At 63.3% G+C, this 112,311-nt stretch carries 113 protein-coding genes, 1 tRNA gene and 2 pseudogenes (2 of these 116 only partly in view); 64 read left to right on the plus strand and 52 right to left on the minus strand.

The window, feature by feature from the left end:
* Positions 1-208, minus strand: the start of a protein-coding gene (locus AB6802_RS05875) for a glutathione S-transferase family protein (protein WP_371009072.1). The gene continues 437 nt to the left of window position 1, outside the view; only the first 208 of its 645 coding nucleotides appear in the window; its start codon is at positions 206-208; the stop codon falls past the left edge of the window.
* A 259-nt stretch (positions 209-467) separates the two neighbouring features.
* Between AB6802_RS05875 and AB6802_RS05880 the strand changes: the two genes are divergently transcribed.
* The 9 genes from AB6802_RS05880 to AB6802_RS05920 all read left to right on the plus strand — a co-directional run bounded on the left by AB6802_RS05880 (position 468) and on the right by AB6802_RS05920 (position 7,337).
* Positions 468-1,244, plus strand: coding sequence for an alpha/beta fold hydrolase (locus AB6802_RS05880; RefSeq protein WP_371009073.1), 777 nt, complete (start codon positions 468-470; stop codon positions 1,242-1,244).
* Between the two features lie 490 nt (positions 1,245-1,734).
* The gene (locus AB6802_RS05885; protein WP_371009074.1) at positions 1,735-2,379 is read left to right on the plus strand and encodes a 50S ribosomal protein L25/general stress protein Ctc; all 645 of its coding nucleotides are present in this window, start codon (positions 1,735-1,737) and stop codon (positions 2,377-2,379) included.
* Between the two features lie 36 nt (positions 2,380-2,415).
* Positions 2,416-3,138 (plus strand): aminoacyl-tRNA hydrolase, encoded by a 723-nt coding sequence (pth, locus tag AB6802_RS05890; protein WP_371009326.1) that lies wholly within the window; start codon positions 2,416-2,418, stop codon positions 3,136-3,138.
* Positions 3,139-3,308: 170 nt separating this feature from the next.
* Positions 3,309-3,887: a tetratricopeptide repeat protein gene (locus AB6802_RS05895; RefSeq protein ID WP_371009075.1), complete on the plus strand. Its 579-nt coding sequence runs from the start codon at positions 3,309-3,311 to the stop codon at positions 3,885-3,887.
* A 46-nt stretch (positions 3,888-3,933) separates the two neighbouring features.
* Positions 3,934-4,089 carry a hypothetical protein gene (locus AB6802_RS05900; RefSeq protein ID WP_371009076.1) on the plus strand — a complete coding sequence of 52 codons (156 nt, stop codon included), beginning with the start codon at positions 3,934-3,936 and terminating at the stop codon, positions 4,087-4,089.
* A gap of 117 nt (positions 4,090-4,206) precedes the next feature.
* Positions 4,207-5,310, plus strand: a complete 1,104-nt coding sequence (gene ychF / locus AB6802_RS05905) for a redox-regulated ATPase YchF (protein WP_371009077.1) — start codon at positions 4,207-4,209, stop codon at positions 5,308-5,310.
* A 19-nt stretch (positions 5,311-5,329) separates the two neighbouring features.
* Complete coding sequence (gene corA, locus AB6802_RS05910) at positions 5,330-6,304, plus strand: magnesium/cobalt transporter CorA (protein ID WP_371009078.1); 975 nt, start codon at positions 5,330-5,332, stop codon at positions 6,302-6,304.
* 104 nt (positions 6,305-6,408) lie between these two features.
* The gene (locus AB6802_RS05915; protein ID WP_371009079.1) at positions 6,409-6,870 is read left to right on the plus strand and encodes a MaoC family dehydratase; all 462 of its coding nucleotides are present in this window, start codon (positions 6,409-6,411) and stop codon (positions 6,868-6,870) included.
* Positions 6,867-7,337: a MaoC family dehydratase gene (locus AB6802_RS05920; protein ID WP_371009080.1), complete on the plus strand. Its 471-nt coding sequence runs from the start codon at positions 6,867-6,869 to the stop codon at positions 7,335-7,337. The genes AB6802_RS05915 and AB6802_RS05920 overlap by 4 nt, the downstream gene beginning before the upstream one ends.
* A 155-nt stretch (positions 7,338-7,492) precedes the next feature.
* Here the strand turns inward: AB6802_RS05920 and AB6802_RS05925 are convergent, their stop codons facing one another.
* The 6 genes from AB6802_RS05925 to petA form a co-directional block, all read right to left on the minus strand.
* Positions 7,493-8,038 carry an adenine phosphoribosyltransferase gene (locus tag AB6802_RS05925; protein ID WP_371009081.1) on the minus strand — a complete coding sequence of 182 codons (546 nt, stop codon included), beginning with the start codon at positions 8,036-8,038 and terminating at the stop codon, positions 7,493-7,495.
* A 9-nt stretch (positions 8,039-8,047) separates the two neighbouring features.
* The gene (locus AB6802_RS05930; protein ID WP_371009082.1) at positions 8,048-9,193 is read right to left on the minus strand and encodes an alpha-hydroxy acid oxidase; all 1,146 of its coding nucleotides are present in this window, start codon (positions 9,191-9,193) and stop codon (positions 8,048-8,050) included.
* A 172-nt stretch (positions 9,194-9,365) separates the two neighbouring features.
* Positions 9,366-10,061, minus strand: a complete 696-nt coding sequence (locus AB6802_RS05935; protein WP_371009083.1) for a phosphatase PAP2 family protein — start codon at positions 10,059-10,061, stop codon at positions 9,366-9,368.
* A gap of 126 nt (positions 10,062-10,187) precedes the next feature.
* Complete coding sequence (locus tag AB6802_RS05940; RefSeq protein ID WP_371009084.1) at positions 10,188-11,054, minus strand: cytochrome c1; 867 nt, start codon at positions 11,052-11,054, stop codon at positions 10,188-10,190.
* A gap of 27 nt (positions 11,055-11,081) precedes the next feature.
* Positions 11,082-12,383 carry a cytochrome bc complex cytochrome b subunit gene (locus AB6802_RS05945; RefSeq protein ID WP_371009085.1) on the minus strand — a complete coding sequence of 434 codons (1,302 nt, stop codon included), beginning with the start codon at positions 12,381-12,383 and terminating at the stop codon, positions 11,082-11,084.
* Between the two features lie 16 nt (positions 12,384-12,399).
* Positions 12,400-12,960, minus strand: coding sequence for a ubiquinol-cytochrome c reductase iron-sulfur subunit (gene petA / locus AB6802_RS05950; protein WP_371009086.1), 561 nt, complete (start codon positions 12,958-12,960; stop codon positions 12,400-12,402).
* Positions 12,961-13,271: 311 nt separating this feature from the next.
* On the opposite strand from petA, the gene AB6802_RS05955 reads away from it, so the two are divergent.
* Entirely contained in the window at positions 13,272-13,616 is a 345-nt protein-coding gene (locus AB6802_RS05955) for a cupin domain-containing protein (protein ID WP_371009327.1), read from the plus strand.
* 81 nt (positions 13,617-13,697) lie between these two features.
* Positions 13,698-14,552, plus strand: a complete 855-nt coding sequence (locus tag AB6802_RS05960; protein ID WP_371009087.1) for an alpha/beta fold hydrolase — start codon at positions 13,698-13,700, stop codon at positions 14,550-14,552.
* On the opposite strand, the gene AB6802_RS05965 is transcribed toward AB6802_RS05960, so the two are convergent.
* Genes AB6802_RS05965 through AB6802_RS05985 form a run of 5 tightly spaced genes read right to left on the minus strand, consistent with a single transcriptional unit; the run spans position 14,549 to position 19,583 of the window.
* A complete protein-coding gene (locus AB6802_RS05965; protein WP_371009088.1) occupies positions 14,549-14,860 on the minus strand; it encodes a DUF6665 family protein in 312 nt (103 codons plus the stop codon). The two genes, AB6802_RS05960 and AB6802_RS05965, sit on opposite strands and share 4 nt — an antisense overlap.
* Positions 14,861-15,376 carry a GNAT family N-acetyltransferase gene (locus AB6802_RS05970; protein WP_371009089.1) on the minus strand — a complete coding sequence of 172 codons (516 nt, stop codon included), beginning with the start codon at positions 15,374-15,376 and terminating at the stop codon, positions 14,861-14,863. It abuts the gene before it with no gap.
* A 4-nt stretch (positions 15,377-15,380) separates the two neighbouring features.
* Positions 15,381-17,264, minus strand: a complete 1,884-nt coding sequence (locus tag AB6802_RS05975) for an ABC transporter ATP-binding protein (RefSeq protein ID WP_371009090.1) — start codon at positions 17,262-17,264, stop codon at positions 15,381-15,383.
* On the minus strand, positions 17,261-19,141 hold the full coding sequence (locus AB6802_RS05980) for an ABC transporter ATP-binding protein (protein ID WP_371009091.1): 1,881 nt from the start codon (positions 19,139-19,141) through the stop codon (positions 17,261-17,263). Before AB6802_RS05980 ends, AB6802_RS05975 begins: the two co-directional genes overlap by 4 nt.
* A 25-nt stretch (positions 19,142-19,166) precedes the next feature.
* Complete coding sequence (locus AB6802_RS05985) at positions 19,167-19,583, minus strand: hypothetical protein (RefSeq protein WP_371009092.1); 417 nt, start codon at positions 19,581-19,583, stop codon at positions 19,167-19,169.
* A gap of 445 nt (positions 19,584-20,028) precedes the next feature.
* Here AB6802_RS05985 and AB6802_RS05990 point away from each other — a divergent pair, with 445 nt between their 5' ends.
* Complete coding sequence (locus AB6802_RS05990) at positions 20,029-20,487, plus strand: tRNA (cytidine(34)-2'-O)-methyltransferase (protein ID WP_371009093.1); 459 nt, start codon at positions 20,029-20,031, stop codon at positions 20,485-20,487.
* Positions 20,488-20,635: 148 nt separating this feature from the next.
* Positions 20,636-21,079 (plus strand): redox-sensitive transcriptional activator SoxR, encoded by a 444-nt coding sequence (soxR, locus tag AB6802_RS05995; RefSeq protein ID WP_371009094.1) that lies wholly within the window; start codon positions 20,636-20,638, stop codon positions 21,077-21,079.
* Positions 21,080-21,233: 154 nt separating this feature from the next.
* Here the strand turns inward: soxR and AB6802_RS06000 are convergent, their stop codons facing one another.
* Positions 21,234-21,491: a hypothetical protein gene (locus AB6802_RS06000; protein WP_371009095.1), complete on the minus strand. Its 258-nt coding sequence runs from the start codon at positions 21,489-21,491 to the stop codon at positions 21,234-21,236.
* Positions 21,492-21,614: 123 nt separating this feature from the next.
* Here AB6802_RS06000 and hemF point away from each other — a divergent pair, with 123 nt between their 5' ends.
* From hemF to AB6802_RS06015, 3 genes are all read left to right on the plus strand, one after another.
* Positions 21,615-22,529 carry an oxygen-dependent coproporphyrinogen oxidase gene (hemF, locus tag AB6802_RS06005; protein WP_371009096.1) on the plus strand — a complete coding sequence of 305 codons (915 nt, stop codon included), beginning with the start codon at positions 21,615-21,617 and terminating at the stop codon, positions 22,527-22,529.
* A 271-nt stretch (positions 22,530-22,800) separates the two neighbouring features.
* Positions 22,801-23,061: a DUF1344 domain-containing protein gene (locus AB6802_RS06010; RefSeq protein ID WP_371009097.1), complete on the plus strand. Its 261-nt coding sequence runs from the start codon at positions 22,801-22,803 to the stop codon at positions 23,059-23,061.
* Positions 23,062-23,309: 248 nt separating this feature from the next.
* Positions 23,310-23,495: a DUF1059 domain-containing protein gene (locus AB6802_RS06015; RefSeq protein WP_371009098.1), complete on the plus strand. Its 186-nt coding sequence runs from the start codon at positions 23,310-23,312 to the stop codon at positions 23,493-23,495.
* A gap of 12 nt (positions 23,496-23,507) precedes the next feature.
* On the opposite strand, the gene AB6802_RS06020 is transcribed toward AB6802_RS06015, so the two are convergent.
* Genes AB6802_RS06020 through AB6802_RS06030 form a run of 3 tightly spaced genes read right to left on the minus strand, consistent with a single transcriptional unit; the run spans position 23,508 to position 26,049 of the window.
* Positions 23,508-24,776: a CCA tRNA nucleotidyltransferase gene (locus tag AB6802_RS06020; protein ID WP_371009099.1), complete on the minus strand. Its 1,269-nt coding sequence runs from the start codon at positions 24,774-24,776 to the stop codon at positions 23,508-23,510.
* Complete coding sequence (locus AB6802_RS06025; protein ID WP_371009100.1) at positions 24,773-25,405, minus strand: CoA pyrophosphatase; 633 nt, start codon at positions 25,403-25,405, stop codon at positions 24,773-24,775. Before AB6802_RS06025 ends, AB6802_RS06020 begins: the two co-directional genes overlap by 4 nt.
* Complete coding sequence (locus AB6802_RS06030; RefSeq protein WP_371009328.1) at positions 25,405-26,049, minus strand: DUF1285 domain-containing protein; 645 nt, start codon at positions 26,047-26,049, stop codon at positions 25,405-25,407. The genes AB6802_RS06025 and AB6802_RS06030 overlap by 1 nt, the downstream gene beginning before the upstream one ends.
* Positions 26,050-26,203: 154 nt before the next feature.
* On the opposite strand from AB6802_RS06030, the gene AB6802_RS06035 reads away from it, so the two are divergent.
* From AB6802_RS06035 to AB6802_RS06050, 4 genes are read left to right on the plus strand one after another with little or no spacing between them, the layout of a single operon-like run.
* Positions 26,204-27,208, plus strand: a complete 1,005-nt coding sequence (locus AB6802_RS06035) for an AAA family ATPase (RefSeq protein ID WP_371009101.1) — start codon at positions 26,204-26,206, stop codon at positions 27,206-27,208.
* On the plus strand, positions 27,208-28,212 hold the full coding sequence (locus AB6802_RS06040; protein WP_371009102.1) for a DUF58 domain-containing protein: 1,005 nt from the start codon (positions 27,208-27,210) through the stop codon (positions 28,210-28,212). The genes AB6802_RS06035 and AB6802_RS06040 overlap by 1 nt, the downstream gene beginning before the upstream one ends.
* Positions 28,209-31,031 (plus strand): DUF4159 domain-containing protein, encoded by a 2,823-nt coding sequence (locus AB6802_RS06045; protein ID WP_371009103.1) that lies wholly within the window; start codon positions 28,209-28,211, stop codon positions 31,029-31,031. The genes AB6802_RS06040 and AB6802_RS06045 overlap by 4 nt, the downstream gene beginning before the upstream one ends.
* 3 nt (positions 31,032-31,034) lie before the next feature.
* Positions 31,035-33,122, plus strand: coding sequence for a hypothetical protein (locus AB6802_RS06050; RefSeq protein ID WP_371009104.1), 2,088 nt, complete (start codon positions 31,035-31,037; stop codon positions 33,120-33,122).
* A gap of 173 nt (positions 33,123-33,295) precedes the next feature.
* Here AB6802_RS06050 and clpS read toward each other — a convergent pair whose 3' ends face one another.
* The 4 genes from clpS to AB6802_RS06070 form a co-directional block, all read right to left on the minus strand.
* Positions 33,296-33,601 (minus strand): ATP-dependent Clp protease adapter ClpS, encoded by a 306-nt coding sequence (gene clpS, locus AB6802_RS06055; RefSeq protein ID WP_371009105.1) that lies wholly within the window; start codon positions 33,599-33,601, stop codon positions 33,296-33,298.
* Between the two features lie 153 nt (positions 33,602-33,754).
* Entirely contained in the window at positions 33,755-34,087 is a 333-nt protein-coding gene (locus tag AB6802_RS06060) for a hypothetical protein (protein WP_371009106.1), read from the minus strand.
* Positions 34,088-34,240: 153 nt separating this feature from the next.
* Entirely contained in the window at positions 34,241-34,489 is a 249-nt protein-coding gene (locus AB6802_RS06065; RefSeq protein WP_371009107.1) for a hypothetical protein, read from the minus strand.
* 37 nt (positions 34,490-34,526) lie between these two features.
* Entirely contained in the window at positions 34,527-34,868 is a 342-nt protein-coding gene (locus AB6802_RS06070) for a hypothetical protein (protein ID WP_371009108.1), read from the minus strand.
* 238 nt (positions 34,869-35,106) lie between these two features.
* On the opposite strand from AB6802_RS06070, the gene AB6802_RS06075 reads away from it, so the two are divergent.
* From AB6802_RS06075 to AB6802_RS06085, 3 genes are all read left to right on the plus strand, one after another.
* Positions 35,107-35,823, plus strand: coding sequence for a response regulator (locus AB6802_RS06075; protein WP_371009109.1), 717 nt, complete (start codon positions 35,107-35,109; stop codon positions 35,821-35,823).
* Positions 35,820-37,229: an ATP-binding protein gene (locus tag AB6802_RS06080; RefSeq protein WP_371009110.1), complete on the plus strand. Its 1,410-nt coding sequence runs from the start codon at positions 35,820-35,822 to the stop codon at positions 37,227-37,229. Before AB6802_RS06075 ends, AB6802_RS06080 begins: the two co-directional genes overlap by 4 nt.
* Positions 37,230-37,322: 93 nt before the next feature.
* Entirely contained in the window at positions 37,323-37,712 is a 390-nt protein-coding gene (locus AB6802_RS06085; RefSeq protein WP_371009111.1) for a YciI family protein, read from the plus strand.
* A gap of 6 nt (positions 37,713-37,718) precedes the next feature.
* On the opposite strand, the gene AB6802_RS06090 is transcribed toward AB6802_RS06085, so the two are convergent.
* Both AB6802_RS06090 and AB6802_RS06095 read right to left on the minus strand, forming a co-directional pair.
* Positions 37,719-39,185, minus strand: coding sequence for an aspartate aminotransferase family protein (locus tag AB6802_RS06090; RefSeq protein WP_371009112.1), 1,467 nt, complete (start codon positions 39,183-39,185; stop codon positions 37,719-37,721).
* Positions 39,186-39,262: 77 nt separating this feature from the next.
* Entirely contained in the window at positions 39,263-40,348 is a 1,086-nt protein-coding gene (locus AB6802_RS06095) for a PLP-dependent cysteine synthase family protein (protein ID WP_371009113.1), read from the minus strand.
* A gap of 212 nt (positions 40,349-40,560) precedes the next feature.
* Between AB6802_RS06095 and AB6802_RS06100 the strand changes: the two genes are divergently transcribed.
* A complete protein-coding gene (locus AB6802_RS06100; protein ID WP_371009114.1) occupies positions 40,561-42,585 on the plus strand; it encodes a BTAD domain-containing putative transcriptional regulator in 2,025 nt (674 codons plus the stop codon).
* A gap of 25 nt (positions 42,586-42,610) precedes the next feature.
* On the opposite strand, the gene AB6802_RS06105 is transcribed toward AB6802_RS06100, so the two are convergent.
* From AB6802_RS06105 to AB6802_RS06120, 4 genes are all read right to left on the minus strand, one after another.
* Complete coding sequence (locus AB6802_RS06105; protein ID WP_371009115.1) at positions 42,611-43,648, minus strand: rhodanese-like domain-containing protein; 1,038 nt, start codon at positions 43,646-43,648, stop codon at positions 42,611-42,613.
* 109 nt (positions 43,649-43,757) lie between these two features.
* Entirely contained in the window at positions 43,758-44,939 is a 1,182-nt protein-coding gene (gene choV / locus AB6802_RS06110) for a choline ABC transporter ATP-binding protein (protein WP_371009116.1), read from the minus strand.
* On the minus strand, positions 44,936-45,790 hold the full coding sequence (choW, locus tag AB6802_RS06115; RefSeq protein WP_371009117.1) for a choline ABC transporter permease subunit: 855 nt from the start codon (positions 45,788-45,790) through the stop codon (positions 44,936-44,938). The genes choV and choW overlap by 4 nt, the downstream gene beginning before the upstream one ends.
* A 132-nt stretch (positions 45,791-45,922) precedes the next feature.
* Positions 45,923-46,858, minus strand: coding sequence for a choline ABC transporter substrate-binding protein (locus AB6802_RS06120; protein ID WP_371009118.1), 936 nt, complete (start codon positions 46,856-46,858; stop codon positions 45,923-45,925).
* Between the two features lie 231 nt (positions 46,859-47,089).
* Between AB6802_RS06120 and AB6802_RS06125 the strand changes: the two genes are divergently transcribed.
* Positions 47,090-47,701 (plus strand): thymidine kinase, encoded by a 612-nt coding sequence (locus AB6802_RS06125; protein WP_371009119.1) that lies wholly within the window; start codon positions 47,090-47,092, stop codon positions 47,699-47,701.
* Here the strand turns inward: AB6802_RS06125 and AB6802_RS06130 are convergent.
* Positions 47,691-48,605 carry a DMT family transporter gene (locus AB6802_RS06130; RefSeq protein WP_371009120.1) on the minus strand — a complete coding sequence of 305 codons (915 nt, stop codon included), beginning with the start codon at positions 48,603-48,605 and terminating at the stop codon, positions 47,691-47,693. The two genes, AB6802_RS06125 and AB6802_RS06130, sit on opposite strands and share 11 nt — an antisense overlap.
* A 99-nt stretch (positions 48,606-48,704) precedes the next feature.
* On the opposite strand from AB6802_RS06130, the gene AB6802_RS06135 reads away from it, so the two are divergent.
* From AB6802_RS06135 to AB6802_RS06175, 9 genes and pseudogenes are all read left to right on the plus strand, one after another.
* Positions 48,705-49,562 carry a LysR substrate-binding domain-containing protein gene (locus AB6802_RS06135; RefSeq protein WP_371009121.1) on the plus strand — a complete coding sequence of 286 codons (858 nt, stop codon included), beginning with the start codon at positions 48,705-48,707 and terminating at the stop codon, positions 49,560-49,562.
* 116 nt (positions 49,563-49,678) lie between these two features.
* Positions 49,679-50,068, plus strand: a complete 390-nt coding sequence (locus AB6802_RS06140; RefSeq protein ID WP_371009122.1) for a cytochrome c family protein — start codon at positions 49,679-49,681, stop codon at positions 50,066-50,068.
* 229 nt (positions 50,069-50,297) lie between these two features.
* Positions 50,298-51,386 carry a hypothetical protein gene (locus tag AB6802_RS06145; RefSeq protein WP_371009123.1) on the plus strand — a complete coding sequence of 363 codons (1,089 nt, stop codon included), beginning with the start codon at positions 50,298-50,300 and terminating at the stop codon, positions 51,384-51,386.
* 34 nt (positions 51,387-51,420) lie between these two features.
* Entirely contained in the window at positions 51,421-52,569 is a 1,149-nt protein-coding gene (locus AB6802_RS06150; RefSeq protein ID WP_371009124.1) for a hypothetical protein, read from the plus strand.
* 22 nt (positions 52,570-52,591) lie between these two features.
* Positions 52,592-54,496: an ATP-binding protein gene (locus AB6802_RS06155; RefSeq protein WP_371009125.1), complete on the plus strand. Its 1,905-nt coding sequence runs from the start codon at positions 52,592-52,594 to the stop codon at positions 54,494-54,496.
* Between the two features lie 61 nt (positions 54,497-54,557).
* Positions 54,558-54,707 (plus strand): annotated as a pseudogene (locus AB6802_RS06160) (DUF559 domain-containing protein); the annotation flags it as partial.
* A 109-nt stretch (positions 54,708-54,816) separates the two neighbouring features.
* Positions 54,817-56,118, plus strand: coding sequence for a DUF6638 family protein (locus tag AB6802_RS06165; protein WP_371009126.1), 1,302 nt, complete (start codon positions 54,817-54,819; stop codon positions 56,116-56,118).
* 101 nt (positions 56,119-56,219) lie between these two features.
* Complete coding sequence (locus AB6802_RS06170) at positions 56,220-57,344, plus strand: DUF2333 family protein (protein ID WP_371009127.1); 1,125 nt, start codon at positions 56,220-56,222, stop codon at positions 57,342-57,344.
* A 313-nt stretch (positions 57,345-57,657) separates the two neighbouring features.
* Positions 57,658-59,337 (plus strand): formate--tetrahydrofolate ligase, encoded by a 1,680-nt coding sequence (locus AB6802_RS06175; protein WP_371009128.1) that lies wholly within the window; start codon positions 57,658-57,660, stop codon positions 59,335-59,337.
* Between the two features lie 66 nt (positions 59,338-59,403).
* Here AB6802_RS06175 and AB6802_RS06180 read toward each other — a convergent pair whose 3' ends face one another.
* Complete coding sequence (locus AB6802_RS06180) at positions 59,404-60,045, minus strand: cysteine hydrolase family protein (RefSeq protein WP_371009129.1); 642 nt, start codon at positions 60,043-60,045, stop codon at positions 59,404-59,406.
* 126 nt (positions 60,046-60,171) lie between these two features.
* Between AB6802_RS06180 and AB6802_RS06185 the strand changes: the two genes are divergently transcribed.
* Positions 60,172-61,170: a helix-turn-helix domain-containing protein gene (locus AB6802_RS06185; RefSeq protein WP_371009130.1), complete on the plus strand. Its 999-nt coding sequence runs from the start codon at positions 60,172-60,174 to the stop codon at positions 61,168-61,170.
* A 12-nt stretch (positions 61,171-61,182) separates the two neighbouring features.
* On the opposite strand, the gene AB6802_RS06190 is transcribed toward AB6802_RS06185, so the two are convergent.
* Positions 61,183-61,722, minus strand: coding sequence for a sugar O-acetyltransferase (locus tag AB6802_RS06190; RefSeq protein ID WP_371009329.1), 540 nt, complete (start codon positions 61,720-61,722; stop codon positions 61,183-61,185).
* Positions 61,723-61,862: 140 nt separating this feature from the next.
* On the opposite strand from AB6802_RS06190, the gene AB6802_RS06195 reads away from it, so the two are divergent.
* The 4 genes from AB6802_RS06195 (at position 61,863) to AB6802_RS06210 (ending at position 66,177) form a co-directional block, all read left to right on the plus strand.
* A complete protein-coding gene (locus tag AB6802_RS06195) occupies positions 61,863-62,318 on the plus strand; it encodes a DUF4126 domain-containing protein (protein WP_371009131.1) in 456 nt (151 codons plus the stop codon).
* Entirely contained in the window at positions 62,315-63,691 is a 1,377-nt protein-coding gene (locus tag AB6802_RS06200; protein WP_371009132.1) for an FAD-containing oxidoreductase, read from the plus strand. Before AB6802_RS06195 ends, AB6802_RS06200 begins: the two co-directional genes overlap by 4 nt.
* 167 nt (positions 63,692-63,858) lie before the next feature.
* Complete coding sequence (locus tag AB6802_RS06205) at positions 63,859-65,031, plus strand: MFS transporter (protein WP_371009133.1); 1,173 nt, start codon at positions 63,859-63,861, stop codon at positions 65,029-65,031.
* Between the two features lie 90 nt (positions 65,032-65,121).
* A complete protein-coding gene (locus tag AB6802_RS06210; RefSeq protein ID WP_371009134.1) occupies positions 65,122-66,177 on the plus strand; it encodes a succinylglutamate desuccinylase/aspartoacylase family protein in 1,056 nt (351 codons plus the stop codon).
* Positions 66,178-66,184: 7 nt separating this feature from the next.
* On the opposite strand, the gene AB6802_RS06215 is transcribed toward AB6802_RS06210, so the two are convergent.
* A complete protein-coding gene (locus tag AB6802_RS06215; protein WP_371009135.1) occupies positions 66,185-66,955 on the minus strand; it encodes an isocitrate lyase/phosphoenolpyruvate mutase family protein in 771 nt (256 codons plus the stop codon).
* 312 nt (positions 66,956-67,267) lie between these two features.
* On the opposite strand from AB6802_RS06215, the gene AB6802_RS06220 reads away from it, so the two are divergent.
* Positions 67,268-69,457 carry an anthranilate synthase gene (locus AB6802_RS06220; RefSeq protein WP_371009136.1) on the plus strand — a complete coding sequence of 730 codons (2,190 nt, stop codon included), beginning with the start codon at positions 67,268-67,270 and terminating at the stop codon, positions 69,455-69,457.
* 5 nt (positions 69,458-69,462) lie between these two features.
* A complete protein-coding gene (locus tag AB6802_RS06225; protein ID WP_371009137.1) occupies positions 69,463-70,410 on the plus strand; it encodes a cation diffusion facilitator family transporter in 948 nt (315 codons plus the stop codon).
* 5 nt (positions 70,411-70,415) lie between these two features.
* On the opposite strand, the gene AB6802_RS06230 is transcribed toward AB6802_RS06225, so the two are convergent.
* From AB6802_RS06230 to AB6802_RS06240, 3 genes are all read right to left on the minus strand, one after another.
* Positions 70,416-70,802: a type II toxin-antitoxin system VapC family toxin gene (locus AB6802_RS06230; RefSeq protein ID WP_371009138.1), complete on the minus strand. Its 387-nt coding sequence runs from the start codon at positions 70,800-70,802 to the stop codon at positions 70,416-70,418.
* Positions 70,799-71,044, minus strand: coding sequence for an antitoxin (locus AB6802_RS06235; RefSeq protein ID WP_371009139.1), 246 nt, complete (start codon positions 71,042-71,044; stop codon positions 70,799-70,801). The genes AB6802_RS06230 and AB6802_RS06235 overlap by 4 nt, the downstream gene beginning before the upstream one ends.
* Before the next feature lie 64 nt (positions 71,045-71,108).
* On the minus strand, positions 71,109-72,194 hold the full coding sequence (locus AB6802_RS06240) for a hypothetical protein (RefSeq protein WP_371009140.1): 1,086 nt from the start codon (positions 72,192-72,194) through the stop codon (positions 71,109-71,111).
* 98 nt (positions 72,195-72,292) lie between these two features.
* On the opposite strand from AB6802_RS06240, the gene AB6802_RS06245 reads away from it, so the two are divergent.
* The 4 genes and pseudogenes from AB6802_RS06245 to AB6802_RS06260 form a co-directional block, all read left to right on the plus strand.
* Complete coding sequence (locus tag AB6802_RS06245) at positions 72,293-72,727, plus strand: hypothetical protein (protein ID WP_371009141.1); 435 nt, start codon at positions 72,293-72,295, stop codon at positions 72,725-72,727.
* A 68-nt stretch (positions 72,728-72,795) separates the two neighbouring features.
* Positions 72,796-73,569 (plus strand): SDR family NAD(P)-dependent oxidoreductase, encoded by a 774-nt coding sequence (locus AB6802_RS06250; RefSeq protein WP_371009142.1) that lies wholly within the window; start codon positions 72,796-72,798, stop codon positions 73,567-73,569.
* Between the two features lie 52 nt (positions 73,570-73,621).
* Positions 73,622-73,933, plus strand: a complete 312-nt coding sequence (locus tag AB6802_RS06255; RefSeq protein ID WP_371009143.1) for a putative quinol monooxygenase — start codon at positions 73,622-73,624, stop codon at positions 73,931-73,933.
* A 26-nt stretch (positions 73,934-73,959) separates the two neighbouring features.
* Positions 73,960-74,052: pseudogene (locus AB6802_RS06260) on the plus strand (hypothetical protein); the annotation flags it as partial.
* A gap of 79 nt (positions 74,053-74,131) precedes the next feature.
* Here the strand turns inward: AB6802_RS06260 and AB6802_RS06265 are convergent.
* A complete protein-coding gene (locus AB6802_RS06265) occupies positions 74,132-75,022 on the minus strand; it encodes a LysR family transcriptional regulator (RefSeq protein ID WP_371009144.1) in 891 nt (296 codons plus the stop codon).
* 149 nt (positions 75,023-75,171) lie between these two features.
* Here AB6802_RS06265 and AB6802_RS06270 point away from each other — a divergent pair, with 149 nt between their 5' ends.
* Positions 75,172-76,704 (plus strand): MFS transporter, encoded by a 1,533-nt coding sequence (locus tag AB6802_RS06270; RefSeq protein WP_371009145.1) that lies wholly within the window; start codon positions 75,172-75,174, stop codon positions 76,702-76,704.
* A gap of 109 nt (positions 76,705-76,813) precedes the next feature.
* Here AB6802_RS06270 and AB6802_RS06275 read toward each other — a convergent pair whose 3' ends face one another.
* Genes AB6802_RS06275 through AB6802_RS06285 form a run of 3 tightly spaced genes read right to left on the minus strand, consistent with a single transcriptional unit; the run spans position 76,814 to position 78,993 of the window.
* Positions 76,814-77,047, minus strand: a complete 234-nt coding sequence (locus AB6802_RS06275; RefSeq protein ID WP_371009146.1) for a nuclear transport factor 2 family protein — start codon at positions 77,045-77,047, stop codon at positions 76,814-76,816.
* Positions 77,047-77,823: an esterase family protein gene (locus tag AB6802_RS06280; protein WP_371009147.1), complete on the minus strand. Its 777-nt coding sequence runs from the start codon at positions 77,821-77,823 to the stop codon at positions 77,047-77,049. Before AB6802_RS06280 ends, AB6802_RS06275 begins: the two co-directional genes overlap by 1 nt.
* Before the next feature lie 3 nt (positions 77,824-77,826).
* On the minus strand, positions 77,827-78,993 hold the full coding sequence (locus tag AB6802_RS06285) for an acetyl-CoA carboxylase biotin carboxylase subunit family protein (RefSeq protein WP_371009148.1): 1,167 nt from the start codon (positions 78,991-78,993) through the stop codon (positions 77,827-77,829).
* 413 nt (positions 78,994-79,406) lie between these two features.
* On the opposite strand from AB6802_RS06285, the gene leuA reads away from it, so the two are divergent.
* The 4 genes from leuA (at position 79,407) to AB6802_RS06305 (ending at position 84,864) form a co-directional block, all read left to right on the plus strand.
* Positions 79,407-81,146, plus strand: a complete 1,740-nt coding sequence (gene leuA / locus AB6802_RS06290) for a 2-isopropylmalate synthase (RefSeq protein WP_371009149.1) — start codon at positions 79,407-79,409, stop codon at positions 81,144-81,146.
* 204 nt (positions 81,147-81,350) lie between these two features.
* Complete coding sequence (locus tag AB6802_RS06295) at positions 81,351-83,129, plus strand: tetratricopeptide repeat protein (RefSeq protein WP_371009150.1); 1,779 nt, start codon at positions 81,351-81,353, stop codon at positions 83,127-83,129.
* Positions 83,130-83,371: 242 nt separating this feature from the next.
* Positions 83,372-84,175, plus strand: coding sequence for an alpha/beta fold hydrolase (locus AB6802_RS06300; protein WP_371009151.1), 804 nt, complete (start codon positions 83,372-83,374; stop codon positions 84,173-84,175).
* 71 nt (positions 84,176-84,246) lie between these two features.
* On the plus strand, positions 84,247-84,864 hold the full coding sequence (locus tag AB6802_RS06305; protein ID WP_371009152.1) for a hypothetical protein: 618 nt from the start codon (positions 84,247-84,249) through the stop codon (positions 84,862-84,864).
* Here AB6802_RS06305 and AB6802_RS06310 read toward each other — a convergent pair.
* Positions 84,854-85,789, minus strand: coding sequence for a metallophosphoesterase (locus AB6802_RS06310; protein WP_371009153.1), 936 nt, complete (start codon positions 85,787-85,789; stop codon positions 84,854-84,856). The genes AB6802_RS06305 and AB6802_RS06310 overlap by 11 nt on opposite strands.
* A gap of 68 nt (positions 85,790-85,857) precedes the next feature.
* Here AB6802_RS06310 and AB6802_RS06315 point away from each other — a divergent pair, with 68 nt between their 5' ends.
* Positions 85,858-86,361, plus strand: a complete 504-nt coding sequence (locus tag AB6802_RS06315) for an NUDIX domain-containing protein (protein ID WP_371009154.1) — start codon at positions 85,858-85,860, stop codon at positions 86,359-86,361.
* A 61-nt stretch (positions 86,362-86,422) separates the two neighbouring features.
* Complete coding sequence (locus AB6802_RS06320; protein ID WP_371009155.1) at positions 86,423-86,905, plus strand: ABZJ_00895 family protein; 483 nt, start codon at positions 86,423-86,425, stop codon at positions 86,903-86,905.
* Between the two features lie 6 nt (positions 86,906-86,911).
* Here AB6802_RS06320 and AB6802_RS06325 read toward each other — a convergent pair whose 3' ends face one another.
* On the minus strand, positions 86,912-87,898 hold the full coding sequence (locus AB6802_RS06325; protein ID WP_371009156.1) for a glutathione S-transferase family protein: 987 nt from the start codon (positions 87,896-87,898) through the stop codon (positions 86,912-86,914).
* Between the two features lie 303 nt (positions 87,899-88,201).
* Between AB6802_RS06325 and AB6802_RS06330 the strand changes: the two genes are divergently transcribed.
* The 6 genes from AB6802_RS06330 to AB6802_RS06355 all read left to right on the plus strand — a co-directional run bounded on the left by AB6802_RS06330 (position 88,202) and on the right by AB6802_RS06355 (position 93,034).
* Positions 88,202-88,807 carry a GNAT family N-acetyltransferase gene (locus AB6802_RS06330; protein WP_371009157.1) on the plus strand — a complete coding sequence of 202 codons (606 nt, stop codon included), beginning with the start codon at positions 88,202-88,204 and terminating at the stop codon, positions 88,805-88,807.
* 27 nt (positions 88,808-88,834) lie between these two features.
* On the plus strand, positions 88,835-89,596 hold the full coding sequence (locus tag AB6802_RS06335; protein ID WP_371009158.1) for a 3-hydroxyacyl-CoA dehydrogenase: 762 nt from the start codon (positions 88,835-88,837) through the stop codon (positions 89,594-89,596).
* A 4-nt stretch (positions 89,597-89,600) separates the two neighbouring features.
* Positions 89,601-90,782 carry a CaiB/BaiF CoA transferase family protein gene (locus AB6802_RS06340; protein WP_371009159.1) on the plus strand — a complete coding sequence of 394 codons (1,182 nt, stop codon included), beginning with the start codon at positions 89,601-89,603 and terminating at the stop codon, positions 90,780-90,782.
* Between the two features lie 36 nt (positions 90,783-90,818).
* Positions 90,819-91,586: a HugZ family protein gene (locus AB6802_RS06345; RefSeq protein ID WP_371009160.1), complete on the plus strand. Its 768-nt coding sequence runs from the start codon at positions 90,819-90,821 to the stop codon at positions 91,584-91,586.
* A 164-nt stretch (positions 91,587-91,750) separates the two neighbouring features.
* The gene (locus AB6802_RS06350) at positions 91,751-92,089 is read left to right on the plus strand and encodes an ArsR/SmtB family transcription factor (RefSeq protein ID WP_371009161.1); all 339 of its coding nucleotides are present in this window, start codon (positions 91,751-91,753) and stop codon (positions 92,087-92,089) included.
* Between the two features lie 147 nt (positions 92,090-92,236).
* The gene (locus tag AB6802_RS06355) at positions 92,237-93,034 is read left to right on the plus strand and encodes a TrmH family RNA methyltransferase (RefSeq protein WP_371009162.1); all 798 of its coding nucleotides are present in this window, start codon (positions 92,237-92,239) and stop codon (positions 93,032-93,034) included.
* A gap of 10 nt (positions 93,035-93,044) precedes the next feature.
* Here the strand turns inward: AB6802_RS06355 and AB6802_RS06360 are convergent, their stop codons facing one another.
* Positions 93,045-94,190, minus strand: coding sequence for a hypothetical protein (locus AB6802_RS06360; protein WP_371009163.1), 1,146 nt, complete (start codon positions 94,188-94,190; stop codon positions 93,045-93,047).
* Between the two features lie 193 nt (positions 94,191-94,383).
* Entirely contained in the window at positions 94,384-94,920 is a 537-nt protein-coding gene (locus AB6802_RS06365) for a DUF1134 domain-containing protein (RefSeq protein WP_371009330.1), read from the minus strand.
* A gap of 383 nt (positions 94,921-95,303) precedes the next feature.
* Between AB6802_RS06365 and chpT the strand changes: the two genes are divergently transcribed.
* Together chpT and AB6802_RS06375 are read left to right on the plus strand one after the other, a co-directional pair.
* Complete coding sequence (gene chpT, locus AB6802_RS06370; RefSeq protein ID WP_371009164.1) at positions 95,304-95,933, plus strand: histidine phosphotransferase ChpT; 630 nt, start codon at positions 95,304-95,306, stop codon at positions 95,931-95,933.
* A 234-nt stretch (positions 95,934-96,167) separates the two neighbouring features.
* Complete coding sequence (locus tag AB6802_RS06375) at positions 96,168-96,533, plus strand: PleD family two-component system response regulator (protein ID WP_371009165.1); 366 nt, start codon at positions 96,168-96,170, stop codon at positions 96,531-96,533.
* A 157-nt stretch (positions 96,534-96,690) separates the two neighbouring features.
* On the opposite strand, the gene ctrA is transcribed toward AB6802_RS06375, so the two are convergent.
* The gene (ctrA, locus tag AB6802_RS06380; protein WP_006203583.1) at positions 96,691-97,386 is read right to left on the minus strand and encodes a response regulator transcription factor CtrA; all 696 of its coding nucleotides are present in this window, start codon (positions 97,384-97,386) and stop codon (positions 96,691-96,693) included.
* Positions 97,387-97,832: 446 nt separating this feature from the next.
* Here ctrA and AB6802_RS06385 point away from each other — a divergent pair, with 446 nt between their 5' ends.
* Entirely contained in the window at positions 97,833-98,210 is a 378-nt protein-coding gene (locus AB6802_RS06385) for a flagellar export protein FliJ (RefSeq protein WP_371009166.1), read from the plus strand.
* 56 nt (positions 98,211-98,266) lie between these two features.
* Here AB6802_RS06385 and AB6802_RS06390 read toward each other — a convergent pair whose 3' ends face one another.
* On the minus strand, positions 98,267-98,671 hold the full coding sequence (locus tag AB6802_RS06390) for a winged helix-turn-helix transcriptional regulator (protein ID WP_371009167.1): 405 nt from the start codon (positions 98,669-98,671) through the stop codon (positions 98,267-98,269).
* Between the two features lie 89 nt (positions 98,672-98,760).
* Between AB6802_RS06390 and AB6802_RS06395 the strand changes: the two genes are divergently transcribed.
* Entirely contained in the window at positions 98,761-99,687 is a 927-nt protein-coding gene (locus AB6802_RS06395) for an NADP-dependent oxidoreductase (protein WP_371009168.1), read from the plus strand.
* 129 nt (positions 99,688-99,816) lie between these two features.
* On the opposite strand, the gene AB6802_RS06400 is transcribed toward AB6802_RS06395, so the two are convergent.
* A complete protein-coding gene (locus tag AB6802_RS06400; RefSeq protein ID WP_006203587.1) occupies positions 99,817-100,092 on the minus strand; it encodes a DUF1153 domain-containing protein in 276 nt (91 codons plus the stop codon).
* A gap of 254 nt (positions 100,093-100,346) precedes the next feature.
* On the opposite strand from AB6802_RS06400, the gene mnmA reads away from it, so the two are divergent.
* Positions 100,347-101,537, plus strand: coding sequence for a tRNA 2-thiouridine(34) synthase MnmA (mnmA, locus tag AB6802_RS06405; RefSeq protein WP_371009169.1), 1,191 nt, complete (start codon positions 100,347-100,349; stop codon positions 101,535-101,537).
* Positions 101,538-101,702: 165 nt separating this feature from the next.
* Here the strand turns inward: mnmA and AB6802_RS06410 are convergent, their stop codons facing one another.
* A complete protein-coding gene (locus AB6802_RS06410; RefSeq protein ID WP_371009170.1) occupies positions 101,703-102,668 on the minus strand; it encodes a Gfo/Idh/MocA family protein in 966 nt (321 codons plus the stop codon).
* Positions 102,669-102,907: 239 nt separating this feature from the next.
* Between AB6802_RS06410 and AB6802_RS06415 the strand changes: the two genes are divergently transcribed.
* Positions 102,908-102,984, plus strand: a tRNA-Met gene (locus tag AB6802_RS06415).
* 75 nt (positions 102,985-103,059) lie between these two features.
* On the opposite strand, the gene AB6802_RS06420 is transcribed toward AB6802_RS06415, so the two are convergent.
* The 7 genes from AB6802_RS06420 to AB6802_RS06450 all read right to left on the minus strand — a co-directional run.
* Entirely contained in the window at positions 103,060-103,722 is a 663-nt protein-coding gene (locus AB6802_RS06420) for a TetR/AcrR family transcriptional regulator (protein ID WP_371009171.1), read from the minus strand.
* 51 nt (positions 103,723-103,773) lie between these two features.
* On the minus strand, positions 103,774-104,298 hold the full coding sequence (locus AB6802_RS06425; RefSeq protein WP_371009172.1) for a hypothetical protein: 525 nt from the start codon (positions 104,296-104,298) through the stop codon (positions 103,774-103,776).
* Positions 104,291-107,170 (minus strand): sarcosine oxidase subunit alpha family protein, encoded by a 2,880-nt coding sequence (locus AB6802_RS06430; RefSeq protein WP_371009173.1) that lies wholly within the window; start codon positions 107,168-107,170, stop codon positions 104,291-104,293. The genes AB6802_RS06425 and AB6802_RS06430 overlap by 8 nt, the downstream gene beginning before the upstream one ends.
* Positions 107,167-107,436: a sarcosine oxidase subunit delta gene (locus AB6802_RS06435; protein WP_371009174.1), complete on the minus strand. Its 270-nt coding sequence runs from the start codon at positions 107,434-107,436 to the stop codon at positions 107,167-107,169. Before AB6802_RS06435 ends, AB6802_RS06430 begins: the two co-directional genes overlap by 4 nt.
* Positions 107,437-107,449: 13 nt before the next feature.
* Positions 107,450-108,703 carry a sarcosine oxidase subunit beta family protein gene (locus AB6802_RS06440; protein WP_371009175.1) on the minus strand — a complete coding sequence of 418 codons (1,254 nt, stop codon included), beginning with the start codon at positions 108,701-108,703 and terminating at the stop codon, positions 107,450-107,452.
* 148 nt (positions 108,704-108,851) lie between these two features.
* Positions 108,852-109,685, minus strand: a complete 834-nt coding sequence (locus AB6802_RS06445; RefSeq protein ID WP_371009176.1) for a GNAT family N-acetyltransferase — start codon at positions 109,683-109,685, stop codon at positions 108,852-108,854.
* Between the two features lie 84 nt (positions 109,686-109,769).
* Positions 109,770-112,311, minus strand: the final stretch of a protein-coding gene (locus AB6802_RS06450; protein WP_371009177.1) for an MBG domain-containing protein. The gene runs 4,106 nt beyond the window's last position; only the last 2,542 of its 6,648 coding nucleotides appear in the window; the start codon falls outside the window, past its right edge; its stop codon occupies positions 109,770-109,772.

Raw genomic sequence — 112,311 nt, forward strand, 5'->3', positions numbered from 1 at the left:
GCCGGCAAGCGATGGCGTCGGCCTCCCAAAGGCTCCATCCCGAGCCGACCAGGATCGGCAAGGTCAGATTGGGGTTGAGCACGTGGTAGGCCTCGGCCGCGCCCGGCGCCATCGGCGAGGCAAATTCGAACGTCACATCCGCCTTGAGATAACGCGCCGCCGCCACCGCGAGGCGGGGATTGGGATTGCGGCTGAACAGGAGCTTCATATCGGGTTCCCACGGATTGGTTGAAACAACTGCCGCAGGACGGTTGAAACCCGCCCGATCCTACATCACGGAAACCGAAGGGGCGCGACCACCACGTTGCTCCGCCGGCAAGACCGAGGCTCGCATCACGAAGCGGTGACGGCTGTAACGATGGCTCGGCAGGCCGCGAAGACTGGACATAGGCGCCGGGCGAAGCATTGCGGCGTGTCCCAGCCGAAGTCTGGGCGCGATCTGCCAACCTCTCAAGGAATCCACGTTCATGTTGAATAGGCGTACTTTCTCCACCGCGCTTGTCGCCGGGGTGGCGACGAACATACTGGCCGGCTCCGCCAAGGCGCGAGCCCAGACAGGCCCCAAGGTCAGCAATGTCGTGCTGGTCCATGGCGCCTATGCGGATGGCTCGTGCTGGTCGGAAGTGGTTGGCTTGTTGCAGCAGGCAGGCCTCAATGCAACCGTCGTCCAGCACCCGCTGACCACGCTGGAGGCGGGCGTCGAGGCAACGCGCCGTGCGATCGCTTTGCAGGATGGACCGACGATCCTTGTCGGGCACTCCTTTGCCGGCATGATCGTCAGCGAGGCAGGGATGGATCCAACAATTTCCTCGCTCGTCTATGTCGCGGCGCGCGCACCGGATGCGGGCGAAGATTATACGGCGCTCGCCAAGACTTTTGCGGCGCCGCCCGCCTCCGCCGGCCTTGTCTGGTCCGCGGGCTATGGTAAGCTGAGCGAGGAGGCCTTCTTGCGGGACTTCGCCGGTGATATTGCCCGCGAGAAGGCACGCATCCTCTATGCTGTCCAGGGACCGATCTCAGACAGGCTTTTCTCAGGAAGGACAACCCAGGCGGCCTGGCGCTCGAAGCCAAGCTGGTATGCTGTCTCGACCGAGGATCGCACCATCAACCCGGATCTCGAGCGCTTCATGGCCAAACGTATGAACGCCAAGACCATCGAGGTAAAGGCGAGCCATTTGTCGCTGATCTCTCACCCGCGCGAGATCACCCAACTCATCTTGCAAGCCGCAGGGCAGCTCAGTTAGAGCAATTCCAGGTGTGAAGCGGTTTTCCGTCCGGAATTGCGTCCAAACAAGGAACATAGAGCAGGTCGCCGTTTATGGGAAACGGTGAACTGCTGTAGTCAGGTTGGCCGGGTCTGGGCGACATGGAGTTTCAACCGCCTCGGGACCGGCCTGTCCGAATGGCACGGTTCCATGCCGGCTGTTCGGCCGTGCAGTGTGGCCTCTGGTCACGCCAGTGCAGAGAACGTAGTAAACCGCTGAAATCTGCGGATGCAGCTCTTCCCCGGCCCCGGCTTGCGCCTCCGGCCGCCTTCCGCTATAGAGCCGCCACCCGCGTAGACACCCTTGGAGGCAACGCGGCGGAAGGCCGGCCAGGCCTCGCATGATCCCCAAAGCATTTGGATCGCCAAAAGCATTTGGAAAGCTCGTGCAAGGCCGCGACGGCTTTCGACGTTTACGGCTGGCCTCGTGCCTGCCGCAAGCGGCTCCACAACACGCGAAAGGAAATGCCATGAGCCACGATGCTTATGAGCTGAAAGCCGAAGCGCGCGAACAGGTCGGTAAGGGGTCCGCCCGTGCAGTTCGCCGCAACGGTAAAGTGCCTGCAGTTATTTACGGCGACAAGCAGCCTCCCCTGGCGATTGCGCTGAACTACAAGGACATCTTCTACAAGATCCACGGCGGCGGGTTCCTGACCACGATCGCCACGATCGACGTCGACGGCAAGAAGATCCAGGTCCTGCCGAAGGACTTCCAGCTTGATCCGGTCAAGGACTTCCCGGTCCATGTCGACTTCCTGCGCATCGGCAAGGACACCGAAGTCAATGTCGACGTGCCTGTCCACTTCATCAATGAGGACAAGTCGCCCGGCATCAAGCGCGGCGGCGTGCTCAACATCGTTCGCCACGAAGTCGAATTCCACTGCCCGGCCAATGCGATCCCGGAATTCATCACCGTCGATCTCACCGGCGCCGACATCGGCGATTCGATCCACATCTCGGCGGTCAAGCTGCCGGCCGGCGTCAAGCCGGTCATCTCCGATCGCGACTTCACCATCGCGACCATTGCCGGCTCGTCGGCGATGAAGCCGGAGACCGAAGAGACGGCGGAAGTAGCAGCGCCGGAACCGGCGGCTCCTGCTGCCGAAGAGAAGTAATTTTCGAGCCCGGAGCTTGCGATGCCAGACAAGACAATGCTTGTCTTTGCAGGCCTCGGCAATCCGGGCGCGAAATACGAAAACAACCGGCACAATGTCGGCTTCATGGCGGCGGACGCGATTGCCCGCCGCCATTCTTTTTCGCCCTGGTCGCGCAAATTCCAGGGCCTGATTTCCGAAGGCACGCTCGGCGGCGAAAAAATCCTGCTGATCAAGCCGCAGACCTTCATGAACCTGTCGGGACAGTCGGTTGGCGAAGCCCTGCGCTTCTACAAGCTTGGCCCGGATGCCCTCACCGTCTTCTATGACGAGATCGACCTTGCCGCCGGCAAACTCAGGATCAAGGTCGGTGGCGGTTCCGGCGGCCACAACGGCATCCGCTCGCTCGACCAGCATGTCGGCAATGCCTACCGCCGCGTGCGCATCGGCGTCGGCCATCCCGGCGTCAAGGAGATGGTGCAGGGCCATGTTCTGGGTGATTTCGCCAAGGCCGATCGCGAATGGCTGGATGTCCTGCTCGACGCGATCGCCAACGACGCCGCCTTGCTGGCCAAGGGCGACGACAATTCCTTCATGAACCGCGTTACGCTGGCGCTCCGCGACAAACTCGTGCCGACCGGCGACGACGATCGCCCGCCGCCCAAGGCGCCGAAGGCGCAAAGCCATGTCCGCCAGGCGCGCCCTCAGCAGGCGCCGGCCAAGCTGCCCGAAAGCGGCCCGATGGCCGCGATGCTGAAGAAGCTGTTCGGCAAAGACTGAAGCTGCGGCGTCATGCAGGCTGTCACGACGGGAAAGCTTGAATTCGCTCAGGACCCCCTCTCTGGTGAACATGTCGTCTTGCCGCCGATGCATCACCACACCGTAGTGACGAAGGCGTGGTCGGCTTCGCCCCTGGAGCCTTGCCGGCAACTCGCAAGGTGCGCTAGCAAATGCCGCGCAAGACCACAGGTGCGATCGACATGTCTGACGGTGTTTCGGATCTGGCTGGGCAAGCCAGGCGGCTTGGTCTGGCCGGCGACTTTGCCGCAGGCCACGCGCTGATCGACCAGGCTGAGCGGCTGGCCGGCGATGATCCGACAGCCCGCGCCCTATGCGCCATCGAGCGCGGCCGCCTCTACAATTCCGCCGGTGAACGCGAGAAGGCGCGGCCGCTGTTCGAGGAAGCCTGGCAATTGGCGCGGCAGGCCGGAGCTCATGCGCTGGCCGTGGATGCAGCGCATATGATGGCGATCGTCGGAACCCTTGGCGATGCCGTCCAATGGACCGAAGCCGCTCTCGCCTATATCGACGACCATCCGCAGGCCGCGTTCTGGCGCGCGGCGCTGCTCAACAATCTCGGCTGGTCCTATTTCGATGCCGGCCGGTTCGCCGATGCACTGGCAATTCGAACAGGCGGTCGCACAGCGCCGCTCGGCTGGCCAGAAACGCGAGCTGCGTATCGCGCGCTACGCCGTGATCCGAACGTTGCGCGCACTGGATCGCCTGGAAGAAGCCCGGCGGCTTGCTGAGGAAACAGCCGGCGCGGCAGCAGCCGATGGCGAGCAGGCGCCTTTCGTGCAGGAGGAACTCGCCGAATGCTGCGCCCGTCTCGGCGACATTGGTCATGCCCGCGACAGCGCCCGGCAGGCGCTTGCGGTGCTGGAACACGATCAGGTCTTCGTCGACAGCCAACCGCATCGCCTGGCCAGATTGCGCGAGCTTGCGCGGTGATCCCGCAATAACCACATCACCCGCGGCGGGGCGCCCGGCCGATCGGGGCTTGACGTTGATCGTCCCTTTCGCCCATAGCCCTCATTAAAATCGAATTCCCGATAGGACCGGACGAACATGGGTTTCAAATGTGGCATCGTTGGCTTGCCCAACGTCGGCAAGTCGACGCTGTTCAATGCGTTGACCAGGACGGCCGCCGCGCAGGCCGCCAACTATCCTTTCTGCACCATCGAGCCGAACACCGGCGAGGTGGCGGTGCCGGATTCCCGGCTGCAGAAGATCGCAGCGGTCGCCAAGTCGAAGGAGATCATCCCGACCCGCATCTCCTTCGTCGACATTGCCGGCCTGGTGCGCGGCGCCTCCAAGGGCGAAGGGCTGGGCAACCAGTTCCTCGCCAACATCCGCGAGGTCGACGCCATCGTGCATGTGCTGCGCTGCTTCGAGGATGACGACATCACCCATGTCGAGGGTCGCATCGACCCGGTCGCCGACGCCGAGACGGTCGAGACGGAGCTGATGCTCGCCGACCTCGACAGCCTGGAGCGCCGCATCGTGCAGATCCGCAAGCGCGCCGGCTCGAAGGATAAGGAAGCGACAACCGTGCTGCCGATGATGGAAGCGGCACTCGAGCTGCTGCAGGCCGGCAAGCCGACCCGCATTCTGCTCAAGGGCATCTCGGCGGAAGATCTGCGCATCCTGCAGGGGTTGAACCTTCTGACCTCGCATCCCGTGCTCTATGTCTGCAACGTCGCCGAGGCCGATGCCGCCATCGGCAACGAGCACAGCAGGGCCGTGGAAAAGATGGCCACCGCGCAGGGCGCCGGCACCGTGGTGATCTCGGCCGCGATCGAGGCCGAAGTCGCTCAGCTCTCCGACGAAGAAGAGATGGAGTTCCTGTCCTCGCTCGGGCTCGACGAGCCTGGCCTCAACAAGGTCATCCGCGCCGGCTACGATCTCTTGCATCTGATCACCTATTTCACCGCCGGACCGAAAGAAACGCGCGCCTGGACCATCCACAAGGGCGACAAGGCCCCGCAGGCCGCCGGCGTCATCCACACCGATTTCGAGCGCGGCTTCATCCGCGCCCAGACCATCGCCTACAACGACTACATCACGCTGGGCGGCGAAGTGGCGGCCAAGGAAGCCGGCAAGGCGCGCGACGAAGGCAAGGAATATGTCGTCCAGGACGGCGACGTCCTGCTGTTCAAGTTCAACACCTGATCTCCAGGGAGACCCGACGATGATCAAGGCCTTCGTCGTGGACAATGACCGCTTGCGGCTCACCGAGGATCTCGCGGCCGACGGCGACAGGATTGTCTGGGTCGATCTGTTCAACCCCACCAAGGAAGAAGAGGCCAAGGTCGAGAGTTGGCTGGGGGTCGGCGTGCCGACCCGCGAGGAGATGGAAGAGATCGAGATTTCGAGCCGGCTCTACATCGAGGACGGCGGCTACTTCATGACCGCCGTGCTGCCGGCGCAGACCGAGGCCGACGACCCACTGATGTCCCCCGTGACTTTCGCGCTGGCCGGCAACCGGCTGATCACCATCCGCTACCACGAGCCAAAGGCGTTCAAGACCTTCCCGCTGCGCGCCGAGAAGGTGGCGACCGGCTGCACCACTGGCGACACCATCCTGATCGGCCTTCTGGAGGCGATCGTCGACCGTCTCGCCGACATCCTCGAGCGCGCCGGCCGCGATGTCGAAGCGGTCTCGCGCGACATTTTCGAGGCGCGCTCGACCAAGGCTTCGAAGCGCAACCGCGACTTCCAGGAACTGCTGAAAAGCATCGGCCGCAAGGAGGACATCGCCTCCTCGGTCCGCGACAGTTTGATCTCGCTGCAGCGCCTGGCCGGCTTTCTCGCCCATGTCGCGACCCAGACCAAGATGAGCAAGGATGTGCGCGCCCGCATCAAGACCTTGTCGCGCGACGTGCTGTCGCTCGCCGACCACGCCACCTTCCTGTCGCAGAAGATCTCCTTCCTGCTCGACGCCACGCTCGGCATGATCTCGATCGAGCAGAACGCCATCATCAAGATATTCTCGGTCGCTGCCGTCATCTTTCTGCCGCCGACGCTGGTCGCCTCGATCTACGGCATGAATTTCGACATCATCCCCGAGCTGAAGTGGGAGCTTGGCTACCCCTTCGCCATCGGCCTGATGGTGCTCTCGGCGATCCTGCCCTTCTGGTATTTCCGCCGCCGCGGCTGGCTCTGACGGCGCCGGCCGGTTGACTGGCTTACCAGAAAGGACTTGACCAAATCGCTGTCGGCCTGCATCCGGGTTGCCCGATCTTTAAGGATTGAACCGGATTGCCAGTCATGACCGGAAAGCGATGGGCCTATGAGGATTTCGTCGAGGGTGCTTCCCTCGACCTCGGCAGCAAGGACGTCAACGCGGCCGAGATCGTCGAATTCGCCTCGGAGTTCGACCCGCAGCCGATGCATCTCGACGAGGAAGCCGGCAAGGCGAGCATCCTCGGCGGCCTCTCGGCCTCTGGATGGCACACCTGCGCGATGTTCATGCGCATGCTGTGCGATGCCTTCCTGCTCGACTCGACCTCGCAGGGTTCCCCCGGCATCGAGCATGTGAAGTGGAAGAAGCCGGTGCTGGCGGGGGATCGGCTCACCGGCAAGGTCACAATCATTTCCAAGCGCCAGTCGAAGTCGAGACCTCAGCTCGGTCTCATCACCATGCGCAGCGAGTTGTTCAATCAGCGCGGTGAGAGCGTCTTCGAGCTTGAGAATACCGGCATGTTCCTGACCCGCGAGGCCACGGCGTGACGCTCGACGAATATTTCATGATAGGCCAGACGGTCACGCTCGGTTCGCACAAATTCGAGCCGGACGAGATCAAGGCCTTCGCCCGCAAATACGACCCTCAGGTCTTCCATGTCGATGAGGAGGCGGCCAGGAAGAGCGTGCTCGGCGGCCTCTGCGCTTCAGGCTGGCACACCGCCGCCACCTGGATGAAGTACAACCTCGAAAAGCGCATGGAAACCGAAGGCGTGCGCTGGACCGGCCCCGGCCCGCAGCCCGAATTCGGCCCCTCGCCCGGTTTCCGCAACCTGAAATGGCTGAAGCCGGTCTATGCCGGCGAGACGGTCACTTTCACGCGCACCGCGCTTGCCCATCGCCCGCTTACCGGGCGTCCAGGCTGGAGCCTGCTCACGCTGCGCTCGGAAGGCTTCGATTCGACCGGCGACAAGGTCATCGAATTCGACAGCGCGGTGTTGGTGAAGGTGGGGTAGTGAATGGTGAGTGGCGTAGTAAGTAGTAGGTAGTAGGTAGTAAGTAGTAGGTAGTAAGTAGTGAGTAGTGAGCCGCCATTCTTCACTACTCACTACTCACTACTCACTACTCACTACTCACTACTCACTACTCACTACTCACTACTCACCCCTCCCTAATGCCCCTCGAACCCGATCAGCGTCCGCACCGGAACACCCAGCGCTTCGAGCTTCTGGCGTCCGCCGAGATCCGGCAGGTCGATGACGAAGCAGGCGGCGAGGATGTCGGCGCCGATCTGGCGCAGGAGCTTGACCGCCGCTTCCGCTGTGCCGCCGGTGGCGATCAGATCGTCGACCAGGATCACTTTCTCACCAGGGGCAACGCCGTCCTTGTGCATCTCCATCTCGTCCAGCCCGTATTCGAGGCTGTAGGCGACGCGCACGGTCTCGTAAGGCAGCTTGCCCTTCTTGCGGATCGGCACGAAGCCGGCCGAGAGCTGGTGCGCGACGGCGCCACCGAGGATGAAGCCGCGCGCCTCGATGCCGGCGATCTTGTCGATCTTCTGGCCGGCATAGGGATGCACCAGTTCGTCGATGGCGCGGCGGAAGGCACGCGCATTGCCGAGCAGCGTGGTGATGTCGCGAAACAGGATGCCGGGCTTGGGGTAGTCCGGGATGGTGCGGATCGAGGCGAGCAGCGTGTCTTCGAGCGAGGATTTCATGGGCCGAACTTACCTGAATCGGAGATTGTTGCGCGACAATTGTTCGATCGAACTGCAGCCCATCAGCTTCATGCCGCGCTCGATCTCGACCCGCATCTGCGCGAGCGCCCGTTCGACGCCCGGTTGCCCGGCCGCCGCAAGCGGAAACAGATAGTAGCGCCCGACACCGACGGCCTTGGCGCCAAGCGACAATGCCTTGAGCACATGCGTGCCGCGCTGCACGCCGCCATCCATGATGACGTCTATTCTGTCGCCGACCGCATCGACGATCTCGGCCAATTGGTCGAACGCCGCCCTTGAGCCGTCGAGCTGCCGGCCGCCATGGTTGGACAGCACGATACCGCTGCAGCCGATATCGACGGCGCGCCGGGCGTCCTCGACCGACATGATGCCCTTGAGACAGAACGGGCCGGACCACAGCTTGACCATCTCGGCGACGTCGTCCCACGTCATCGACGGATCGAGCATCTCGGTGAAGTAGCGGCTGATCGACATGGTGCCGCCGCCCATGTCGACATGCTCGTCGAGCTGCGGCAGCTTGAAGCCCTCATGCGTGAAATAGTTCAACGCCCAGGCCGGCTTGATGGCGAACTGCAGCATTCCGGCGAGATTGAGCTTGAAGGGAATGGCAAAGCCGGTGCGCTTGTCGCGCTCGCGGTTTCCACCGGTGATGCTGTCGACGGTCAGCATCATCACTTCGACGCCGACCGCCTTTGCCCGCTGCATCATCGCCCGGTTCAGGCCGCGATCCTTGTGGAAATAGAACTGATAGACCTGCGGGCCGCTGCTGATACGGCGCACCTCCTCGAGGCTGACGGTGCCGAGCGAGGAAACGCCGAACATGGTGCCGTACTTGGCCGAGGCGTTGGCCACCGCGCGCTCGCCCTGATGGTGGAACAGCCGCTGCAAGGCCGTCGGCGAGCAATAGACGGGCATCGCCAGCTTCTGGCCCATCACGGTCACCGACATGTCGATCTCGCTGACACCGCGCAGCACGTTGGGAACCAGGTCGCAGCTCTCGAAACTCTCGGTGTTGCGGCGATGGGTGACTTCGTCGTCCGCCGCGCCGTCGATGTAGTCGAAGATCGGCCCCGGCAAATTTTGCCGCGCCATGCGCCGGAAATCGGAAAAGCTGTGACAGTCGCTGAGCCGCATCATCGAATTCCAGACGCTCTAACAGGCGGATATCTTTGCCGCCCTTCATGCGTCGAATATCAATCCAATGCCCACCTGCCAACGGACTATTTACCAGGGTGCCGGCAAGCACAGCCGCAGACATGAAAAGGGGCGCCTTAAGCGCCCCTCGATCGACAGCTACCGAGGAAGGCTACATGCCCAGATCGCCGCGCAACTCGGCCCTGGCCACGTCATACTCGGCCTTGAAGTCATCGCGGTTGAGCAGCACAGCGGCAATGACGCTGCCGGAAATCTTGCCCATCTCGACGTCGGACGGATAATGGATACCGCCGACCACCCGGTTGTGGGCGTATTCGGCGGCGCGCGCCATGATCTCGGCACGCTTCTCCGGAACCATATCGGCGAGGATAATGCCCATCATGGTGCCTACCGTAGCATGGCCTGAGGGCCATGAGCCGGAGCTCGACAGCTTGACCGCCGGCTTGACCAGGTCGCTGAGCTGGTGTGGACGCGGACGCTTCCAGACATCCTTGGCCGGATCGACAACGGCGCCTTCTGTCTCGACCACGCGGTCGAAGAAGGCGCTGAATTTCGGCAGCTTGTCCTTGGTGAAATTCGGACCCATCACGTCTGCGAAGCGCCAGACATTCTCCTCGGCGTCGGCGACCGCGCGGGCTTCCATCTCGGGGGTGCGCGTCACTTGCAGCGTCAACACTTCGCCGAGTTCGGCCTTGGTCTGAGCCGAATCGTTGGCCGGCGGCGGCGGCAGGATCATCGTCAGGTCGACATCCTTGTTGGTCACGAATGGTTTGGCGTCTTCGGCCTGGGCAGCGGAGCCGACGACCAGCAGCAGCAGGCCAGCCGCCAGCGATGCATATTTCTTCATGGGCGCAATCCTTTGTTGGAATGCCGCAGGATCGCCAGATGCGGTGACGCCCGTGTGACGGGTCCGCCGCTGAAATGCAAAAAGGGCGCCTCGCGGCGCCCTTCGAAATTTCCAGCCAATCGCGGCTCAATGCGCGACGTCGGCCCACACCCGGCGCTTGGTGAGATAGACCAGGATGCCGAACGCCAAGAGGAAAATCAGCACTCGGGAGCCGGTCTTCTTGCGCTCTTCCATATGCGGCTCGGCAGCCCACGCCAGGAAGGTAGCCACGTCGCGGGAATACTGGTCGACCGTCTGCGGTGCGCCGTCATCATAGGTCACCTGGCCGTCGGAGAGCGGCTTGGGCATCTTCAGCGACACGCCCGACATGAAGTACGGGTTGTAGTGCGTGCCCTCGGGGATGACCATGCCGGCAGGCGGGGTCTGGTCGTAGCCGGTCAGCAGCGAATGGATGTAGTCGGGTCCGCCCGCATCGTATTGGGTGAAGATGTCGAAGACGAATTGCGGAAAGCCGCGCTCTACGCCGCGCGCCTTGGCCAGCAGCGACATGTCGGGCGGAGCCGCGCCGCCATTGGCGGCCGCGGCGGCCTCGGTGTTCGGGAACGGCGCCGGGAAATAGTCCGACGGCTTGCCGGGACGGTCGAACATGTCGCCGGCATCGTTGGGGCCGTCATGGATGGTGTAGGTCGCCGCCAGCGATTTGATCTGTGCTTCCGAATAGCCAAGGCCCGTTGGGCCTTCCAGCGTGCGGAAGGCCACCAGGTTCATCGAATGGCAGGCCGAGCAGACTTCCTTGTAGACCTTCAGACCGCGCTGCAGCTGACCCTTGTCATAGGTGCCGAACGGGCCGGTGAAGCTCCAGCTCATCTCCTTCGGCTCATTGATCGGGAAATGCGTCGGCGCGGCCGCATTGTGTTCCTCTTCGGCGGCGATTGCCGCGGTGCCGGCAGCCACAAGGCCGATCAGCGCCAGCGAGGTGAGAATCTTCTTCATGCCAAATCCCCTTAGATTCTCTACCGCTCAGCCCTTGGTCTGTGGTGCGGCCGTGGCGCCCGCCGGATGCCCGCTGCCGCCCTTGTTCTTCTCCAGCACCGCCTCGGTGATCGAGTTCGGCAGCCTACGCGGCGTTTCGATCAGGCCGAGCACCGGCATGATGATCAGGAAGAAGGCGAAGTAGAACAGCGTCGCCATCTGCGCCATGAACACGTAAGCCCCTTCCGCCGGCTGCGAACCCAGCCATCCGAGCAGGATGGCGTCGGCGACGAACAGCCAGAAGAACAGCTTGTACCAGGGGCGGTAGACCGCCGAGCGCACCTTGGAGGTGTCGAGCCACGGCACCAGGAACAGCATGACGATGGCGCCGAACATGCACAGCACGCCGCCGAGCTTGGAGTTGATCGGCCCAACGTTGAAGGTGATGGCGCGCAGGATCGCGTAGAACGGCAGGAAGTACCATTCCGGCACGATATGGGCCGGCGTCTTCAGCGGGTTGGCGACGATATAATTGTCGGCATGGCCGAGATAGTTCGGCAGGAAGAAGATGAAATAGGCGAAGATGAACAGAAACACGATCATGCCGAACGCGTCCTTGATGGTCGCGTAGGGCGTGAAGGCGACGGTGTCGGTCTTCGACTTGACCTCGATGCCGGTCGGGTTCGACTGGCCGACGACGTGCAGCGCCCAGACGTGCAGCACGACGACGCCGGCAATCATGAACGGCAACAGGTAATGCAACGCAAAGAAGCGGTTCAGCGTCGGATCGTCGACTGCGAAGCCGCCGAGCAGCAATTGCTGGATCCAGTTGCCGACCAACGGGATGGCGCTGAAGAAGCCGGTGATGACGGTGGCGCCCCAGAAGCTCATCTGACCCCAGGGCAGCACATAACCCATGAAACCGGTGGCCATCATCAGCAGATAGATGATGCAGCCGAGGATCCAGAGCAGCTCGCGCGGCGCCTTGTAGGAGCCGTAGAACAACCCGCGGAAGATATGGAGATAAACCGCGATGAAGAAGAACGAGGCGCCGTTGGCATGCATGTAGCGCAACAGCCAGCCGGAGTTGACGTCGCGCATGATCTTCTCGACCGAATCGAAGGCGAGATTGGTGTCTGGCGTGTAGTGCATCGCCAGCACGATGCCGGTCAGGATCTGCGCCACCAGCATGATCGACAGGATGCCGCCGAACGTCCACATGTAGTTGAGGTTGCGCGGCACCGGATAGGCGACGAAGCTGTCATAGATCAGCCGCGGCAGCGGCATGCGCGCGTCGAACCAGCGCTCGATACCGGTCTTGGGCGTATAGGTCGAGTGTCCCTCGCTCATCGAAATATCCCCTGCCTCAACCGATAAGGATTTTGGTATCGGAAATGAATTTGAATACCGGGATCGCCATGTTCTCGGGCGCCGGGCCTTTGCGGATACGGCCGGCCGTATCGTATTGCGAGCCATGGCACGGGCAGAACCAGCCGCCGAAATCGCCTTCCTGGCCGAGCGGGATACAGCCCAGATGCGTGCACACCTGCACCATCACCATCCAGGCTTCCTTGCCGGGCGTGGTGCGGTTGGCGTCGGTCGCCGGCGCATCGGAGGGCAGATTGGCGTTGCGCGCGATCGGGTCCTTGAGATCGGCGAGATTGACGGCTTCGCCGTCCTTCATTTCCTTGTCGGTGCGGTTGCGCACCACGACCGGCTTGCCGCGCCACTTGACGATCAGCGAACTGCCGGGCTGCAGCGAGGCGACATCGACCTCGACCGAGGCCAGCGCCAGCGTCGAGGCGTCAGGGCGCATCTGGTCGATGAACGGCCACGCGACTGCCCCAGCGCCGACAACGGCGGCCATGCCGGTGGCTACATAGAGGAAATCGCGACGGTTGGGATCGTGGATGTCGGTTGCGCTCACGGGTGCCTGATCCTTTCGCCTCTTCCTTACCGGAGGCCGAGCCTTGTCCCCGCTCAATCGCACCTGCCCGACAGCGCATGGCGAACAGGCTAGCGAATTCCTCCGGCATTTGGAGTTCGGTTTATGCGTGAAGCCCGTTTTTGTCCAGCGGGGTCAAGCCACAAGGGCAGATTGTCGCGGGGCTTTCGAGCTGTCACAGCCGGCGCGTCCCCGGCGGCCCACCCGAGAACGCCAAACAGCCGAAAATCCGCAGGGGAATCGGGCCATTGTTCGCCTCGACAGGCGCCGCTGGCCCGGTCTATTCTTTGGCCATGGTGCACATCATCGATCGCGAGACTTGGACCAGCTCGCCCGACCGCTGGCAGGGCGAGCTGCAATGCGGCCAGTTTGGCGCCAATTCCTGCCTGATTTTCAATTACCAGCCGAAGATCGGCGCCGGCCCGCGCCTGCACAAGCATCCTTACGCGGAAATCTTCGTCATCCGCTCCGGCACCGGCCTGTTCACCGTCGGCGACCAGGAAATAACCGCAACCGCCGGCCAGATCATCATCGTGCCGCCCGACACGCCGCACAAATTCGTCAATCTCGGCCCCGGTCCGCTCGAAAGCACCGACATCCACGAGAACGGCCACTTCATCACCGAGTGGCTGGAGTGATTCTTCCAATCCTTGCATTGGACCTGTCAGAAGACTGACGGCCGCCTAGTTCCATCGATATGGCGTCGATGGAGATCGAACATGCGAACCGACACTGTCGAGGTCGAAGACCAAACCATCGCGATCCGGAAAGCAGGGCCGCCCGATGCTCCCGGCCTTCTCCTGCTGCACGGCTGGCCGCAAAGCTCCTACGCTTTCGAAGCAATCATCGACCGACTTGCCAGCGACCAGCGCGTGATCGCCCCGGACCTGCCGGGTATCGGCGCTTCGCAAGGCGTGCCCAAAAGCGGCGAGAAGGCATACTTGGCCAGGCTGATGGGCCGGCTGGTCGATGCCTGCGGTCTACGGCAGGTCATCGTCGCCGGTCACGACGTCGGCGGCCAGATCGTCTTCGCGATGTTGCGCGACAAGCCAAGCGAATTGTCAGGTGCCGTGATCATGGATGTCGTCATCCCTGGCGTCGCGCCGTGGGAAAAGGTCATCAGCAACCCGCATATCTGGCATTTTGCCTTCCATGCGATCGAGGCTCTGCCTGAGATGCTGGTGCGCGGCCACGAGCGCGCCTATTTCGATTTCTTCTTCGATATCCTTGCGAAGGAAAAATCCACGATCCCTGCCGAAGCCCGGGATATCTACGCAAAAGCCTATTCGCGGCCGGAAAGCCTCAAAGCGGGCTTCGACTGGTATCGCGCTTTTACCGAGGACGCCAAGGCCAATGCAGCCCCAGCTGGTGGCCCGATCGACACGCCGGTGCTTTATCTCAGGGGTTCGGCCGAAACCGGTGAGATCGCGGATTATCTCGATGGCCTAAAGCGCGCCGGTCTCTCGCGGGTCAAAAGCGATATCATCGCCGACAGCGGGCACTTCGCAGCCGATGAGAACCCTTCGGCGCTTGCTGCGCGCCTGGCGCGCTTTCGTAGGGAAATCAGCGCCTAACTGGCGCCGAGCCTGACCAGCACTGCTCTAGGAATATTGTACTCGCGGATCACCGCGTCATGCTTGCGCAGGCCGCAAAGCTCACGCTGGATGAAATAGCCGTGCACGGCCGCGGCTGCATCCTTGAGCAGCCGGTTGCGATGCTCGCCTTCGCCATGCTCGCGCAGCTTCGCCAGCGTTTCTTCGACGCGCTGGCCGGCACGGCCAAGCGCCGCCGCTTTCTCGGCGAGGATCTCGTGGCCGAGCGCGTCAAAGGCAAGCTCGGAGGCGGAAGACCCGGTCAGGCCGGATGGCGGTCGAAGAGACATTCAGTTCGCCTTCCCTGTCTTTGCCGTCCCAATCTTTGCCGTTTCGTCGGTCAGCAGGATGCGGTGCGTGACGAATTCCTCGCCGCAAACGCGCAAAAAGCCAAGCCGTTCATAGAAAACGAAAGCTTCGGGCGGCGCGCGGGTGTTCAACACGGTGAAATAATGGCGTGCCCGATCGATGACGGTCTCGACCAGCATGCGGCCAACTCCGGCGCGGCGGTGAAGCGCGCTGACGAACAGGTGCCGGACCCGGCCCTGGTCCCTGGCCTCGAAATAAGGATCGATGTTCAGCCCGCACACGCCGGCGAGTTCCCGGCCTTGCCATGCCCCGAACAGCGCCTCGCCCCGTTTCAGGAATTTGTTGCGGCCGCTTGCCCAGCCATCCGCCAGGCGCACCAGCATCCAGTAGCCTTCCAGCCGGCTTTCGTCCTTCAAGGCATCGAACGCTCGCGTGGTTGGCCGCAGCCGCTTGATCCTGTAACCGACCTCGGGGTTGACCTCTGGCGTCCCACCCATGCGCCTACTCCGCCGGCCGCGTCTCTTCGAGCACGCTTTCCTCGTGATAAAGGAAGCCGCCCGACTGCCGCTTCCACAGCCGCGCATAGAGCCCGTCGAGCGCCACCAGCTCGTCATGCGTGCCCTGCTCGACGATGCGGCCGCCATCGAGCACCACCAGCCGGTCGAGGGCGGCAATCGTCGACAGCCGGTGGGCGATGGCGATCACCGTCTTGTTCTCCATCAGCCGCGTCAGATTCTCCTGGATCGCCGCCTCGATATCCGAATCGAGCGCTGACGTCGCCTCGTCGAGAATGAGGATCGGCGCGTCCTTGAGGAAGACACGGGCAATCGCCACGCGCTGGCGCTGGCCACCTGAAAGCTTGACGCCACGTTCGCCGACAAAAGCCTCGTAGCCGGCGCGTTCGCGATTGTCGCGCAAGCCGAGGATGAACTCATGCGCCTCGGCCTTCTTCGCCGCCGCGATCACCTCCGCATCGGTCGCGTCCGGCATGCCGAGCTTGATGTTGTCGCGCAGCGAGCGGTGGAAGAGCGCAGTGTCCTGGCTGACGACACCGATTTTGCCGCGCAGCGAATTCTGCGTTACCTCAGCGACATTCTGGCCGTCGATCAGGATCTTGCCGCCTTCGAGATCGTAAAGGCGCAGGATCAGATTGGCCAAGGTCGTCTTGCCGGCCCCGGACGGGCCGACCAGCCCGACTTTCTCACCCGGACGGACAATGAGGTCGATGCCGTCGAGCACGCCAAAGCCCTTGCCGTAATGGAAGGTGACGTCCTTGACGTCGATGCGGCCGCCGGCAACCACAAGTTCCTTGGCGCCCGTCGGGTCGGTCAGGCCAAGCGGCTGCGAGATCAGAGCCTTGGAGTTTTCCAATACGCCGAGGTTTCTCAGGATGCCGTTGAGCTGCATCATCAGCCGCCCGAGCAGCATGTTGAGGCGAAGCACCAGGGACAGCGTGAAGGCGACGGCGCCGACCGTGATCGAGCCTTCGACCCACAGATAGATGGCGAAGGCGGCGATTGCCGTGATCATAATGCCGGACAGCGTCGTCAGCGCCATGCGCACGCCGGTCAGCCTGCGCGTGAACGGCCGCAGCGCATCGAGATAGATGTCGAAGCCGCTCCTGATGTAGCGGTCGTCGCCATCGGCCGAAAACAGCTTCAGCGTCTGCACATTGGAATAGGAATCGACGATGCGGCCGGTGATCATCGAGCCGGCCTCGGCGGTCGCCTCGGCGTGCTTGCGGATGGCCGGCAGATAGAGCTTGGCCAGCCAGCCGAAGGCGGCGATCCAGATCATCACCAGCACCGCCAGCCTGAGATCCAGGCCAGCGACCAGCGCCAGCGTCGTCACCGTATAGACGACCATGAACCAGACGACCTCGATGAAGCTTTCCATCAGGTCGCCCGTCGCCTGACCCGCTTGCCAGACTTTCGTCGCGATGCGGCCGGCGAAATCGTTCTGGAAGAAGGCGTAGGACTGGCGCGAGACATGCCGGTGCGCCTGCCAGCGCACCAGATTGTAGAAACCGGGCGTGATCGTCTGCTCGTCGACCAGCGCCGAGAGGCCGACGACAATCGTGCGGACGATGAGCACCACGGCGCCCATGAACAGCAGTTCAGGACCGGCCGCGGTCCACAGCGCGTGCCAGCTGCGCTGCCCAGGCAGCTGATCGAGGATATCGACCAGCCGCCCGACGAAATAGAACAGGCCGGCCTCGACCAGCGGCGCGATGCCGCCGATGATCAGCATGGCGAAGAAAGCAAGCTTCGCCTGCCCGACATAATGCCAGAGGAAGCCGCCGACGCTGGACGGTGGCCGGAGATTCGCCGGCTCGCGGAATGGGTAGACCCAATGTTCGAACCAGCGATAGACGGCCTGCATCATTCCGCGGCTTCACCCTTGGCTATTGCATCGTTGGCGGCCTCCGCCGGCGCGTCGTCGAGCAGGAAACCGCCCGACTGGCGCTGCCAGAGCTGCGCATAGAGCCCGCCGCTGGCGACGAGTTCCTCATGCGACCCTTCCTCGATGACGCGGCCCTTGTCCATGACGACCAGCCTGTCCATCGCCGCGATGGTCGACAGCCGGTGGGCGATGGCGATGACGGTCTTGCCCTGCATGAGCTTGTAGAGATTCTCCTGGATGGCCGCCTCGGCTTCGGAATCCAGCGCCGAGGTCGCTTCGTCAAGGATAAGGATCGGCGCGTCCTTCAACATAACGCGAGCAATGGCGATGCGTTGCCGCTGGCCGCCGGACAGTTTGACCCCGCGGTCGCCGACATAGGCGTCGAAATTCTTTCGACTCTCGGAATCGGAAAGCTCGGCGATGAAGTCCAGCGCCTCGGCCCGCTTGGCAGCCTCGACCAGCATCTCTTCCGAAGCGTCGGGCCGACCATAGAGGATGTTGTCGCGCACCGAACGGTGCAGCAGCGAGGTGTCCTGCGTCACCATGCCGATCTGCGCGCGCAGCGAATCCTGCTTCACCGAAGCGATCTCCTGGCCGTCGACGAGGATCCTGCCGCTTTCAAGGTCGTAGAAGCGCAGCAGGAGGTTGACCAGCGTCGACTTGCCGGCCCCGGAGCGGCCGACAATGCCGACCTTTTCACCAGGCTTGACGGTGAGCGACAGGTTCTCGATGACGCCTTTCTGCTTGCCGTAATGGAAGCGGATGTCCTCGAAGCGGATCTCGCCTTGGCTGACGGCAATGTCGCGGGCGTCGGGCTTGTCCTCGACAAGGCGCGGCAGCGAGATCGAAGCGATGCCGTCCTGCACCGTGCCGATATTCTCGAACAGGCCCGACATTTCCCACATGATCCACTGCGACATGCCCCACATCCTGAGCACAAGGCTGATGACCACGGCGACGGCACCGATCGTCACCACCTGGCCGAGCCACAGCCACAACGACAGCGCGGTCACTGAGAACAAGAGCAGCGCGTTGAGGATGTAGAGCAGGCCGTAGAGCACCGTCACCAGCCGCATCGACCGGTAGACCGTGTCAAGGAAGCCGGCCATGCCCTCCTTGGCGAAAGTGGCCTCCCGCTTGGCATGACTGAACAGCTTGACCGTCTGGATGTTGGAATAGCTGTCGACGACGCGGCCGGTCATGACCGAGCGCGCATTGGCCTGCTGCTCGCCGACCTTGCCCAGCCGGGGAATGAAATAACGCAGCAGTGCGATATAGCCGACCAGCCACACCACGAGTGGCGCCGCCAGCCGCAAGTCCGCCGAGCCGACGATGAACAGCATGCCGAGGAAGTAGACAATGACGTAGTTGAGAACCTCAATTAGCTTGATGACGCAGTCGCGTACGGCGAGCGCTGTCTGCATCAGCTTGGTGGCGATGCGGCCGGCGAACTCATCCTGGTAGAACGCCATCGATTGCTTGAGCAGATAACGGTGCACCTGCCAGCGGATGCGCATGGGATAATTGCCCATCAGAGTCTGCTGGTTGAGCAGCGAATGTAGCCACACCGTGCCCGGCAACGCGAACAGCACGATGAAGGCCATGCCGGCGAGCTTCCAGCTCTCGGTCTGCAGGAAGGTCTCGCGGTTTTGCCGCGACAGCCAGTCGACGATGCTGCCCATGAAGCCGAACATCCACACTTCGGCAATGGCGATCGATGTCATCAGGACCGCGTCCGGAATGATGTATGGCAACGCGCCGCGCGTATAGTGCAAGCAGAACGCGATCAGCGTCTTCGGCGGCTCGACCGGTTCCGCGGCGGGAAACGGATCGAGCTTGTTTTCAAACCAGCGGAACATTCCGGGCACTCGACTGTCTATGCGCTCACGCGGCGCGGGATTGATGGGCAAGGCTTTTCGGCCGCGCGGCAGCGCGGGCCGACGATACGGAATCACCCGTGTCGTCGGCCCTGCTTCGCCCAATATAGGGTGTCGCGGACGTTTCGCCGACTGGCTTTGCCGGAGATGCTGACGGTTCAGTCTTTCGTGTCGAAAAACTGTCGTCGGCGTGGCCTTTGCGGCCCGGCCGCATCATTCTGACGATGCGGCGCACCAGCGAAGGCCGGCTGTGATCCGGCACGGCGCGCGAGAAATCGACGTCCGGGAGCATGCCGCGATGCGGCCTGCGGCGGGTCTCGGCATGCACCGCCGACGAGTAGGTCTCGCCGATCAGCAACGCCCATGTCGCCATCTTGCGCTCGTGCAGGCTTCTCGAGCCGGGTATTTTATAGGGATCGAACATCGGTCCATCCTCCATGTGTAAATGCGATAAAAAGGGTGAAACGAACTCGACCTGCGGCATTCGGCCGAAGGCGCGGATCGCATCAGTCGGGATACGACGGCAAGCGTCGGTCCGGACTTGGTCGGGTGGGGCGTGGCGCCCCTTTGTCAATTTGGAAAACATCGCAAGATTCCTTCGAAGCCGAAAACTAGGTTCGGCGAGAATCGGTGCGATGAAGACTTAAAGTGTCAGAAGAATCGTCGTACCGAAACCGCCGTCGGGCATACAAAGCCCCGGGAGAGGTGCTGGATGTGCATGGTCATCATGTGGTCCCCCTCCTTCGGTTCGGGTTGACGATGGTGGGCATATACTCGACTTCGCAGAAAATGGCCACCCGCCAGTCCAGAAATCGCCAAAAGCTGGAGCGGCCTGTGGCCGATCTGCCACTTATTAGAAAGACGCGAAAATGAACGACGGTCTCCGCATCGCGCTCTACCAGCCGGATATCGCCGGCAACACCGGTACAATCCTGCGCTTCGCCGCCTGCCTCGATATCGGTGTCGATATCATTGAGCCGGCCGGCTTTCCGCTCTCCGACCGGGCGCTGAAGCGGGCCGGCATGGACTATCTCGAAATGGCGGCGCTGACCCGCCATGACGACTGGCACGCCTTCGAGAACTGGCGCCGGGCGAACACGCGCCGCATGGTGCTGCTCACCACCAAGGCCGCGACCGCCTACACGGACTTTGCCTTCGGCGCCGGCGACATTCTCCTGTTCGGCCGCGAATCCGCCGGCGTGACCGAGGAAGTTCATCAGGCGGCGGATGCGCGGCTGACCATTCCGATGCGGCCGGCCGCGCGCAGCATCAATGTCGCGCTCTCCGTCGCCATGGTCGCGGGCGAAGCGCTCCGCCAGCTCGGATAGCACGCCTTGGCCCTCCTCGCCGTTCCATAAAGCCTCCGCTTCCGCCGTCATTTTTTCCCAGGCGCACATCGCCCTCTCCTGCATTTGCCATGTCGTCAACTGTTCGCTACAAGCTCAACTTAACTTGAGGTCAAGCGAGAATCTTGAAATGGCTCCGGTAAGCGAATTGACGGTCGGTCAGGTGGCGGTGCGCAGTGGCGTGGCGGTGTCGGCGCTGCATTTCTACGAGGCGCGCGGGTTGATCCGCAGCCACCGCACGTCAGGCAACCAGCGCCGCTACAGCCGCGACGTGCTGCGGCGCGTCGCCATCATCCGCGTCGCCCAGGAGGTCGGTATCTCGCTGGCCGAGATCGCCACCGCGTTCCAGTCCCTGCCCGAAGAGCGCACGCCGACGCGCGAGGACTGGAATATGCTGTCGACGGCCTGGCGCGACGATCTCGACCAGAAGATCGCCCAGATGAAGAAGCTGCGCGACGGCCTGACCGACTGCATCGGTTGCGGCTGCATGTCGATCGACAAATGTCCGCTAAGGAACAAGGAAGACCGGCTGGCAAGGGAAGGCACCGGCGCGAGAAGGTTGGTGGTAAGCTGATGGTCTAGCACCAAGGTGCGTTGAGATTCAGGTCAGGCCGAGCCGAAAATGGTGGATTCCGAGAACCGGAGCGGAGCGTACTTAAAGTACGTGAGCACCGGAAGCGCAGGAAACCGCCATTTGCAGGCCGGCCTCACCTGAATATCAACGCACCTTAATCCGCTGCCGGCAGCCGCCGCATGGTGAATTCGATCACGTCGCCCGGCCGTTCGAACCAGCTTTCGATCTCGGTCCAGTAGGCCTGTTTGGGAAAGCGCTCGAACCATTCCTTGGCCTTGAGCCGCGCATCCGGACGCGGCAGCACGAAGGTCTCGCGCAAAAAGCCGTCGCGCGGCTGCTTCTCGCGCTCGGCCCGCGAGCGTTCCAGCCTCTTCCTCAAGCCATCCAGCGGAGGTCTTGCCGGGGTGGGCACGAAGGAACTCCTTTGCACCTGGATCAGACAGGACTTGACCCTTGCCCTTAAGAGATTAGGGATCGCGCGCGGAAAAAACGAGTCATTTGTCGGGCAAGTGAGTCCGCGGTCTGGAGATAGCTTTTGGAACGACCTGACCTTCCCGTGGGGCTGCCGGCCGACATCGAACAGAAGAAGATGAAGGCCCGCCTCTGGTTCGAGGCGCTGCGCGAGCGCATCTGCGCCACCTTCGAGCAGATCGAGCAGGACCTTGCCGGGCCACAGGCCGAATGGTCGCCGGGCCGTTTCGAGAAGACACCCTGGGAGCGTGATCAGGGCAAGGGCGGCGGCGGCATCATGTCGATGATGCGCGGCCGGGTCTTCGAGAAGGTCGGCGTGCACACCTCGACCGTCCACGGCGAGTTTTCGCCCGAATTCAGGAAGCAGATCCCCGGCGCCGAGGAAGACCCGCGCTTCTGGGCGAGCGGCATTTCGCTGATCGCGCATCCCTGGAACCCCAACGTTCCGGCCGTGCACATGAACACCCGCATGGTGGTCACCACGCGCCATTGGTTCGGCGGCGGCGCCGACCTGACGCCGGTGCTCGACCGCCGCCGCACCCAGGAGGATCCGGACACGCAGGCCTTCCACCGCGCCATGCAGTTCGCCTGCGAGAAGAACGCCGCGGTCGCCGACTATCCGAAATTCAAGGCCTGGTGCGACGAGTATTTCTTCCTGCCGCACCGCAACGAGGCGCGCGGCATCGGCGGCATCTTCTTCGACTGGCTGCATTCGGAGGAGGACAAGGGCGGCTGGAACGCCGATCTCAATTTCGTCCAGGACGTCGGGCGCTCATTCCTGGTCGTCTACAATCATCTGGTACGGGGCAATTTCAACGAGAACTGGACAGATGGCGACCGCGACGAGCAGCTCATCCGCCGCGGCCGTTACGTCGAATTCAACTTGCTTCACGATCGCGGCACCATCTTCGGGCTGAAGACCGGGGGTAACGTCGCCTCGATCCTCTCCAGCCTGCCGCCCGAGGTAAAGTGGCCGTAACAATCCGGTGAGTGGCTGACCTCGGCCGCATTGAGGTCCCATTCGCCGAATCTTGACCGGGAATGTGGCGGGTGAAGTTTCTTTTTCGTCTAATATCCTTTTGAAAGAATTGCATTATTTAAGGTCTCCGGGGTCGGGAAGCGCCGGCGGTTCACCTCCCATGGACCGCGACCCGACGCGACTTGACGGCCCTGATCGAGCGGGGTGCCCATCCGGAGCGAGATTTCATCTCGCACTCAATTGGCACCCGCAATTTCCAGGAGAGCATGCCATGCGCAAGCTTATCATGACGGCAGCCGCCGCTGCCTTTCTCGCCTCCGGTGGCGCCGCCTTCGCCGCGGTCAAGCACACCACCGGCACGGTCAAGAGCTTTGACGGAACCGCCATGAGCCTTGTTCTGGACGACGGGTCGACGTTCACCCTGTCCAAGGCCTTCAAGGATCCCGGCATCCAGACCGGCGAGAAGGTTCGCGTGTCCTGGGACATGAGCGGCAAGAACAAAGTTGCCGAAGCGGTCAAGATCGTGAAATAGCGACCGCGCTCGAGCGAGCGTCAGGTCTAGTTTCTCAGGCGACAGGAAGGCGGGGCATGTTGCTCCGCCTTTCGCTTTCAACAGGCGATAACTTCGATGCAACCGAACCGCCCCACAAATGTTATGGTAGTCCGGTAGAGCGATTGCGAGGATGTGCGCCCCGCTTTCTTCCCACACTGCCAAGACAAAACATCATCAGGGGTGGCCGTCCAAGAGCCGCACCAACCCGCGCTAGGAAAGGAAAAATCATGAAGGAATTCCAATGTGGATCGCTGGTCCCGGGCTGCGACTGGCACACACGCGCCGATGAGGAAGCCGAGGTCATGCGCCGCGCCGTCGAGCACTTGCGCGAGACGCATGGCGAGACCGTCATCCGCGAAACCATGATCGAGGCGATTCGCTCGCGCATCCAGAAGGTCCGCGACGCGGCCTGACCGCGAAGATCTCTACGCTTCCAAGGCTTGAGCGGCGCGTTTGAGCAACGCGTCGCGATCAAGTGCGAAGCCCGATTCGACCCATTCCTTCTCGATATTCTTCAACGTCGCGCCGAGTTTCGGCCCGGGCGACGCGCCAAGTTCGGTCAGATCGGCGCCTTTGATCGGAAAGACCGGCTTTTCCCATCTGGACGTGAAATTGAGCAAACGCGAGAAACCGCCGGCCTGGATCATTGCTTCATCGTCCTCGACGGCACGTGCCCGTGCGGCCGCAAGAGCGAGCCGCAGCCGGTCGACAACACCGTCGCGGTTGCCGAAATAGAGCTTTTTCGCCAGTTCCGTCTCGGTTGCCTTCGATTCCGGCGGGGCCGCCAGCGCCCAATGCCGCAAACGATCGGCCTCTTCGTTGGAAAATTTCAACCGCTCGGCAAGCGTCTTCATGCGCACGGCGTCCGGCGGCACGACGGCCTCCAGCCTGAGCATCGGATCGACGGCCCAGCCAAGATCCTTCTCCGTCCTGACCAGCCCGTGAATGGCGTCGATGCCCCACTTTTCGCTCTCCGGCAACGCGGCCGCGAGCACGCCGGCCTGGCGCATCCACAAAAGCGCGCGCGAAGGATCCGCCGCCGAGAGCAGCTTCTTCAGTTCGGACCAGACGCGTTCGGCCGAAAGCTGGGCAAGTCCATCCTTCAGCCTGGCGCAGGCCTTCAAGCCTTCAGCATCGGGGCGGCCCTCGCCATACCAGGCAAAGAAGCGGAAAAAGCGCAGGATGCGCAGATAATCCTCGCGGATACGCGCTTCGGCATCGCCGATGAAGCGCAGCCTGCGCGCTTCGATATCGGCAACGCCGCCGACAATGTCGACAACCGTGCCATCCGCTTCGGCATAAAGCGCATTGATGGTGAAGTCGCGGCGCTCGGCGTCAAGCTTCCAGTCGCGCCCGAAGATCACCTTTGCGCGCCGGCCGTCGGTCTCGATATCGGCCCGAAGCGTCGTCACCTCATAGGTGTTGCCGCCGGCGACAATTGTTATGGTGCCATGCTCGATGCCGGTCGGCACCGTCTTGAAGCCGGCCGCCTCGGCGCGCCGGATGGTCTCTTCCGGTACTGTCGTCGCGGCGATGTCGATATCCGCCACCGGCTGACCGAGCAGCGTGTTGCGGACCGCGCCGCCGGCCACGCGAGCCTCCTCGCCGCCCTCCTTCAGTGCTGCCAGCAGCCGCTGCAGGTGCTTGTCGTCCAGCCAGTCGGCCTTCCCCGATAAAGTGATGTCGGCGCTCAAGCGTAGAGTCTCTCATAAAGGGTGCGGACAATGCCGGCCGTGACGCCCCAGATGCGTTGATCGCCATAGGGCATATCGTAGAAGATCCATTCGAGATCATTCCACATGCGGCTATCACGCTTATGGTTGGCCGGATCCATCAGGAAACTGAGCGGCACCTCGAAGGCGGCGTCGACCTCATCGGCATTGAGCGTCAGCGAAAAACCCGGACGCACCACCGAAAGCACCGGTACGATGCGGTAGCCGCTGCCGGAGACATAATCCGGCATGCGGCCGATAATTTCGATGAAATCGCGCGTGAGCCCGATCTCCTCGAAAGTCTCGCGCAAAGCCGTGGCTTCCGGGCCGGGATCGGTCGGGTCGATGGTTCCGCCGGGAAAAGCCACCTGCCCGGAATGGCTGCGCAGCTTCTCGGCACGCTTGGTGAGCAGCACCATCGCGCCTTCGGCGCGATCGACCACGGGGATCAGCACCGCGGCGTCGCGCAGCGGCTTGATGTGTTTCAGCCTCGGATGTCCAGGATTGAAGCGATGGTCGCCGAAATCGTCGTCCGGGACGATTTCAGGTTGCGCCGCGACGCGGGTGCGAAAATCGGGAACAGAGAACGGCGCCGGCGTCACCTGGTCCATCACGCGCTCAGCCGCTTGAGTTTCTCGGCCGGCATGATCGGGTAGACCTCGCCGCCGGAACGCACGGCAAACATCGCCTTGCCGTCGATGTCGACCTCTTCACCATGCTCGACCAGTTCATACATCACCGGCCGCGCCACCAGCGCCTCCAGCCGACCGCGCACCAGCACATAGGGCTTCAACCCGCCGGTTTCGTCCTCGTCGATGAAGCGCAACGGATGGCCGGGCCCGGCCGTGACGACGTCGCCGACATTGGTGCGGAAGGTGATGACCCGTTCGTCGCCGCTTCCGGAAACATTCATCTCGACGGCGATGAACGGCGCGTCGGCGACACGGATGCCGACCCGCTCGACCGGCGTCACCAGATAGGTCTTGCCGTCGGTATCCTTGCGCAGGACGCTCGAAAAAAGCTGCACCAGCGGCATTCTGCCGATCGGCGTGCCAAGATAGAACCAGGTGCCGTCGGCCTTGATCTCCATGTCGAGATCTCCGCAGAAGTCCGGATTCCAGCGCTCGACCGGAGCCGGCCCCTTGCCCGCGCGGGCAGCCCGCGAGATCAAAGCCTCCAACCCGCGCGCCTCGGTGGCGCCAGTCAGGCTCTGGCTGCCGGGGCTTTGTTCACGATGTTCGCTGCGTTCGGCCATGGTCACGAAATAGTCACTGTTGTCCCGATTGTCAGCCTTGTCCGCCTAAGTCTGTGATTTAAGTTCGATTAGAGGCGCCAGGCGGGGCCGAATCGCGGCATTCTGCGATGCTGAGAATGCAGGTCGATATTTCCAACCACAAGGATCGAGCGGCATGAGCGTGATGATCAAGGAGAGCCCGATCAGCGAAAAGGCGATGATCGAGGAGGCCGAGAAGGCGCTGGCCGACATCTCCAGGATTCGCGACGCGGTCGGCCGGGTGATCTTCGGCCAGGAAGCCGTGGTCGAGCGCACGCTGGTCGCGCTGCTGGCCGGCGGCCATGCGCTGCTGGTCGGCGTGCCGGGCCTCGCCAAGACCAAGCTGGTCGAAACGCTGGGTATCGTGCTCGGCCTCGATTCGCGCCGCGTCCAGTTCACCCCCGATCTGATGCCGTCGGACATTCTCGGTTCCGAAGTGATGGAGCAGGACGAATTCGGCAAACGCTCCTTCCGTTTCATTTCCGGGCCGATCTTCACGCAATTGCTGATGGCCGACGAGATCAACCGCGCCTCGCCGCGCACGCAGTCGGCGCTGCTGCAAGCGATGCAGGAATATCACGTCACCATCGCCGGCGCCCGCCACGACCTGCCCTCGCCCTTCCATGTGCTGGCGACGCAGAACCCGCTGGAACAGGAAGGCACCTATCCCTTGCCGGAAGCGCAGCTCGACCGTTTCCTGATGCAGGTCGACATCCTCTATCCCGAGCTCGAGGCCGAACGCCGCATCCTGCTCGAAACCACCGGTGTCGACGAAGCCAAGGCCGACAACGTGCTGCAGCCGGCCAGGCTGAGGGATATCCAGACGCTGATTCGCCGCATGCCCGTGCCCGAAAGCGTCGTCGAGGCGATCCTCAAACTGGTGCGCTCGGCGCGTCCCGGCCAGGGCAATGCCGAGACCGACAAGCATGTCGCCTGGGGCCCAGGCCCGCGCGCCAGCCAGGCGCTGACGCTGTGCGCCCGCGCACGCGCCCTATATGATGGAAGACTGGCGCCGTCGGTCGACGACATCCGTGCGTTGGCCGAGCCGGTGCTGCAGCATCGCATGGCGCTGACTTTCGCCGCCCGCGCCGAGGGCACTTCGGTGCGCGACGTGGTGGCGAAACTGGCAAAAGGCATCTGATGGGTCGAATTGGCGAGGTCCAGGCACCGGTTGCGACGCGCGACGCGCTCGCCCGTGGCCGGTTGCGGGCCTCCTTGGTGCCGGACTTGCTGGTCGAGGCGCGCCGCATCGTCAACACCGTGATCGCCGGCTGGCATGGCCGCCGCAAGCGCGGCATCGGCGAGAATTTCTGGCAGTTCCGGCCCTATGTCGAAGGCGATTCCTCGCGCATCGACTGGCGCCGTTCGGCCCGCGACGACCACACCTATGTGCGCGACCGTGAGTGGGAAGCAGCCCACACCGTCTGGCTGTGGGCCGATCCCTCGCCTTCCATGCTTTACAAATCCGCCGGCGCCGGCGTTTCCAAGGAATCGCGCGCGCTGGTGCTGACCCTTGCCATGGCCGAGCTGCTGTCGCGCAGCGGCGAGCGCATCGCCTGGCCAGGCCTGACCGACCCGTTCACCGCCCGCAACGGCGCCGAGCGTATCGCAGCCCAACTCAGCCATGCCGGCGCGCTGCCGGCCAAGCCCGACCTGTCGGCCGTGCGCCGCTTCTGCGACATCGTGCTTGTCAGCGATTTCCTCGATCCGGTCGAGGAGACCATGGCCTGGCTCGAGGTGCTGGCGCGCCATGGCGTGCGCGCGCATCTGATCGAGGTCGCCGATCCGGCCGAGGAAACCTTCCCTTACGCCGGCCGCACTGAGTTCACCGATCCGGAGACGGGCGAGAAACTGACGGCCGGCCGCGCCGAGATGCTGGCCGAGGACTACCGCCTGCTTTACCGGGCTCGCCGCGAGGAACTGGCTGCCTGGTGCAAGCGCCTCGGCTGGAGTTTTACCGTCAACCACACCGACCGCCTCGCTTCCGAAGCGCTGGTGCGCGTGCATCTGGCGATCACGGCTGACGGTAATCATGCAGGGTTGACCGCCGGAGGCGGTCATACCGGGTTGACCGCCGGAGCCGGTCATACCGGGTTGACCGCTGGTGGTCACACCGCGAAGAGCATCGGAAAGGCGGTCACATGAGTTGGCTGCCGCTCTCCTTCGGCGCACCCATGATTTTGTGGGGGCTTTTGGCCCTGCCGGTAATCTGGTGGCTGCTGCGGCTGACGCCGCCGAAGCCGCAGGCGGAAATCTTTCCGCCGCTGAAAATCCTTGCCAGAGTGTTGCGCCGCGAGGAAACGCCGCAACAAAGCCCCTGGTGGCTGACGCTGCTTCGGCTGCTGATGGCGGCGCTCGTCGTCATCGCGCTCGCCGAGCCGGTCTTCAATCCGCGTGAGAAACTGCCGGCGGAAGGCTCGGCTCTGGCGTTGGTCATCGACAACAGCTGGGCAAGTGCCGCCGACTGGGGCAAGCGTGTCGCCACCGCCGAGCGGCTGATCGGCGATGCCGGTTCGAACGGCGTGCCGGTCGTCATTGCCTTCACCGCCGAGAAATCCAATGCCGAGATTGGCCCGTTCGAAGCGGCCGCCGCGCTCGACCGGCTGCGCGCCGCCAAGCCGCGCCCGATCCCGACCGACCGGCCTGCTGTCTATGCTCGCGTCGCGGCCACGTTGGAGCGCCTGTCTGGCGCCAGCGTTGCCGTGCTGGCCGATGGGTTGGCGGCCAATGGCGATGACGCGGCTTTCAAGACGCTGCTCGAAAAGAACGCCTCGCGGCTGGTCTGGGTCACTTCCGACCGGCTTGCGGTGACCGGCCTGACCGGCGCCGACAACCAGGTCGACGGCTTCGCGCTGACCGCCATCCGCGCGCCGGGCGATCCAGCGCCGGCGCAGGTCACCGCGGGCGCCTTCGACGACAAGGGCCGCCGCATCGCCGACACGACCTTGACCTTCGCTCCCGGCGAAGCCACCGCCACCGGCACGATGGCGGTGCCGTTCGAGCTGCGCAACGACTTTGCCTCGATCGCGCTGGACGGCGAACACCAGGCCGGCGCCGTTCGCGTGCTGGACGAAAGCTCCAAGCGCCGCCGGGTCGGGTTGCTGTCGCAGGCCGAGGCCGACCAGGCGCAGCCGCTTCTGTCGCCACTCTATTACATCCGCCGCGCCTTGCAGCCTTTCGCCGATCTCGTCGAACCATCGAGCGCCGATCTGGCCGACGCCATTCCGCAGCTTCTCGACCAGAAGCCGGCGATGATCATCATGGCCGATGTCGGCACCATCCCGGAGCAGGTCCGGCCGCGGCTGGTCGACTGGGTCAACAATGGCGGCACCTTGGTGCGCTTTGCCGGGCCGCGCCTTGCCGCCGGCGGCAATGATGACGATCTTTTGCCGGTACGGCTGCGCAGCGGCGAGCGCGCGCTGGGCGGCGCGCTGTCTTGGACGACGCCGCAGGCTGTCACCGAATTCCCAAAGAACGGCCCCTTTGCCGATCTCTCCCCGCCTTCCGAGGTGACGGTGAGCCGGCAGGTGCTGGCCGAGCCGACGCCCGACATCGTCGAGCGCACCTGGGCCACGCTCGCCGACGGCACGCCGTTGGTCACCGGCATGAAGAAGGACAAGGGCACGCTGGTGCTCTTCCACGTCACGCCCGAGGCGACCTGGTCGAGCCTGCCGATCTCCGGCAGTTTTGTCGAAATGCTGAGGCGCGTCGTGCAGCTGTCTCGCAACCAAGGGGCGGCCGTCGCCAATGCCGAAGCCAAGGCCGTATCGCTGCCACCTTACCGCATGATCGACGCCGACGGCTTGCTGGCGCCGCCCTCGCCCGATGCGCGCCCACTGGTGCCAGGCGCCGGCCCGCTGCCGGTGACGCTGGAAAACCCGCCCGGCCTCTATGGCTCGGAGACCGGCGTTTTCGCGCACAACCTGCTCAATGCCGCAAGCACGTTCGCGCCGCTTGCCCGACCGCAGATATCGCTGCCGGTGACAACCATTCCCTACGCCTTCGACGAATCGGAAAATCTCAAGGGTCCGCTGGTGGCCGTGGCGCTGCTCTTGATGGTGTTGGACACGCTGGCCGTCTTCTGGATGGGCGGGCTTTTGTCGCGCCGGCCGCGCCGCGCCGCAGCGACGACTGCCGCTGCCGCGGTCGTGATCGTGCTGGGCGGGTTGTTCGGTCACGCCGACCTTGCCCGCGCCGACGATTCCAAGCCCGGCGACGCGCAGGCGATCGAGGACATCTCGAAGACCCGCATAGCCTATGTCATCACCGGCGAGCCCGGCGTCGATTCGATCAGCCGCGCCGGCCTTGAAGGCCTGACCCGCTTCCTGGTTGAGAAGACGGCGCTGGAGCCCGGCCCGCCGGCCGGCGTCGACATCGCCAAGGACGAACTCTCTTTCTTCCCGCTGATCTACTGGCCGATCGACGCCACCGCGCCGATGCCGAGCCAGGCCGCGATCGCCCGCATCGATGCCTATATGCAGCAGGGCGGCACGGTGCTGTTCGACACGCGCGACCAGTTCTCCAACGGCATCGGCGCCGATGCGGCCAGCCCCGCGACCGAACGGCTGCGCGACATCCTCGCCAACCTCAACGTGCCGCCGCTGGAGCCGGTGCCGTCGGACCACGTGCTGACAAAATCCTTCTTCATCCTTCCGGAATTCCCCGGACGCTTCAACGGCAGCCCGCTCTGGGTCGAGGCTTCGCTCGACGCCAGCAACACCGAGAACCGCCCGGTGCGCGTCGGCGATGGCGTCTCGCCGATCATGATCACCGCCAATGATTTTGCCGGCGCCTGGGCTGTCGACGAGAATGGCGACCCGCTTTTGCCGACGGTCCCGCCGGACCCGATGCAGCGCGTCTATGCGTTGCGCGCCGGCGTCAACATCATGATGTACATGCTGACCGGCAATTATAAATCCGACCAGGTGCATGTGCCGGTGCTGCTCGAACGGTTGGGGCAGTAGCGCATGAACTGGTCGATCTCCTTCGAGCCCCTCGTTTCCTGGCCGCTGCTCGGCCTGCTCTTCGTGCCGTTGCTGCTGCTTGCGCTTGCCGGCTTGTGGTTCCGCCAGCGCGGTTCGGCCTTGCGGTTGATCGCGCTGCTGGCACTAGCCGCGGCACTGCTCAATCCGGTGTTCCTCGCCGAGGAGCGCGAGGCGCTGAAGAGCGTCGTGGCTTTGATCGTCGACCGCAGCCAGAGCCAGGATATCGGCGACCGCGCCAAGCAGACCGACGCGGCTTTGGCCGGGATGCAGCAGCGGCTTGCCCGCTTCAAGCAGTTCGACGTGCGCGTCGTCGAAGCCGGCAAATCGGAAGCCGCGGACGATCGCACGGAAACCAGGCTGTTCGGCGCCTTGGAAGGCGCCTTCCGCGACGTGCCGCCGTCGCGCATCGGCGGCGCCATCATGATCACCGATGGCGAAGTGCATGACACGCCGTCCGGTCCGCCGGAATTCAACGCGCCGCTGCATGCGCTGATCACCGGCAATGAGCATGAGAAGGACCGCCGCATCCGCTTCGAGAATGCGCCGCGCTTCGGCCTTGTCGGCAAGCCGCTCGACATGACCTATCGTGTCATCTCGACCGAAGGCGACGGCGCTCCGGTCGAGGTGCGGGTGTCGGTCAATGGCGAGCAGGTCTCGCTCGAGCATGCGACCGTCGGCCAGCCGATGAAGCTGCAGGTGACCATTCCCAATGCCGGCCGCAACATCGTCCAGCTCGGCATCGACCGCGAGCCGGGCGAGCTGACCGATGCCAACAACCGCGCCATCGCGCTGGTCGACGGCATCCGCGAGAACCTGCGCGTGCTGCTGGTTTCCGGTGAGCCACATGCCGGCGAGCGCACCTGGCGCAATTTGTTGAAGTCGGATGCCTCGGTCGATCTCGTCCACTTCACCATATTGCGCCCGCCGGAAAAGCAGGACGGCACGCCGATCAACGAGCTGTCCTTGATCGCCTTCCCGACGCGCGAGCTGTTCGTCGAGAAGATCAAGGACTTCGATCTCATCATCTTCGACCGCTATCAGCACCGCGACGTGCTGCCGATCCTCTATTACGACTACATCTCCGAGTATGTCGAAAAGGGCGGCGCGCTGCTGATTGCCGCCGGCCCCGAATATGCCGGCGAGAATTCGATCGCGCGCACGCCGTTGAACGCGGCACTGCCGGCAATGCCGACGGGCGAAGTGGTCGACAAGGCCTACTACCCGCGCCTGACGGAGCTCGGCCAGCGCCACCCGGTGACGCGCGGGCTCGACGGCTCGGCCAGCGAGCCACCGCATTGGAGCCGCTGGTTCCGCACCATCGGTGTCAAGAATCCGGAGGGCGAAGTGGTGATGAAGGGCGCCGATGACCGGCCGCTGCTTTTGCTCGACCGCAAGGGCGAAGGCCGTGTCGGCATGCTTTTGTCCGACCAGGGCTGGTTGTGGGCGCGCGGTTTCGAGGGCGGCGGCCCGCACGTGCAACTCTACCGGCGCATTGCCCACTGGCTGATGAAGGAGCCTGAGCTGGAGGAGGAGCGGCTCACCGCCGACGGCCGCGGCATGATGCTGGAGATCCGCCGCCAGACGATGAGCGACGATCCGGGCGTGGCCCAGGTGATCACGCCGTCCGGCAAGGCAGTAGCCGTAAAGCTTCAAAAGTCCGAACCCGGCATTTTCACCGGCAGCGTCCAGGTCGGCGAGATCGGCCTCTACCAGGTCGGCAATGGCGACCTTACCGCTTTGGCCCATGTCGGCCCGATCAACGCGCCGGAATTCGCCGACGTCGTCTCCACCGAGAACAAGCTGAAAGCGCCGGCCGAGGCGACCGGCGGCAGCGTGCGGCGGCTGGCGCCATCATCCATGCTCGGCAGTCTCGCCGGTGGTGTGGCGCTGCCCTCGATCGTGCCGGTGCGCTCTTCAGCCGCCGCCTCGGGTGACGACTGGATCGGCTTGCGTACCACCGATGATAGTGCGCTCAAGGCCGTGTCGCGCGTACCTTTGTTCGGCGGTTTCCTCGGCCTCGGCCTGCTGCTCTTGGCCATCGGCTCGATGTGGTATCGCGAGGGGCGGTGAGCCTTCTTGCCTCTCCCCTTGTGGGAGAGGTCGGATTGCCCCGATTTGTCCTTCACAAATTGGCTGGCAATCCGGGTGAGGGGTAACTTGGCGCCAAGCTGGAACACCCCTCATCCGTCTCGGCGCTCCGCGCCGAGCCACCTTCTCCCGCAAGGGGAGAAGGGAAAACATCCCTACTCTTCCGGCTCGGTCGTGAACAGCAGCGGATAGCCCTTGGCCTTGCCGGCGTCGGTCGCCCGCGTCGCCTTGGTCTCGGCGATATCCCTTGTGAACACCGCGACCACGCAGACACCGCGGGTATGCGCGGTGATCATGACGCGGTTCGCCTGGTCTTCGCTGAGCTTGAATTCGCCTTTGAGCACCGTCACCACGAATTCGCGCGGCGTGAAATCGTCATTGACGAGGATGACTTTGTAGAGCTTCGGCCGCTCGGTCTTCGGCTGTGTCTTGGTGCGAGGTTTGATAACTGTTTCGGGCATCGGAATCCACGGATACGGCGTTCACGTCAAAATTGCGCTCGAAAAATCGGCTCACGCCCAGTTTGTCACGCAAGGGCACACGCGTCCAATTGCCCGCATGGTGGTTGGCGGATTTGGGGCGGTAAACCTTATGTGGGGAGCGTCGCCTGCCGTTCAACGGCCGGTGCGGCGCATCGCTGTGCCGGATCGCCCGGAGCCGGCGCCGTCATCCATGTCGGAGCCGCGCTCGACAAAGGCGAAGAATATCCAGCCGACAAAACCGATCACGGTCGCGCCGGTCAGCACGATCAGGATCCAGGATTGCGCCGGTGTGATGTAGTCGAAGCTTGAGGTGATCAATGGCGCGAAGAGCTCGGGCTCGGTCCGGCCGCTGGCGGGATCCGGTACGGGGCTGGCCGTGAAGATGATCAACGCGCGTGCCGCCGCGGTGGCGATCAGGCCGCAGAGTGTCAGCGAACGCATCAGGGACGAAAACCGCTTCTTCATGCGGATTGTCCTACAGCACCGGCATTGCGATCGGGTTAAAGGGTCGGAGGCGGCGCGGGCTGAAGCTGCCGGGTCGGCTCCCGCCGCCAATCAGCCGCCCCGGCCGAAAACGGCCGGAACGGCTTTGCAAGATCAGATTGCCGAAGCCCGAGATCAGGTCTTCGGAGCGTCCTTCTTGTCGGTCTTCTTGGCGACCTTCTTCGTGGCCTTCTTGTGCTTCTTGGGGGCCTTCTTGACGACTTTCTTCGCCGGCTTGGCGGTAGCGTCGGCAGCCGGAGCGGTCGTGGTGGTGGTCGAAGCAGCCGGAGCAGCGGTCGTCGTGGTGGCGGCGTTGCCGAGAGCCGGCATCGCGAAAGCGAGAGCAACGGCAAGACCGGTGGCGGAGAGGATGGACTTCTTCATGGCTTCATTTCCTTTTTGGTGCGGGTCTGTGAGAGCGCTACTGAACGGGATCGATCGGTGTCACTCCAAGCAGCTTCAAAGCGTTAGCGAGCATCCGTATACCCTGCGCCTGTTTCTTGGCGGCACAGAACCGGTTGCCCTTTCTTTGCAGTGCTTTCGCCGCGGTGACCTGCGTTGCCGCGGCATGGGTTTCGAGGGCTTCGTCGACTTGACGGCTGAGATTGGTGCAGCGCTCGGTCCGGGTTAGTGGGGCGACCTTTGCCGTGACCGCGACCTTTGCGGGGGTCGCGACCTTTGCGGGGGTCGAGGTGCCGGCTGCTGCTGTGATGAGCGACATGCTGAGCAAGGCACCCATCACGCTGATCCAGAACCTCTGCATTGGTCTTATCCGTTACTCCGGAAACTTGCGTCGCAGCCATCATCTGACCGCCACGGCACCGGTTATGCCCTTGAAATTTTTCACCAGTTTTTCCCGACTGTAGAATTTTGTTTCTGGATTGTTTCTGGGGACTCCGGCGGGTCGGCAATCGTGGCCACTGGCCAAGATGTGGCCTGAATTCTATCGTGTTGGTGATCGGCCAGGGGGATGCCCGGCTAACAGAATGGTAGGTTTCTGAGTGAAATCCGATGCGCACATACTGATCGTCGACGACGACAAGGGCATACGCGACCTGCTGCAGGAGTTTTTTCAGAAGCGCGGTCTGCACACCACGGTCGCCGGCGATGGCACCGAGATGGAACAGATCCTGCGCCGCACGCCGGTCGACCTGATCATCCTCGACGTCATGCTGCCCGGCAAAAGCGGCCTGGAGCTCTGCCGCGAGATCCGCGCCAACTACACGACGCCGATCATCATGCTGACCGCGGTCACCGAAACGACGGACCGCGTCGTCGGTCTCGAAATGGGCGCCGACGACTATGTGCCGAAGCCCTTCGACCCGCGCGAATTGCTGGCCCGTATCCGCGCCGTGCTGCGGCGCAACGGCACTGCCGAGCCGCGCCGGCCCGTCGCCAAGCAGATCTACCGTTTCGCCGGCTGGACGATGGATTGCGCCCGCCGCCGCCTGACGGCGCCCGACGACGTGCGGGTGGAGCTGACGATGGCCGAGTTCAACCTGTTGCAGACTTTCGTCAAGAGCGCGCAGCGTGTGCTGACCCGCGAGCAGTTGATCGAGCTCTCCGGCGGCGACACCGGCTACAGCTTCGACCGCAGCATCGACATTCTGGTCAGCCGCCTGCGCCGCAAGATGGAGGACGACCCGAAAACGCCGCAACTGATCCTCACCGTGCGCAGCGGCGGCTATCAGTTCCTGCCGGAAACGACGTCCGAATGAGACGTTTCCTGCCGCAGACCCTGCCCGTCTGGGTTCTGCTGATCGTCATAGCCGGTCTGATGATCAGCCAGGTCGCAACGCTTTATATCGTCGCGCGCGACCGTGCTGCCGCCACTGGTATTGTCGATCTCTACCGGCTGAACGACCGCGCTTTTTCGCTGGTGCAGCTGATGCATGACGCCACGCCCGAGGACCGCAAGGCGACCGCGTCGGGATTGTTCAACGCGACCTATGCGCTGACGGTTTCGGATACCCCGGCCGTCACCTCTTCGATCGCTACCGACGATGAGCTTGCCGAGCTCGAGGATATCCTGGTCGGTCGCCTGTCGAAATTCGGCATCACCGATGCACGCGTGCGCCGCGATCCCGCGACGCAGGAGTCGGATGTCCCTGAAGGCGATACCGCCAACAAGGATGTCGGCCAGGTCGAGCGCGACCTCTTAGTGCTGGCCGCCGATTTCGCGCAGAGCGACAAGCTGACCGCATCGCTGCGTTTTGCCGACGGACAGTGGCTGAATTTCACCGAGCCGATTACGCCGCCGGGGCCAATCCTGAGCCTTGACAGCCTGCCGCTCTATTCGCTGATCGCCGGACTGGTTGTGGTGATGTCGATCTGGTCGCTGCGCCGGCTGACCGCGCCTTACCGGATGATGGAAACCGCCGTCACGCGCATCGGCAATGACCTGAAAAGCCCGCCGATCGCGGAGACCGGCAGCCGCGAGATCCGCGCCGCGGCTAAGGCGATCAATGCCATGCAGATGCGGCTGCGTGACTATGTCGAGGACCGCGAGCATCTGGCGGCGGCGCTCGCGCATGATCTGCGCACGCCGCTCACCCGCATGCGGCTGCGCCTCGAATTGCTGCGCAGATCGGAGGCGCGCGCGGCGCTGGCGCACGATCTCGCCGACATCGAAAGCATCGCAAGCTCGGTCATCGACTTCGCCAAATTCGAGGTCACCGAGGAAAAGGCCGAGCGGATCGATTTCTGGTCGCTGGTGGAATCGGTCGCCGACATGTTCGAGGACGCATCTTTCGAAGACGATACAACACCGTCTCGTGGCCTGATCTGCGTGGCGCGGCCGGTGGCGCTGCGCCGCTGCCTCACCAACCTGATCCAGAATGCTGTCGCCTACGGCAAGAAGGCGCATCTCGGCGTCAGGCGATCCGGCGATACCATCACGCTGTCGATTCGCGACGAAGGTCCAGGCATTCCGCAGGCAAAGCTCGATACCGTGTTCGGTTCCTTCGTCCGCCTGGAAGAATCGCGCAATCGCGCCACCGGCGGCCTCGGCCTCGGCTTGACCATCGCCCGCAACATCGCGCGCGGCGCCGGCGGCGAGATCCGGCTTTCCAACTATCCCGGCGGCGGCCTGCTGACCGAGCTGCGCCTGCCTGTGGCAGCTTGAGTCAGGAGCCGCTGCGCTTGTCGGCAGCGCCACTGGATTGGTCGCACCATCCTTGGAATAGTGCCGCCCTTCCCGCAAAAGGAACCCGCAGCCATGTTTTACGCCGTCCTTGCCTATCACGTCGAAGACACTGTGCAGTCCTGGTCGCCCGACGAGGACGCGGCGCTGATGAAAGACCTGCTCGAGGTCAATCTCAGACTGACCCAGGAAGGCAAGCTTGGGCCGGCGGCAAGGCTTGGCGCCACGGCTGATGCCGTGACGCTGCGTGGTCCGGGCGATGGCAGGGTGATCGACGGTCCTTTCGCCGAGACCAAGGAACAGTTACTGGGGCTTTACGTCCTCGATTGCGCCAGCCGGGCCGAAGCGATAGCGGCTGCGCGTGACCTCAAGCGCGTCAATCCCACCGCCGTCTACGAAATAAGGCCGATCGTGCTCTACCGGCCTGGCTTGACCTTGCCCGGCACGCAAGCCGACGAACGGTAGCACGGCTCAGGCCGTTGCTTGTCGCCCCAGCCGAAGCATTTCGCGGATCAGAAGATCCAGGTCTTCACGGCGGGTGCGGTGATTGGCAATCGCCACCCTGAGGCAATGCTGCCCTCGAACAGTTGTATCGGACAGGGCGGCGATGCCCTCTTCCTGCAGCCTGAGCATGATTTCGGTGTTGAACGCCTTGAGCTGTTCCTCGGATGCGCCTTTCAGCCGGTGGCGGAAGCTGACGATGTTGATCGTGGTCGGCGCCATCAACTCGAGCGCCGGCTCCGCCTCGATCAGGCCGGTGAGATAGCGGGCCTGGGCGATATTCTGGTCGATCAGCCGGCCGAATTTTTCGACGCCATGCTCTTTCAGCGCCATCCAGATTTTTAATGCGCGGAAGCCGCGCGATGTCTGCAGGCCGTAGTCATGCAGCCATTCGCCGGAGGCGAGGCCGCGCGGCGCCGATTCCAGATATTCGGGTGTAACAGCGAAGGTGTTGCGGTGGGCGGCCGCATCGCGCACCAGCGCGCAGCCCGCTTCGAATGGCGCATGCAGCCATTTGTGCGGATCGAGTGCGATCGAATCCGCCTGCTCGATGCCGGCGACGAGCCGCTTGTTCTCAGGCGCGATGGCGATCAGCGCGCCGATGCAGCCATCGACGTGGAACCACATGTCTTGTTCGGCCGCCAATGCCGCAAGCGCCGCAAGATCGTCGATCGCGCCGGTGTTGACGGTGCCGGCGGAGCCGATAAGACAGGCCGGCTTAAAACCCGCTTCACGATCCTCGGCAATGGCTGCCTTGAGCGCGTCGATATCGATGCGCAAGGCGGCGTCGGTCGGGATACGCCGCAGCGCCCTGTTGCCGAGGCCGAGCGCCTCCATGGCCTTGCGGTGGCAGGAATGGATCTGCTCCGAGCCATAAAACCGGAGCGGTTTCGGCATGGCGCCGACGCCCCTCTCCCTGACATCGACCCCGGCCTTGGCGTTGCGCGCCACGGTCAGCCCGATGATGTTGGCCATCGAGCCGCCGCTGACCAGGGTGCCGCTGGCCGAGGCCGGGAAGCCCAGCATCTCCTTCATCCAGTTGACCACCTGGCTGTCCATCAGCCCGGCGGCGTGGTTGCCGCCGCCGAGGTTGGAGCCCTGGACCGCCGCCAGGAAATCGCCGAGCGCGCCGGTGAAGTTGCTGGACCCCATATACCAGGACCAGAAGCGCGGATGGATGTTGCCCATCGGATAAGGCATGACGTTGCGCGCGACCTCGCCATAGACCTCCGCCGGCGGCGTCGGTCGATGCGGCAAGGTTGACTTGAAAAACGCACGCACGTCGGCCGGCATGTCGCGCCAGACCGGGCGGTAGCGAACATCGCGCAGATAGCCGACGGCATCATCGACGATCCGGTGCGACAATGCCTGTATGTCGGCCCAGTCTCCCGGATCGAGCGTTTCGTCCACTCCGGTCGTGTCATGAAAGCTATCCATCGGTCCCTCCTGTCAGCCGGCGGCCGACACACGCCAAAGCGACGCCGCCATACCGGGGCGACGTCGCGGTCTTTTCCTCAGGCGTCGAACTGGCAGCCCGGCGTCGAGCGCGACAGCGCCGTCTCCTCGGCATCCATGTCGGCCTCGATGCCGTCGAAGAGCGGCGTCGACATGTAGCGTTCGCCGGTGTCGGGCAGCATGCACAGGATCACCGAGCCGGCCGGCGCGGTACCTGCGATCTGGCGGGCCACCGCGAAGCTGGCACCACCGGAGATGCCGGTGAAGATACCTTCCTGCTGCGCCAGCGCCTTGGCCCATTTGATGCCTTCAGGACCGGCGATCGGCACCACTTCGTCATAGTAGTGCTTGTCGATCGCCTCCTGCAGCACATTGGGGATGAAGTCCGGCGTCCAGCCCTGGATCGGATGCGGCTCGAAGGCAGGATGGCTGGCGGCCGGCGCGCCGCCGGCTCCGCGCTCCTGCGGTTTGCCGCTGCCGAGGAGCTGCGCGTTCGCGGGCTCGGCAAGCACGATCTTGACCTCAGGTCGTTCATGCCGCAGCACGCGCCCGACACCCGCAACGGTGCCGCCGGTGCCGTAGCCGGTAACGAAATAATCGAGCCTGGAACCGGTGAAATCATTGATGATTTCGCGGCCCGTCGTCGCTTCGTGGATGGCGGCATTGGCTTCCGTCTCGAATTGACGCGCCAGGAACCAGCCATTTGCCTCGGCAAGCTCGACCGCCTTCTTGTACATGCCGAAACCTTTTTGGGCGCGCGGTGTCAGCACCACTTTGGCGCCCAGCATGCGCATCAGCTTGCGGCGCTCGATGGAGAAGCTGTCGGCCATCGTGACCACCAGAGGATAGCCCTTTTGCGCGCAGACCATGGCAAGCCCGATGCCGGTATTGCCGCTGGTCGCCTCGACCACGGTCTGGCCCGGCTTCAGCTTCCCGCTGCGTTCGCCTTCCTCGATGATGTTCAGCGCCAGCCGGTCCTTCACCGAGGCCGCCGGATTGAAGAACTCGGCCTTCACATAGATCGTCGCATGCGCCGGGCCGAGATTGTTGATGCGGATCACCGGCGTATCGCCGACCGTATCGAGAATGCTGTCGAACAGCCGGCCGCGGCCGGCAGTGGTTCTGATTTTCAAGTGATTCAACATGATTTGCTCCTCAATGTGCTCACACGCCGGTTACAGGCCGGCGGCTTCGGCGGCGTGGTCTCGACACCTTGCCGCGCTAGTTGCTTGTGACTTGCCGGCAATTCGGCAACGGCCGCATCCGGCCACTTTTTTGGCTGCCGGATGCGCCCTGTCGTGTTTGGTGATAGAAGATGGAACGACTGGTCAGCGTGGGAACGAGCGTGGAAACGGACATGGAATCCGTTCGATCGGCCCTGAAAGGTGAGTCGGCCGGCTTATCCATTCGGCTGCTTGGACCACTCGCGATCGCGCGCGACGGCGTTGCCGTCGTGCTGCCCGCCTCGCGCAAGCTGCGCGCGCTGCTCGCCTATCTGGCGCTGGCGCCACACCCTGTCAGCCGCAGCCGGCTTTGCGAACTTTTCTGGGATGTCCCCAACGATCCGCGCGGCGAGCTGCGCTGGTGCCTGAGCAAACTGCGATCGGCACTCGACGAGCCCGACCAGCGCCGCGTCGAGACCGAGGGCGACACGGTGTCGCTTTGCCTCGACGGTGTCCATGTCGACGCGCTGGATGCCGTCTCGGCCGCAGCCGAAGGCATAGACACATTAAGCCTCGAGCGGCTGTCTGAACTCGCGGCGCTTTTTGCCGGCGATTTCCTGGACGGTCTCGAACTCGACCGCAGCCCGCTTTTCGGCAACTGGCTGACTGCGCAACGCCGCCGTTTCAGTTCGTGTCAGGTCGCCGTTCTAGAGCACATCGTCGGTCTTTCCTCGCAGGAAGCTGACGGCGCAAGCGCCCATCTCGACAAGTGGCTGGAACTCGCGCCATTCGACGGTCGCGCGCATGTGGCGCTGCTGGAGAACCTCGCGCGACGGGGCCAGATCGGGGCGGCAGAGGAACATCTCTCCGCCGCGGCGGAGCTGTTCAATGCCGAGGAACTGGATTTCACTCCTTTACGCGATGCATGGCAAGAAATCCGGGCTCGCAACTTCGGTGTGGCGCCAAGCGCCCGAATCGAACCAACTTTTCTGGCCCTGCGACCGCCGATCGTTGCCGTTGATTCCGAACCAGCCGCCACGCGCCGCGCTTCGCTGGCGGTGATGCCGTTTGCCGAGGAGGCAGGTCCCGTTCATGGCGGGCTCGCCGACGGCCTTACCCACGACATCATCACGCGTCTGGCCAAGCTGCGCGATTTCTTCGTCATCGCCCGAGGCTCTGTCTTTGCACTCTCTGAAAAGAACATCGCGCCCGAGGACGCCGGACGCAGGTTGAATGTCGACTATGTGGCGACGGGTTCGGTGCGCAATCTGCCGGGCCGCATCGTGGTCTCTGTCGAGTTGGTCGAGGTGCGCACCGCAAGGATCGTCTGGGGCGAGACCTTCGAACGCAAGCCCGACGACGTCTTCGCCGTACTCGACGATATCGGCAACAGCATTGTCTCCTCGATCGCCGCAGAGATCGCGACAGTCGAGCGCAACCACGCGCTGCTGAAGGCGCCCAACTCGCTCAACGCCTGGGAAGCCTATCATCGCGGCCTCTGGCACATGTATCGCTTCACCCGCGAGGAAAACGAGCAGGCGCAGCATTTCTTCAGCGAGGCGCTGAAGCTCGATCCGACCTTCGCCCGCGCCTATGCCGGCCTTTCCTTCACGCATTGGCAGAGCGCCTTCCAGCGTTGGGGCGACCGCGATCGCGAAACCGCGCTTGCTTTCGAAAGCGCCGGCCACAGTCTCCTGGTCGACGACCGCAATCCCGCCGCCCACTGGGCGATGGGCCGCGCCTTGTGGCTGCGCGGCGAGCAGGACGGCTCACTGCTGGAACTGGCAAGCGCCGTCGACCTCAGTCCCAACTTCGCGCTCGGCCATTACGCGCTGTCCTTCGTCCATTCGCAGTCGGGCGATCCGCAATCGGCGATCGGCTCGTCGGACCACTCGCGCCATCTCAGCCCCTTCGATCCGCTGCTGTTCGGCATGATGGGCGCGCGGGCCATGGCGCATGCCCGGCTCGGCGAATATGCCGAAGCCGCCGAATGGGCGCTTAAGGCAGCGGCCAGGCCCAACGCCCATGTCATCATCCTGGCGATTGCCGCGCATTGCCTTGCGCTGGCCGGACGGCAGAACGAAGCGCGCAACTTTGCCGCCGCGATCCGCAAGACGTTGCCGGGCTATGGCGCCAACGATTTCATCGCCACTTTTCGCTTCGACCGGGATGCCGAAGCGCTGTTCCGCAACGGCGCGAAGCGGATTGGACTGCACTGAACCCGCCTCAGATCAGTGTATTGGCTCAATGCATCAGCGGACCGCTGGCCTTGCGCCACGCATCGATGCCGCCCTGGATGTGGCGGGCGCTCGCAATGCCGACGTCTTGCGCCGCCTGCACGGCCATCGCCGAACGCTCGCCAAAGGCGCAATAGAACAGGATCCGTTTGGCTGTCGATTTCGCCAGTTCGTGCAGCATGCCGCCGGCGACGATGTTTTCCTGCAGCCGCCCGTAGGGCAGATGGATCGCACCGGGGATGACGCCGTGGCGCTCGCGTTCGGACTGTTCGCGCAGGTCGATCAGCGCGACATCCGGCCGGCCGACCAGCGCCAGCGCCTGTTCGGCGCTCACCGCCCAGCCGCGTGAAGCGATGTCTTCCTGATGCAGCCCGACCTTCATGTTGGCCGGCACGGCGACATCCATCATCTTGGGGTTGGACAGCTTCAGATTGTTCATGATGTCGACATACTCGTCGACCGACTTGACCTGCAGGCGCGGATTGAAGGCCTTTTCCTCGCCGATCGTCGACACGGTCTCGCCCTTGTAATCATGGGCCGGGAAAATCAGCGTCTCGTCGGCCAACCTGAGCAGGCGGCCGAAGATCGATTCATATTGCTGGCGCGGATCGCCGTTCTGGAAGTCGGTGCGGCCGGTACCGCGGATCAGCAGCGTATCGCCGGTAAAGACCCGGTCGGGCAGGATGAAGCTGTAGGAATCGTCGGTATGGCCAGGCGTGTAGATGACGTCGAGCGCCAGCCCCTCGATGGCGAGCTTGTCGCCGTCGGCAAGTCGCATCGACACCACGTCGGCCTTGGTCTGCTCGCCCATCACGGTCACGCAATGCGTCTTGTCGCGCAGCGCGCCGAGGCCGGTGATATGGTCGGCGTGAAGATGCGTGTCCACAGCCTTGACCAGCCTGAGGTCGAGCTCGTTGACCAGCTGCAGGTAGCGCTCGACCTTCTCCAGCACCGGATCGATGATCAGCGCCTCGCCACCACGGCGGCTGGCAAGCAAATAGGAATAGGTACCCGAAACGGAATCGAAGAGCTGACGGAAGATCATTCGCAGGCTCCTTGCGCCAGCCGCCATGGCCGACTGCAAGGCAAGTCTAAAACAACCACGGGATGCCCGCTAGCCGGGCAACCCCTCGGTTGTTCTAAAGGCGCAAGCTCTATCGCCTGAGAACCGCGCTTAGCACGTCTCGGATCCCGATCGCTCCAACGAAGCGTGACTGGTCGTCGAACAGCGCCACCGGCGCTGTCTGCGAGCGGTGCATGGCCAGCATCACCGTCTTCAGCGACGTGCCGGGCGTCGCCCAGAACACTTGCGCCGTCTCTTCCGGTTGTCCCTCGACGTCGGCACAGGACACCCACACCGCCGGATTGCCGTCGCGCTCGGCAGCCGCCACCAGTCCATGCTCGTCGATCTTGAAGCGCGTCGTCTTGCGCCGGTCGAGCCACACCCAGCCGTCCTTGCCTTCTTCGAGGTCGCGGCGATCGCGCATCACGTTCCACGCCGTCAGCACCGACAGCGGATTCACATTGGCGATGAAGTCGCGGACGTAGTCGTTGGCGGGCTTGAGCACGATGTCTTCCGGCGCCCCGGTCTGGACGATGCGCCCGCCCTCCATGATGGTGATGTGGGTACCGATCTTCAGCGCCTCCTCGAGATCGTGGCTGACGAAGATGATGGTCTTCTTCAGTTCCGCCTGCAACTGCAGGAGTTCGTCCTGCAGCTTGGTGCGGATCAGCGGATCGAGCGCCGAGAACGGCTCGTCCATCAACAGGATCGGCGCTTCGGTGGCAAAGGCCCGCGCCAGGCCGACGCGCTGCTGCATGCCGCCGGACAGTTCATGCGCATATTTCTTCGACCATTGGTCTAGATTGACCAGCTTGAGCTGGCGATGCACGCGCTCCTTGCGCTCGGCATCCGGCACGCCGGCCAGTTCAAGGCCGAGACCGACATTCTCCTCCACCGTGCGCCATGGCAGCAGCCCGAACTGCTGGAACACCATCGCCACCTGCTTCTGCCGCAACCGCCGCAAGGTCGGCTCGTCGCAAGTGACCACGTCGACAGTTTTGTCACCGTCCTTGACCAGCACTTGGCCGCGCGACACCACGTTGAGCCGGTTGACGGCCCTCAGCAGCGTCGACTTGCCGGAGCCGGACAGGCCCATCAGCACCGAGATCTCGCCTTCGTGCACGGTAAGACTTGCCCCGGCGCAGCCCAGCACATTGCCGGTCTTTTCGAGGATCTCGGCGCGGGTGGCGCCCTTGTCGATCATCGCCAGCGAGCCGGCCTGATCGGCGCCGAAGACGATGTCTACGTTCTTGAAGTCGACGGCGACGGTCATTTCTTGCCTCCAACGCCGATGCGCGTCATCCGGTCGAGCACGATGGCGAGCACGACGATCGCCAGGCCCGCCTCAAGGCCGAGATCGATGCGGCGCGAGCCGAGCGCGCGGTTTATTTCGGTGCCGAGACCGCCGGCGCCGATCAGGGCCGCGAACACCACCATCGACAGCGACAGCATGATCGACTGTGTCAGGCCCGCCATGATGGTCGGCAGCGCCGAGGGCAGTTCGACTTTCCACAACAGCTGGCTCTTGGTGGCGCCGAACGCTTCGCCGGCCTCGATGATCGACTTCGGCACCGAGACGACGCCGAGATGGGTGAGCCTGACCGCTGTCGGAATGACAAAGATGATGGTGACGATGAGGCCGGGCGCATTGCCGAGACCGAACAGCGTCAACACCGGGATCAGGTAGACGAAGGTCGGCAATGTCTGCATCAAATCGAGCACCGGCAGCATGACGCGGTAGACCTTCGGCTTATGCGCGGCCCAGATGCCGAGCGGCACCCCGATGGCCATGGCCATGGCGGCGGCCGCGACGACCAGCACCAGCGTCTGCACCGTCTGTTTCCAGAGGTTCTGGTTGATGATGAAGATCAGGCCGAGGAAGACGCCGATCGCAAGCGGCCGCGAGCGCTGCAACAGCCAGGCGATGATGGCGATGATCAGCGCCAGCAGCACCGGCGGCACCATCAGCAGCAGATCGACCAGCCCGTTGAGGATGAAATTGAGGCCATTGGAGAAGGCCCGGAAGATGGTGTCGAAATTATCGGTCAGGAAGCCGAAGAACGCCTTTCCCCAGGCACCTATCGGGATCTTGTGATCGACCATGAATTGCGAAATCGGATCCATCTTACCCCTCTTCGTCCATGAGCCGTCCCGCTCTCGGCTCGCGCGACGTCATCTTGTCACACGATATGAAAAAGGGCAGCCTTTTCCAGAATGGCTGCCCTTTTTTTCGGTCAAGCCGAAATCACAGTCGGCTCAGCTTCCAAGCGCGGTCTTGATCGCCGCCGCGGCATCGCCGCCGTCGAAGGTGGTAACGCCCGCGATCCACGGCTTGACCGCGTCAGGGTTCTTCTTCAGCCAGTCTTTCGCCACCGTGTTGGCGTCGCCGCCCTTCAGGATCGCGTCCATCATCTGGCCTTCCATGTCCAGATTGAACTTCAAATTGGCGATGAACTTGCCGGCATTCGGGCATTCGGTGGTGTAGCCCTTGCGCACATTGGTATAGACAGTGGCGGCGCCGAAGCCGCTGTCGCCCATGCCGTCGAGATAGGTGATCTTCATGGCGCCCATCACCGGATGCGGCGTCCAGCCGAGAAAGGCGATCCACTCATTGTTCTTCATCGACTGTTCGGCCTGCGTCAGCATGCCGGCTTCCGAGGATTCGACGAGCTCGAACCCATCGAGATTGTCCTTCGGGTTCTTGATCATGTCGAGGATGATGCGGTTGCCGTCATTGCCGGCTTCGATGCCGTAGATCTTGCCGCCGAACTTGTCCTTGAACTTGCCGATATCGGTCAGCGACCTGACGCCGGCCTCGGCGACATAGGTCGGCACGACGATGCCATAGCCCGCGCCGGTCAGGTTGGTGCTGATCGTCTCGACCGAACCGTCGGCGGTGTAATCCTTGATGTCATTGGTCATCGACGGCATCCAGTTGCCGAGGAAGACATCAAGGTCCTTGTTCTTGAGCGACGCCATGGTCACCGGAACCGACAGCTGGATCGTCTGCGGCTCATAACCGAGCGCGGTGAGCAGGACGGAGGCGACGCCGGTCGTCGCCTGAATGTCGGTCCAGCCGACATCGGAGAGACGCACCGCCTTGCAGCTTGCCGGATCGCCGGCATAAGCGGCGGTCGTGGACAGCAGCGCCGCCAGGCCGAGGCCGACGACGATAGATTTCATACGCGACATGAACTTTCTCCCATTGCAATTTTACGGCAAAGCGAAGTCACGGTTCTTGCGCCCGCCTTGTTTCGTCAGCCAAACACCATTTTGATGTTGTTTCAAGCGGCGCAACATCACGATGAACGGCGCGCACTGGCCATTACGCGACATGACAGGTTTTTGAACGACATGGAGTTTTTGGTGGACGGATCGAGCGCCCCCTCCCCGCGCGGCGGCAAGTCGGCTTAAAAGAGCGCCATGGCCAAGCTTTACTTCCACTATGCGACAATGAATGCCGGCAAGACGACCATGCTGCTGCAGGCGTCCTATAATTATCGCGAACGCGGCATGTCGACGATGCTGTTCGTCGCCGGCCACTATCGCAAGGGCGACAATGGGCTGATCTCGTCGCGCATCGGCCTTGAGGCCGAGGCCGAGATGTTCCGCGACGGCGACGATCTCTTCGCCAGGGTTGCCGAGCATCACGAACATGCCGCGGTGCACTGCATCTTCGTCGACGAGGCGCAGTTTCTCGAGGAAGAACAGGTCTGGCAGCTCGCCCGCATCGCCGACCGTCTGGGCATTCCGGTCATGTGTTATGGCCTGCGCACCGATTTCCAGGGCAACCTCTTTCCCGGCTCGCGCGCGCTGCTGGCGATCGCCGACGACCTGCGCGAGGTGCGCACCATCTGCCGCTGCGGCCGCAAGGCGACCATGGTCGTGCGCCTCGGCCCCGATGGCAAGGTGGCGAAACAGGGCGACCAGGTGGCGATCGGCAAGGACGTCTATGTCTCGCTCTGCCGCAGGCACTGGGAAGAGGAAATGGGCCGCGCCACGCCCGACGACTTCATCGGCTTCGTCAACGGCTGAGGCAGGTTCCGGTGGCCGGGACACGCCGCATCGGAAACCGCCAGCCAAGCCGCACGCCCAGCGTCGCCAGGGCAATCAGCACCATGCCGGCGGCCTGCGCCGGCCCGAGCGGATGCGCGTACAAAGCCCAGTCGATGATGATGGCGACGACCGGATAGATGAAGGTGATGACGCCGATCACCGGCGTCGTCAGGCGCGGAAAGGCCGAATTCATCAGCACATAGGCGATGCCCGTGTGCAGGACGCCGATCCCGGCGAGCCAGCCCCACGATGCCGACGGCATAGGATGGCCGATGTCGGCGAACGGAGCGAGCATCACGACGCCGACCAGCGTCTGGCAGAGTACCGTGATCTCCGCGCGCTGCTGTCCAAGGCCCTTGGCCAGGATCGTCGCCACCGCATAGAGCAGGGCGGCGCCAAGCGTCAGCGCGATGCCAAGCGCCCACTTGGCATCGGCATGGCCATGCGTGACCACGAGGCCGCTGGCCAGGACGACGCCAAGGAACGCGCCGAGCATCCACAGCGTCTGGTCGAGCGAGATGCGCTCCTTGAGGAAGACAACGCCGATCAGCACCACGAAGAACGGCTGCACATGATAGACGATTGTCGTCGTCGCGATCGATGTCATGGCGAAGCCGGCGAAGAAGGCCGTCCAGCTCAGCACCATGCAGACGCCGCCAAGTGCCGCAAGCGCCAGCCGGCTGGGCGACAGCGTCCGATCCGGCAGATAGCCGCGCAGCAGGCACCATGCGGCCAGGAACAGCGAACCGAACACGCATCGCCAGAAGACGACGGTGATGGGATGTTGTCCCGATTCCGTCACGAAGGCGCCAACTGTGCCGGCGATCACCATCGCCAGCGCGAGGCTCGCGGCGGGAAAACGGGCGGTCGATATGTCCCTCATTGCGAGGCGCTCCAACGGGTGAAATCCATCTGGCCACTTGAAGTGATTTCAATCAAGCGAATAGATTTGTCAGGATCTATTCGATATGCTGATAGCACCATGGCCGCACCGCTCGATCTCAATCTGCTGAAAACCTTCGTCGCCGTCGTCGAGACCGGCAGCCTGTCCAATGCCGCGCCTCGCGTCGGCCGCAGCCAGTCGGCGGTCAGCATGCAGATGCAGAGGCTGGAGGATATGGTCGGCAACCAGCTTCTGGTGCGCGGGCCGAGGACGGTCACCCCCAATGCGGTCGGCGAGGACTTCCTCATCTACGCGCGCCGACTGCTGAAATTGTCCGACGAAGCGTGGGCAAGCGTCACCCGGCCAAAGGAAACCGGCAGCGCGCGCCTTGGCGTGCCGGACGACTACGCCGCTTTCCTGCTGCCGCCCGTCCTGTCGCGCTTTGCCGAGGATCATCCGCTTGTGACCGTCGAGCTGGTCTGCGAGCAATCGACCGCGCTGGTGAAAACCCTTGCGGAAGGCAGGCTGGATCTGGCGATCGTCACCCGCCTGCCGGACCAGCCGCTCGATGTGATCCGGCTGGAACGTTTCGTCTGGGTGGCCTCGCCCAACCATATCGCCTGGCAGACCGATCCCTTGCCTGTCGCCCTGTTCGAGCCCGGCTGCGCGGCGCGGATGAATGTCCTGCAGGCGCTTGGCGATGCCGACCGGTCCTATCGTTGCACCTATTCCAGCGCCTCGTTGCTTGGCCTGGTCGCGGTCGTTCAGGCTGGGCTCGCGGTGGCTGGCCTGGCGCAGCGAAGCGTGCCGTCGGCGCTGCGTGTCATCGGCGCCAATGAGGGCCTTCCGGCATTGCCGGACCTTGAGATCGGCATCCTGCGCAACCCGTTGTCGACCACGCCGGCGGTCGACCGACTGCATGATTTCCTGCGCCGCGATCTGGCACAGCAAGCCTGACTTGCATGGCGGCGATCTGCTGGGTCATTGTCCGCGCGAGACAAGAGGAGCGTTTGTTAAGGCGTCGCTCCTATTTTGCGCCATCTCGTTCCAGCCAGAACTCCCAGGGGTCAGCCATGCTTCGAGCCATTTCGTCCGCTGCCATCTTCCTCCTCGCCGGCGGTCTTGCCGCCCATGCCGATGGCAATGCGGCGCTCGGCAAGAAGGTCTTCAACCGCTGCATCGCCTGCCACGAGGCCGCGACCGATCGTGACAAGGTCGGCCCGCATCTGATGGGTGTCGTCGGACGCAAGGCCGGTTCGGCGGACAGTTTCGCCGGCCATTATTCGCAGGCGATGAAGGATGCGGGCGCTGCCGGCCTCGTCTGGGACGAAGCGAACCTCGCCGACTATCTCAAGGCGCCCAGGCAGAAGGTTCCCGGCAACAAGATGGCCTTCGCCGGCCTGACCAATGACGACGACATCGCCAATGTCATTGCCTATCTAAAGGCCGATCCGAAGCCCTGAGCGGCAAGCATCGGGCATCACAAAAACAATGGCTTAAGACACATTTTCCAATGCCGCCCAACGGCAACACGCGTTACTCGCGCCATGCGCATGCTTGCCTTGGCTTTCAAGAGTTCGGCCAATCCTTTTGTTTTGGCGCCCACTCTTGTCTTCCTTCTTTCAATCGCTTGAAGCCCCACATATATTCGCCGCCACGACACGGAAACGGATGCCGAAGCGGGAGGGCCCAATGGCGACATTGCAGAATTTCGATGCCGAAATTGCCAAGACCAAGCAGGTCGTGCAGGACATGCGCACCAAGATCGAGCAGTCCGGCACCGTGCTCGACACGCTCGCCACCGCCGACAAGAAGATCGGCGACGCCAATTTCGACATCGAGAACGCCCGCATCGAGGACGTCCTCAAGCAGCAGAAGGTCATGGAAGGCAACATCGCCGACCTGATTATCGGCCTTGAGGACGCCACCAACGTCTTCGGCGCCGAGTTCGAGAGCATGAAGAACTATTCCGGTTGGGAGAATTTCGTCGGCATCTTTTCGGCGCAGCGCAAGCAGCGCATGCGCACGGACCGTGTGCGCAACATGTCGCTGGCTGGCAATCTGCAAGAGCTTCTGGCCAAATCCGACACCATCGTCGGCATCCTCAAGGCGCAGAAAGAGGTCCTCGACCAGCGCTACAAGACCTCGGAGGCCAGCCTGGGCCAGGTAATCGAGCGCCGCAAGGTGACCATGGCCAATCTCGAGGCGGTGCAAAAACGCATCGAGGAGCTCAACCCGATGCTGCTCGACATCGAGAACAAGATCGCCGCTTCGACCACCCAGAAGGAGCGCACCGAGCTTGAGGGCGAGCGTTCCAAGATGGCGACGGAATACAATGAGAAGCAGGCCAAGGAGCAGGAGTTGCTTGCCGAAAGCCAGACGCTGGAGCGTTACACCTCGATGTTCCAGACCTTCGTCGATTCGCTCAACAACCAGATCGCTGCGCAGTCGACGCTGATCAACAAGCTGACCATCGATACCGAGCAGCGCATCGTGCTGTACAAGGCGCTCGAAGACTCGCTGAAGACCGCCGCCCAACAGGACGTCGCCCACAAGATCAACACGCTGGGCAGCCAGGTCGACACCACCGCCGAGGAGACAATGGCCGGCATCGGCGCCGCCTCGCAGAAACACATCGGCGACCTGCTCGAAATGCATGAGAAGAACATGGTAGCCTCAGGCGACATCCAGCGTCGCAAGAAGCTTGCCGACGACGCCTTCGCGCGGCGCTTCGACGAGGTGATGAGGAAGCACAATTCCGCCAATTACGTGCAATCGTAAGCGGCGCGGTGGCCTTCATCGCAACGGCAGCCTCATGACACCCGAGAACGACGCGGCGGCGCGCTATTTCTCCGCCATCACGGCGGCGCTGAGCGGCCTGGAAGTGTTCATGCGCGACGACCGCTCGCCGCTCTACCGGCATGGCATCGTCGCCAAGATCGTCGCCGAATACATTGCCCGGCTGGACAAGTCCTTTGCCTGCTGGCGCAACCGGCTCGGCTTCATGGACACGTTCCGCATCTCGCGCGCCGACAGCGGCTATCCCGTCTTCCAGAACCTGCTCGAGCTGGAAAACGACCGCCAGCAGGCCGACGCCCGGCTGGCCAACATCCCGCAGGCCGGCGAATTGCGCGAGGAGATGGCCGACTTCATCCTGCGCCACAAGGAATTCCCCGAGGCGCTGCAGAGGTCGATGGCCGAAAGGCTCTATCTCGAGGACGTCAAGAGCGAGACGACCTTTGGGCCCTTCACGCTGGCGCAGACGGCAAATGTCTCGGTCAATCCGAAGACCATGCGGCCGTATTATCTCGTCCATTGGGCATGCTTCGATGGCAGCGCCAACCTGCCGCTGGTCTACATGGTGACATTAGAGGATTCGTCCGAAAGCATGGTGCGGCAGCTGGTCGACAGCAGCACCGGCAAGCTGGACGAGCGCGTCGACATTCCATTGCCCGTGGACGGCCTGCTCAATCCCGAGCTTGCCCACCGCTTCGACGACTTCACCGAGAAGAATTCGGCCTATACGCTGTCACCGGCGACGATCGCGGTCAATCTCGACAAGGATTTCGAGCCGCTGCATCCCAAGCAGCTGCGGCGTGTGGTGCTCGGCCCCTTCTACTCGGCCGGCATCACCGACAACAATTCGACGGTGACCGAAGTGCTTGCCAAGGTGCGCAAGCCGGAAAACGCCTGGCTGCTCACCTGGACCATCCAGGAAGTCTTTTCCAAGAGCGAGAAGCCTGGGCGCAAAGGCCTGTTCTCCAGCGAGAAGACGACGCAGGAGTTCTACATCAACACCGACGACCTCGAAGCGGCGCGCCAGGGTGTTTCGAGCTACGAGAACCATGCGCTGATCCCGCACGAGGCCTATCAGGCGCTCTACGCCGCCGGCGAAGCGCAAAAAATCTTTTCCGGCTACAAGGTCCACATCCTGTCCAACGGACAGGTGATCAGCGACGTCTGATTTCAACCGCGGAGCATCCCTCATGGACACCGGGCTGACCACGATTTCGGAAGCGGCAATCGAAAAACACCGCACGATCGCGCAGAGCTTCATCACCCGCATCGTCGTGCTGGAGGATCCGGCGCGCGAATCCGGCACCGCGCTTGCCGGCACCAACCGCCGCTTCGTCTCGACGGTTTCGGTCGGTTCGGTGCGCCGCACGCGCGAGGTCGAACTGTCAAAGACCGTCGCCGCCATTCATCCCGACGACCAGCTGATGACCATACCGCAGCACACGCTGCTCTACCGCGCCCGGCGCGGCCTGGCGATCGCGCTGGCGATATCGGATGTCTTTGCCGAGGGCTCGGATCTTGAGAGCCTGCAGGCCAAGAATGCCCGCGCCCCTCTCGAAGGCGACGAAGCAGGGACCTTCAAGAAGCTTCTGTCAGCTTCGGCTTACATTTCTGCCTTTAGTTTTGCCTCCTATCTCTTCCAGCTGATCGACAGCGACGGCGAGGCGCCGAATGACATCCCCGAACCGGATCTCCTGTTCGAGACCCCGCAGGACGCGGTGAAGTCGATCGTGGCTGGCCTCGACAAGGCGATTGCCGGTTCCAGAGACGATACCGACCTGATGACGCGGGCGCGCGCCTTTGCCCGCGTCGCCATTGACGGACTGCTGGCGCGCAAGGGCCGCTTCGACGGCATTGGCCCGTTCGAGAACGCCCATATCCGCATCGACGTCGACGATTTCACCCTCGACGGTTTCGATGTCGCGCCCGGCAAGCGCTCCAAGCCGCTGGTAATGACCTTCAAGAAGCCGGAAGAGGTTGTCGGCAACCACATCGCCAAATACCAGTCGGTCAAATTGGCCAAGATGCTGATGGCCTATGATTTCGAGCGCGAGCTGAATCCGTTCGTCGAGCTTGGCGGCTTCCTGTTCACCTTCATCGGCGACGGCGCGCCGGGCACCGGCAAGACGACTTTGATCCAGATGATCGCCGGTCTCGTCAATGGCTATTGCCAGGTCGCCTCCTATCCCTTTGCTTATGAGAATTTCGGCGTCGACCAGATCTCGTCTTACCAGGGCAAGTCGGGCCAGAACTGCCGCCAGTTCATCAACAATGTGCTCAATCCCCGCGTCATCGGCTTCGGCACCATCGACGACATCGATCAGGTGGCCGCCAGACGTTCCGACGACCGCGCCTCGGCCGGCCAGCAGGAAATCACCGGCGTCTTGATGGACGCCTTTGCCGGTGCCGCCACTGTCGTGCGCGGCAACTGCTCTTTCGGCATGTTCTCCAACTATCCCGAAAATGTCGACGACGCGCTGCGCCAGCGCGCCGGCGCCCGCTGGCTGGTCGACGGACCGCAGACCCGCGACGACTATATCGACATCTTCGTGCTGCTCGCCGGCAAGAACCACGAGATCCCACTCGGCAAGCACGAGCTCTATGCCGCGCAGGAAATCCAGCGCGCAGTGACCGAGGCTTACGAGGAGCATGAAAAGCCGCAGGAAGACGGGCTGATGAAGGTCTATGAGCGCTACATGAAGGAAAATGGCGCGCCGAAATCGATGGCCGACATCGGCACCTACCTGCACCTGATCAAGGACGCCGAGCCGCGCTTCACCGGCCGCGCCATCAAGAACGTCACCGACGCCATCAAGATGCGCGCCATGGACATCGAGCTTCCCGACGACTGGTTCGAGAAGCCGGAAGCCTTCATGCACAAGGGCTATGACGAGAAGAAAGCCATGATCGAGGAACTGCGCGGTCCGTTCTCCATGGACATGGTCATGCAGGAGATCAACCGCTACGCCGATTCCGAGTTCCGCTATTCCGACAAGTCCGACGACGCGGCGGTGGAGAAGCTGCTGCGCGACGCGCGCCTACGCGAACGCGCGGCGCGCGAGATGGAGGAGATGAAGAAGAAGGGTTCGTGGTGATCTTTTCCTTCTCCCCGTTTACGGGGAGAAGGTGCCCGAAGGGCGGATGAGGGGCAGCGCCATGCGTGGAAGAAATGAGCCGAAGGTGGCGAGAGCCCGGGAGCTTCGAAAGGTCGAGAACGATGCCGAGGAAAAATTATGGCACGAACTGCGTGGGCGACGATTGAACGGCTACAAGTTTATTCGTCAGCTGCCGATCGGTCCGTATTTCGATGCGAAATTTCTGCCGGCCGCGGCGTTGGAGCAAGAACAATGAGCGTCGGCGCCGCCCCTCATCCGCCCTTCGGGCACCTTCTCCCCGTGAACGGGGAGAAGGAAAAATGACCGCCAAAAAGCTCGATCTCCTCCGCGACAACGAACTCATCTACGGCCGGCTGCTCGCCATCGACGAGCCGCACCTCATCCAGCGTTACAACAAGGCACTTGCCGCCTTCGGCCTCAAACCCACCAAGCTGAAGAGCTTCCAGATCGACCGCACCGGCTTCTCGCCCGAAGTGGCCGAGGAATGCGGCGACTACGACTATCTCGATCCCAATGAGGTCAATCGGCGCTTCATCATCCTGACGCCGTCGCAGATCGATTTGCCGGTGGTGCACACGGCCTTTTCCAACACCTCGCAGCTGATGTTCGAGTTCATGTCCAAGAACCAGCGCGCCATCGATGCGCTGACCATCAAGGACGTCATCTACGGCGAGATCGAGGATTCCGTTCCCCTGGTCAACGACATCGAGGACCTGCTGTCGATCAGCCAGGTCGAGTTCAAGGTCCTGTCGGCGGAGGATGTGCTGGGCAAGGCCGCCGAACTCGGCAAGCTGGTCGACCGGCTGAAGCAGGAGCCCAACGCCTGGCGCGACAACGCCATGCTGCAACGCATGGTGGACCTGGCGAAAGTCTGCGGCGACATCCGCGAGAACGCTCTGGTGCCCGACCAGGTGATCTTTCGCCACAACGCCTACTGGACCAGCCATTTCGGCGGCCTCTATGTCTTCGTCGACCCCGACATGACGACCGTGATCAGCGACCCGACCGTGCCCGGCTTCCGCCGCTCGCGGCCCTGGCAGGTGAGCTATTTGTCGATCAACGATGCCGACAAGGTTTTCAAGTTCCTGGCCTCGACCGGCCGCATCGAACTGCCCCGCGCTTCCTGGGTCGAATCGTCCGGCTATCTCGAGCATCGCGCCGAGATGGTGGTGCGCGCTTTGATCCGCGACGCGGAGCCAAACCGCAATTTGACCGACGTCGACAAGGTCTGGCTGCAGACCTGGATCCACGGCCATGCCGACCTGATCGCCAGGGATGGTAATTTTCCTTTCCTCAATGCCGCCAAGCGCGAGATCGCCCAGCTCGGCCATCTCAAGATCGAGGATGTGCCGCCGCGCCAGCGCTTTCTGGTGGTGCGCGCCAAGCCCGACCATCCCGATGCCTGGCTGACCAACCAGCTGATCTCGGACTTCGTGCCGCAGGATTTCGTTTCGCGCTACGTCTTCAACAAGCCTGGTTTCTACAAGGACTATGACGGCTTCAGCGACGCCTGGCGCTCACATGTTGTGGACGTTCTGAAAACTACATATTTGAAGGACAAGGTGGCGTTCCGCGCGCGCCTTTACGGCCTGACTGACTAGAACGAAATGAACCGTCATTTCGTCCTACCTGTTTTTTCGGCGCATGATGTCATCCAAAAAGTCTGCAACTTTTTGGCATCATGCTTAGGGGTGCCACAGCCATGCTCGACCCGATCGTGAACTTTTTCACCCAGATCTTCCAATGGATAGGCCGTGGTATCGGCTTCGTCATCGGTATCATCCTGTGGCCATTCCTGTGGGCCGGGCGCTGGTACACGCAACGCGGCTGGATCCTCAAGTCCGTGGTCGGCCTGGCCATTGTCGTGCTCATCGGCCTCTATGCCAACTTCTTCTACGCCACGCAGTGGTGGAACAATTTCGACCCGAACTATCCCGACAAATACACCTTCGAGAAACGCAACATCTCGGCCGGCGAGCAGGTCTCGGCCGGCGCCGGCACCGATACCGCCAAGACCTGCGGCAATTCCGGTATCGCCCAGGTGGCTGCCGATCTGACGGATTTCAACGTCAATCAGAACGCCTGGATCTCGTCGATGATCCTCTACAAGCTTGGCCTGTTCAGCATCGACTGGGACGACACGCCATGGATGGACAACAAGGCCTCCTTCCAGCGCGGCATCAATCAGGCGGTGCGGCGCACCGCCACCGAACTCGCCGACAATCTCGGCCGCGTTCGCACCACCTCGCAGATCGATAGCGATCTGCAGGACGCGCGCGGCAATCTGCAATTCGACGAATACACCTGGTATTTCGGCATCAACCCGTTCGGTCCAAAGACGCCGACACCGAGCTATTATCGCGACGCCGTGCGCAAGCTGCGTTCTTTCAACGCCCGCCTTGCCACCTGCCAGGCGACGTTCGACGCGCGCGCCGACAATCTGAAGCAATATATCGACCGTATCGCCTCGGACATCGGCTCGACCTCGGCGATCCTCAAGGAGCGTGCCGAAAACCACAACAATGGCTGGTTCGACTTCCGCGCCGACGATCGCTACTGGTTCGCCTATGGCCAGCTCTATGCCTATTACGGGCTGATGAAGGGCGCTCAGGCCGATTTCGAGGACGTGATCAAGGAAAAGCACCTGCAGAGCCTGTGGGATACGATGGACGCGCAGTTCGTCTCGGCCTTGAAGATCCAGCCCTTCATCATCGCCAATGGCCGCGAGGACGGCTGGCTGTTGCCGACGCATCTGACGACCATGGGCTTCTACATCCTGCGCGTGCGCTCCAACATGGTCGAGATCAGCAACGTGCTGACCCAATAGGGCTGGCTTCAAGCCGCCAGGGCGATGGCGGATTTGCGCCCTCGCCCCTGTCGCTTTTCGCGCATTTGGCGGCTGTTTTGAGACGGCGGAGCGGCTTCCGCTCTGGCTTCTATACGCCGCAAGCGGCCGGGCCCTTAGACCCGAACAGGGTCGAACCGGGAACAGCAGCATTTTTTCTTCGCAGGAAACATAGTTGCATGAAAGTTGACGCCGCGACAGCGACAGCGATAGAACATGCCCTAGAGCCCGCCTGGCGTCTCTAACATGCACAAATGATCAAACCCTCCACCGTCCAATCCAGAGGAACGCCGTCATGGCCGAAGTAAAGTCCGACATCGAGATCGCGCGCGCCGCCAAGAAAAAACAGATCCAGGAGATTGGACAGAAGATCGGCATCCCGACCGAACATCTGCTGCCCTATGGCCACGACAAGGCCAAGATCTCCGCCGAGTTCATCAAGTCGGTGAAGGGCAACAAGGACGGCAAGCTGATCCTGGTCACCGCCATCAACCCGACGCCGGCCGGCGAAGGCAAGACCACGACCACGGTCGGCCTGGGCGACGGCCTCAACCGCATCGGCAAGAAGGCGATCGTCTGCATCCGCGAGGCCTCGCTTGGTCCGAATTTCGGCGTCAAGGGCGGTGCAGCCGGCGGCGGCTACGCACAGGTCGTGCCGATGGAGGACATGAACCTCCATTTCACCGGCGACTTCCACGCTATCACCACGGCGCACAATCTTCTGTCGGCGCTGATCGACAACCACATCTACTGGGGCAATGAGCTCGGCATCGACACCCGCCGCGTCGCTTGGCGCCGCGTCATGGACATGAACGACCGGGCGCTGCGCGAAATTATCTGCTCGCTCGGCGGCGTCGCCAACGGCTATCCGCGCGAAGCCGGATTCGACATCACCGTCGCCTCTGAAGTCATGGCGATCCTGTGCCTGTCCACCGACCTCAAGGATCTCGAAAAGCGCCTCGGCGACATCATCGTCGCCTATCGCCGTGACAAGTCGCCGGTCTATGCCCGCGACCTCAAGGCCGACGGCGCCATGGCCGTGCTTCTGAAGGACGCCATGCAGCCGAACCTGGTGCAGACGCTGGAGAACAACCCGGCCTTCGTCCATGGCGGCCCGTTCGCCAACATCGCCCATGGCTGCAACTCGGTCGTCGCCACCACGACGGCGCTGAAGCTCGCCGACTATGTCGTCACCGAAGCCGGCTTCGGCGCCGACCTTGGCGCTGAAAAGTTCTTCGACATCAAGTGCCGCAAGGCGGGCCTGAAGCCGGCAGCGGCCGTCATCGTCGCCACCGTGCGCGCCATGAAGATGAATGGCGGCGTCAAGAAGGAAGACCTCGGCAAGGAAAACATCGAGGCGGTGAAGAAGGGCTGCGCCAATCTCGGCCGGCACATCGAGAACATCCGCCAGTTCGGCGTGCCGGCGGTGGTTGCCATCAACCACTTCTATTCCGACACCGACGCCGAAATCCAGGCGATGAAGGACTATGTCGCCTCGATGGGCGAAGAGGCGATCCTGTGCAAGCATTGGGCCAAGGGCTCGGCCGGCATCGAGGACCTCGCCAACAAGGTGGTGCAACTGGCCGAATCCGGCGCCTCGCAGTTCGCGCCGCTCTATCCCGATGACATGCCGCTGTTCGAGAAGATCAATACCATCGTCCAGCGCATCTATCGCGGCTCGGAAGCGATCGCCGACAAGTCGGTGCGCGATCAGCTCAAGGCCTGGGAAGAAGCGGGGTATGGCAAGTTGCCGGTCTGCATGGCCAAGACCCAGTATTCCTTCTCGACCGATCCGAACCTGCGCGGCGCGCCGACCGGCCACACCGTGCCGGTACGCGAGGTCAGGCTCTCGGCCGGCGCCGGCTTCGTCGTCGTTATCTGCGGCGAGGTCATGACTATGCCGGGCCTGCCCAAGGCGCCCTCTTCGGAAAAGATCTTCTTGAACGAAGCCGGCCAGATCGAAGGGTTGTTCTAAAAAACCCTTCAACTCCTGACAGAAAGGGCGCCGCAGGCATGCGGCGCCCTTTCTGTTTGGGAGATCTTACGCCGCATTGCGCGCCAACGCCCGCTGGTTCGACGCATAGATCGTGTCGCGTTCCGGCAAGGCGCCGGTCTTCAGGCAGCCAATCCATTCCGCCGTCTTCAGCACCGCGGCGAAGCGCGACTGCAGCACGATGCTCACCACCCGGTGGATCTCCTCGGCCGAGGCATAGCCGGCGCTGTTGGCATAGGGCACCGCGCCGGAGGCATCGGAAAGGAACTCGACGGCAAAGCCCATATGCACGGCGTGGATGATGGTCGACAGGTCGCAATTATGCGTCATGTAGCCGACGACCGCGATCGTATCGATGCCGTTGGCGTGCAGCCACTGTTCCAGGTCGGTGCCGGTGAAGGCCGAAGGCAGCTTCTTTTCGACATAGTGGTCGCGGGCGCGTCTGGCGATCTCGGGATGCAGCTCGCCGCCATGGCTGCCCTTGGCGAAGATCGGTGAGGTCTCAGGCGCCATCTGCTTGACGACGACGATCTTGATGCCGGCGGCCGCCGCCGCGTCCATGGCGCGCGCCACATTGACCACGCTCTCGTTGAACGGCGGATGCTGAATGGCGAGGTTGCCGCCGTCATAGTCGTTCTGGACATCGACGACGATAAGCGCGCGGCGAGGCTGATTGGCGGGTTTCGACATGGATAGGCTCCTTCTTCTGTGTTGATGAAATGCAGGCTAGGCGGCTGACCCGCCAGCAAAAAGCGGCCCGATTGACATCATTCGAAAGAATTGGGACAATCGACATCTTATCGGAAGGTCCATGCCATGAAGAGCCCGATCATCGCCGCCGTCGCCTTTGATGGCATCAGCCCGTTTCACCTCTCCGTGCCTTGCCTGGTGTTCGGCGCCGACCGGACGAAGCTCGGTCTGCCCCGCTTCGACTTCCGGGTCTGCGCCACGGAGGAAGGTACGATCCACACCGATGCCGGATTGAGCATCGTCGTGCCTTACGGGCTTTCCGCGCTCGATGAAGCAGACATCGTCATCGTCCCCAGTTGGAAGGATCTCGAAGCACCCGTGGCCAAGCGGTTCAAGGAGGCGCTTCAACGCGCCCACCGGCGTGGCGCCCTGATCGTGGGATTATGCCTCGGCACCTTTGCGCTTGCCGGCGCCGGGCTGCTTGCCGGGCGGAAGGCAACGACACATTGGGCCTATACCGACCAGTTGCAGGCGCTTCACCCCGATATCGAGATCGATGCCGACGTGCTCTACATCGACGATGGCGATATCATCACCTCGGCCGGTGTTGCCGCGGGACTGGACTGCTGCCTGCACATCGTGCGCGCCCGCTACGGCGCCGAGGCGGCGCTGCGGCTCGCGCGCCACGTGGTCCTGTCACCGCATCGCCAGGGTGGGCAGGCGCAGTTCATCGAGCGCCCGCTTGCGTCGACGCCGAACGCCGACCGGTTCACGCATGCACTCGATCAGGTGAGTGCGACACCAGGCGAAGCGCACAGCCTCGACAGTGTTGCCGATGTGGCCGGTCTCACCCGCCGCACCTTCACGCGCCGCTTCCAGAAAACCATCGGCACCAGTTTTGGCGATTGGCTGGCCGACCAGCGCGTCGCGCTGGCGCAAAGGCTGCTGGAGCAGACGGACAAGTCGATCGACATGGTCGCGTTCGAAGCCGGCTTCGGCAGCGCTACCTCGCTGCGCCAGCATTTCGCCGCGCGGCTGAGGACTTCGCCGATGCAGTACCGGCGCGAATTCTCAAGAGCCGTTCCGGGAACGGTGTATAGCGGTGCTGCGTCCGCGATTGCGTGACGTGAGCCGCGTTCAGCGGCGGGTGACCACTTGGGCTGGGTTGCCGACCACCGTGATGTTGGCCGGCACGTCGCGCGTCACCACCGCGCCGGCGCCGACGATGGCGCCATCGCCGATGCTGACGCCGGCAAGGATCACCGCGCTGCCGCCGATCCAGGCATTGTCGCCGATCGTCACCGGCCTGGCGACCTCCAATCCGGCCAGGCGCCCAGCGGCTTCGCGATGATGCTCGGCGCAGTAGATCTGGACATTGGGGCCGAGCAGCGTTGCGCTACCGATGCGCACCGGCGCGGTATCGAGGATGGTGCATCCGGCATTGAGGAACGCGCGCGCGCCGAGAAACAAGTTGAAGCCATAGGCGCAATGGAACGGCGCCTCGATGCGCGCGCCCTCGCCCGCGCCGCCAAGCAGCGCCTGCAAGGCCGGGGCGATGTTGCCGCGTTGCCGGGGCGGCATGCTGTTGTGCTCGAACACGGCATCGCGGGCGGCAACGCGCAGCGCCTCCAACTCGTCGTCAATGCAGGTGTACCACTCGCCGGCCGCCATCTTCATGCGTTCGCTTGCCACGGGCGCCTCCGATTCCGTCTGCTGCCAAAGCATAACCTATCCTCCAGCGAAAGCCTGTGGCCAAACGCCTGGCCTATGCTAGCCTGCCCTTCGGACCGTTAGAGGTTACAAACTGAGGGGTTGTCATGCTTTATAGTCTTGCCTTGTTGATTGGCATCATTGCCGGTCTGCGCGCCATGACTGCGCCGGCCGCGGTCGCCTGGGGCGCTTATCTCGGCTGGCTGCCGGTAGCCGGCACCTGGGCAAGCTTCATGGGCCACTGGGTCGCCGTCGGCATCTTCACCATCCTGGCGATCGTCGAGTTGGTCACCGACCAGTTGCCGTCGACGCCGAGCCGGAAAGTGCCGATGCAGTTCGGCGCTCGCATCATTGCCGGCGCCTTCTCCGGCGCGGTGATTGGCGCGACCGCCGGCGTCACGATGGTTGGCCTTGGCGCCATCGGCGCGGTCATCGGCACGCTCGGCGGCGCCGAAGTCCGTTCCCGGCTGGCCGCCGCCTTCGGCAAGGATCCGCCTGCAGCCTTCATCGAGGATGCCGTGGCAATCATCGGCGGCCTGCTCATCGTCGCGGCGGTCGCATGAGCGCAAAAACTTTCGACGCCATTGTCATCGGCGCCGGCCAGGCTGGTCCGCCGCTTATCGGCCGGCTCGAGGCCGCCGGTATGAAGGTCGCGCTGATCGAACGCAAGTTCATTGGCGGCACCTGCGTCAACACCGGCTGCATGCCGACCAAGACGATGGTGGCCAGCGCCTATGCCGCTCATCTCGCTCGCCGCGCCGCCGATTACGGCGTGACGTTCAGTGGTCCGGTCGGCGTCGACTACGCGCGCATCAAGGCACGCAAGGACAAGGTGACGAACGATGCCCGCGGCAATCTCGAAAAATGGATCGCCGGCATGAAGGGCTGCACGCTCTATCGCGGCCATGCCCGCTTCGTCACCGCCGACACCGTGCGCGTTGGCGACGAGCTTCTGACCGCGCCGAAGATTTTCCTCAACACCGGCGGCCGCGCCTCGGTGCCCAACCTGCCCGGCGTCAACGACGTCCCTTACCTGACCAATTCCTCGATGATGGACCTCGACGTGCTGCCCGACCATCTGATCGTGGTCGGCGGCAGCTACATTTCGCTCGAATTCGCGCAGATGTTCCGCCGCTTCGGCTCGCAGGTGACGGTAATCGAAAAGGCGTCGCGGCTGACCGGCCGCGAGGACGAGGAAACCTCGGCCGTCATCCTCTCCATCCTCGAAAACGAAGGCATCGCCGTCCATCTCGACGCCGACGACATTGCCTTCGCCCAACAGGGCGACGACATTGCCGTCACCTTCTCGGCCGGCAAACCGCCGGTGGTCGGCTCGCATGTGCTTCTGGCGCTGGGGCGTACGCCCAACACCGACGATCTCGGCCTCGACAAGGCCGGCGTCGCGGTCGACCAGCGCGGCTTCGTCGTCGTCGATGACCAGCTGCGCACCAGCGTGCCCGGCATCTGGGCGATGGGCGACTGCAACGGCAAGGGCGCCTTCACCCACACCTCCTACAATGATTACGAGATCGTCGCAGCCAATCTGCTCGACAACGATCCGCGCAAGGTGAGCGACCGCATCGAAGCCTATGCGCTCTACATCGATCCGCCGCTCGGCCGCTGCGGCATGACCGAGGCGGCGGTGAGGAAATCCGGCCGCCGCGCGCTGGTCGGCCAGCGGCCGATGACCCGCGTTGGCCGTGCCGTGGAAAAAGGCGAGACGCAAGGCTTCATGAAGATCCTGGTCGATGCCGATACCAGGGAAATTCTCGGCTGCGCCGTGCTTGGGCCTGGCGGCGACGAAGCCGTGCATTGCGTGCTCGACCTGATGTACGCCAAGGCCCCGGTCGACACGCTGGCGCGGGCGATGCATATCCATCCGAATGTTTCGGAGCTCCTGCCGACCATTGCCCAGGAGCTGAAACCACTGGTCTGAGGCAATTCCAGAAAAAGCCACGCAGCGTTTTTCCGTTCGCCATTGCATATTCCGAGCCGGAAGGCCGCTCCCATCCTTCTGCATTGCTGCGTTGCAATAATGATGCTTGCGCACCGGACATATCTAAAGTCAGTCTCGGATTTGAACCGATTCAGTCCGGACGTCCCATGCCGTTGCCGATCCTAGCGCTTGCCATTGCGTCCTTCTGCATCGGCACCACCGAATTCGTCATCATGGGCCTGCTGCCGGAAGTGGCGGCGGACCTTCGCGTTTCCATCCCGTCGGCCGGCCTGCTCGTGACGGGTTATGCGCTTGGCGTCGTCTTCGGCGCGCCGATCGTCGCCATGGCCACGGCCCGCCTGCCGCGCAAGCCGGTGCTCGTCGGCCTCGCCACTCTGTTCGTCGTCGGCAATCTCTTTTGCGCCATCGCGCCGAACTACTGGCTCTTGATGGCCGCCCGCGTCTTCACCGCTTTCGGCCATGGCGCCTTTTTCGGCATCGGCTCGGTGGTTGCCGCCAGCCTGGTGCCGCGCAACAAGCGGGCCAGCGCCATCGCGTTGATGTTCGCCGGCCTGACGCTGTCCAACATCCTTGGCGTTCCCGCCGGCACCGCGCTTGGCGAAGCCTTCGGCTGGCGCGCCACTTTCTTCGCCGTCGTCGGCATCGGCCTGATCTCGGTGGCGGCCATCGCCTGGCTGGTGCCGTCCGATGTCGCTGAGCCCAGCGGCGGCGGCCTGGTCAGCGAATTGCGCGTGCTCGGCAAGCTGCAGGTCTGGCTGGCGATGTTGATCGCTTCGCTCGCCTCCGCCAGTCTGTTTGCCGTCTTCACCTACATCAAGCCGTATCTCACCGATGTCTCCGGCCTGACGACCGCGACCGTCACCTGGGTGCTGCTCCTGTTCGGCGCCGGCATGACCATCGGCAACATCATCGGCGGTCGGCTCGCCGACTGGAAGCTGATGCCGACCGTGATCGGCACGCTGCTGGCTATGGCCCTTTTGTTCGTCGTCTTCACCAAATTCGGCGCCATGCCGGCGGTTGCCATCGCCATCGTCTTCCTGTGGGGCCTGCTGATCTTCATCGTCGTCCCGCCCCTGCAGATCCGCGTCGTCGAGGCCGCTGCCGAAGGTTCGAACCTTGCCGCGACGCTGAACCAGGGTGCCTTCAACGTCGGCAATGCCGGCGGCGCCTGGATCGGCGGCCTGGCCATCTCCTGGGGCGTCTCCTACGCCAACCTGCCGCTGGTCGGCGCCGTGCTCGCCCTCATGGCTGTCGCTGTCGCCGTGCTGTCACAGGCGCTCGACCGCCGCGCAGTCCTGCAGGCACAGCCGGCCGAATAGCTTCCTGCCCCACGGCGTGATCCGGCTGGACCACTCGACAGCCTGATCGCAACGATGCATGTGTGAAGCCTCTTCACGCGGAGGTGCCCCATGCAAAAGACGATCGAACGCATCGCCGGCGACAGCGAAGGCGTCACTTACGAATACCCGGTCTTCCGCTTCGATGGCACTGACAAGACCGCGCCCTCAGCCTATCTGCAGGCCGCGCTTCACGCCGGCGAATTGCCAGGCGTCGTCGCCATCGACGCGCTGATGCCGATGCTAGCCAAAGCCGAGGCAGAGAAGCGCATCAAGGGGCCGATCACGATCGTGCCCTGGGCTAATCCGATCGGCCGCGCCCAGTATCATTTCGGCGAGCATCAAGGCCGCTTCAACCTCGGCACGCGCACCAACTTCAACCGCTCCTTTCCCCTGCTTGCCGCGCCTGACGCCAGGCTCTTGCCGGACGCGACCTTCGGCGGCGCCGACCGCCGGCTGAAGAACCGGCTCATCCAGCTTTCGCTGGGCACCGACATCGTTCTCGATCTGCATTGCGACGACGAGGGCCTGGCCTATCTCTACATCCACACCAGCCTGTGGCCGCATATGGCCGACTGCGCGGCCGCCATGGGCGCCGATGCCGTGGTGCTGTGGAGCGAGGACACCAGCGGCACCTTCGAGGGCGCCTCGATCATGCCCTATCAGAACGTGCCCGCAAGCGTCGCGCGCTTCGACCGGCGCGCCGTGACCACCGTCGAATATCGCGGCATACTCGACGTCGACGGCGCTTTTGCCGCGTCCGATGGCGCGGGTCTCTATCGCCTGCTGGTGACGCGCCGGGTCGTTCAGGATCCAACCGTCGCGAAATTCGACCGGTTCTCCGGTCCTGTCGTGCCGCTGGAAAACATCGAGATGATGCCCTCGCCCCGGGCCGGCGCGATCCTCTACGACGTCAAGCCCGGCGACCGCGTCGCCAAGGGCGACAGGCTGGCGACCATCGTGCATGCGCCGGGCGAGGTTGGCGGCCGCACGGAAGTGTTCGCGCCGCAATCGGGCTTCATCCTCACCCGCCGTTCGCGCCGCATCATCCGCACCGGCGAGGATTTGCTGAAGCTCGCCGGTCACAAGAGAAGCGACGACGCAAGGTCGGGCACGCTGGAGGACTGAGGTCGCCCTAATCCGAAATCGCCTGCCGCGCTTTCCCTTCCAGCCACTCCGCCATCTGCCGGTAGGGCACCGGACCGTGGCTGATGCGGGCGACGCCGAGTTCGGCCAGCCGCTGGCGCGGCGGAACATGCGCCAGCGCGATGATGTTGACCGGCAGCGCTGTTGCCTTGCACAGCGCCTCGATCAGCCCCTCGTCGCCGAGGCCGGCCGCGAAGAAGCCGTTCGCGCCAGCCTTTTCATAGGCTTTCGCCCGCTCGATCGCCTGGTCGAGGTGGCCCCTATCATGCGTATCCGGCTTGGCCTTGAGGAAAATGTCGGTGCGGGCGTTGAGGTAGGCGGGAATGCCGGAAGCCTTGACCGCCGCGGCTGCCGCCTCTACCCGCTTCACCTGGGTGGCGATGTCATAGAGGCCGGTGCCGCCGACGACCTGGTCCTCGAAATTGAAGCCGATGGCGCCGGCCTGCAAGGCGCGCGTCACCGTTTGCGCCACGACCTCCGGCTCGGCGCCATAACCGCCTTCGAGGTCCATGGTCACCGGCAGGTCGACCGCCGCCACGATGCGCCTGATGTTGTCCAGCGCCAGTTCCAGCGGGATCTTCTCGCCATCGGCGTAACCGAAGGCCGCGGCGACCGGCCAGCTTCCGGTGGCGATCGCCTTGGCGCCTGCTTTCTCGACGATCTTGGCCGAGCCCGGATCCCAGGCGTTGTAAAGGACGACCGGGTTTCCCTTGACGTGAAGGGCATGGAAGGTCCGCGCGCGCTCGATCTGCTCGGTCATTGAGTGTCTCCCATCTTCCTGCTGTTGAACGGCGACAGTAGGCGCGACCGCCGGCCCTGGCGATGTGCCATGGGATATCGAAGCGGCGGCCACCGAACGTGCCGTTCAAATCTGTTGCGCATCCGGTTTTTCGCCGCTATGGATTTTCGCCATGGACATGCGTTCGAACAAGACCATTTGGTGGTGGGCTCGCTGACAGCGGCCTGTTCGAACGCGCGTGCGTGAAAAAGAGGGTGGCCGCAACGGAATGTCCGGGCGGCCATTTGTTTTTTCAAGCCATTCCCGGGTCCGTTGCCCAAAATGGAGACGGCAATGACGACTACAGTTCTGGACAACGGGGCCGAGCGCTTCGTCACAGCGGGCGGTGTGGCGATCACCCGCGAGCGCCATGACCGTCCCTATGAAGGCGCGATCGACGCTTACATCGATGGGCTGAATTCGCGCCGCGGCGCCGTGTTTTCCTCGAACTACGAATATCCTGGACGCTACACACGCTGGGACACTGCCATCATCGATCCGCCTTTGGTCATCTCCGCGCGTGGCCGCGCCATGCGCATCGAGGCGCTGAACAAGCGTGGCGAAGCGCTGCTGCCGGTGATCGGCAGGACGCTCGCCGGCTTGAGTGACGTGACGGTCGCCGAGACCTCCAGGACGCTCATCCGTCTTGATGTCGCCAAGCCCGGCCGCGTCTTCACCGAGGAAGAGCGCAGCCGCGTTCCGTCGGTTTTCACGGTCCTGCGCGCCATCACCGCGCTGTTCAAGACGGCGGAAGACGCCAATCTCGGCCTTTACGGCGCTTTCGGCTACGACCTCGCCTTCCAGTTCGATCCCGTCGATCACAAGCTGGAGCGCAAGGCGAGCCAGCGCGACCTGGTGCTGTTCCTGCCCGACGAGATCCTCGTCGTCGACCATTACTCGACCAAGGCCTGGACCGACCGCTATGATTATTCGGGCGACGGTTTTTCCACGGAAGGCCTGCCGCGCGATGCCCATATCGAGCCGTTCAAGACCGCCGACCGCATCCCGCCGCGCGGCGACCACGAGCCGGGTGAGTATGCCAACCTGGTGCGCCGGGCGATGGAGAGCTTCAAGCGCGGCGACCTGTTCGAGGTCGTGCCCGGACAGATGTTTTACGAGCGCTGCGAGACCCAGCCTTCCGACATTTCCCGCAAGCTGAAGTCGATCAACCCTTCGCCCTATTCCTTCTTCATCAATCTCGGCGACAACGAATATCTGATCGGCGCCTCGCCGGAGATGTTCGTGCGCGTCAACGGCCGCCGCGTCGAGACCTGCCCGATTTCGGGCACCATCAAGCGCGGCGACGACGCCATTTCCGACAGCGAGCAGATCCTGAAGCTGCTCAACTCGAAGAAGGATGAGTCCGAGCTCACCATGTGCTCGGACGTCGACCGCAACGACAAGTCGCGCGTCTGCGAACCGGGCTCGGTGCGCGTCATCGGCCGCCGCCAGATCGAGATGTATTCGCGTCTGATCCATACCGTCGATCACATCGAGGGGCGGTTGCGCGAAGGCATGGACGCCTTCGACGCGTTTCTGTCGCACGCCTGGGCGGTCACCGTCACCGGCGCGCCGAAGCTCTGGGCCATGCGCTTCATCGAGCAGAACGAGAAGAGCCCGCGCGCCTGGTACGGCGGCGCGATCGGCATGGTCAATTTCAACGGTGACATGAATACCGGCCTCACCCTTCGCACCATTCGCATCAAGGACGGCATCGCCGAAGTGCGCGCCGGCGCCACGCTGCTGTTCGACAGTATTCCCGAGGAAGAAGAAGCCGAAACCGAATTGAAGGCATCCGCCATGCTCTCCGCCATCCGCGACGCCAAGACCGGCAACGCCACCGGAACCGAGCGCACCACCGCGCGCGTCGGCGACGGCGTGAACATCCTGCTCGTCGACCACGAAGACTCCTTCGTCCACACGCTGGCCAATTACTTCCGCCAGACCGGTGCCAACGTCTCGACCGTGCGCTCGCCGGTGCCGGAAGAGGTCTTCGAGCGGCTGAAGCCCGACCTCGTCGTTCTCTCGCCCGGCCCCGGCACGCCCAAGGATTTCGACTGCGCCGCCACCATCAAGAAGGCCAGAGCGCGCGATCTGCCGATCTTCGGCGTCTGCCTCGGCCTGCAGGCGCTGGCCGAAGCCTATGGCGGCGAGCTCCGGCAGTTGCACATCCCGATGCACGGCAAGCCGTCGCGCATCCGAGTCTCCAAGCCCGGCATCATCTTCTCGGGCCTGCCGAAGGAAGTGACCGTCGGCCGCTACCACTCGATCTTTGCCGATCCGGTGCGCCTGCCCGATGGCTTCATTGTCACCGCCGAGACAGAAGACGGTGTCATCATGGCCTTCGAGCACCGTAAAGAGCCGATCGCCGCCGTGCAGTTCCATCCTGAATCGATCATGACGCTCGGTCATAATGCCGGCATGCGCATCATCGAGAACATCGTGGCGCACCTGCCGCGCAAGGCCAAGGAAAAGGCGGCCTGAGCTTGATGGCCGAAGCCGACAACACAGTGGCGATCGCAGCCAAGGCGGCTGCGAAGCGCAAGGTCGCCAGCCTTGCCTTCTGGTCGATCGTGGTCGCCTTTGTCGTGCTCGCGCTGAAGGCCGCCGCCTGGTATGTCACCGGCTCCGTCGCGCTCTATTCCGACGCGCTGGAATCGATCGTCAACGTCATTGCCTCGGTCGCCGCCTTCTGGGCGATCCAGGTCAGCCACAAGCCGGCCGACCAGGATCACCCGTTCGGCCACCACAAGGCCGAGTATTTCTCAGCCGTGCTCGAAGGCGTGTTGATCGTGCTCGCCGCGCTTTTGATCCTCAACGAGGTCTGGCGCTCCTGGCAGACGCCGGCGCCGCTCGAGCAGCCCTGGGAAGGCCTTGCGGTCAACGGCGTCGCCACCGTGATCAATGCCTTCTGGGCCTGGACGCTGATCCGTGCCGGCAGAGCCGAGAAGTCGCCGGCGCTGGTTGCCGACGGCAACCATATCATGACCGACGTCGTCACCTCGGTCGGCGTGTTTGGCGGCCTGGTCGGGGCAATCCTGACCGGCTGGCAGATTCTCGACCCGGCTCTGGCGGTAATCGTTGCGCTCAACATCCTGTGGCAGGGCTGGCATGTCATCGGCTCGTCGATGAACGGACTGATGGACCGCGCCGTCGATCAGCAGGAGCACATGCACATCCGAGATGTCATCTCGGCCAACTGCAAGGGCGCTCTGGAAGTGCATGATTTGAAGACTCGCATCGCCGGCCGCGCCACCTTCATCGAATTCCACCTGGTCGTCGACGCGGACATGTCGGTCGGCGCCAGCCACGTCATCTGCGACCGCATCGAGGATGCGCTAAAGGCCGAAATCCCCTCGGTACGCGTCACCATCCACGTCGAGCCCGACGACGAGGCGAAACTGCCGAAAGGCACGACGGCGGTGCCTTTCGCGTAAGGCCATTACCACGTTTCGACGACGAGACCCTTGATGCGCTCAAATTCCCGCATATTGCGGGTTATCAGCGTGAGATTTCGAGCGCGTGCCTGCCCGCCGATCAATGCATCGTAGGGACCAATGGGGGTTCCCAATGTCGCAAGCCCTGCGCGTATTTCCCCGGCATGTCTCGCGTCGTCCCGGTCGAATTCAAGTACAGCGAATTGCAGAGCTTCAATCCGTGCCAAGTTTTGAGCCCTTCGTTGGCTCTTTTCAGCCCCGTAATACAGCTCATGTACAACGATAGCCGATAGAGCAAAGTCCTTCGGCGCATGCCGTTTGAGCAGCCCCAAAAGACCTTCATCGCCCGCTATGATCGCTATGACGGCATTGGTGTCGAGCAGGTAGATCACTTGAAGAGATCATCCAAGGCAGGTCGATCCTGGCCATTCTGACCTTCAAGCGCCGCCTCGATGAAATCATCGTCAACTGGTCCGATCACTTGGTCGAGCCATGCCCAATCCTGCGCAAGGGGCTCCAAGATGACGGTTTGCCCATGTCGACGGATCGAAACTTCGTCCGTTTCAAAACGAAATTCCTTGGGCAGGCGCACAGCCTGCGACCGGCCGGACCAAAACACCTTTGCTTTGTCCATATGCTATCCTCAGATGAGATATGGCAAAGATATATGCCATCTTCGCGCCTGGAACAAGAGCAGCTTACGGCGCGCAGGCCGACTGCGGCATCGGCTCCAGCCGATAGACCTTGTCGTCCGACTTGGTCTTGCCATTCGCCGCCTTCGAGCAGAGATCGACCACCGCCACCGCATTGTTAGGGTTGGCCAGCATCACCGTACCGTTGGCGCCACGCTTCAGGTAAATCTCCTTCTGCGAGATATCGCAGGAAAAATTACTCATCTTCGCGCTTGCCGAGCAGCGCCACTGATCGGCCTCGCCCTGGCAGGAATAGGTCTGCGTGACTTTGGCGCCCTTCTGCCTGGTCGTGACCGAAACGGCAATGTCGGCGCCGTCTGGCCAATTCGCCTTGTCACCGTCGGCGGCGAAGGACGCCAGTTCGATCGGGCCGCGGAAGACGCGGATCGACCGTGTGGTCTGGTTTGGATGCGACTTCAGATGCGCGTCATCGTAGTCGCGGCCGTAGCAGAAGGGCTGGTCGGGCTTCAGCCGCGCACGCAGCGGGTCGCCGAGCGACGGGTCGATCGGATCGATGCGCGCGAACTCCGCCTTGCAGGTCTCGGCCGGCATTGGATCGAGCTTGAAATTGTCGTCCTCGCTACCCAGCTGCTGCCTGGCGTATTCCGCCTTGCTCATCGATTCCGACGCATCAGGATCGAGAAAAACGTCCGGCGACAGGCCGGAGAGCAGAAGCTTGCCCTTGTCGTCGACCTTCAGAGAGGCAAGCGAGCGGTCGCAATCCATGCCGCAGCCTATGCCGCTCGAAGGGTCGCTCGGATCGCTCTTGTGGCACCAGCTGCTCGCCCATTCCGGCTTCTTGGCGCCGCGCACCGTGGTGGTGAGGAAGCCGTTATAGGAGTTGTCCTGGTTGGCGGTGGGGTCTTCGTTCGGCCGGCTGACCGGGTCATGGCCGTAGAAGAAGAAAATGCGCGCCACCTTCTGATGCGGATGCGCTTTGAGATGGGCGGCATCGTAGACGCGGCCGAAGCAGACATCCGCGCCGGTTGGGCTCAATTCGGGGAGATTGGGCGGCTGTTCGGCACGCGCCGCGCCGGCAAGTGCAAAAAGGGCGGCGCCAAACAGCGCACTCGTCATGGTCCTCGATGTCATGCGATCCTCCTCCCACCGACAGGACGACGATTATGCTAGTCTAGGAGCACGCCTTGGGCCACGCAAAATTGCGTGGCCGGCGAGCAAGGGAGGATGCAATGCTGCGCCGTGACATTTTTCGCGCCGGTCTGGCGGGGGCGGCCGGCCTTTTCGGTCTCAGCCGTGCCAATGCGGCCGTAAGCAGCGAGAAGCCCAAGGTCGTCTATCACCTCAGCGATGCCGACAAGGTCAATTTCGTCCTCGGCAACATCAAGAACCACTATGAGGGTACCGGCGGCAATGTCGATATCGCGCTGGTCGTGCATGGACCCGCGCTTGCCGCCTTCAAAGCCAAGGCTGCGTCCGGCGCAACGTCGAGCCGGTTCGCCGGCCTCGTCCAGCAAGGGCTCGCACCGCAAGCCTGCGGCAACACCATGCACAGCATGGAGATCGCGTTGACCGACCTTTTGTCCGGCTTTGCGGTTGCCGAGAAAGGCGGCGTCGTGAAACTCGCCGAGCTGCAGCACCAGGGCTATGTCTATCTTAGGCCTTAAGCCACGGCGGGCTTGAACGCCGGGCCTGCAATGGCTTACGAAAGACGACAGTGCGGAGGCCAGCCCATATGACGACGCTTGTCATTCCAGACCTTGCCGGCAAGGCGGTGCTGGTTACCGGCGCCTCGACCGGCATCGGCGCGGCTCTGGCATTGGCCTATGCCAAGCAGAAATGCCGTGTCGCGCTGCATTACAATTCCAGTCGCGAAGCCGCGGAAAACCTCGCCAAAAGCATCCGCGACGACGGCGGCGACGTGTTCCTGACAAAGGGCGACTTTTCGATAGCCGCCGATGTCGAGCGCGTCGTCGAAGAGAGCGCTGAGCATTTCGGCCGGCTCGACGGTCTGGTCAACAATGCCGGCGGCATGCTCGGCCGCGTCGCCTATGCCGACCAGACCGAAGCGCATTACGACGCCGTGATGGACCTTAACGCCCGCTCGGTACTGACGGCCTCGCGCAGGGCGATCCCATGGCTGAAGCGCCAGGGCGGCTTCATCATCAACACCTCCTCGATCGCCGCCCGCAACGGCGCCGGCGGTGGCGCTGGCCTCTACGGCTCGTCCAAGGCCTTCATCTCCAACGTGACGCGCGGCCTGGCCAAGGAACTGATCGGCTTCGGCATCCGCGTCAACGCGGTGGCGCCAGGCACCATCCTGACACCCTTCCATGAGCGCTATTCGTCCACGGAGCAGGTCAAGGCGATGGTCGCGACCATTCCGCAAGGCCGTGCCGGAACGCCGCAGGATTGCGTCGGCGCCTATCTGTTCCTGTCATCCGACGTTTTGAGCGGCTACATCATCGGCCAGGTCATCGAGGTCAATGGCGGCCAGTTGATGCCGTGAGCCGCCGACTGCATACTGGGCGCCGCGTGCAACCTGATGGGAGAGCAAGGGAATGTACGGACTGATCGGCAAGATGCGGGCGGCGCGCGGGCAGCGCGATGCGGTCATGGACGTATTGCGCGAAAGCACCGGCGCGCTGCCCGGTTGCCTGAGCTACATCATCGCCACCGACCCGGTCGATGCCGACGCGATCTGGGTGACCGAGGTGTGGACCGACCAGGTCAGCCACAAGGCCTCGTTGCAATTGCCGGAGGTCCAGGCCGCGATCGCCAAGGCGCGCCCCTTCATCGCCGGCTTCGAATTCCAGGTCGAAACCCATCCGGTCAGCGGTTTTGGCCTGCCTGCGTCCGAAAAGGCCGGCTGACGCTGGGAAGCGCCTCTGTCGTCTGTTTGGAGCACTTTGATGCGGACCGTAAGCATCCAGCATGCCAAGGCGATCTATCGCGTCTTGTAGACCAAGCCGCCAACGGTGAGCCGTTTGTCATCACCAAGCCAGGTAGACCGTTGGTCAAGGTCGTGCCTATCGACCAACCTGCCGCTCCACAAATGCGACGGATAGCAGCTATGCAGCGCTCCCTGCGAGCCGCTCCGGAAGGAAGTCGACGAAGACGCGGACCTTGGGCGAGAGATGGCGATTGGATGGCCATAGCATCCGGAACTGGCCGCGGCCGTCGACATGGTCGTCAAGCACGCTGCGCAGCTTTCCCTCGTTGAGCGCGTCGCGCACCAGGAAATCGGGCATGCAAGCGATGCCGAGGCCGGCAATCGTGGCGCCCTTCAACGCCTCCATATTGTTGCAGGTCAGCATCGAGCGTATCTGCGGTTCGGCGCTTCCGGTGATGAATGGCCAGTGGAGCAGCCTGCCGCTGTTGAGGAAGCGGAAGTGTATGCCGAAATGCCGCCCCAGATCCGCCGGCGTGTCGGGCGTGCCGTGGCGATCGAGATAGGAAGGCGCCGCGCACAGCAGCATCCGAAAGGGCGCAACGGGCCTCGACACCAATCGCGAATCGGGCAGCTCGCCGCTCCGGATCGCCACATCGATACCCTCTTCGATGACGTCGACGATGCGGTCGTTGAAATCGAGGTCGAGCTCTATCTCCGGATAGCGCGCCATGAATTCCGACAGCACCGGCAAAAGCAGATGATAGGTGACGATGGGCGCCGTGACACGCAACCGCCCGCGCGGCGTCTCACGCGTGCGCGACAGCATCGCCTCGGCATCGTCGATGTCGTCGAGGATGCGCTTTACGCGCTCGTTGAACAGTCGCCCCTCCTCGGTGAGGCTGATGCGCCGCGTGCTGCGCTGCAGGAGCCGCACGCCCAGTTCCTGCTCCAGCCGGGCCACGCTCTTGCCGACCGCGGAAGCGGAGATCCCGATCGCCCGGCCGGCCGTGACAAAACTGCCGTGTTCGGCGGTGCGGGCGAAAGCCAGAAGGCCGTTGAGACGATCCATGGCGCGAACCTATTCGAGCATTCTTGTCCGGTATGAACGGAGATCTAATACCATTTTGCCGGAACTGTCGCCAACCTATGTTGCCGCTGTAACCACCCATGCCCGACCAACCGGCACGTCGGCACGCTGCCGCAGATAGGTAAGAATCCATGATTTCGAATGTCGAAAACCGCTCGGCTGGCAGATGGCTCGTGCTGCTCTCGGTATGCCTCGCCGCCATGACGATGCCTTTGACCTTCACCGGCCCGGCGGTCGCACTGTCGCGGATCGCGGCCGATCTCGGCGGCAGCCCCATCGCGCTCAACTGGGTGACGAACGCCTTCATGCTGACTTTCGGCGCCAGCCTGATGGCCGCCGGCGCGCTTGCCGACAGCCAGGGTCGCAAGCGGATCTTCCTGATTGGTCTCGCCATCTATGTCCTTGCCTCGCTGGGTTCGATGCTGGCGCCCGATATCGTCTGGTTCGATATGCTGAGAGCCGCGCAAGGCATCGGCGGCGCGGCTGCCTTTGCCGGCGGCGCATCGGCGATGGCCCAGGAGTTTGACGGGCCGCTGCGGTTGCGCGCCTTCTCTTTCCTCGGCACCAGTTTCGGCATCGGCCTCGCCTTCGGTCCGATCGCGTCGGGCCTGCTCATCGACACCTATGGCTGGCGGGCGATCTTTGTCCTGGTCGCCATCCTCGCCGTGGCCGCCGCCCTGCTTGGCCTGCGCTTCCTGCGCGAGACGCGCGATCCGGACGCGAGAGGCGTCGACTGGACCGGCGCCATTACCTTCACGGCCGCGCTGGCCTTGCTGACCTGCGGCGTGCTGCAGGCCCCGCAAAGCGGCTGGACCGATCCACTCATCATCGCGCTGCTTGCCGCTGCCGTCATCAGCTTTGCCGGCTTCGTCCTCGTCGAACGAAATGTCGCCCGGCCGATGCTGGACCTCAGCCTGTTTCGTTACCTTCGCTTCGTCGGCGTTCAGTTTCTGGCGGCTGCACCTGCCTATGCTTTCGTCGTCTTGCTCGTGCTGCTGCCAATCCGCTTCATCGGCATCGAAGGCATGAGCGAGGTCAAAGCCGGGCAATTGATGATTTGTCTTTCCGGTCCACTGCTGGTCCTGCCTTTGCTGGCCGGCCAGATGGCGCGCTGGATCGCGCCGGCCGCGATCTGCGGCATCGGCCTCTTGGTCGCTGCCGCGGGTCTTGTCTGGCTGAGCCGGGTTCCGCCGGCAGACGCCGCCCTGGTGGCGCCGCTGATCTTGATCGGCGTCGGCATCGCCTTGCCATGGGGCCTGATGGACGGGCTCGCCGTCGGCGTCGTGCCGAAGGAACGCGCCGGCATGGCGGTCGGCATCTTCAACACCACCCGCGTCGCTTGCGAAGGCGTAGCGGTGGCGATCGTTACGGCAACACTGTCAGGCATGACCGCGGCCCGCCTCGCTGCAGAAGGCGCGGCTTCCACCGCGAACGTGGCGGCCGCGCAATTGCTGGTGACCGGCAATGTCGGCAAGGCGTCGCAAACACTGCCGGCGGCCGGCGCGGCCGATCTCGTGCGCGCCTACGAAACCGCCTTCGATGGATTGCTGATCATCCTGGCGGCGATCACGCTCGTCACCGCAACGATCGTCTTTCTCAGCCTGCGCGGCGGGTCGACCACACCGCAGGAAATGGCTCACCTGCCGGCCTGCCAGGAAGGATAACTCCGTTCATCAGCTTATGTGGAAAGAGGTCAGCTGATGACCAGCCTCGCGATCCGATCGCCATCGAGCGTGAAGGCCATGTCGCCTTCACCGTTGAAGCCGTTTCCCGTCACCGCGACACGGGCATGATAGATACTGTCGCGTTCTGCGACGTGTACGATGCGCAGATGGATTGCACGCCGATATTGTCCGACTGATTCCAGCGGGAGATCCCATCACAGCCTCGGAAATCGCGGCCCCAGTCGCTCAGGAACGCGTCGTCGGTGAATGTGTCGAGAAAGGCTTGCGTGTCGCCGGCATTGGTGGTCTCGACGAAGCGGCGGATCGGATCGGGCGTGGTCATCAGTCCAGTCGCTTCATCAGGTCTTCGTCCAGCCATCGGCCGAAGAAATAGACAAGCTGCTTGTGCCACCACGGCCAGTCATGGCTGACATCGCCGCCCCAATAGTCGATCCAGGCCGGGATCGACTTGTCGCGCAGGATCTGTTCCAGCTCGCGCGTTTCGACCAGCATGCGCTCTTCCCAGGCGCCTTGCCCGCAGCAGAAGATCAGCCGCAGCGCTCTGAGCCGCCCGAGCAACTTCTGGTCGACGATGCCCGGCAAATAGTCGAGCGGCGAGTTGTAAAAGATGCTGCCCTCCAGCGTCCGGCCGAAAAAGTCGCGGGTCGCGTAGACGCCGGACAGCGAAATCACGCCGCATGCCAGCTCGGGGAAGCGGAAGACGAAGTTCGACGAATGATAGCCGCCCATCGAGCAGCCGCTGAACAGTGGCTTCAAGGTGCGGCCGCCATTGGACTTGGCGGCGATCGTCTGCAGTTCCGGCAGCGCTTCTTCGCGCACATAGCGGAAATAGGCCTCGTGCCGGGCGATGCGATGCGTGGCATCGGCATGCTTGTTGAAGAAGGATTCCGAATCGATGCCGTCGAGCGTGAACAGCTGGATGCGGCCGGTGTCGATGAATTCGGCGAGTGCCGCGACCCCGCCGGAATCCTCGAACTGGTAGAAGCGCCCCTGCGAGGTCGGGAACACGACAACGGGCCGCCCGGCATGACCGTAGCGCTTGTATTCCATGTCGCGGCCGAGATTGCGGGTATGAGCCTTGTGATAGGAGACGTCCATCGCTCAGGCCTTTTCCGCGTGGATGTAATCGACCGCCTGGCGCAGCGCCTTCGGATCCCTCGAACGCATCTGGTAGGCGTAGTTGCCCATGGCGCGGCTGAAAACCTCTTCGATGGCCTGGTGATGGACGATCTTGTCGCCGTGCGCGGCTAGCACGTCCGCATGGCTGTTCAAATAGTCGATGTGGCGCTTGCGGCTGGCATAGGCGGTAAAATACTTGCCCTTGTAAGGGCCGCCGGCGGCATCCTTGACCACCATGTCGGCCCAGGCCGCGTAGACATCGATGTCGAACGTGTAGTTGATCGCGTCGGTCATCCAGGCGCCGGGCGGGCGCATGTTGACCTCGAGCGCGATGACGCGATCGTCCTTGGTTTCGAACAGCTCGATGTGGAAGAAGCGCTCGCGCACGTCGAACGCTTTCAGGATTTTTCGCCCCGCCTCCTCAACCGCCGGGCTGATTTCGGGAAAGCAGGTGTAGCTCATATGGCGGTCGTTGTTGACCGCATCCATGATGCTTTGATCGTAGCGATGGCTGGCCGCCAGCACCACCTCGCCATCGCGATTGACCAATCCGTCGAAGGTCACCACCAGCCCCTCGATGAACTGCTCCATGACAAAGGTCACGCCCTCCGGCTTGTCGCGGAAGAACTGGTCGAGCTCCCTGCCGTTGGAGATCTTGAAGGTGTTGGAGGCGCCGGAGCCAGTATCCGGCTTCACCACCACCGGATAGCCGACGCGGCGGATGAACGTCATGGCCCCAGTGCGATCGGAGCATTTGCGCTGCGGAATGGTCTCGACGCCGCTCTTGCGGAAGAAGGCGCGCATGCGGCTTTTGCGCTTCAAATTCTTCACGAAATCGAGCTTGGTGCCAAAAATGTTGAAGTCGGTGCGGATGTTGGCCTCGAGCTCCAGCCAGTGCTCGTTGAGCGACTCGAAGCGGTCGACGCGGCCCCATTTGTGGATGAAATACCCCATCGCCCGGAACACCAGGTCGTAATTCTCCATGTCGGCGATCCGGTAATATTCGGAAAGCGCCGCTTTGAGCTTGCCGTTCAGGCTCTCATAGGGCGCGTCGCCGATGCCGAGCACAGTGGCGCCGGCCTTTTTCAGCCGGTCGCAGAATTCGGCGCCGTTGGCCGGAAAATGCGGCGAGAAGAACACGAAATTCATGGATGACCCCTCCCCGGCTGCTGCCGTCTACGGTCAAGTCTGGCGCATTTGCCGCGCCTGGGAAAGAGCTTCCGCCTTAGGAAAGTATGCGGCGGACCGCGCTCCGTGATGCGCCGCGCTTGCCTCCGCCGGGCCGCTCCTGTAAGAGAGCCACCATGACAATGCGTGTCCGCTCCATCGCTTCCGCTCGCATCGGCTTTGCCGGCGAGACCGCGCGCGCGCTCGCTTCGACCCTGCTTCTTCTCGGCCTTATCGGCGATCGCCGGGTTCGCTGAAGGAGCGCCCGGCGGTCGAACCGCCGCGCAAGCGCATGCTCCTTGGCAGTCACATCAAGCGAACGAAAATCTGGTAAAGGCGCCACTCGCCACCAATCCGTCTGAAGGCGGATCCGAGGGCCGCCGGGAGAAACGACGATGAACGCAAGAGAAGAAATTCGCGCAAGCGATGCCGAAACCGGCAAGCACGCGGCCGGCCACATGCCGGACGCAGCCCGTAAGTACCAGCCCTACCCGACCGTCGGCCTGACCGATCGCACCTGGCCGTCGAAAGTCATCGACAAGGCGCCGATCTGGTGTTCGGTCGATCTGCGCGACGGCAACCAGGCGCTGATCGACCCTATGGGGCACGAGCGCAAGGCGCGCATGTTCGGCCTGCTGCTCGACATGGGCTTCAAGGAGATCGAGATCGGTTTTCCCTCTGCTTCGCAGACCGACTTCGACTTTGCCCGCTGGTGTATAGAGCAAGGCGGCGTGCCTCGCGATGTGTCGCTGCAGGTGCTGGTGCAATGCCGGCCGGAGCTGATCACGCGCACCTTCGAAGCGCTCAAGGGCGCGTATCGCCCGATCGTGCATTTCTACAATTCGACCAGCGAATTGCAGCGCCGCGTCGTCTTCGAAAAAGATGTCGCCGGCATCAAGCGCATCGCCACCGACGCCGCCAAGATGATCACCGACATGGCGGCCAAGGCAGGCGGTGGCTTCCGTTTCGAATACTCGCCTGAGAGTTTCACCGGCACCGAGCTCGAAGTCGCGTTGGAGATTTGCAACGCCGTCACCGAGATCGTGAAGCCGACGGCCGACAACAAGCTGATCCTCAACCTGCCGTCGACGGTCGAGATGTCGACGCCCAACGTCTATGCCGACCGCATCGAGTGGATGTGCCGCAACCTCGATAATCGCGAGAACGTCATCGTATCGCTGCATCCGCACAATGACCGCGGCACTGGCATCGCCACCACCGAGCTCGGCCTGATGGCCGGCGCCGACCGTGTCGAAGGCACACTGTTCGGCAATGGCGAGCGCACCGGCAATGTCGACATCGTCACGCTGGCGCTGAACATGTACACGCAAGGCGTCGATCCGGAACTGGACTGCTCCGACATCACCCGGATGAAGGACGTCTACGAATACTCCAACCAGCTGAAGATACCGGAGCGCCATCCTTACGTCGGCGAACTGGTCTACACGGCTTTTTCCGGCTCGCACCAGGATGCCATCAACAAGGGCATGAAGGCGCTGAAGAAGGCCAACACGCCGCTGTGGGAAGTGCCCTACCTGCCGATCGACCCGGCCGATGTCGGCCGCAGCTACGAGGCGATCATCCGCATCAACTCGCAGTCGGGCAAAGGCGGCATCGCCTATGTGCTGCAGGCCGACTATGGCCTCAACCTGCCGCGCAATCTCCAGATCGAGTTCAGCCAGGCGATCCAGGCGATCACCGACGCCGAAGGCAAGGAGGTTCCGGCCAAGCGCATCCACGACCGCTTTCTCGAGACCTACATCGACCAGCCGGGCGCGCGCCTGAAATTCCTCGACCACCACACCTATCCCGATACCGAGGTCAAGGGCCGGCGCGTGGTCGAGGCGGTCATCCTCGACAACGGCAAGGAAATGACCATCACCGGTTCCGGCACCGGCCCGATCGACGGCTTCGTCGATGCGCTCTCGCGCCATGTCGGCGTCGAGATGTCGGTGCTCGATTATTCCGAGCACTCCATGCAGCGCGGCTCGAATGCCTCGGCCATTTCCTATGTCGAAATGGAACATCCCGATGGCAAGCTGTTCGGCGCCGGCATCAACACCAACATCGTCGCCGCCTCGCTGGAAGCGGTGACTTCGGCGGCCAACCGCATCGTCGCACGCAAGGCCGGCTGACCCGATAAACCATTTGCAGCATGGCGCACTTCGGTGCGCCATGCTGCAAATTTCAAATTGAAGACGCGCAAGCCTGCCATTCGTTAACCGGCGGGGGAATTTCCGGTGGCTTACGCGATCACATAACACAAGCATCCTTGTGCGCTGGCGCGGGCGCTATATGATCGCGCCCTAACCTGTGCCGAGTTCGAAAAGGATCGACACTTGGAGCCTGCCCCGCCTGCCGCCCCCGCAGTGCGCGAGACATTGGAGCGACTGCTTGCCAGCGAAACGTTCGGACGCTCCGAACGTGCCCGCAGGCTTTTACGCTATCTGGTCGAACGCGAGCAGGCTGGCGAAGCCGACAGGTTGAAGGGCCTGTCCATCGCCATGGACGTCTTCGGCAAGGACGGCGACTTCGACGCCTCGACCGATGCCGTGGTCCGGGTCCAGGCCGGCCGGCTGCGTGAGCTTCTGGAACAGTATTTCGCCAATGAGGGCATCGCCGAACCGGTGCGCATCGCCATCCCGCGCGGCGGCTATGTCCCTTCCTATGAGCCGAACGCCATCCGGCTGAGCAGCGACGCCAGATCCGCCTCCGGCAAGATCGCGCAGCGTGCGGATGCGACCGCGGAAGCAACGGCGACCGAATATCTCGGCACGCTGGCCGAACCCGCGCCGCTGATGGGGCCGGCGACGCCCGCACCGTCGCTGACGCGGCAGCTGCTATTCTTCTGGGCAGCCATGGCCCTGGTGATCGTGATGCTCGGTGTGCTTATCGCCCGCCAGAGCAATGCCTTTCTCGGTGGCAAAGACGCGACCGCGCCGTTCGAAACGGCGGGCGCGCGAAGCGCTGCCGTTCAGCCGGTGTTCGATTCCCTGCCGTTGATCTATATCGCGCCGAAGGCCAACGGAGCGGAGACGGCGCGCGTCGCCGCGTCGCTTCGCGCCGGTCTTGCCGACTTCGACACGATCGATTTCATCGGGCGCGACGCGGACGCAACGCGCGAGCGGTCCCAAGATCCGATCAGCTTCGTTTTCGATGTCGTTCCTGGACCCGCAGCCGGCGACGTCACGGTCGAACTGCAGAGCGTTGCGACCGGTCGGGTCCTGCTGTCGCGAAATCTTGCTGCCGCCGAAACCACGCCTTCGACGGTCGAAGGCAGTATCGCCGGTCTGCTAACCTCGACAGTTCCTGCTTCCGGCGCGATCTACAGCTATATCGACCAGAGCGGAGTGCAAACGAGCCAGATCGGATGCCTGGTGCTTGATGATCGCTACTATCTCGACATGGGCGCCAAAACGCATGAGGCTGCGTATCGCTGCCTTGAGAAGCTGGCCAACGACGGCACCAAATCATCGCTTATCTATGCGGAACTGGCTTCGCTTCATCTGGAAGCCGTCACCAGCCACTATGCCTACCCGCCTGACGCGACGCTCGAAAAGGCCATGTCGCTCGCCCACCGCGCAATTCAGATGGGCCCGATGAGCCCGCACGCGCACCGCGCCTATGGCTATCTGAACAGCCGCCTGGGCAACACGGACGAGGCAATCCGCTGGATGCGCAAGGCCTACGAGCTCAACCCATACGATCTCGGCATGGCCGCCGCCTATGGCTACGGGCTGATCTTCGCCGGCAGATATGATGAGGGAATGCCGATCCTGGGCCACGCCGTCGAGTCTTTCAGCGGCCACCCGACCTGGTGGGACTATGGCATGTTCGTCGGAGCCTTCATGCAAGGCGATTTGAAGAAGGCCGCGATTGCCAGCGAGTCGCTGCGCACGACGGCGTCCAAGTCGCACTACCTGGCCGCGCGCCTGATCGGCGCCAAGATTTCGGGCCGCGACAAGCTGGCGAGCGAACTTGCCAACGAGCTCGTCGCCGAATTTCCGAAATTCGCCGCCGATCCACGCGCGACATTCGTCGACCGCAAGTACCCCGCCGATCTCACCGACCGGTTGGTGCAAGCGCTGCGCGCCGCTGGCATAGGCAATCCGAGCTGACCAAAATTGCCGTCGATACATCTGACGCTCGCGACAGTGCTTTATTAGAAATTGAGTAAAAACAAATAGTTAAGACCAACTGGCTGGTGCATTTGGAAGCTGGCCGCATTGCTGCGGGTTCCTGGACCATGCAGCAGGGCATCGAACGGTCGCGAAAATTTTACTGGCTATCGATCTGGCCGGGGAGCAATTCAGCCACAATTGGCAATTGCCGCTTGTCTTGGTCCACTGCCCCTTTCTTCATGCTTTCACCTCCTCATGCCGCCGAATGCGGCACCGGTCCGAAAACGATCGTGCTTCTGCATGGCTTCGGTTCCTGCCAGGCCATCTGGCACCACGTGGCGGCATCGCTCACGCCAGCTATGAAGGTGCTGGCCTATGACCTGCCTGGACACGGCCATTCGATGCAATGCGAAGGCATCGGCGGGGCCAAGCCGGCGGCCCGGGCAATCCTCGCGGATCTCGCCGCCCGTGGGTTGGACAGGGTCCACCTTGTCGGCCACTCCATGGGCGGCGCTATCGCGACATTGATGGCGCTTGCCGATCCAGGCAGGATTGCCACGCTGACCCTGCTCGCACCCGGCGGCTTCGGAGCGGAAATCAACGCGGCCTTGCTGCGCCGCTACGCGGCCGCGACCGGCAAGAAAGAGATACGCGCCTGCCTTGCCGCCATGTCAGGCCCGCAAAGCGTGCCGCCTGACCATGCGGTGGACGCGCTCCGCCAGATGCGCGAGCGGCCCGGTCAACAGCAAATCCTTGTCGCCATGGCGGCCGCGATGACCAGGGATGATCGGCAAGGGGTCATCCCCGCGGAACGGCTTGAAACCCTTGATATGCCGGTGATGGTGGTCTGGGGCGCGGAGGATCCCCTCTTGCCGGTCAGCCAGTCCGAAAGCCTGCCGGCGCATTTCCGTCTGCATCATGTGCTGGATGCGGGCCATATGCTGGTCGAGGAGGCGCCCGACCTGGTCGCCGAGATCGTGCGTCGCAACACGCGGCGCCGCGGCAGGCGGCAACGTCCGGTGTTCGGCGCGGCGGCAAGCTGACGGGCCGTACCGGAGTGCATTTTGCCGGCGATTGTGTTAACTCGCTGTTAACCAACAGCGAGGCAGCCGCCATGAAAGACGCAGGCGACAAAATCAGCCAGATAGAGCCGTCGAGAAGGCTCGCCGACGCCGTCCGCGACGTCAAGAACGCCTTCGCCGACCGCGACGACGTGATCGTGGAGATGCGCGATGCGCACCGCATGCGCCTCGAACTCCTGGCCACGGAGCTCGCACCGGTTTTCGCCGACGTGCCCGCGGATATGGACAATTTCGACTTTGCCGTCTCGTCGGGCCTGCAACCGCGACTATGGATCGACGCTGTAAGCCACGTTGCCATGGGGCGCGACCGGCGCACCTACCGGTTCCTCAAGGACACGCGCATCGGTCGCGTCGTGCTCGCCGAATCCAGCGACATGAAACCCGTCGCCGACGCGGTGACCCGCTACGTCGCCGAGCGTGTCGTCGAACGGCAACGGATGATGGAGGGCGGCATAGAGAGCGCGATGCCTGGTGTGCACCGCCCCACGGTTGCGGAGGCCGAGCCGCCTATCCGGGCCGAAACCCGCCGCAACGGCTGGACCACCTTCTTTGCAGGCCTCGGCCTGATCACTGCCGGCGCCCTGGTCGGCTTGGCGGTCTCACTGGCGCTGTTCTGGGACCGCCTCACGCAGATTAAGATCAGCTTCTGACGAGTGGGCGGGGCGACGCTGTATCGGCGCCAAGTTCCATCACTTGCAGATCGGACGGCGGCAGTGCCGGTCCGGTCAGGCCGCGCCGCGTCAGGCGGATCCGCCAGCGGCCTTTCTCGCCATCGATCTCGAACAGATTGTATTGCGCCGCCGGATGCTTGCCGCCGGGCGCCTGGCCGGCGGCGGCAACCCCGACCACCGGCACCTTGGCGCCGCGCGGGCCGATGCTGAACAGCGACGGCAGATGCGAGTGGCCATGCAGCACGAGCTCGGCGCCATGCCAGCGGATGATCTTGTTGAAACGGGCAATGCCGAACAGCCTTTTATGCTGCGTGACCGCGCCGCGCACCGGCGGATGATGGATCATGATGGCGCGAAACAGCCCCTGTTTCGCCGTGGCGTCGAGGGTTCTGGCCAGCCGCTCGGCCTGTCCTTCCATGAAGAAGCCGTTGGCCATGAAGGGCGCCGTGGCGCGCGCCGTGGTGACGCCGATCAGCGCGACGTTGCCGCGCACGCGCAGATAGGGAAAGGAATTGCGGTCGACCGGACCGTTGGCGCCGTCGCCGCTCATCCAGGGCGCCCACGCACGGCAGACCTTATCGAAGGCGCCCGGCACATAGGCGTCGTGATTGCCCGGAACCACCGACACGTCATGTGGCGGTCCGAGCGTTTCCAGCCAGTGCTTGGCCATCTCGATCTCGCCGTCGAGCGCCAGGTTGACGAGGTCGCCGGTGATGGCGAGATGGTCCGGCGCGTTCGCCTTGATATCGGCGACGATCGTGTCGATGACGGCATCATGCATGTGGCGGCGGCGATTGCGCTGCCAGTTGACGTAGCCCAGCACGCGCTTGGACGCGAGGTCGCGATAGGTTACATCGGGCAACGGTCCCAGATGAGCGTCGGAAATATGCGCAAGCCTGAACATGATCCCTTCTTAAGCGACGCGGGCGGGGCTTTCCACTCACCGTTTGCTGTTCGCTTGGTGACGGTCGGATGAGCGGCGCGGCCGATCCGGAAGAGGCCTTCCGCCAGACCGGCTGGCCGGGCCTGCGAGCAAGGCTGTTTCATTTCTATTTCCTGCTGCGCCGGCCGATGACGCTCGGCGTGCGCGGCCTGGTCTATGACCGTTCCACCAATTGCGTCTTCCTCATCCGCCACACCTATGTACCGGGCTGGCAATTGCCGGGCGGCGGTGTCGAGGCCGGCGAGACGCTCGAGGAGGCGCTGGCGCGCGAACTCGTCGAGGAAGGCAACATCGCGCTGAGCGCGCCGCCCGTGCTGAAATCGATGCATTTCAACCGCCGCTCCAGCAACCGCGACCATGTCGGTCTCTACCTGATCGAAGCCTTCAGCCAGAGCGGGCCGAAACTGCCGGACCACGAGATCGCCGAGGCCGGCTTTTTCCCGCTCGACCGTTTGCCCGAAGGCACGACACCGGCGACACGGCGACGACTAGCCGAAATTTTTGAGAGCCGGCCTGCTTCGGCATATTGGTAGGCTTGCTTTCTCCTTTGCATAAACTTCTATGCTCTACTTCGGGGATTGGGAGCTTGGGGACATGAGCAACAGCGATGAGCCTTATGTAAACGTCTGGCCTTATGTTGGATACTACACTCTAACGATGGTGGTCTTGACGATTGCGCTTGGCATACTGGTGGTCCTCATCCCAACGTTCTCCGAGGCACTCGGCAAAGCGGCGGGATTCGCTATAAGTTTCGGATCGGCCAACGTTGCGCTCTATAAGTTCATAAGAAGAAATGGCCGGTTGTTCAGTCGCAGGGAATATTGGACGACAGTTCTGCTCTCGACCCTGGCAGCCTTTTTGATTTCGGCGCCGCTGGGTTGGTTGGCCATCTCGGGGGAAGCGAAACAGCACGACCTGAGCAACGTTCCCCTGGCCGTATGGGTTGGAAGCGTTCTGTTCGCTTTCCTGCTGACGTTTGGCTTGAATGCCGCTTGGTATTCGAGCCGATTTGGCAAGACTCTGCTGAAAGTGGAACTTGCCAGACGAACCCGGACCGACACCGAGGCCTTCCGTTAGATCAGGTCACGCCGCCCTCCTGAACCTGCCCCGATCATGCGGCGCGGCGTAATCAAGCTTCGGCCCCACCGGCACGATTCCCGTCGGATTGATCGACCTGTGGCTGCCGTAATAATGCGCCTTGATGTGATGCAGGTTGACGGTGCTCGACACGCCGGGCACCTGGTAGAGGTCACGCAGATAATTCGACAGGCTCGGATAGTCCGCGACCCGGCGCAGATTGCATTTGAAATGGCCGACATAGACCGGATCGAAACGCACCAGCGTCGTGAACAGCCGCCAGTCGGCCTCGGTGATGCGTTCGCCAACCAGATAGCGCTGTTGCGACAGCCGTTCTTCCACCGTGTCGAGGGCTGAAAACAAGTCGCCGAACGCCTCCTCGTAAGCTTGCTGCGTGGTGGCGAAGCCAGTGCGATAGACGCCGCTGTTGATCCTCGGAAAGACCAGCGCGTTGATCTTGTCGATTTCGGTGCGCAGCCCAGCCGGGTAGAAATCGAGGCTCGCATCGCCCCATTCGTCGAAGGCGGAGTTGAGCATCCGGATGATCTCGGAGGACTCGTTGTTGACGATCGTCCTTTCCTGCTTGTCCCACAGCACCGGCACCGTCACCCGGCCTGAATAGGAAGGGTCGGCCTTGGCATAGATCTGGTGCAGGAAATCGAGGCCGTAGAGCGTATCGCCGGTGGCGCCGTCCTCGGCTTTGAAGGTCCAGCCGTTCTCGCCCATGAAGTGATGGACCACGCAGACCGAAATGATGGTCTCCAGTCTCTTCAAGGCGCGAAAGATGAGTGTTCGATGCGCCCACGGGCAAGCCAGCGAGACATAGAGATGATAGCGGCCTGGTTCGGCCTTGAAGCCGCGCTCGCGACCTTCGGCCGGTGCGCCATCGCGCGTGATCCAGTCACGCCACTGTGACTCCGTTGGCACAAACCGGCCACCGCTGTCGGTCTTGGGTGCGCGATCCTGCCATTTGCCTTCAACGAGCAGTCCCATGCGAAATCTCCTGTGTCTTGGCAATATCTAGGTGCAGGGCCGATAGGCAAAGCCCTCAGGTGCTGAACGGTTCGTCGACAACGAACAGTTCGTCGACAACGAACCAGTTGGTCAAACGACGTACAAAAAGGCGAAAGCGGCCGATTGCAGCGGCACAAAATTGATGCTAGCGGAGGCGCCCATGTTCGATTTTGCCTCGATCCGGTTCGACCGACGACGAAAGGGCGCCCGCGCTTAAAGCGCTGATTGGCGAACGCTGCCGCTTTGCAGCAAACCTTCCTCGCATACCGGAACGCAAAGACCATGAGCCTTGCCAACGTGAAATACCTGCCGGAAACCCCGGCGCATGATGCCGAAATCGAAGCCATCAACGACGAGGCCTTCGGCCCCGGACGTTTCGTGCTTGCCGCCTACAAGATCCGCGAGTCGGGGGGGCACGACCGCTCGATATCCTTTGTCGCCGTCAAGGACGGCGCGGTGATCGCTTCGGTGCGCATGACGCGCGTGGCGGCCGGCGCCGGGCGCGCCATGATGCTCGGCCCGCTCGCCGTGCGTCCCGACTTCAAGAATCTCGGCATCGGCAGAAAATTGGTCGCGATTGCGCTGGATGCGGCGAAAAAGGCCGGCGCGCCGGCCGTGATCCTGGTCGGCGACGAGCCCTATTACGGGCCGCTCGGCTTCAAGCGCTTCCCGCGTGGACAGATCGCCATGCCGCGCCCCGTCGATCTCGACAGGCTGCTGCATCATGAAATCAAGCCCGGCGCCGTCGCCCGTTTCATCGGCGAAGTCTGTCATGCCAACGCCGCGAAAGTTGCGGAACTGGCCCCGGCCTTGGCGCGGCCGGCCGCCAGCACGCAACCGTCGATGGATCCCGGCATTGTGGTTGCGCCTCCCCTGCGGGCTTCGTAGCATAATCCGAAATCCCGGGAGGCTTGCATGAACCCGAACGGCCAGATCGCGATCGTCACCGGCGGCGGTTCGGGTCTCGGCGAGGCGACGGCGCGCGCGCTCGCCGCCAAGGGCGCCCGCGTCGCGATCCTCGACGTCGGCATCGAACGCGCCACGAAAGTTGCGGCCGACATCGGCGGCATTGCCGTCCAGTGCGATGTCAGCAGCGGCGACAGCGGCGCGGCTGCGGTCGCGCAAGTGGCTGAAAAACTTGGTGAACCGCGCATCCTCATCAATTGCGCCGGCATCGCTATCGGCGTGAAGACGATCGGCAAGGATGGGCCGCATCCGCTCGACCAGTACCGTAAGGTGATCGAGATCAACCTGATCGGCACCTTCAACATGATCCGTCTCGTCGCCGACCGCGCGGCGAAGCTCGATCCGTTGACCGGCGGCGAGCGTGGCGTCATCGTCAACACCGCCTCGGTCGCGGCCTATGACGGCCAGATCGGCCAAGCCGCCTACTCCGCCTCCAAAGGCGGCGTCGTCGGCATGACGCTGCCGGTGGCGCGCGATCTCGCCCGCTCCGGCATTCGCGTCTGTACCATCGCGCCAGGCATCTTCAAAACACCGATGATGGCCGGCATGCCACAGGAAGTGCAGGATTCGCTCGGCGCCGCCGTGCCCTTCCCGTCGCGCCTCGGCGAGCCATCCGAATATGCCGCCCTTGCCCTCCACATCGTCGAGAACCAGATGCTGAACGGCGAAACCATCCGCCTCGACGGCGCCATCCGCATGGCGCCGAAATAGAAACATGATCGAGCCGCCGACAGGCGCTTCCGCTGAGAAAACCGGCCCACTGGCCGGCCTGAAGGTCATCGAGATGGCCGGGCTCGGCCCGGTGCCGCTGGCGGCCCTTATGCTGTCCGAGATGGGCGCCGACATGCTGCGCATCGAACGGGCCGATGCCGGCCAGCCACTGCTCGCCTTGCCGCAGGAATACGACCTCGACCGCCACGGCCGCTCGATCCTCAAGCTCGACCTGAAACATCCGGCAGGCACCGACCTGTTGCTGCGGCTTGTCGAAAAGGCGGACCTGCTTGTCGAAGGCTTCCGCCCCGGCGTCATGGAGCGGCTGGGCCTCGGGCCGGATATCGTGCTTCAGCGCAATCCGGCGCTGATCTATGGCCGTCTGACCGGCTTCGGCCAGGACGGACCGCTCTCGGGGCGAGCCGGCCACGACATCACCTATCTTGCCTATGCCGGTCTGCTGCATGCCATCGGCAGAAAAGGCTCGCCGCCAGTGCCGCCGCTCAACCTGGTCGCCGATCAAGGCGGCGGCGCCATGATGCTGATCGCCGGTGTGCTCGCCGCCCTGTTCCAGCGCTCGCTCACCGGCAAAGGTCAGGTGATCGATGCTTCCATGATCGAAGGCGCCTCGATGCTCGCGGCGCCGATCCACGCCTACATGGCGGCAGGCCTGTGGAGCGACAGGCGCGGCGAAAACCTGCTCGATACCGGCGCTCCTTTCTATGACACCTACGAGACGGCGGACGGCAAGCACATTGCGGTCGGCTGCCTCGAACCGCGCTTCTTCGCCGAGTTCGCCAGGCTGCTGCCGCTCGACCGGAGATTCGTCAGCGCACAATATGACAGGATATCCTGGCCCGGGATGCGCAAGGCAATTGCCGAAAGGGTGGGCGAGAAAACCCGCGACGAATGGGCAGCCCTCTTCGCTTCGACCGACGCCTGCGTCGCACCCGTGCTTTCGCTGACCGAGGCCAGGGACCATCCGCACAACCGCGCCAGGCAAAGCTTTGTGGCATCCGGCCGGCTCGAGCGTCCGGCGCCCGCGCCGCGCTTCTCGCAAAGTTCTCAAATGCTTGCCTCGGCCCCAACCGCCGCCGATCGCCAGCCCGCAAGTGTTCTGGCACGCTTCGGCATGAAAGGTGAGGAAATCGAGGCCCTTGCCATGTCGGGCATCCTCGGCCAATAACCGGAGCATGCTGATCAACTTATCTCGGGTGAGCCTGTGAGCGAGACGAAGAAGGATGTCATCCGCGAGACCGACGCCGAGGCGATCAGGCTGGCAAAAACCCTGATCCGTTCGGCGCGCTTCGGGGCGCTTGCGGTAATCGAGCCCGGCACCGGCGCGCCGCTGGCGAGCAGGGTTGGCGTTGCCACCGACATCGACGGCACGCCGCTGACCCTGATCTCGATGCTGTCGGCGCATACCGGCGCCCTGCTCGCCGACCCGCGCTGTTCGTTGCTGGTGGGCGAACCCGGTAAGGGCGACGCGCTCGCCCATCCGCGCATCAGCCTGGCATGCCGGGCCAGGCGGTTGGAACGCGGATCTCCCGACCATGCCCGGGCCGAACGGCGCTACCTCAACCGCAATCCCAAGGCGAAGCTCTACGTAGGCCTCGGCGACTTTTCGTTCTTCCGGCTCGAACCCGAACGCGGCAGCCTGAATGGCGGCTTCGGCAAGGCCTATCTTCTCGGGCGCGACGATTTCATCACCAGCGGTCCGGTCGTCGAGGAGCTGGCCGCCAGCGAACAACCCTCGCTCGACCACATGAATGCCGACCATCGCGACGCGATTGCCATTTACGCCCGCCATTTCGGCCGCGCCGAAGGTGACGGCTGGATCGTCACCGGTTTTGACGCGGACGGCATGGATCTCGCGGCTTCGGACGCCGTCTGCCGGGTGTTCTTCCCGCAGCCTCTCGCCGCCGGGAGCGCGTTGCGCGCCATGCTGGTCGAGATGGCCAAGACGGCGCGCGCGGCCGAGCAATCCTGATAGTTGATCGCGCTGCGACGAAAGCAACGCTTGAGATTTAGACGAAATGATCTACCTTTATTGGAGCGCTGATTCAGCAGCGCAAAGCGATATCTGAATATTTGTGGAACTCAGCCGCCATTGCCCCCATGGCCGCTGGATGAGCCAGGACCCATGGGGGATCTATGATCTCGAACAAACTAATGGCCCATGCCGGATCGGCAGCCGCGTTTCTGACGCTCATGGGCAATGAGAAGCGTCTGCTGATCGTGGCGCATCTGATCGACGGTGAAATGTCGGTCGGCGCCATCGCCGAGAAAGTGCAGCTCAGCCAATCCGCTTTGTCGCAGCATCTCGCCAAGCTCAGGGCGCTCGATCTTGTCGACACCCGCCGCGACCGGCAGATGATCTACTACTCCTGCAAATCCGAGGCGGTGCGTGAGTTGCTGCGTATGCTGGAAGGCATTTTCGGCGACGGCGACCTCTCGCAAATGGCCTATCGATTGCGTCGCGCCGGGGCTTGACCCTCGAGCCTTGTCGCTCATTACCTCGCTGACAATTTCTCAGAGCATGATCCCGAAAAGTGGGAACCGGTTTTCGGAAAAGATCATGCTCCGATGAAGAGTTAGATCAGGATGACGAAACGTCATTCTGATCCAAGCGAGGAATGCATGAACCTCATCCCCATCGACGATCCGCAGGACCCGCGCGTCTCGGCCTATGTCGACATCCGCGAGCGCGACCTGGTCGGTCGGCACGGCCGCTTCATCGCCGAGGGCAAGGTGGTGCTTGACCTGTTGCTGTCGACTGGACGCTTCGCGGCGGAGTCGGTGCTCGTTCTCGAAAACCGCCTGGCAGGGCTGGACGCTGTGTTGCGCAAGGCGCCGCCGGATTTTCCGGTCTATGTCGCCGGCGCTGAGGTGATCGACCGTATCGCCGGTTTCCATATGCATCGCGGCATACTGGCGATCGGCCTGCGTGGCGATCCGGCGTCCGTCGAGGCTCTCGCCGAGAGCTTGCCCCAGCGCGCGTTGGCGGTCGTCCTCGTCGGCATATCCAATCACGACAATATGGGAGCGATCTTCCGCAATGCCGCAGCCTTCGGTGCCGACGCCGTGCTGCTCGACAGCACCTGCTGCGATCCGCTCTACCGCAAGGCGATCCGCGTTTCGGTGGGGGCGGCGCTGAAGGTGCCTTTCGCGTCCTTCGACGACACCGGGTCCTTCACGGTGACGCTCGATCGGCTTGGCTTCAGCCAGTTCGCCCTTTCACCGCGCGGAACGGCCGCTATCCGCGACGCGCAACGCTCAGCACGCCTGGCGCTCTATCTCGGCACCGAAGGCGAAGGCCTGCCGCGAGGTCTGCTTGCCCGGCTGCAGACGCTGCGGATCGGCATGGCGCAAGGTTTCGACAGTCTGAATGTCGCCGCCGCCTCAGCCATAGCCCTGCATCATTTTTCGAATTTGTAAGGCGACGACCTCAGTTGGCTGGTTCGGCCTTCTGCAGCGCCCTCACGCGGTCAGCAAGGCTGACGCCGCGCCCACCGGTACCTTGCTGCCCATCAGCCGCCAGGGCCTTGGCGATCGGTGAATCCGGCCCGTCGAGCTTCATCGTCAGGTTGACGACCTCGGCTGCCAGTTCATTCATTTGCTCACGCAATCCCGCGCTTGCAGGGCGTGCATCCTGTTCGGGCTTTGTCGTCCCGGAGGCGGCAAGGTCGGTCTTGAGTCGTTTGTTCTCGCGCGCCAACACCGTCAGCCTGGCTTCCAGACGTTCCCGGTCGCCTTCGAGCTTGGCGATCGCCGTGTCGACATCGTCGCCATTGGCATCGGCGCCGCCGGTCAGCCGTGCGACGCCGTTTGGCGGCGCTGCCTCCTTCGAACGCTCCCGCGCCCGGGCAAGCTCCTTCTCGCGCCGGTCGAGCTTTTCCTCGCGATCGGCAAGCGTGGCCAAGAGCCGCTCGACCTTCTTATCGAGGTCGGCTGACCTCTTCTTCTCCACCTTCAACGCCTCGCGCGCGGCCTTGCTTTCCGAAACGATGTCCTGGCTTCGCCTGTCCGCCTCCTTGCGCTGGCTGCGCAGCGCGGCGATGTCGTTGGCGAGCTTTTCCAGTTCCGATTCGCGCGCCACCAGCTCGATCTGACGGCTGGAGGACGAGAAGCTGGCATCGTCATACATCTGCTCGAGCTTTTGCAGTTCCAGCGCGCGCTTTTCCAGCGCGCGTTCCGTCTGCGCCAGCCGGTCGGAGAGGCGTTGCTGATCCTCCTCGCGCTGCCTGAGCTCCGCGGTCTTGGCCTGCAGGTCGGAAAGCGCCTGGTTCTTGTCCTTCTTTTCGACCGCCAGCCCCTTCAGGGCCTCACGCCCTCGACCGATCTCGACCAGTTGCTCGGCCGTCTTTTCCTGCAGGCTCTTGACGGTCATCTCGAGTTTTCGCGTCGTCATCGCATATTCGGCCCGAACGCGGTCCTTGTCCGCCTGGATCTCGGCCGGCGTCAGCGGCAGCGAGGCCTCGATGCGCCGGCGTGTGAGAACGACGGCCCGCCGCCAGACCGCCGGCGCGATGAGTGACACCAGAAAGACGGCGCAGAGGAAGCCGAGTGCGAAGAACAGGACCGACTGAACCAAGGCGTGCTATCCACTTATACGGAGCGGCAATCGCTGCATTGTGCCAGCTTGGCATGGCGGAAATTCAACGCCGCGGCAAGAGCATGCCGCGGCGCGATCAGGATTATCCGAGCGATTATACGGACTGCTTAATGCATGTCGCGCGGAAGTGTGCAGCGGTTCCGGGACAACGACATGCATCAAAACAAAGGCGTCAGAACGGATTCCAGGTCGGCCGCTCGGTAAGTTTCAGATAGCCCAGATTGACGCCGAGTCGGGCGCCAACGCCGGTGCGGATCGGAACGAGGAGCACCCGGTTGGCCTGCAGCACATTGAAACCGACGCCGGCTATGACATAGGCCGAACCGGCGACGCCGCCAAAGCGGTTGTAGAGGCTGCTGATGTCGTCGAGGTTATAGACCAGCATCATCACGCGCGACCCCTCGCCGCCGAAATCCCAACCGAGCGAAGGCCCTTGCCAGAACACCTTATGGTCGCCGGCGTTCTTGGTGTAGAGCGTGCCCTCGCCGTAGGTCAGGCCGCCGATCAGCGCGCCGGAGCCTTCCTCGCCAAGCAGATAGCCGTTCGGCAGGCCATAGGAGGCAAAGATCTTCTCGACGACCGTGGCCAGTCCGCCCGACGTCTCGCCGAAGAATTTATGACCGGAATCAACGATTTCCTGAGCGGTGTACTGCTGCGCGCGCGACGCCGAGGTCGAAAGGACGACAGCTCCCAGAAGTGCGATCGTCATGGTGAGGACACGGACGAAGGTCCGGTCGTAGTATCGGGAAAACATGCTTCCAATCTCCGTCAGGGAGCACTTTCGCCGACGCCTCCGCACCCCTACAGCTCTTGGCGGCCGGTCAGGGTGGCTATTACGGGCAAACTATGCCGCAATCCTTTTTCAACCATTAAGTTCTCACACGAAGATGGCGGTTCGAAGGCTGCCCTTGCCAGGAGAATGCCGCTTTCCCCTGTGAATGCACCATTTTCGCCACCGGCAATTTTGGATTTGTTGATGCGCGCACGGCCGCTGTGTATTCAGAAAGCCTTGGAAAAGAGCGTGATTCGTCGGGGCAGGCGCGAATCAGTCGTTCGGCCATGAAACATGTGACCTGAGCAGGGATTTTGCCGATGGCCGAGCTATTCACCATTTCCGCCCCGGATCTCGCAGCTTTGCTGTGCAGCCGCGTCTGCCACGACATCATTTCGCCGGTCGGCGCGATCAACAACGGCCTCGAGTTGCTCGATGAAGGCGGCGCCGACGAAGACGCCATGAAACTCATCCGCCAGAGCGCTAGAAATGCCTCGGCGCGGTTGCAATTTGCCCGCATAGCCTTCGGCGCCGCGGGTTCGGCCGGCATGATGATCGACACTGGCGATGCAGAAGCCGTGGCCATCGCCTTCCTGAAGAACGAGAAGCCGGAACTTGTATGGAACGGTTCGCGCGCGCTGCTGCCCAAAAACAAGGTCAAGCTGCTGCTCAACCTGATCCTCGTCGCCAATGCGGCCATCCCGCGCGGCGGCAAGCTGGTGGTTACGCTGGAAAATCTCGAAACCGAGCCGCGTTTCGCGCTCTCGGCCGCCGGCCCGATGCTGCGCGTGCCGCCGAAATTCCTCGAACTGCATTCCGGCCACAAGCCGGAGGAGCCGATCGACGCCCATTCGGTGCAGCCCTATTACACGCTGCTTCTGGCGCGCGAAGCCAATATGACGATCTCGATCCACGCCACCGCCGAAGAGATTGTTCTGTCCGCCGCCTGAGATAACGGCCAAGAACAGGCAAAGTATCTTTTTGCCTGGATATTGATGGCTGCCGCATGGGCGCAGCTATAGCGACGGTTGTCGTTATGTTGACGGCGCGACCGTAAGGTGTGCGCCGCGGTTCTTTGGAAAAATTTTACCTAACGGCTTTTCGGCTTCTTTACCAGATTGGCCTAGGGTCTTGTCCGATTGCCGGAGATTGCCGGTTCGGCAGATGGCAAAGAGGGCCCGGACATGAAGCGCTGCCTGTTCGTCGATGATTCAAGCGTCATCAGGAAGGTCGCAAAACGCATTCTCGGCTCGGATATGATGGTCGCCGAGGCGGCCAGCGGAGCTGAGGCTGCCGATATCTGCGCCACCGACATGCCTGACGTCATTGTGATCGATGGCGGTCTGGCGGATATCCAGGCGGTCGACCTCATTCGCCGCATCCGCGCCATCGAAGCCCCGGTCAAGCCGCAGATCCTGGTGTCGCTGATCGAGGTCGATGTCGCCGCGATCATGCGCGCCAAGCGCGCCGGCGCTCAAGGCTACCTGCTCAAGCCCTTCAACCGCGCGCAACTGCTCGAAAGCTTCCGTTTCCTGAAGCTCGCCGCCTGATTCGCGGAAGTGATTCGGCACAAGGCGAAATCGCTGAGCCGCTGCACCTGTCTGATTTTGCGGGATTTCCGACGGACTCTGCGGAATTGCCAGGGATCGCAGGATACGAAAAACCCGGCCTGAGCCGGGTTTTCATTGAAAAAATTGTTTGGATCGCTCAGGCGCTGACGCGGATATCTTCCGGCTCGCGCAGCACATAGCCGCGGCCCCACACCGTTTCGATGTAATTCTGTCCGCCCGACGCCGCATCGAGCTTCTTGCGCAGCTTGCAGATGAAGACGTCGATGATCTTCAGCTCCGGCTCGTCCATGCCGCCATAGAGGTGGTTGAGGAACATTTCCTTGGTGAGCGTCGTGCCCTTGCGCAGCGAGAGCAGCTCCAGCATCTGGTATTCCTTGCCGGTCAGATGCACGCGCTGACCACCGACCTCGACCGTCTTGGCGTCGAGATTGACCACCAGGTCGCCAGTGGTGATGACCGACTGCGCATGGCCCTTGGAACGGCGCACGATGGCGTGGATGCGCGCCACCAGCTCGTCCTTGTGGAATGGCTTGGTCATATAGTCGTCGGCGCCAAAGCCGAGGCCGCGCACCTTGTCCTCGATGCCGGCCATGCCAGAGAGGATCAGGATCGGCGTCTTGACCTTGGAGAGCCGCAGCGTGCGCAGCACTTCATAACCCGACATGTCGGGGAGATTGAGGTCCAGAAGGATGATGTCGTAATCGTAAAGCTTGCCGAGATCGACGCCTTCTTCGCCGAGATCGGTGGTGTAGACGTTGAAGCTTTCCGATTTCAGCATCAATTCGATGCTTTGTGCGGTTGCACTGTCATCTTCAATCAGCAGAACACGCATTTTATTCCCCTTTTCTGCTGCCGGACCATTTCACGACCCGTCCGGGACCGGAGCAGTGATTGCCTGAACAGAAGGTGCCACCGAGTGGTTAACAAATCCTAATTTCGTGTCGAACACGATACCAGATTTTTTAACCCCTTTCTACACCCACTTGAATCTAATAACGAATCACAGACCAAAACCGCTAATGCACCACATTAATAAGTCAGCCTAAGTGACTCCATGGACTCGCAGGCCGCGCTTTCCGCAACAGCCGGAATTTTTACCCGGCCTTAAGTCCTCGCCCGTATGATTAACAATGCCCGTAAACGAATGGTTACCGCCGGCAAAAATCTTTAGGGTTTTGTTTCCCATAGCCCTGGGAATGCCGGTGGAAACGGGCGGCGCTTGGGTCGTTCCGGGCGGATTGGACGATATGCAGGTGTGCGTTTGCGGAGTACCGAGTCATGAAGTCACGTGAAAACCTCGTTCGGCTGAAGCAGTTTCAGGTGAATGAGAAGCGGCGCCAGCTGCTGCAGCTCGACATGATGATCGCCGAGTTCGACCGCATGGCCGTCGAGCTGGAGGCACAAATCGTCGCCGAAGAGAAAAAAGCCGGCATCACCGACATCAACCATTTCGCCTATCCGACCTTCGCCAAGGCGGCGCGTCTGCGCCGCGACAACCTCAGGAATTCACAAAGCGACCTCGCTCAGCAGCGAAGCACCGCCGAATCATTACTCGGCGAAGCTGAAGCGGAGCTGTCCAAGGCGGAATTGCTGGAATCGCGTGACACCAAAATCCGCGAACCGGATCTCGGCAGCCGCAGCGTCATGATCGGCTAAGCGCCCCGCCGGCGTTCGCCTTCGGACAAATCGGCACAGCCGACCTGCCCGTCCACTCAGGCGGGGATGGCGATCTCGGCCTGTTCGCCTGCCGATGCCCGCGCACGGGCATCCTTGATGTCCGGCGCATGCTCTTCGGCCCAGGACCTGATCTGGCTGAGCAGCCCCGCCAGGTTCTGACCGAGTTCCGTCAACTCATACTCCACCCTCGGCGGTATGACCGGATACACCTCGCGCCGGACCAGGCCGTCGCGTTCCAGCACACGCAAGGTCTGCGTCAGCATTTTTGGCGTGATGCCTTCCAGTTTGCGGGCGAGCTCGCCGTTGCGCTGCCGGCCTTTTCGCAAAGCACAAACCAGAAGATACACCCACTTGCTGGCCAGCATCTCCAGAACGGTGTGTGAAGGGCATGTCCGTCGGAAAGCATCATAGCCGCGGCACGATTCAATATCACTATCCATAAGGTGCCTATATATCGAAAAGGTACATACTAGACAAGAGATAATTACTATCCAAATGATAGCGGCATTGAACAAGCAGGAGATATCCGATGCGTGCCGTTAGCCAGAATTCCGTCGGCGAACCCGACGTCCTTTTCGTCGCCGAACAGCCCGGCCCCTCGCCTAAAGCAGGCGAAGTGCTTGTCCGCGTCAAGGCGGCAGGCATCAACCCGGTCGATGGCGCGGTCCGGGCCGGCTATTATCCGTTGCTCGGCGAGCCGCCATTCATCCTCGGCTGGGATATTTCCGGGACAGTCGAGGCGCTTGGCGCCGGCGTGACCACATTCAAGGTTGGCGACGACGTGTTCGGCATGCCCCGTTTCCCCAAACAGGCGGCCGCCTATGCCGAACTCGCCACCGCGCCGGCCGATGAGATTGCCGCAAAGCCAGTCGCCATCGACCACGCCCATGCCGCAGCCCTGCCGCTGGCTGGACTGACCGCGTGGCAGGGCCTTGTCCGTCATGGCGGCTTGCAATCGGGGCAGCGCGTGCTGATCCATGCCGGCGCCGGCGGCGTCGGCCATTTGGCGGTGCAGATCGCCAAGGCACGCGGCGCCTGGGTAGCCTCGACCGCCAGCTCGGACAAGTTGGACTACGTCCGTTCCCTCGGCGCCGATGAGGTCATCGACTACACGAAGGGCGGTTTCACCGGCAAGCTTGGCGATCTCGACCTGGTGCTGGAAACAGTTGGCGGCGACCATGCCGAGGAATCGCTGAAAGTGCTGCGCGACGGCGGCGTGCTGGTATCGCTGCTCGATGTCAGTGACGCCACGAAGGCCAAGGCCAGGCAGCGCAACATCCGCGTCGAGCGCATGTCGGTGGTGCCGGACCGCGAGGGCCTTGTCGGGCTGGCAAGCCTGGTCGATGCAAAAAAGCTTCTTGCCCATGTGGCCAAGACTTTTCCGCTTGAAGAGGCGGGGGCCGCGCACGCCTTCCTCGCCACCCGACCGATCGGCAAGGTGGTGTTGACGGTCTGATCGACTAAGCTTTTTCCGTAGCGAAAGGGCGCGGATAACCGCGCCCTTCTCGTTTTGCAACCGGTCGAAACCTACGGCAATTCCAGGAAAAGCGTGATCGGTTTTCCGTCCGGAATTGCGTAAACCGCTCTAGTGCCGGTATTGCTGGATCCGCGTCGTTCGCAGCCCAGCCAGGCCATATTCGTCGATAGATGCCTGCCAGGAAAGGAATTCCTCGGTGGTAAGCTTGTAGCGCTGGCAGGCTTCTTCCAGGCTGAGCAGGCCGCCGCGCACAGCAGCAACCACCTCCGCCTTGCGCCGGATAACCCAACGCCGCGTGTTCGTCGGCGGCAGATCGGCGATCGTAAGGGGGCTGCCGTCGGGCCCGATAACATACTTAACTCTAGGTCTAACCAGATCGGTCATCGTACTCTCTACAAAAAACTCAAAGACCCAATCCCCGCCACAGTACCGCCACAGCTTTAAAAATTGCCTAAGCGAACCCTAATCACTAGGTAAGGATCGTGAACGCCGGGTTAGGCTTTCGTTTAGAATTTGAAACAACCGCATCCCGGCCCTTGTTTTGCCGATAAAATCGCCGGTGGACGCAAGCTGGCGCATGCGTGGCCCTTGACCTATATTCCGGCCATTGGCATTGAGCGCCGCACAGTGAAAGCACCATGAACAGCCTCGATCTTCCCGGACGTCCCGAAAACACCCGCGTCGTCGTCGCCATGTCGGGCGGCGTCGATTCGTCGGTCGTTGCCGGCATCCTGAAGCGCGAAGGCTATGATGTCGTCGGCGTCACGCTGCAGCTCTACGACCATGGCGAGGCCACCCACCGCGCCGGCTCTTGCTGCGCCGGCCAGGACATCGACGATGCCCGCCGCGTCTCCGAGACGCTCGGTATCCCGCATTACGTGCTCGATTACGAGGAGCGCTTCCGCAAGGCGGTGATCGATCCCTTTGCCGAAAGCTATGTCGCCGGCGAGACGCCGATCCCGTGCGTATCCTGTAACCAGACGGTGAAGTTCGCCGACCTGCTTGCCACCGCCCGGGATCTCGGCGCCGATGCCTTGGCCACCGGCCATTATATCCGCTCTGGCGCCAGCGGCGCGCATCGCGCGCTCTACCGGCCGGTCGATGCCGATCGCGACCAGAGCTATTTCCTGTTCGCCACCACGCAGGCGCAGATCGACTATCTGCGCTTCCCGCTCGGCGGTCTGTCGAAGCCGCAGGTCCGCGCCATTGCCGAGGAAATGGGCCTGACGGTCGCCGCCAAGCAGGACAGCCAGGACATCTGCTTCGTGCCGCAGGGCAAATATTCCGACATCATCGCCAAGCTGAAGCCGGCCGCCGCCAATCCGGGCGACATCGTCCATATCGACGGCCGCGTGCTCGGCCGCCATGAGGGCATCCTGCGCTACACGATCGGCCAGCGCCGCGGCATCGGCATCGCGTCGGGCGAGCCGCTCTATGTCGTCCATCTCGATGCCGAGCGCGCCCGCGTCATCGTCGGCCCGCGCGAAGCGCTGGAGACGCACAAGATCTACCTGCGCAACATGAACTGGCTGGGCGACGCACCGTTGTCGGACATCCCCACCGGCGGGATTGAGCTCTTCGCCAAGGTGCGCTCGACCCGGCCGCCGCGTCCGGCCGTGCTCAATCACCGCAACGGCGTGACGTCGGTTGAGCTGGCGGACGGCGAGTCCGGCATCGCGCCGGGACAGGCTTGCGTGCTCTATTCGGATGACGGCAACGAAGCGCGCGTCTTCGGCGGCGGCTTCATCGAGCGCTCGGAGCGTGGCGCCGAGGCCGAAGCCATGCTGTCCAGGCTTGCCGCGCGGCCGGCGCAAATCCCGGCCGAGTAAGTTCGCGATTTTTCAGCTGCCTCGATTTTTCACCCAGAGCGTTTCACCGTTTCACGGAAACGGCGAACCGCTCTAACTCTTTGTTTTTAGGCAATTCCGGACGGAAAACCGCTCACACTTTTCCTGGAATTGCTCTGGGCTGATTTTCGACCGAGATAAACCGCTTCAGGCGGGCGAACCGCTATGCGCGACCGTGCCGGCGGTCAGGATGCGCAGCACCCGGATCGCCTCTTCGCCGTCGGTGCGCGGCTCGGCGCGGGTTTCGATGCACTGCATGAAATGAGCGAGCTCGCGCGTCAGCGGCATGCCTTCGCCGACAGCCACATAGGAAGGCTCATTGGCGGTGAAGGCCCACTGGCCGCTGTCCTGCCAGACCGCGTGGCGATAGACGGCAAGCTTGCGCTCCCAGGGCTCGACATCGTCGAAGACGGCCATTGCCTTGGTGCCGACGACCGTCAGCCGCCGCTCGCGATAGGGGTTGAGCCGCGAGGCGAAGAGGTGGCTGCGCAAGCCGTTGGGAAAGCGCATATGCAGATGGGCGAAGTCGCTGAGATTATCGAGAAGCGCCGCGCCTTCGCCCCTCACCTCGATCGGCTCGGTGCCGGTGATGGCAAGGATCATCGACAGATCGTGCGGCGCCAGATCCCACAGCGCGTCGTTCTCGGTATGGAACTTGCCGAGGCCGAGCCGATGCGAGTGGATGTAGCGCACCTCGCCGAGCTCGCCGTTGTCGATCAGCGCCTTCAACATCTCGAAGGCCGGATGGAAGCGCAGCACATGGCCGACCATGAAGACGCGGCCATTGTCTTTTGCCGCCTTCACAGCGCGTTCGGCATCAGCGACCGTCAGCGCGATCGGCTTTTCCACCAGCACGTCCTTGCCGCTGGTCACGGCGCGCACCGCCGTGTCGGCATGGAATTGCGGCGGCAGCGCCATGACGATGGCATCGATATCGGCACGCTCGAACAGCTTGTCCGGCTCTATTGCCAGACAATCCTGCTCGCTGGCGAAACCTTCCGCGCGCGCCCGATTGACGTCGGAAACGGCAGAGAGCGCGCCAAGCGCCTTGAGGGTGCGGATATGGTTGCTGCCCCAGTATCCGCAACCGAGGACGGCGATGCGCGGCTTCATTCGCTCAAAACTCTAGAAATTCATGGGCGAGACATAGCGACGTGCTCGACCGAACTCAACCCCGCCCGCGTCCTCACGATCATCTGGCCGGCAAAGCTTTTCTGCGACGAGATTATGCTTGATGCCGGCCGCTTCCAAGCTTGACAGCTTTGCCCCGTCACCCTTATATCCGCGCGACCTCGGCGAACGCCTTGAAATGCCACCCATTCCGGACGGTTTTTCAAGCCATTTGCCACCCTGGCGGGGTAGCTCAGTTGGTTAGAGCACGGGAATCATAATCCTGGGGTCGGGGGTTCAAGTCCCTCTCCCGCTACCAAAACCTTCCAGCACAATCCGTGCGATCGAAGGACCGGGATCCGCGCCTGCTGCGAGAAACCGCACTCAGCTCGGTTTAGTCGCCGGCCCGCCGTCGCACTTTTTCGGCAAAGGCCTCCACCTCGCCCGCGCGCGGTTCCTCGCCTGTGTGCGTGAGCAGATAGGATGGCGTCAGGAAGAGGCGGTTGCTCACCGGCTCGACGATCTCCAGCGAGTAGTAGCCGATCTGGGTGAAGTAGAGCACGCGCGCCCGCACGAACGCTTCCGTGTCCGCAAAACCATGCCGCGCAAACATCGCTCGGATGGCATCGACCCGCGCATCGTCCTCCTCATGGACGATGCGATGCACCGTGGCTGACTGGCGCGACCAGGCGCGCACGGCGAAATCCAGCCGCGGGTTGAACAGCGATTCATCCAGCCAGCACTCGAAGATGTTGAGCACCGCCTGCGTTATCGTCGCGGCCGGCCGCCCGGCCTGCTCGACGATGAAACGCGTGTTGTTGTTGCGCCAAAAATCCAGAAGCTGGTCCAGCAGGTCCTGACGGCTCTTGAAATACCAGTAGAAGCTGGAGCGGGAGACGTTCAGTTTCTGGCCGAGCGCCAGCACACGCACCGCCTCGACGCCCTCGCAGATCAACGTCTCCAGCGCGAGCTTCATCCAGTCCTCGCGCGTCACCTTGGTGTTGCCGGTCAGGCCGGACCGGCGCGCGACGTCGTCATCACTGGAATCAGAAAGCATTGCGAGCCAGCCAGCATTGAACGCCGGCTGGATAGACCTGAAACGGCGCCACTACAATCCTGCCGATTGTTCGAGCCATTCCCAGAGATACGGCGCAAACCCACGCTCGACATGGAGACGTACCCGGTTGGCATCGCCGAACCGGTAGAACAACACGCTGACGCCGGCAAAAAGCACCGAGGCCGAACGGCTCGCCTGCCCCGGATCGAGCGCTGTACCCCTGGCGATCAGGCCGGCCAAACCTGGCCCCTCGATCTCGAACACAAGCAGCCCGGCATCCACCACCGAGACCGCGAACCCGGCCTGGTGCCAACCAGCGGCGATGGAGAACGGCGGTTCGCCGACCGCAAGCAAGCGATCGCGCGCGATCCGCACCATGTATCTGTCGCCGCTCGCAACCGCGCCGGCGCCCACGCCCTCGCCGGCAAGCCCCGACACCTTCGACCAGGCCGTCAGGTTACCGCTGACCAGGAGCTGGCTCAGCCCGCCAAGCGTTCGCATGGTCACGCCGTCCTTGTTCAGCGTCGCGGTGTCGAAGTCGGGCGCTGCCGGCCATTTTTCTGCGAGATTACGCACTGAGGCGCCTCCCTTCCGGATCGAAGGCGCAGGGCGCAACGATGGTCGCCTGCCGCACGACGCCGAGATGTTGAACGTCGATCGTCTCGCCGTGCCGCGCGGCACCTCGCTCGATGAGCGCCAGCGCAATCGGTCGGCTGAGCGTCGGGCTCCGATAGCTGGAGGTGACGAAGCCGATGCTTCTGAGGCGACCGTCGATTTTCTCCACGCCATGCGCCCCCGTCGCCAGCGGCGCCTCGCCTTCGTGTACCGCAAGGCCGACAAGCTGATTGCGATCTGAGTTGTTTGCCGCTTCGGTGAACAGCGAACGCCGGCCGACGAACTCGCCTGTGCGTTTGGCTCGAGGCCCCGCCACGCCGAGATCCTGCGGCATGGTGGTGCCGTCGGTGTCCTTGCCGATGACGATGTAGCCCTTTTCGGCGCGCAGGATCATCAGCGACTCCAGGCCGAGCAGAACGGCGTCGAAGGCGCGCCCCTCCTGCCGCATCCTTGCCCACAACGCGCCGGCTTGGTCGGCGCGGATGGAGATTTCGTAGCTCCTGTCGCCGGTGAAGGAGACCCGGGTGATGCGCGCATCCTCGCCGCCAAAACGGCCGCTGGCGACAGCCATGTGCGGCAGGCTGACATCGTCCAACGCAATGCCGAGATCGAGCGCCTCCATCAGCCCTCGCGCGTTTGGCCCCGACACGGTCAAGGTGGCGTATTGCGCGGTAGCGTTGTGGATATAGACCGCGTCGCGGCCGAACCGGTCCTGCCGCCACTCCTCCAGCCGGGCGTGGACGGCGGTGACATGCGAGGACGAGCAGGACACGACGAAGCGGTGCTCGTCCAGGCGAACCAGCACGCCATCGTCGAAGACAACGCCATTTTCCAACAGCATGAAGCCGTAGCGGCAATGTCCAGGCTTCAGGGTAGACATGGTATTGTAATAGATGAAGTCGACGAACTCGGCCGCGCGCGGGCCGATCACCTCGATCTTGCCGAGCGTCGAGCCGTCGAAAAGCGCGACGGACTCCCTGGCGCGCCGCGCCTGTTCCTGGATCGCCGCGCCGGCTTCGCCGCTTCCGTAATAGGCAGGCCGCAGCCAGCCGCCATATTCCTGGAACACGCCGCCCGCGGCGCGATGGTTCGCCTCCAGCGGCAAACGACGGACCGGCGCGTGCATGCTGCCGCGGCGCGCGCCGGCGAGGCTGGCGAACGGCACCGGCGTGAATGGCGGCCGGTAGGTGGTGGTGCCGACCTCGGGGATGGCGCGTCCGGTGATATCGGCGAGCAGCGCCAGGCCGTTGAGGTTCGACGTCTTGCCCTGGTCCGTCGCCATGCCGAGCGTCGTGTAGCGCTTCAAATGCTCGACGGAGACAAAATTCTCCCGCGCCGCGAGCTCGACATCCTTGGCGGTGACGTCGCTCTGGTAGTCGATCCAGACACGGCCCTTGGCCTTGCGCTTCGGCCACAGGCCGACGACGCCAAGCGTTGCCTCCGCTCCCGTGCTGCGCGGCGCCGGCGACGACGCGCGGAACGGGCCGAGCGCACCAGCGCCACTGGCCAAGGTCTCGGAGAGCGCTACCGTCCCGGCCACGGCGCCGGCAACGGCGATCCCGTCAACGGCTTCGCCCGGAATGAAAGCCGCAAGCTTGTCGCTCCAGGCAAGCTTGCCTTTCGCCTGCGAGAACAGATGCACGGTGGGCGTCCAGCCGCCGGAAACCAGCACGCAGTCGGCCACAAGCGTCGTGCCGTCGTCAAGCAAGACACCCTCGACCGCATTGCGGCCGCGCGCCGCCGTTATCATGCGCCCCGCCAGAACGCGAACGCCCGCCTCCGCTTTCGAGCCACCGTCGCGCCGGCAATCGACCACCGTCACCGAAGCGCCCGTAGCCGCCAGCGCCGAGGCCGGCTCGTAGGCGCTGTCATTGTTGGTCGCAACTACGATCTGCCGGCCGACAAGCACGCTATGCCGGCGCAGATAGCTGAGCGCCGCATCGGCCGACAGGCTGCCCGGAAGATCGTTGTTGGCGAACGGAACCGGCCGCTCGATCGCGCCGGTCGCCAGCACGATACGGCGCGGACGCACCCGCCACAGCGTATCGGGCCGGCCATCGCGATGCCGCTGGTTGAGCGCGACCAGATTGTGATCGTAGAGGCCAAAGGCGGTGGTCTCGCTGAGCACGAGCTGACCGCCGGTCCTGAGCTTCGCGACAATCGCCTCGACCCAATCCGAACCCTCGACACCATCGACTTCGCCGGCGCGATGGCGCAGCGATCCGCCGGGGTGCGTCCGCTCATCGACGAGGACGACCGAATGCCCAGCCGCTGCCGCGCTTGCGGCCGCCGCCAGGCCGGCCGGTCCGGCGCCGACCACCAGCACGTCGCAGTGATGGTTGATCTGGTCTGCGACCGGACGCGGCTTCCACTCGCTGTCGACGACGCCAAGCCCAGCCATGGCGCGGATACGCGGCTCGAACATGTGCCAGTCCGGCCACATGAAAGTCTTGTAGTAGAAGGCTGCCGGCAGGAAGCGGGCAAAGCGGTCGAGCACCGCGTTTCGGTCGGCGGCCGCGGTCGGCGAGGCGTTGACACTCCTGACCACGAGACCGTCCGCGGCCGGCACCGTCGTTGCTCGCGCATTCGGCACCCGGCCACCGGCACTCTCGACATCGACAAGCGCGTTGGGCTCCTCGACGCCGGCGCCCCAGATGCCGCGCGGCCGGTGATATTTGAAGCTGCGGCCGACAATCGCCTGGCCGCTCGCCAGCAAAGCCGAGGCGATCGTGTCGCCGGCAAAGCCCTCGACGCGCCTGCCGTCGAAGGTGAAGGAGAGCGGGCGGCTGCGGTCGATGTCGCTGCCACCAATGGCAAGACGGAACGCGCTCATGCGGCGTGCTCCGTCTCACCGAGACCGGAAGAACCCGACACCTGGTGATTGACGCTGTCGCGGCTCATCGCGAAGAACTCGCCGCAGGTCATATGCACCCAGATCTCGCGGGTTGCGCCTTTGGGATTGTCACGCATATGGAGATAGCCGGCCCAGCGCTCGGGGGTCACATCGGCGCCATCGGGCCGCAGATTGCCGGCCTCGCCGCCATAGTGAAATTCGCTTTCTTCGCGCGGCCCGCAGAACGGGCAGGGAAAGAGCTGCATCTTTTCTACACCTTCAATGGGCGATGCCGGAGCCGGCGGCTTCGTCGACCAGGCGGCCGCGGGCGAAGCGGTCGAGATCGAAAGGCCGGCTGATGTCGTGGTGTTTGCCGGTGGCAAGCAGATGGGCCAGCAGCGTGCCGCCGGCGGGGATCGCCTTGAAGCCGCCCGTGCCCCAGCCGCAATTGAGGAACAGGCCCGGCAGCGGCGATTCACCGATGATCGGCGAGGAGTCCGGAACGACATCGACGATGCCCGCCCATTGCCGCATCATCTTCAGCTGGCCGAAAATCGGGTACATTTCGAGCATGCCGGCGATCACGCCTTCCAGCACCGGCAGGTTGCCGCGCTGACCATAGGACGGAATGCGGTCGAGCGCGCCGCCGATCACCAGTTCGCCCTTGTCCGACTGGCTGACATAGACACCCGTATCCGGCGAGATCACCACCGTGTCGAGGATCGGCTTGACCGGCTCGGACACGCAGGCCTGCAGCGCATAGGAATTGATCGGCAGCCGGAATCCCGCTTTCGCCGCCAGCACCGAGGAATGGCCGGCCACCGCCATGCCGATACTCTCGGCGCGGATGGCGCCGCGCGAGGTGACGACGCCGCGGCAGCGTCCGTTCTCGACGATGAAGTCGAGGATCTCGCAATTCTGGATGATGTCGACGCCAAGTCGATTGGCCGCGCGCGCATAGCCCCAGGCGACGGCATCGTGCCGTGCCGTGCCGCCGCTCGGCTGGCAGGTGCCGCCATAGACCGGGAAACGGGCGTCCGGGCTGAAATTATAGATCGGCACGACGCGGCGCACATCCTCGATGGAATAAAGCTCGCAGTCGACACCGTTGACCTGGATGGCGTTGACGGATCGCGCCGCGGTTTCCATCGCCGCTTCACTGTGCGCAAGTGTGAGGATGCCGCGCTGGGACAGCATCACATTGTAGTTCAGGTCCTTCGACAGCGTCTTATATAGGCTGTGGGCCAGACCGTAGATCGCCACACTTTCGGGGTAGAAATAGTTCGAGCGCACGACAGTCGTGTTGCGGCCGGTGTTGCCGCCGCCGATCCAGCCCTTCTCGAGCAACGCCACATTCGTGACGCCGTGATTCTTCGCCAGATAATAGGCCGTGGCGAGGCCGTGCCCGCCGCCCCCAATGACGATAGCGTCATAGCGTGGTTTCGGCTCAGGAGAGCGCCAGGCCTTTTCCCAGCCGGTCTGGCCGGCAATGCCTTCCTTGAACAGCGAAAGCGCCGAATAATGTCTGGTCATGCCCGCTCCGGACCAACGAACGCCGATCTTGCGGGCGTCTACTTAGCGCGAATGGACATATGTGTCCATTCAACCGCGACCGTCTTCTGGCAGATATTTATCGGGACCGGGACGTGTCTCCTCGCGACTGGTCGCCAAGCGGCCGCGATCAGCCCAATTCCAGCGTCGTGATGCCGAAAACTCTCGACGCTTCGAGTTGGGGATGGCCTCCCTTGTACATGCGGGTGGTGGCGAAGCCTGGAACCAGACCGGCGGCTCGAAGGCCGGCGGCGAACCCGGCCTGGCTTGCCGGCACGTCGATATGCAATGTCTCGCCGGCGGTCGTGGCGCAGAGATGCGCCGTCATCGCCACGGCCAGGTCGACACCGTCCGCGAACAGCGGCCCGATCTTGAAACCCTCCCGGCACCGGCGCGCCACGCCATAGCCGGTGATACCGCCTGGACCGGCAGACATGATCGCGATCCTCGGCGGTTGCAGCCACCCCCGAAGGAATGCCTCTCGCGGTGCGGCGAAGCACTGGCGATCGTAAGCGAGCATCCCCGCCATGTCGGCGGACGTCACGGGCCGTATGTCGCCGCCGCCGGGCAATCCTGCGGGGCGACCGCTGTAGCGGACAGTCTCATAGGCGGGCACGAAGCCCATGCGCTGGTAGTTGGCGCGTTGCTCGGCCACACCGTCCAGACCGACGATGCGGTTGCCGAGGCGTGCCATGCCGGCGCGCCAGACCGCCTTGCCATGGCCTTCGCCACGCCGTTCGGGCCGGCAGATATAGAGGCCTATGAAGCCGTAGCTCGAGCCGTATGCGGCAGCCGAAATGCCGGCCACCATCTCGCCTCCGAGGAAGGCGCCGATAAACCCTTCCGGATCGGCCGCCCGCAACGCGGCCGCATCGCCGAGCCCGGGATTCCAGCCCTCATCGGCCGCCCAGCCGACAAGTGTTTCCACCTCACTGGCCGTCAGTATCCGGATCGTTCTTGGCATTGCTCGGGCCGTACCCTGGTAAGGGAGCTCAAGCCATCAGGATAGGCCGCTACTTGCAGGCCGCAAGGCCTCCGTCACCTTCCACTATTGACCGACGCCGGCCTGCTCGGCGGACGCCAGGACGCATACGGTGGAAATCGTTCCAGCCGAGCGGCAGAATGCGGTTTCGTCGAAGCGCGGGTCCTCGACGACTGTCTGCGGATCGGCGCCCGGGACGGCCCCTGAGAACAGAGTCGGCAACGGAGCGCCGCTGCCATGGTCCAGCGCATTGTAGGCAACGATGCTGGCGATATCCGTCGGCGTCGCGATGACCTCGCTTGGCCGCACCACCAGGTTGGCGCCGACATAGGTCAGGTGATAGTTCGCCGAAACGCCGAGGCTGCCTTGCACGATGGCGTAGCTGCCGGGTGCGCTCGCTGAAGCCGCGTCGGTCGAGAGCGCGCCGGTGAGACTGTCGCCGGCAACCAGCCCGAGCCCGCCGATCGTATAGGTGAGCGGCGGATTGGCCGCTCCCTGCGGCCGGCTCTGGCCATCGGCCGTGACGGTGATCGCCCGCTTGCCGATGCTGAAGTCGGCACCGACGAACGTGATGTCATAGTTGGCGTTGCCGGCATCGGTCAGCGTGCCCCGGCTGATGGTGTAGCTGCCGGCATCCTCACCGGATGCGCGATCCAGGTTGCCCACAAGTGCGGCGCCGCTGCCGAGATCGCTATGGCTGTAGCCCAGCGTCTGATCGGCATTGCCGTAGATCTTGCCCTGGCCCGTATTCGCCATCACCGTCACCGCGCGTTTGCCGATGCTGAAATCGGCGCCGATGAAGGTGAGATCGTAGTTCGAATTGGCGGCGTTGGTCAGCGAGCCTTGGCCGATGCCGTAGCAGCCCACAGTCTCGCCTGCCGCGCGATCGAGCGAGCCGACCAGCGCGACGCCGGTGCCGAGATCGGTAAAGCTGTAGCCGAGCGTCGGATCGGCATCGCCATAGGTCTTGCCCTGACCCGCATTCGCGGTGACCGTCACCGCGCGCTTGCCGATATCGAAATCCGAGCCGACAAAGCTGATCTCATAGTTGGAGTTGTTGGCATCGGTCAGCGTGCCCTGGCCGATGGCGTAATTGCCGACGGTCTCGCCGGCATCGCGACCAAGCGCTCCGACCAGCGCAACACCTGTGCCGAGATCGGAATAGCTATAGCTGTAGGAAGACGGATCGGCATTGCCGTAGGTCTTGCCCTGACCCGCGGTCACCGTCACCGCCCGCCTGCCGATGTCGAAATCATTGCCGACGAAGCTAATGTTATAGTTCGAGTTGGCGGCATCGGTCAGCGTCCCCTGTCCGATGGTATAGGAGCCGACTGTCTCGCCCGCATCGCGGTCGAGCGAGCCGACCAGCGCAACACCGGTGCCGAGGCCGGAATAGGTGTAGGTGTAGGACGACGGATCGGCATTGCCGTAGGTCTTGCCCTGCCCGGCGGTCACGGTCACCGTCACTGCCCGCTTGCCGATGTCGAAATCATTGCCGACGAAGCTGATGTCGTAGTTGGAATTGGCGGCATCGGTCAGCGTGCCCTGGCCGATGGCGTAGCTGCCGACAGTCTCGCCGGCATCGCGATCGAGCGCTCCGGCCAGCGCGGCGCCGGCGCCGAGGCTGGAATAGGTGTAGCCGTAGGACGAGGGGTCGGCGTTGCCATAGGTCTTGCCCTGCCCGGCGGTCGCCGTCACCGTCACCGCACGCTTGTTGATGGCGAGGTCCACGCCGCCGACGAAGCTGATGTCGTAGTTGGCGTTCGCCGCATCGGTCAGCGTGCCCTGTGTGATCGCGTAGCTGCCGACGTCTTCGCCGGCATCCCTGCCGAGCGCGCCCACCAGCGCCACGCCGCTGCCGAGATCGCTGGTCGTGTAGCCAAGCATCGGGTCGGCATCGCCATAGGTCTTGCTCTGCCCGGCCGTTGCCGTGACGGTGACGGACCGCTTGCCGATGGCGAAGTCCGCGCCGACGAAGCTGATGTCGTAGTTGGAATTGTTGGCGTCGGTCAGCGCGCCCTGCGTGATGGCGTAGTTGCCGACATTCTCGCCGGTGTCCCGGCCGAGCGCGCCGACCAGCGCGACACCGGCGCCGAGATCGGAGTGGCTGTAGCTGTAGGAGGACGGATCGGCGTCGCCATAGGTCTTGCCCTGCCCGGCATCCGCGCTGACCGTGACCGCGCGTTTGGCGATGTCGAAGTCCTTGCTGACGAAACTGATGTCGTAGTTCGAATTGTTGGCATCGGTCAGCGAGCCCTGGGTAATGGCATAGCCACCGGCATTCTCGCCGGCGTCTCGATCGAGCGCGCCGACCAGCGCGACACCGATCCCCAGATCGGAAAAGCTGTAGCTGTAGGACGACGGATCGGCATCGCCATAGGTCTTGTCCTGGTTGGGATTGGCGCTGACAGTCACGGCGCGCCTGCCGATGGTGAAATCGGCGCCGACGAATGTGATGTTGTAGTTGGCGTTGGAGACGTCGAGCGTGCCCTGCCCGATGGCATAAGTTCCGGCATTCTCGCCTGCCACGCGATCGAGGCTGCCGGTCAGCGGCAGTCCGCCGAGATTGGAAGCGGTGTAGGTGTAAGCGGCCGGATCGCTGTCGCCG

The organism is Mesorhizobium sp. RCC_202, assembly GCF_041355295.1.
Lineage (GTDB): Bacteria > Pseudomonadota > Alphaproteobacteria > Rhizobiales > Rhizobiaceae > Mesorhizobium.

Bases quoted from the DNA above. Each gene is read 5' to 3' on its own strand.
- AB6802_RS05970 (WP_371009089.1), bottom strand. From the start codon at position 15,376: ATGGGTGGGACGCCAGAGGTCAACCCCGAGGTCGGTTACAGGATCAAG.
- AB6802_RS06430 (WP_371009173.1), bottom strand. From the start codon at position 107,170: ATGAGCGCGTTCCGTCTTGCCATTGGTGGCAGCGACATCGACCGCAGC.
- AB6802_RS06305 (WP_371009152.1), top strand. From the start codon at position 84,247: ATGAAAGACGCAGGCGACAAAATCAGCCAGATAGAGCCGTCGAGAAGG.
- AB6802_RS06385 (WP_371009166.1), top strand. From the start codon at position 97,833: ATGAAGTCACGTGAAAACCTCGTTCGGCTGAAGCAGTTTCAGGTGAAT.
- corA (WP_371009078.1), top strand. From the start codon at position 5,330: ATGATCAAGGCCTTCGTCGTGGACAATGACCGCTTGCGGCTCACCGAG.
- pth (WP_371009326.1), top strand. From the start codon at position 2,416: ATGCTTGTCTTTGCAGGCCTCGGCAATCCGGGCGCGAAATACGAAAAC.
- choV (WP_371009116.1), bottom strand. From the start codon at position 44,939: ATGACCGTCGCCGTCGACTTCAAGAACGTAGACATCGTCTTCGGCGCC.
- AB6802_RS06180 (WP_371009129.1), bottom strand. From the start codon at position 60,045: ATGTCGAAACCCGCCAATCAGCCTCGCCGCGCGCTTATCGTCGTCGAT.
- AB6802_RS06265 (WP_371009144.1), bottom strand. From the start codon at position 75,022: ATGGATCGTCTCAACGGCCTTCTGGCTTTCGCCCGCACCGCCGAACAC.
- AB6802_RS06125 (WP_371009119.1), top strand. From the start codon at position 47,090: ATGGCCAAGCTTTACTTCCACTATGCGACAATGAATGCCGGCAAGACG.
- AB6802_RS06205 (WP_371009133.1), top strand. From the start codon at position 63,859: ATGCCGTTGCCGATCCTAGCGCTTGCCATTGCGTCCTTCTGCATCGGC.
- AB6802_RS06375 (WP_371009165.1), top strand. From the start codon at position 96,168: ATGAAGCGCTGCCTGTTCGTCGATGATTCAAGCGTCATCAGGAAGGTC.
- AB6802_RS06025 (WP_371009100.1), bottom strand. From the start codon at position 25,405: ATGGACCAGGTGACGCCGGCGCCGTTCTCTGTTCCCGATTTTCGCACC.
- AB6802_RS06045 (WP_371009103.1), top strand. From the start codon at position 28,209: ATGAGTTGGCTGCCGCTCTCCTTCGGCGCACCCATGATTTTGTGGGGG.
- AB6802_RS06220 (WP_371009136.1), top strand. From the start codon at position 67,268: ATGACGACTACAGTTCTGGACAACGGGGCCGAGCGCTTCGTCACAGCG.
- AB6802_RS06310 (WP_371009153.1), bottom strand. From the start codon at position 85,789: ATGTTCAGGCTTGCGCATATTTCCGACGCTCATCTGGGACCGTTGCCC.
- AB6802_RS06350 (WP_371009161.1), top strand. From the start codon at position 91,751: ATGATCTCGAACAAACTAATGGCCCATGCCGGATCGGCAGCCGCGTTT.
- AB6802_RS05990 (WP_371009093.1), top strand. From the start codon at position 20,029: ATGAACGACGGTCTCCGCATCGCGCTCTACCAGCCGGATATCGCCGGC.
- AB6802_RS06140 (WP_371009122.1), top strand. From the start codon at position 49,679: ATGCTTCGAGCCATTTCGTCCGCTGCCATCTTCCTCCTCGCCGGCGGT.
- AB6802_RS06130 (WP_371009120.1), bottom strand. From the start codon at position 48,605: ATGAGGGACATATCGACCGCCCGTTTTCCCGCCGCGAGCCTCGCGCTG.
- AB6802_RS06285 (WP_371009148.1), bottom strand. From the start codon at position 78,993: ATGAATTTCGTGTTCTTCTCGCCGCATTTTCCGGCCAACGGCGCCGAA.
- AB6802_RS05955 (WP_371009327.1), top strand. From the start codon at position 13,272: ATGGTGCACATCATCGATCGCGAGACTTGGACCAGCTCGCCCGACCGC.
- AB6802_RS06060 (WP_371009106.1), bottom strand. From the start codon at position 34,087: ATGAAGAAGCGGTTTTCGTCCCTGATGCGTTCGCTGACACTCTGCGGC.
- AB6802_RS06215 (WP_371009135.1), bottom strand. From the start codon at position 66,955: ATGACCGAGCAGATCGAGCGCGCGCGGACCTTCCATGCCCTTCACGTC.
- AB6802_RS06175 (WP_371009128.1), top strand. From the start codon at position 57,658: ATGGCCGAAGTAAAGTCCGACATCGAGATCGCGCGCGCCGCCAAGAAA.
- AB6802_RS06240 (WP_371009140.1), bottom strand. From the start codon at position 72,194: ATGACATCGAGGACCATGACGAGTGCGCTGTTTGGCGCCGCCCTTTTT.
- soxR (WP_371009094.1), top strand. From the start codon at position 20,636: ATGGCTCCGGTAAGCGAATTGACGGTCGGTCAGGTGGCGGTGCGCAGT.
- AB6802_RS06255 (WP_371009143.1), top strand. From the start codon at position 73,622: ATGTACGGACTGATCGGCAAGATGCGGGCGGCGCGCGGGCAGCGCGAT.
- AB6802_RS06105 (WP_371009115.1), bottom strand. From the start codon at position 43,648: ATGATCTTCCGTCAGCTCTTCGATTCCGTTTCGGGTACCTATTCCTAT.
- AB6802_RS05895 (WP_371009075.1), top strand. From the start codon at position 3,309: ATGCCGCGCAAGACCACAGGTGCGATCGACATGTCTGACGGTGTTTCG.
- AB6802_RS06435 (WP_371009174.1), bottom strand. From the start codon at position 107,436: ATGCAGCTCTTTCCCTGCCCGTTCTGCGGGCCGCGCGAAGAAAGCGAA.
- AB6802_RS06030 (WP_371009328.1), bottom strand. From the start codon at position 26,049: ATGGCCGAACGCAGCGAACATCGTGAACAAAGCCCCGGCAGCCAGAGC.
- AB6802_RS06165 (WP_371009126.1), top strand. From the start codon at position 54,817: ATGACCGCCAAAAAGCTCGATCTCCTCCGCGACAACGAACTCATCTAC.
- AB6802_RS06170 (WP_371009127.1), top strand. From the start codon at position 56,220: ATGCTCGACCCGATCGTGAACTTTTTCACCCAGATCTTCCAATGGATA.
- AB6802_RS06065 (WP_371009107.1), bottom strand. From the start codon at position 34,489: ATGAAGAAGTCCATCCTCTCCGCCACCGGTCTTGCCGTTGCTCTCGCT.
- chpT (WP_371009164.1), top strand. From the start codon at position 95,304: ATGGCCGAGCTATTCACCATTTCCGCCCCGGATCTCGCAGCTTTGCTG.
- AB6802_RS06085 (WP_371009111.1), top strand. From the start codon at position 37,323: ATGTTTTACGCCGTCCTTGCCTATCACGTCGAAGACACTGTGCAGTCC.
- AB6802_RS06445 (WP_371009176.1), bottom strand. From the start codon at position 109,685: ATGCCAAGAACGATCCGGATACTGACGGCCAGTGAGGTGGAAACACTT.
- AB6802_RS06420 (WP_371009171.1), bottom strand. From the start codon at position 103,722: ATGCTTTCTGATTCCAGTGATGACGACGTCGCGCGCCGGTCCGGCCTG.
- AB6802_RS06070 (WP_371009108.1), bottom strand. From the start codon at position 34,868: ATGCAGAGGTTCTGGATCAGCGTGATGGGTGCCTTGCTCAGCATGTCG.
- AB6802_RS06330 (WP_371009157.1), top strand. From the start codon at position 88,202: ATGAGCCTTGCCAACGTGAAATACCTGCCGGAAACCCCGGCGCATGAT.
- AB6802_RS06135 (WP_371009121.1), top strand. From the start codon at position 48,705: ATGGCCGCACCGCTCGATCTCAATCTGCTGAAAACCTTCGTCGCCGTC.
- AB6802_RS06145 (WP_371009123.1), top strand. From the start codon at position 50,298: ATGGCGACATTGCAGAATTTCGATGCCGAAATTGCCAAGACCAAGCAG.
- AB6802_RS06325 (WP_371009156.1), bottom strand. From the start codon at position 87,898: ATGGGACTGCTCGTTGAAGGCAAATGGCAGGATCGCGCACCCAAGACC.
- AB6802_RS06050 (WP_371009104.1), top strand. From the start codon at position 31,035: ATGAACTGGTCGATCTCCTTCGAGCCCCTCGTTTCCTGGCCGCTGCTC.
- leuA (WP_371009149.1), top strand. From the start codon at position 79,407: ATGAACGCAAGAGAAGAAATTCGCGCAAGCGATGCCGAAACCGGCAAG.
- mnmA (WP_371009169.1), top strand. From the start codon at position 100,347: ATGAACAGCCTCGATCTTCCCGGACGTCCCGAAAACACCCGCGTCGTC.
- AB6802_RS05880 (WP_371009073.1), top strand. From the start codon at position 468: ATGTTGAATAGGCGTACTTTCTCCACCGCGCTTGTCGCCGGGGTGGCG.
- AB6802_RS05885 (WP_371009074.1), top strand. From the start codon at position 1,735: ATGAGCCACGATGCTTATGAGCTGAAAGCCGAAGCGCGCGAACAGGTC.
- ychF (WP_371009077.1), top strand. From the start codon at position 4,207: ATGGGTTTCAAATGTGGCATCGTTGGCTTGCCCAACGTCGGCAAGTCG.
- AB6802_RS06190 (WP_371009329.1), bottom strand. From the start codon at position 61,722: ATGAAGATGGCGGCCGGCGAGTGGTACACCTGCATTGACGACGAGTTG.
- AB6802_RS06440 (WP_371009175.1), bottom strand. From the start codon at position 108,703: ATGACCAGACATTATTCGGCGCTTTCGCTGTTCAAGGAAGGCATTGCC.
- AB6802_RS05925 (WP_371009081.1), bottom strand. From the start codon at position 8,038: ATGAAATCCTCGCTCGAAGACACGCTGCTCGCCTCGATCCGCACCATC.
- AB6802_RS06095 (WP_371009113.1), bottom strand. From the start codon at position 40,348: ATGTTGAATCACTTGAAAATCAGAACCACTGCCGGCCGCGGCCGGCTG.
- AB6802_RS05975 (WP_371009090.1), bottom strand. From the start codon at position 17,264: ATGATGCAGGCCGTCTATCGCTGGTTCGAACATTGGGTCTACCCATTC.
- AB6802_RS05945 (WP_371009085.1), bottom strand. From the start codon at position 12,383: ATGAGCGAGGGACACTCGACCTATACGCCCAAGACCGGTATCGAGCGC.
- AB6802_RS05935 (WP_371009083.1), bottom strand. From the start codon at position 10,061: ATGAAGAAATATGCATCGCTGGCGGCTGGCCTGCTGCTGCTGGTCGTC.
- AB6802_RS06210 (WP_371009134.1), top strand. From the start codon at position 65,122: ATGCAAAAGACGATCGAACGCATCGCCGGCGACAGCGAAGGCGTCACT.
- AB6802_RS05915 (WP_371009079.1), top strand. From the start codon at position 6,409: ATGACCGGAAAGCGATGGGCCTATGAGGATTTCGTCGAGGGTGCTTCC.
- AB6802_RS06395 (WP_371009168.1), top strand. From the start codon at position 98,761: ATGCGTGCCGTTAGCCAGAATTCCGTCGGCGAACCCGACGTCCTTTTC.
- AB6802_RS06120 (WP_371009118.1), bottom strand. From the start codon at position 46,858: ATGTCGCGTATGAAATCTATCGTCGTCGGCCTCGGCCTGGCGGCGCTG.
- AB6802_RS06365 (WP_371009330.1), bottom strand. From the start codon at position 94,920: ATGACGATCGCACTTCTGGGAGCTGTCGTCCTTTCGACCTCGGCGTCG.
- AB6802_RS05980 (WP_371009091.1), bottom strand. From the start codon at position 19,141: ATGTTCCGCTGGTTTGAAAACAAGCTCGATCCGTTTCCCGCCGCGGAA.
- AB6802_RS05985 (WP_371009092.1), bottom strand. From the start codon at position 19,583: ATGTTCGATCCCTATAAAATACCCGGCTCGAGAAGCCTGCACGAGCGC.
- AB6802_RS06155 (WP_371009125.1), top strand. From the start codon at position 52,592: ATGGACACCGGGCTGACCACGATTTCGGAAGCGGCAATCGAAAAACAC.
- AB6802_RS06410 (WP_371009170.1), bottom strand. From the start codon at position 102,668: ATGAAGCCGCGCATCGCCGTCCTCGGTTGCGGATACTGGGGCAGCAAC.
- AB6802_RS06040 (WP_371009102.1), top strand. From the start codon at position 27,208: ATGGGTCGAATTGGCGAGGTCCAGGCACCGGTTGCGACGCGCGACGCG.
- AB6802_RS06100 (WP_371009114.1), top strand. From the start codon at position 40,561: ATGGAATCCGTTCGATCGGCCCTGAAAGGTGAGTCGGCCGGCTTATCC.
- choW (WP_371009117.1), bottom strand. From the start codon at position 45,790: ATGGATCCGATTTCGCAATTCATGGTCGATCACAAGATCCCGATAGGT.
- AB6802_RS06245 (WP_371009141.1), top strand. From the start codon at position 72,293: ATGCTGCGCCGTGACATTTTTCGCGCCGGTCTGGCGGGGGCGGCCGGC.
- AB6802_RS05930 (WP_371009082.1), bottom strand. From the start codon at position 9,193: ATGCGGCTCAGCGACTGTCACAGCTTTTCCGATTTCCGGCGCATGGCG.
- AB6802_RS06355 (WP_371009162.1), top strand. From the start codon at position 92,237: ATGAACCTCATCCCCATCGACGATCCGCAGGACCCGCGCGTCTCGGCC.
- AB6802_RS06080 (WP_371009110.1), top strand. From the start codon at position 35,820: ATGAGACGTTTCCTGCCGCAGACCCTGCCCGTCTGGGTTCTGCTGATC.
- AB6802_RS06250 (WP_371009142.1), top strand. From the start codon at position 72,796: ATGACGACGCTTGTCATTCCAGACCTTGCCGGCAAGGCGGTGCTGGTT.
- AB6802_RS06335 (WP_371009158.1), top strand. From the start codon at position 88,835: ATGAACCCGAACGGCCAGATCGCGATCGTCACCGGCGGCGGTTCGGGT.
- AB6802_RS06340 (WP_371009159.1), top strand. From the start codon at position 89,601: ATGATCGAGCCGCCGACAGGCGCTTCCGCTGAGAAAACCGGCCCACTG.
- AB6802_RS06225 (WP_371009137.1), top strand. From the start codon at position 69,463: ATGGCCGAAGCCGACAACACAGTGGCGATCGCAGCCAAGGCGGCTGCG.
- AB6802_RS06315 (WP_371009154.1), top strand. From the start codon at position 85,858: ATGAGCGGCGCGGCCGATCCGGAAGAGGCCTTCCGCCAGACCGGCTGG.
- AB6802_RS06015 (WP_371009098.1), top strand. From the start codon at position 23,310: ATGAAGGAATTCCAATGTGGATCGCTGGTCCCGGGCTGCGACTGGCAC.
- AB6802_RS06035 (WP_371009101.1), top strand. From the start codon at position 26,204: ATGAGCGTGATGATCAAGGAGAGCCCGATCAGCGAAAAGGCGATGATC.
- AB6802_RS06270 (WP_371009145.1), top strand. From the start codon at position 75,172: ATGATTTCGAATGTCGAAAACCGCTCGGCTGGCAGATGGCTCGTGCTG.
- AB6802_RS06300 (WP_371009151.1), top strand. From the start codon at position 83,372: ATGCTTTCACCTCCTCATGCCGCCGAATGCGGCACCGGTCCGAAAACG.
- AB6802_RS06390 (WP_371009167.1), bottom strand. From the start codon at position 98,671: ATGGATAGTGATATTGAATCGTGCCGCGGCTATGATGCTTTCCGACGG.
- AB6802_RS06195 (WP_371009131.1), top strand. From the start codon at position 61,863: ATGCTTTATAGTCTTGCCTTGTTGATTGGCATCATTGCCGGTCTGCGC.
- AB6802_RS06090 (WP_371009112.1), bottom strand. From the start codon at position 39,185: ATGGATAGCTTTCATGACACGACCGGAGTGGACGAAACGCTCGATCCG.
- AB6802_RS06010 (WP_371009097.1), top strand. From the start codon at position 22,801: ATGCGCAAGCTTATCATGACGGCAGCCGCCGCTGCCTTTCTCGCCTCC.
- AB6802_RS05960 (WP_371009087.1), top strand. From the start codon at position 13,698: ATGCGAACCGACACTGTCGAGGTCGAAGACCAAACCATCGCGATCCGG.
- AB6802_RS06235 (WP_371009139.1), bottom strand. From the start codon at position 71,044: ATGGACAAAGCAAAGGTGTTTTGGTCCGGCCGGTCGCAGGCTGTGCGC.
- AB6802_RS06320 (WP_371009155.1), top strand. From the start codon at position 86,423: ATGAGCAACAGCGATGAGCCTTATGTAAACGTCTGGCCTTATGTTGGA.
- AB6802_RS06280 (WP_371009147.1), bottom strand. From the start codon at position 77,823: ATGGACGTCTCCTATCACAAGGCTCATACCCGCAATCTCGGCCGCGAC.
- AB6802_RS06185 (WP_371009130.1), top strand. From the start codon at position 60,172: ATGAAGAGCCCGATCATCGCCGCCGTCGCCTTTGATGGCATCAGCCCG.
- clpS (WP_371009105.1), bottom strand. From the start codon at position 33,601: ATGCCCGAAACAGTTATCAAACCTCGCACCAAGACACAGCCGAAGACC.
- AB6802_RS06400 (WP_006203587.1), bottom strand. From the start codon at position 100,092: ATGACCGATCTGGTTAGACCTAGAGTTAAGTATGTTATCGGGCCCGAC.
- AB6802_RS06150 (WP_371009124.1), top strand. From the start codon at position 51,421: ATGACACCCGAGAACGACGCGGCGGCGCGCTATTTCTCCGCCATCACG.
- ctrA (WP_006203583.1), bottom strand. From the start codon at position 97,386: ATGCGTGTTCTGCTGATTGAAGATGACAGTGCAACCGCACAAAGCATC.
- AB6802_RS05965 (WP_371009088.1), bottom strand. From the start codon at position 14,860: ATGTCTCTTCGACCGCCATCCGGCCTGACCGGGTCTTCCGCCTCCGAG.
- AB6802_RS05940 (WP_371009084.1), bottom strand. From the start codon at position 11,054: ATGAAGAAGATTCTCACCTCGCTGGCGCTGATCGGCCTTGTGGCTGCC.
- AB6802_RS06200 (WP_371009132.1), top strand. From the start codon at position 62,315: ATGAGCGCAAAAACTTTCGACGCCATTGTCATCGGCGCCGGCCAGGCT.
- AB6802_RS06275 (WP_371009146.1), bottom strand. From the start codon at position 77,047: ATGACCACGCCCGATCCGATCCGCCGCTTCGTCGAGACCACCAATGCC.